The following is a 106,978-nucleotide window of genomic DNA, read 5'->3' as shown; positions in this document are numbered from 1 at the left end:
GCTCCAGCTCAACAAAAGTTAAGCCAAGATGTGCTTTGGAACTACATTTCAGGGTTTTTAAAAGAAGATGATGTGATTATTGGTGAAGTGGGAACATCAAACTCTGCTTTGTCAGGAATAAAGCTCCCTGCCACAGCTAAATATATTGCTCAGCCGCTTTGGGGTTCTATTGGTTACACCTTACCGGCTTTGCTTGGTAGTTTGTTAGCTGCTCCTGAGCGCCGTCAAATTTTATTTATTGGCGATGGTTCTTTCCAGCTTACGGTACAAGAGCTTTCTACAATTATCCGTCACGGTTTAAAACCAATCATTTTCTTGCTGAACAATGGCGGCTACACCATTGAGCGCCTAATTATGGGTGAAAACGCTGCTTATAACGACGTGCAAAACTGGAAATACACTGAAATTCCAGCGGTATTTAACGGTAAAAAAGGCCATACAACTTATGTTGTTGAAACTGCTGGCCAGCTCAAGAGCGTTTTAGACAATGTTCAGCAAAATGATCAGTTAACTTTCATTGAATTAAAACTACCAGCAATGGATGCGCCGGTAAGTTTGAAAAAATTTGCTTCTGTGATTGCTCGTTTTGACTACGGTGATCGCGGTTACGAAATTTTAAAGGAGCGTTCCCAACCGATTAAATGTAAGGATGCAATCTCTTTTTAAATAGAAGACAGGACAAGTCTTCTCAAAAATTAAATGGACTCATATTAAAGCTACTTATTTCCGAAGGTCGGGTTCTGGCCTTCGGATATGGTGCTGAATAAAGGTGTACAGGAAGTGACACCAACATTGGAGATAATGTTATGGATGCAAACAATAAGCACGAGTTAAAACAAGGCTTATCCAATCGGCATATTCAACTCATCGCACTCGGAGGGGCGATTGGTACAGGATTATTCTTAGGTCTTTCACAAACAATTAAATTGGCTGGTCCTTCAATTTTATTAGGATATGCAATTGCAGGAATTATTGCCTTTTTAATTATGCGCCATTTAGGTGAAATGGTTGTTGAAGAGCCGGTCAGTGGTTCTTTTAGTTATTTTGCGAACAAATATTGGGGCAAAATGGCGGGTTTTATGTCTGGCTGGAACTATTGGGTATTATATGTACTCGTCAGTATGGCTGAATTGAGTGCGATTGGGACATTTATACAGTTTTGGTGGCCTGAAATTCCGACATGGCTGACTGCTTTATTTTTCTTTATTTTAATTAACGGCATTAACTTGGTAAATGTCCGCTTTTTTGGGGAATCCGAGTTCTTATTTTCCTGCATTAAAATTGTTGCCATTTTAAGTATGATTGGTTTCGGAGCTTATCTTTTACTTTCAGGCTCAGCAGGTCCGCAAGCGGGTGTTGCAAATTTATGGCAACACGGTGGTTTCTTCCCGCACGGGATTCACGGTTTTGTCATGGCTTTAGCTGTCATTATGTTTGCATTTGGTGGCTTGGAATTAATTGGTATTGCAGCGGCAGAAACGAAGAAACCCGAAACCACTATTCCTAAAGCAGTAAATCAGATTGTGTACCGTATTTTAATTTTTTATATCGGTGCAATCGGTATTCTTTTATGTCTTTATCCATGGAACATGGTGGCAGAAGGCGGTAGTCCATTTGTTATGATTTTCCAGTCACTCAATAGTAACGGTGTTGCGAACGTTCTGAACTTTGTGGTCTTGATTGCTGCTATTTCAGTTTATAACAGTTGTATCTATTGTAATAGCCGTATGTTGCATGGTTTGGCAGAGCAGGGTAATGCTCCTGCACTTTTGAAAAAAGTAAACAGTCGCGGTATTCCGGTTCCAGCAGCAGTTGTTTCTGCATCTATTACAGCAATATGTGTGGTCGTGAATTATCTGATTCCTGGTCAAGCTTTTCAGCTCTTCATGATGCTTGTGGTGGCTGCACTTGTCATTAACTGGCTCATGATTTCAGTGACGCATTTGAAATTTACTAAAGCAATGAAATTGCAAAGACGCCAAACTAAATTCCAAAGTATTATGAGTCCTTGGAGTAATTATTTAACCATTAGCTTTGTATGCTTTATTCTTATTATTATGGCAATGACTCCAGATATGAGATTGGCAGTTATTTTAGGACCAATCTGGCTTGCTGTTTTAGCTGTGATGTACTTCTTAAAATATCGTAAAAAAATGGTTGTTCTGCCAGAAGTACAATCGAATTGATCCTTTAAATTGACAATGATATTGCGGTTATCAGCCTTAAGGTTGGTAACCCTTTATCTCTTGTCATATTATTTTCATGTTACAAAGAAATTGTTTTTTTCTAGAAATTTTTAATAATAATTTTAATGACAGAAAATATTTAAATAATAAAATTAATAAATCACTAAATTACCGTTTTTTAATATATTTATAATACCTTTTGTTTTTATATTTTATAAAAAATAAAAATTTAATATTTTTAGATAATGTCATAATATAGATTGATAGAGAGGATAAAATAATCTCTATATTTAAAATAACTAATTGATAGTACATAAAAAATATTAATGTGACAGTTAACAATATCGAAATCATTAAAGCGTCATCATACTGTAACTTAATTGTCATATTTTCTATTCACAATGCAGCTATCGAAGAGCGTACAAGCACTCAACAAAAAGTGACGTACAACCTATTGCATTAATGAGAGAGAACAGAATGCGCTTAAATCCACGTCAAATCGCAATTGCGTTAGCAGTAACTGGGGCAGCTGTAACAACGACTGCAAATGCAGCTCGTGATACGATTCAAATTGCTGGTTCTTCAACTGTATTACCATTTGCCAGCGTTGTAGCTGAAGAGTTTGGTAATACTTTCCCTCAATTTAAAACTCCTGTAGTTGGTTCTGGCGGTTCTTCTGCTGGTTTGAAACAATTCTGTCAAGGTGTTGGCGATAACACGATCGACGTTGCTAACGCTTCTCGTAAAATTAAAAGCACTGAAATCGAAGCTTGTAATAAAGCTGGTGTAAAACAAATTCAAGAAATCAAAATCGGTTATGACGGTATTGTATTCGCGTCTAACTCACACAAAGCAGCTTATAAATTAAAACCTTACCATGTGTTTGCTGCTTTAGCTGCACAGTTACCATCAAAAGGTAAATTGGTTCCAAACCCATATACAAACTGGAATCAAATTGACAAAACACTTCCAAATGAACCGATTACACTTGTAATCCCTGCATCTAACCACGGTACTCGTGAAGTTTTCCAAGAGAAAATGGTTGAAGCTGGTTGTGAAGCATATGAATACTTCAAGAGCTTAGATAAAGATGCTCAGAAGAAAGCATGTTCTACTTTCCGTAAAGATGGCCGTGTAATTGAAATCGCTGGCGACTATACAGAAACATTGGCTCGCTTAAAGACTTCTCCAAGCGCAGTAGGCGTGTTTGGTTTAAGTTTCTATGACATGAACCGTGACAAGTTACGTGTGGCAACAGTAAACAACGTTGTTCCATCTGAGAAGACAGTATTGAATGGTACATATCCTGTATCTCGCCCATTGTACTTCTACGTGAAAGGCGAACACTTAAAATCAGTTAAAGGCTTACCGCAATATGTAGAATATTTCGTAAGCAAGAAAGCAACTGGTAAAGGTTCTAAAGCTGAACGTGATGGTTTAATCGCGATGTCTGATGCTGAACGTGCAAAAGTTTTGGCTGACTTTAAAGCAGGTAAAACTGTTAAATAAGTTAGTTTGAATGAAGGCTGGTGATCTTAAGAGTTCATCAGCCTTTTTGTCTAACTTGTTTTTCCAAATTATGACAATTGAGAAAACAGTGGAGAGTACATGAATCTGCTACTTATCGGTGTGTTGTTAGCCCTCGTGGCAATTGCATATCAACTTGGGCTGAGAAAGAGCCGTAACATAGCAGGTAAGGGAAGCAACTCGGCGACGTTACATTCTCGTCCTGGTTATTATGGCGCACTGGTTGGTCTTTGGTGCGGTATCCCTGCTTTTTTAATTTTGATCATTTGGAACTTGGTTGAACCAAGTATTTTAAATCATATTATTTTTAATAATATTCCGGCGTCTGTAAGTGCTTCTCTTGATGAAGCGGGTAGAAGTGTATTGGTTGATCGTGTTCAATCAATTGCTTCAGGTTTTGGGGTGAGCGATAAACCGGCAGCCTACGAATTAGCTGCTGCTCAACAGTTTGCAAAATTTCAAACCATTGGCTCTTTTGCCAAATTTGCTGTTGTAATTTGTGCTGCTTTATTGGGTTTGGTTTGGGCAAAGAAAAAAATCAGCCAACAATATCGTGCTCGTAACCAAGTTGAACGTGCCATTAATGTTGGTTTGATTTTATGTTCTGGTGTTGCGATTTTGACAACCATCGGTATCGTAATGTCGATGTTTGGCGAAGCAATGCACTTCTTCCGTTTTGTCAGTCCAATGGACTTTTTCTTTGGTACAGAATGGAATCCTGGCTTTAGTACTTCTGGTAATGCTGAAGGCAGTTATGGTTTATTACCATTGCTATGGGGTACGCTCATGGTCAGTGGTATCGCTCTACTCGTTGCTGTACCAGTTGGATTAATGATCGCAATTTATTTAGCTGAATATGCTTCACCATGGTTCCGCTCATGGGCAAAACCAACAATTGAAGTCTTAGCTGGTATTCCAACAATTGTTTATGGTGTATTTGCCATGATGATTATTGGACCATTCTTTAAAGCAGCGGGTGCATATGTTGGTTTAGAGATTAATGCGACGAGTGCTTTAACTGCTGGCTTTGTAATGGGGATTATGATTATCCCGTTTGTTTCATCTTTGTCAGATGACATTATTACTCAAGTCCCGCGTGCACTACGTGACGGTTCTTTAGGACTTGGTGCGACTAAGTCTGAAACAATCCGTCAAGTTGTATTACCGGCAGCTTTACCTGGTATTACAGGTGCTTTCTTATTGGCAGTCTCTCGCGCCGTTGGGGAAACCATGATTGTGGTTTTAGCAGCAGGGAACAGTCCACTTTTACACGCAAATCCATTTGAAGCTGTTTCGACAGTGACAGTAACTATTGTAAAACAGTTGACTGGAGATACAGACTTCTCAAGTCCACAAGCATTGGTTGCATTCGCGCTAGGTTTAACACTATTTGTTATTACCTTGGGATTAAATATTGTAGCACTGTACATTGTGCGTAAATACCGTGAGCAATACGAATGAGTACATCAAATACATCGTCTCCTATGGATCAGAACGTATTTGATCCGAAAACTGCTGCCGAAACACGTGAACGACGTAAACAGGTTATTGAAAAATCTTTGGCTAAACGTCATCGCAAAGAAAAAGCTTTCCGTTTTGCGGGTTTCTCGGCAGTCATTATTGGTCTTGCATTCGTTGCTCTCTTGTTCGGTAGTATCTTGGCAAAAGGTTTACCTGCTTTTTGGCAAACTAGTATGAATGTTCCAATTTACTTTGACCCTAAAGTGATTGATGCGGGACCAGTACCTGTACGTACTCAAGGTGAAACACCTGCACATTACCAAGAACGTTATGTTGATTGGCAAACTAAAATGGGTATGGTCGATTGGGATGGCATCATTGTAAATGGAATGATTGCTAAAGATCCTGCACTTGCATCACAACGTGACTACTTGAGCAGCTTATATGCAAGCTCGGAAGCTTATCGTCTACGTGATATGGTTTTTGCAGATCCATCACTCATTGGTAAAAAAGAAAATATTACCTTCTTAGGTGATGCGAACGTCGATGTTTGGTTAAAAGGTAATATTGACCGTTCCTTACCAGATGATCAGCAACAACTCGATCCAGAAGTGCGTAAGCTTGCAGATGAATTAAAGGCGAAAGGTGTTCTTGAAAGTACTTTTAACTTGAACTTATTTAAGAATCCTGACTCTCGTAGTTCTCCAGCAATTAGTGGTCTTGCAGGTGCATTCATGGGTTCATTATTCATGATGCTAATCGTGATTATCATTGCGATCCCAATTGGTGTTGCCAGCGCAATTTATCTCGAAGAGTTTGCTCCAAAAAATGTTCTTACCGATATTATTGAAGTTAACATCAATAACCTTGCTGCTGTTCCTTCAATTGTATTTGGTCTACTTGGTGCTGCGATTTTCATTGGCTGGATGCATTTGCCTTTATCAGCTCCGTTGGTGGGTGGTTTGGTTTTAAGCTTAATGACACTGCCAACAGTGATTATTACCACGCGTGCTTCATTAAAAGCAGTGCCACCTTCTATTCGACAAGCGGCACTTGGTTTGGGAGCTTCTAAGTTCCAAACGATTTTCCATCACGTTTTACCGTTGGCATTACCAGGCATTATGACAGGTGCAATTATTGGTGTTGCACATGCGCTTGGTGAAACCGCACCTTTACTTTTAATTGGAATGAGTGCATTCGTTGCAAGTATTCCAGCAACTCCATTTGATCAAGCAACTGCTTTACCTGTACAGGTTTATTTATGGCAGGGTAATGAGTTGCGTAACTTCTTCGAAGGCCGTACTGCTGCTGCGATTATCGTACTACTTGCATTAATGATTGGTTTAAACAGTCTTGCAATTTGGTTACGTAAAAAGTTCGAAGTGCGTTGGTAATAGAGGATAAATCATGAATACTATTGATATTACGAATTCCTTAGAAAAGGATAAGTTAGTGAATACTGAACAATCTCAATTTACAGATAAATCGCTGAATCATGGCACTTCGTATGTTTCGCATTTTGAACCACATACTTCAAAAAAGCAGAACTCAAACGAAATTAAAATTAGTGCACAAGATGCCCATGTTTATTATGGTGATTTTGAAGCCATCAAAGGTATTGACCTAGATATTTATCAAAATGAAGTGATCGCATTTATTGGTCCTTCAGGTTGTGGTAAATCGACGTTTCTTCGTACGTTAAACCGTATGAACGATACGATTGATGGTTGCCGCGTAACAGGTAAAATTACCCTTGATAACCACAATATTTATGACCCAAATCTAGACGTTGTATTATTGCGTGCTCAGGTTGGTATGGTGTTCCAAAAGCCAAACCCATTCCCTAAATCTATTTTTGACAACGTGGCTTATGGGCCTAAACTTCACGGTTTAGCGCGTGATAAATATGACCTTGAGGAAATTGTTGAAAATAGCTTACGTAAAGCTGGTTTGTGGGATGAGGTTAAAGACCGTTTGAACCAGCCTGGTACAGGTTTATCAGGTGGTCAGCAACAACGTTTATGTATTGCACGTACCATTGCTGTTAGTCCTGAAGTGATTTTAATGGATGAGCCGTGTTCTGCACTCGATCCAATTGCAACAGCAAAAGTAGAAGAACTTATTTCTGAATTGTCGAATCAATACACAATTGTGATTGTGACTCACTCAATGCAACAAGCGGCACGTGTTTCTGATCGTACTGCTTATTTCCATTTAGGTGACTTGATTGAAGTCAACTCAACTGAAAAAGTCTTTACTCAGCCTGACCATCAGTTAACGGAAGCGTATATTACTGGTCGCTTCGGTTGATTAATAAACAATAAAAGAAAAAGAGCCACGTGCTCTTTTTTTTATTTTATAAATGAAAATGACTCTATTTTGCAAAATCGCTATTGAATTTTAATCAAAAGGACCACATCTTAAGGCTATAAAGATAAACTTATGAGCTTAGAATTTTATGTTATTCCATTTGCCTAAACTCCCTGCGGAAATACGTGTCAGCCATTTAAATGCACGTGTCAATGAACAGAGAAAAAAAATTGCGCAAACTACGGCAAGCCGTTTAGAACTTTTACAATTAGCTCAACAACTTGCTAAAGAAGCTAAAATTCGCCGTAAAAATAATCAGAAGATTTTTGTTTTAGATTTCAAAGGTGATATTCAAGCTTCGGCAGTTGAAAACTTGCGTGAAGAAATTACCCTGATTTTAGCAACTGCTAAAGCAGGACGTGATCGTATTGTAGTTCGTCTTGAAAGCCCAGGTGGTATGGTGCATGGTTATGGTCTAGCAGCAGCTCAGTTGGTGCGTTTACGCGATGCAGGTTTTCATTTAACAATTTGTGTTGATAAAGTCGCTGCAAGTGGTGGCTATATGATGGCATGTATTGCAAATGAAATTATTGCAGCGCCGTTTGCTATTGTGGGTTCAATTGGTGTGGTTGCTCAAGTTCCAAACTTTAATCGCCTTTTAAAAGAACACAATGTGGATTTTGAGCTTTACACAGCAGGGCAGTATAAGCGTACTGTAACTATGTTTGGTGAAAATACGCCTGAAGGTAAAGCGAAGTTCGAAGAAGAGTTGCAACAAACTCATGTCTTATTTAAGCACTTTGTAGAAAAATATCGCCCACAGCTTAATGTTGATAAGGTAGCGACAGGTGAGCATTGGTATGGTGAAGATGCTCTAGATTTGAACCTTGTTGATAAATTACAAACATCTGATGAGTACTTATTAGCTTTATTGCCGCAACATGATGTGTATGTCATTAATACACGTAAGAAAGCGACTTTAGGTGAAAAGCTGGGTTTACAAGCAGCGCAAATGGCAGATAGTTTGATTCCTACTGTAATGAGCAAAGTCATGGAAAGCCTAGCAAAAGCGAACACGACGCTTGTACAGGTACGTGATCCAAAACTATAAGTTTATCTAATTCAAATGTTATAAAAGACCAGCTTAAATGCTGGTTTTTTTATAAAGTTAATATTCAAAATTGTCTTATTAAATACGCTTAGATTTTTAATGGAAAGTAAAAAATAAATATTGATAAATATAATTTTTGAATTGTGATAAACACATGGTTTTGATATTTTAAACAGCAATAAAATAGCTTTTAAATGAAATATTTAAAAAGTTAGACATTTAAAAATATAACTGAAATTTAGGACAGGAAATAATGACAAGAATAATTGTAGCATCCAAAGAGGGTTTGGACGTTCTGCAAGATGGTCAGCTCAATAAGGTAGTGTTAAGTAAACCTTCTATTATTCAAATTGGCGTAAGTCAAAAAGATATAGCATCGGTGGAAAAACAAGGTGGAAGTCTAGTCGTCCATTTAAAAAATGGAGAGACTATTGTCTTAGAAAATTTCTTTAATGAAGCAACGAATACAACAGAACATTCACTTGTTCTTCCGACTGAACATGGAAAATTTGTTGAAGCACGATTTGATGCTCAGGGCAAGGTAATCGACTATACAGGTTTAAACCATGTCACAGATTTAGCCTATACCAGCACGAGCCAACCAGCCTCAACAATGGCGGTTGATGATTCCCCAACTTTTTCGATGGGTAACGTGCTAAAAGCAGGTTTAGCGGTTTTAGCCGCTGAAGGTTTATATCTTTGGGCTTTTGATAATGATGACAAAGATGACTCGCCTGTTAATGTTCCAACCACTGCGAAACCAACAGAAGTAAAACTTGCAGATGATGCGGTTACGGTCACTGGTAAAGCCGAAGCTAATGCAAAAATTTATATTAAAGATTTAAGTGGAAATGTAATTGCTTCAGGTAACGCAGATGCAAGTGGTAATTTTACGATTAAGCTCGATAAACCTTTGACAGATGGAAATAAATTAAATGTTTCAGCTCAAAGTGAAGGTGGTAAAGAGTCTAGTGCTTATTCTATTACAGGTACGAAAGATACAATTGCTCCAGATGCTCCCCAGACTCAGCTGAGTGATGATGGCTCATTGGTAACTGGTAAAACTGAAGCAAATGCAAAAATCACTGTTTATGATGCTAGTGATAATGTACTAGGCACTGTAACTGCAAATAAAGATGGTATTTTTTCTTTAAAGCTTACTCCTCCATTGACGAGTGACGCGGGTGGAAAAGTTATAGCTGAAGATGCTGCAGGCAATAAATCTGAACCAACTAAAATTATTGCCGGAAAGGATACTTTCGCTCCGGATGTACCTTTAGTTGAAGTCAATAAAGAAGGTACCACGGTCGAAGGACAAACTGAGCCTAATGCAAAAGTTCAGATAAAAGATGCTGATGGTAAAGTAATTGGTACGGGTACTGCAAACGCTCAAGGCGAATTTCAAATTACGCTTTCTCCAGCATTAAAAGAGTCACAAAAGGCAACAGTTGTTGTTGAAGATGCAGCAGGTAATACCTCTAAACCTTTAGAAGTTTCTCCAAGTTATGACTCTATTGCACCTGATAAACCTGTTGCTCAAATTAATGCTGATGGAACAACCGTAACAGGTACAACCGAAGCAAATGCAAAAGTTGAAATTAAAGATACGACAGGTAAGGTCATTGGTACGGGAACGGCAGATGCAAATGGAAAATTTACAATTACGATTTCGCCTGCTTTAACTGATAACAAACATGCTTCAGTTGCGGCTATTGATAGTGCAGGAAATAAATCTGAGGTTCTTGATATTATTGGTACTAAGGACACAACACCACCTGCAAAACCTGTTTTAAACAGTGTGGATGATGATGTTGGTGCTCTAAAAGGTGCGATTACTGCTGGTTCAGAAACTGACGATGCAAGACCAAAGCTGACAGGCTCAGGTGAGGCAAATGCAACTTTAACCATTTATGATAATGGTGTTGCTATTGGGATTGTAAATGTAAGTAGTAGTCGATCATGGAGCTTTACACTCGATAAAGACTTAGCAATTGGTAAACATACGATTACTTTAACTCAAACAGATGCAGCAGGCCTTACAAGTGAAGTGAGTTCACCATTTACGTTTTATGTGGTCGCTCCAAAGGTTACAAGTTTAAGTGAGGTAGCTGTTGATACTGCTCATACAGAAACTGTATCTGTTGCTGATAGTGCTGGGTTAAATACATTAAAGTTAGTACAAAGCACAACAAATGAAACGGATAGCCAGCAGCAGAAATCTGTGCCAATAGATGATTTGTTAAAAAGCTCTACGTCTAGTGAACCAGACCCAATTGAAACTCTTTTGTCTTCAGCGGCATTAAAGCCTACTCAGGTAAATGATCAGAGTGATATAACTACGAACGCTAGTAATATCACTGCCAATCTTGAGCATGTTTTACCTGATACAACTTCTTCAGTTTTACAAAGCCTTTTAGAACAAACTTATCCTGTTGTCTAAAGTGATCTTAAAAAAAGCGCCCATTGAGCGCTTTTTTATTTATGAGTTATTTGTTTTAGATGGAAGCATCAGTGCAAGAAGTCCATAGAAAATTGCCCCAATAGTCGCTAACAGCATATCTTTATGGGCATCCCACATATCGCCTTGTTGCCCATTATAATTTTCGGCTTCTTCGGGAGATAATCCAATAGCAATTGCCCATTCAATAAGTTCATATAAAACACTTGATGCCATTACAAATTGAACTACTAATAAAAAAAGACTGAATGGCTTTACTGATGGTAACCACACTTGAAACACGCGATAAGTAAGAGGGTAGAGAAAAATACCATAGGCAAGATGAACCAAACGATCATACATATTACGGGACCAACCCATGTATTGATCTAAATTAAAATTGAATACCTGTTGTATCCAATCATTGTATGGAACGTATGAATAAAGGTAATGTGCGCCAACAATATGGATGAGCAAAAACAGCAGATAGAAAGTAAAACTTAAAAAATCGAGTCCAATCTTCTTAAAAATAACAAAGAGCAAAATCAACATAAACACTGTGCCCGCTTGATGAAGTAAATAGGCTTCAAATTCAAGAGGCTGAATAGCTGAAATGACAATCGCAATCAAAAGCAAGCCAAGAGCAATATAGTGTTTAAGTTTGAATTGTTTTTCGATCATTTTATGAAGTCTTTATTGTGATTTATATGAGTGTAATAAAAAAGCGAAGCCTAAGCTCCGCTTTTTGTAAACTTTTTAATTAGATTTTGCTAATTAAATCGTTAATTTGTTTCGCTTGTTCAGCTGCATTACCTGTGTAAGTTGCAGGCGTAAGTTCAGCTAAGCGCGCACGTTCTTCGCTTGGTACTTGAGAAAGCTCTTCACCATTTACGAAATTAACCATCATGTCACGCGTCATTGCTTGACCACGAGTTAATGCTTTTAATTTTTCGTATGGTTTTTCAATATTGTAGCGACGCATTACAGTTTGAATTGGTTCAGCTAAAACTTCTTGAGCTTGGTCTAAATCTTCATTTAAACGGTTTGCATTTAACTCAAGTTTACCAACACCTTTTAAGCACGCATCGAAAGCAATTAAGCTTTGTGCAAAACCAACACCCATATTACGTAATACAGTTGAGTCAGTTAAATCACGCTGCCAGCGTGAAATTGGTAATTTTTCACCTAAGTGAGCCAATACTGCATTTGCAATACCTAAGTTACCTTCAGAGTTTTCAAAGTCAATTGGGTTAACTTTGTGTGGCATTGTTGATGAACCAACTTCGCCTTCTTTCAATTTTTGTTTGAAATAACCTAAAGAGATGTAACCCCATACGTCACGGTTAAAGTCGATTAAAATCGTATTGAAACGACGTAACGCATCAAACAACTCTGCCATGTAGTCATGTGGTTCGATTTGAGTTGTATAAGGGTTGAATGCTAAACCTAAAGATTCAACAAAAGCTTGTGCGTGAGCAGCCCAATCAACATCTGGATAAGCAGAAAGGTGAGCATTGTAGTTACCTACAGCACCATTGATTTTGCCAAGTAACTCAACGTTTTCAAATTGTTTGATTTGACGAGCTAAACGGTATGCCACGTTCGCCATTTCTTTACCCAAAGTTGTTGGGCTAGCAGTTTGACCGTGTGTACGAGACAACATTGGTTGTTCAGCGTGAGTCGTTGCCAAAGCAGAGATCGCATTCAGGATTTGCTTCATGCTTGATACTAAAACTTCACGACCATTTTTAAGCATAAGCGCGTGAGACAAGTTGTTGATGTCTTCAGAAGTACATGCAAAGTGAATGAATTCACCCGCATTTTGTAATTCTGCGATACCGGCAATTTTCTCTTTTAAGAAATACTCAACTGCTTTAACGTCATGGTTAGTCGTACGTTCAATCTCTTTAATACGATTTGCATCTTCTTCAGAGAAGTTGCTAACAATTGCATCTAAAGCTGCATTTGTTTCGTTTGAAAAAGGTGCAACTTCAACAATTTCTGGACGGTTAGAAAGTGCTTGTAACCAACGCACTTCTACAGTGACACGAGCATGGATTAAACCAAACTCAGAAAGAAAAGGGCGTAGCGCATCACATTTGCTGGCATAACGTCCATCTAATGGTGATAGTGCGGTTAAAGCGTTCATAACGATTCCTTAATGTTGGAATAAACATAAAACTAAAAAAATCTCGTTTATAGTCTTAAACGACTTGGTACTGTAAACGAGCAAGTGCTTGAATATCCTGTAGCAATTTACGTTTGCTAAAAATCATGTTCCATGAACTACCGCCGAGTTGTCGCCATAAATGGGCCATTTGTAAGCCAGTAAACAGACAAGCACGGATGCGGTTAGTATGGTTGGTATCTTTAAATGCTTCTGCATTACCACGAACTAAAATGCGTGGGTTAATCTGGCCAGCCGTATCAACATAAGTTTGCGCCAAATTAGCTAAAATGCTCGGGTGTAAGTAGTTATTATCAAAAAAAGAAAGCTGTTTTAAAATTTTCTGCTGAGCTTTTTCAATGATTGCGACATATTCAGGGTTACTATAAACCTTTTTTTCTAGCTGTAAGAGCGACATCGCGTAGGACATTGGCAGTTTGGCCGTGCCCATTTTTGGAAGGCGAGACTTAGGCATGTTTGAAAAAGGTTGAGTAATACAATTTTCGAGTGTTTTAAGCCCTAAAGAGATATCTGCCAACTGATTAAAAAAATCTAAGGTTTGAACACCATTGTTGGCTGTAGGGCGAATATTTAAACTTGCTTTGATTAATAGTTCAAAATAGAAGTTACCACTTTCACCAATACTTTGCTGACCCGTCATGGCTGTCATATGGGTGAGCTGAGTGGCCTGAAATACCCCAGCCAAGGCAAGGGCACGGTTTTGGCGAACATTCAAGGCTTGTGATTGTTGAAATGGTAACTCCACCATGCCATTCATTCCCTTAAATAAAATTTGGTGTAGGGGCATTTGTATGGTGAATGACACCCCCGCCTAAGCAAACTTCATCTGAATAAAATACAACGCTTTGACCCGGTGTAACAGCACGCTGAGGTTCATCGAACTCAACGCGAACACCGTGTTCAGTGTTTTCATCAATAAAAATTGTACATCCCTGATCAGGTTGGCGATAACGCGTTTTAGCTGTACAGCGTAATCCCTCAACTGGAATATTTTGTTCACCAGCTACCCAGTCAATTGACTCACTCCACAGTTGAGTACTTTGCATGAGTGGGTGTTCATGTCCCTGACCAACAACGAGGCGATTATTGGCAAGATCTTTATGTAGTACGAACCATGCACCTTCAGCTGCACCTTTCAAACCACCTAGACCAATTCCACCACGTTGACCGAGCGTATAGTACATCAGACCGTGATGTTCACCAACTTCTTTACCTGTATCAAGTACAATTTTCCCAGGCTGAGCGGGTAAATATTGTTTAAGGAAGTCATTAAAACGACGTTCCCCAATAAAACAGATTCCTGTTGAGTCCTTTTTCTTGGCTGTAGCAAGATCAAGTTCTTCAGCAATTCTGCGAACTTCAGGTTTTTCGATTTCGCCGACTGGAAATAATGTTTTATTAATTTCTCTACCATGAACGGCATGTAAGAAATAGGTTTGGTCTTTATTGTTATCTACACCACGTAATAATGGTGCGTATGCTTCGCCTTTAGAGTTATATGCGGTTTCACCACGGCGTGCGTAATGACCCGTTGCGATGAAGTCTGCACCTAAAGTCATGGCATGATCTAAAAATGCACGGAATTTAATTTCTTTATTACATAAAATATCTGGATTTGGCGTACGACCAGCAGCATATTCAGCTAGGAAAAGTTCAAACACTCGATCCCAATATTCCATCGCAAAGTTTGCTGTATGCAGCTTAATACCGATTTTATCAGCTACTGCTTGGGCATCAGCTAAGTCTTCCATTGCCGTACAGTATTCCGTGCCGTCGTCTTCCTCCCAGTTCTTCATGAAAAGACCTTCAACTTGATAACCCTGTTGAAGTAAAAGTGCTGCAGAAACAGAAGAGTCTACACCACCAGACATACCGACGATGACACGTTGTTGCATAGGACTAGGCATCCAAATGAGAAGTTAATGAGGGAGAGAAGGGGTGCTCATAAATAAGCGATAAAGGATAATGGTGGCCTTTCATAGCATCTTCAACTGCTTTTAGCACAAGAGGACTGCGAGCACGGGCAGATTCTTTAAGTTCATCGGGTGTCATCCACACAGCAGCGATAATACCTGTGTCGAGTTGAGGATCACTTTCAACCTGAGTTACATGTGCTAGAAAACAGAAACGGTAATAAGTGCGATCGGGAAACATTGGCGGGGTATAAGTATAAATACCAAGCAAGGCATCAATTTCAACATGATGGCCTGTTTCTTCAAGTGTTTCTCGAATGGCAGCTTCTGTTAATGACTCACCACATTCTACATGACCGGCAGGTTGGTTAAATACTGTGTGCACAAAACCTTCGCTATGCTCTTCTACAAAAAGATAGCGTCCGTCTTTTTCTACGACTGTAGCAACAGTGACATGAGGAGTCCATGCGGCCATAAAAAAGCACCATGATTTAAAAGACGTATAATACGAAATTTAGGTGTTTTTGGCTACGATAAGATTTTTATAGATTAGAGTATTATTTTATAAATCTTTTTACTCATCAAGATTTGTTCTTTGCCATGAATTATTAATGGAGACTCTCTCAGCAGTTTGGCCGTAGTCAAGATCAAAAACTTCATTTAAGCTCGAATCTCTTAATATCATTTGTTCTAAGGCGACAAGACGAATATCTTCAGGTTCTTGATTACCTGTCAAAAATTGCCAATCTCCATCATGATCATGTACAACTCTTAAAATAGGTTGATTGAACTCCAGACACTGTCGAGTGGTGAAAACCCCTAAATTTTTGGCCTCTCTAAATTTAAAATCAGCATTTCGATCTAGTAAAGGCTGATCATAAATAAACTCTTCTTGATATCCATCTTCCCAAGGAAATTTGTCATTGCGATCAGTCCAGACTAATTGTAAAGCTGAGAATTTATTATGTTGGTAATAATTTAACGCCCCACCAAAATAATCATCAATATTCCTGAAGTCTACAGGTAAAAACTGAGCACGACTTTCTTTAAAAAACTGATCATCATAATCTTGATAGGAGGTAATTTTTTCGCCATTTTTAATTAGGTTTGCTACATCATTAATAATGAGATGAGCTAGATCCGTAGGTAATCCAAAACAAATAATTTCAGGATGCTGATAACTCTCATATAAACCCACACTGTAACTGAAAGAAGGTAAATAGTTCGTTGCACTAATTCCCATAACTTGTAATCCATATTTTTCAATATTGATTTTGATTTGGTTTATTAGCTCATGTTCAGTAGGGCAATTATGGGTATTATCTAAGCTCATTATTTATTTCTCAAAGGTTTCTTATTTTTGTAAGTGCAATATATGTATCAATTAAACTAAAAATAGCAAAGTTAGACTTCACTATTTTTATGATTATTTTGCACTTTTACATAATGTCTTGCTGAATAAGGAAGAAACGCCAGTTCTTTTTCAGTCAATGGTCGCACTTGTTGTACGGGGCTTCCTACATAGAGATAACCGCTTTTTAAGACTTTGCGAGGCGGAACTAAACTTCCTGCACCAATCATCACATCATCTTCAATAATCACGTCATCTAGAATAACGGTGTTGATTCCGACTAAAACACGGTTGCCAATGGTACAGCCATGTAAAGTCACATGGTGTCCAACCGTTACATCTTCACCAATAATCAGAGGTGAGCCATTCGGTTTGGCATCATTTTTATGGCTTACATGTAACATACAATGGTCTTGTACGTTACTGTTTTTGCCAATTTGAATACTATTTACGTCACCACGGATGACTGCAAAAGGCCAGACAGAAACATTTTCAGATAAGCTAACGTCACCAACCACAACAGCCATTTCATCGATATAACATGTTTTATCTACTTGAGGGTGGTGTTCAAGATAAGGACGAATGTTCTTTGCCATAAGAAGTATCAAAATAAAATTTAGTCGAATTATAAAATAAAAAAGCACTCAGGCTAAATAGCATGAGTGCTTAATTCAACTATTCAAAAATTAGAATAAGTTGCTGAAGAATTGCTTGATATGGTCGATTAAACGAGCAAAGAAACCTGCTTCTTCAACTGGCTTTAATGCAACTAACGGCTTTTCAGCAATTACTTTGCCGTCTAGGCTAGCAACAAGCTTACCGACAACTTGACCTTTTTGAAGTGGTGCATTTAAGTTAGGTTGAACCACTAACTGAGTTTTAATGCCATCAGCTTTACCTTTAGGCATAGTCACACTAAAGTTTTCAGCTAAACCAACTTGAACTTCATCTTCTTTACCAAACCAAACTTTTGCTTTTGCAAGAACCTGATTGGCTGGTTGAACATTTGCAGTTTCAAAGTTTGCAAAGCCCCAAGCCAGTAATGTACGCGTTTGGTCTGCACGTTCAGACATGCTTGGAGTACCAAAAATCACTGAAATTAAACGCATTGGACCGCGTTTACTTGAAGTAGTTAAGCAGTAACCAGCTTCATCTGTATGACCTGTTTTTAAACCATCTACACTTGGGTCGGTGTAAAGCAAGGCATTACGGTTACCTTGTTTAATACCATTAAAAGTAAATTCTTTTTCAGAGTAAATTGGGTAGTATTTTGAGCTGTCTTTAATAATATGTTGTGCTAACACAGCCATATCTTTTGCAGTTGAATAGTGGCCTTCAGCTGGCATACCAGTCGAGTTAATAAACTGGGTGTTTACCATGCCGATACGTTTTGCTTCCTGATTCATCATATGAGCAAACGTGCCTTCATTTCCTGCAATATGTTCAGCCATTGCTTTTGATGCATCATTACCTGATTGGATAATAATACCGCGGAGCATTTCTAGAACTGTCGCTGTACCGTTTAAAGGAACATACATACATGATTCAGAGCTACTTCCTTTACACCATGCAGACTCGTTCATACGAACCTGCTCATTTTCAGTCAGTTCACCTTTTAATAATTTTTGTTCAATGATGTAACTGGTCATCATTTTTGTCATAGACGCAGGTGCAAGCTTTTCGTTTTCATTTTTAGAAGCGAGAATTTGGCCTGTCTCATAATCCATTAATACATAAGACTTATTATTTAATTCTGGCGGAGCTGATAAGACAGTTGCTGCATAAGAAAAACTTGGTAAGAGGAGTAGTGCAGCAATAGCGCTTTTTCGAGTCATTCTAGGTAATTCCAATATCTTGTATGAAGCAGAAGAGCCTAGCATTTTAGGATAAAGCAAAGCCGACTTCTACGGGAGAAGTCGGCTTTTTCAAACAGTATTGTAACTCAAGAGTTTTTTACTAATTTAGTTTTGCGATTGATATGCTTTCACGTCTTGGCAAACTAATGTGTTTTGTTCATCACCAGCAGCTTTCGCATCGCTACGTGCTTCTTTTAAGTATTTCTTGAAAGCTTTGTCTTTACTACGTTTTTCTAATGCAGAAACAGCATCAGTTTCATTTGGTAGGTAGTCTTTAACTAAACGTTCATAGCCTTGAGCAAAATCAGCGTCTTTTTTACCAATCAAACTTGGACAAATTTCAGAAAGCACTTGAATTGCAGCTAATTCTTCAGGAGTCGTGCCTTGTTGTGGAGTCACTTCAACAACGTTTTCATTTTCGGTTTTCTTTTCAGTTGTTTTCTTCTTATCAGCAGCAAAACCAGCTGTTGCCATGCTCATAAGTAAAACCAAAGAGAGCGATTGAACTAAGCTTTTCTTCATAAACATCGATAACCCAAAATAAAATTTCTAAATATGCCGTTAGCTTAACCAATTTAGAGTTTAAAAAAATGGAAAAAATGTATTGTTATGTTGGTTTTCTGCTTAATGGCAAACAGAAAACCCAAAATGAATAAGTCTCTATATCACAAAAGAGTAAGATCTATTCTTTATAATTAACGATCTCTTCACAGAGCTCATGTTGTTCATGATGGTCCATTTGTTTTGCTGCAAGACGTGCTTCTTTTAATAAAGTTTTAAATTCAGCATCGTTTTGTAGAGTCGCTAAGGTCATTGATTTATTTGAATAACCACTTAAATACATTGCAATAATCTTTTGAGCATTTGACTCAAGTTTTTTATTTGTTCCGACAAAAGCTGGGCAGATTTCCTGCAAAACTTGCGTTGCGGCAATGTCATCTTTAATTAAGCTATCAGCCTCTTGTGTTGAGATATCCTCATCTGCAAAAACCGCTTGCGTACACAATGTGATACTGATCCCCAATACCTGAAAAAAAGGAGCGAAAGTTTTCATTTTTTCACAATTTTATAATGCTATGGAGGCATAAATATATATAATTCAACAAATAATTCAATTGTGAAAACCTTTAGGTTTATTTGTAGAGAAAGATTTTAGTGAATATTTTAATTGCGAATGATGACGGTGTTTTTGCGCCAGGTATACAGGCTTTAGCTGAAGCATTAAGACCACTTGGACGCGTGGTTGTGGTTGCGCCAGAAAGTGAAAGAAGTGGTTTCTCAAGTGCATTAACATTGGATCGACCATTACGCCCCATTCAAATTGCCGAAGATGTTTGGGCAGTGAATGGTACACCAGCAGATTGTGTTTATTTATCCATGAATGGATTGTTTGATTTTGAGTTTGACTTGGTCGTGAGCGGAATCAATAGTGGCGCGAACTTAGGTGATGATGTTTTATATTCGGGAACGGTAGGGGCCGCATTTGAAGGTCGTTTAATGAAACAACCTGCAATCGCTGTGTCTTTAGCAGGTCCTGATGTGCGTGCCTATAACAATAAAGAAGATTATGCTCAGGCTGCTCAGTGGGTACATGATTTTATTGCAAGCGGATTACCAGCTTTGCCTCCGCGACATATCTTTAATATCAATATTCCTGACGTACCGCAGTTAAAAGGGGCGCAGATTACATATCAAGGTCGCCGTGCTCAATCTAAGCCTATTACCAGTCATGTCGATCCACGAGGCCGTCAAGTTTACTGGATTGGACTAGCAGGTGAGGCGGTTACAGATCCGCAACGTGTTTCTAGCCAGATTCAATCTGATTTCTTTGCCGTTGCAAACGGTTATGTAAGTGTTACCCCTATTCAAATGGATGCAACAAATTACGCTGTTTTAGAAGATTTACAGATCAGTTTGAGTCAATAATTTGCCTCGAATGTTATAACTTTGTGAATAAAGAAAAAGAGGAACGTGTTTCCTCTTACTTTTTTGGTACTCTTAGCCGAAATGATTTGTAGCATTTAGTGAGGGAGATCAATGCATTTAATTGGGCAACAAAGCAGAGTGCATATCCAAAAAGACAAAATAATGAAAATTATGTTGTTGTCTGTGGCTGTAGGTTTTACCGTTGCTATGGCAGGGTGTGCTTCTAAACCACAAATTAATAATAGTTCTCGCTATGCAATGGCTCCTAACTATTACACAGTTCGTTCAGGTGATACTTTAAGTGGTATCGCAATGCGTTATGGTCTCGACTATATTAGTATTGCCGAAATGAATGATATTGCTCCGCCATATCGTATTTATGTTAATCAGTCTTTGCGTTTGAAGAAAGGTTCTTCACCAAGAACAGTATCTACGCAAGTCATAGCACAACCTGAGCAAATCAAACGTCAAACTATTGCTCTACCAACCACACAACCTGTTACACCAGTAACTCAGCCTACAACGACCGCACCATCAACGAATACGACAGTGACCTCGGTTGCACCAAATTCTAGTTTACGCTGGATAAAACCGAATAATGGACCAGTGATTCAAGGGTTTAATTTGGCAAATAATGTCAAAGGAATCCGTTATGGTGGAAATCAGGGGGACCCTATTTATGCCGCAGCAGATGGTCAAGTTGTCTACGCAGCTGATGGCTTAAAAGAATACGGCAATCTGGTTTTAATTAAGCATATTGACGGCTATATCAGTGCCTATGCCCACAATAGCAAGATGTTGGTGAAAAGCGGTGACAATGTAACTGCTGGACAAAAAATTGCCGAGATGGGCTCTACTGGGGCTTCTCAGGTCATGCTTGAGTTCCAGATCCGTTTGGATGGAAAACCAATTAATCCTATAAATCTTTTACCAAAATAGCTAATGCATAAAACTTAGGTTTCCTCGTATAATATAATTGGTTGCTTTCATTACAACAATAAGCATTTTTTTATAAATTTAGAATTAGATTTGAGGAAACCTATGTTAGATCAGCTTCGTGCGATGGGTGTTTTTGCTTGTGTGGTTGAAAAAAGTTCATTTAGTGGTGCGGCACGTGAATTAGGAATTACAACAAGTGCGGTGAGCCAGCAGATTCGATCCCTTGAGCATGAAATGGATGTAATTCTATTACATCGCTCCACGCGTAAACTCAGTTTGACAGAAGCCGGACAGGCTTTTTTTTCAAGCTGTCAAGAAATGTTGGCGGCTGCTGAAAGGGGGAAAATCAGAATTAATGAGTTGAGGGATGACTTAATTGGGGATTTGCGTATCGCAACTACTCCTGATTTAGCAGTTCAGCACCTCATTCCTGCGTTATCTCACTGGATGTCAGCTCATCGCGGTTTATCTGTGCATTTTGAAGTTGGGCATCGTTATATCGACTTAATTGAAGAGCGAATTGATATTGCAGTGCGCATGAGTTCTACGCCGGTAGAAGAAAGCAGCTCTGTCATTCCGATGGCTTTTGTCGATCAGATTTTGGTAGCTTCTCCAAGTTATCTGAATCAATCTAGTCCAATTGTGCATCCTAATGATTTAAGAGATCATGAGTTATTATCAATTAATGTCATGAATGACGCGCACCATTTCCATTTTCAACATGTAAAAACGGGTGAAACACTTAATGTTGAAATGCAAAGCCGTTTGCAAAGCAATAATTTACAAGTTGCAAAAGCGTTATGTCAGCAAGGACATGGTATTGCAAGAATTTTATATTTAGATGCTCAAAAAGAGTTAAAAAATGGTTCTTTAATTGAACTCATGCCAGATTGGAAATTACCAACTTTTACTTTGTATGCAGAAGTTGCCAAGCATGACCAACAGCCAATGAAAATTCAGCGCTGTGTTGAAGCACTTAAACAATATTTTAGTCAGTTAGCAGGAGGACGAGCGATCCAAATCGTTCGTTAATTTTGCCACTCTAAAAGTAAAAAGGGCCTGTATTTGACAGGCCCTTTTTTATTACTTCTGTTTTAAGGTTGCGACTTCTTCTACGCTTTCTTGTGGTAGGTCTTCCGCCGTAAGCTCTTCATGCTTCTTAATTTTTTTCTTATTTTTCTTTTTCTTCTTTGGCTCCTCTTCAATTTCTGCGCCATCTTCAATGGCTTGCCAATATTCGAGTTGCTCCATTACAGCAGCATAAATAGAGTGTTTACTGTACTTACCTTTTTTGTCGAGTGTACCGACAGGGCGGGCCATTAAAATCTCAAGCGCTTGATCAATAGTATCAATCGCATGAATATGGAATTGACCACTTTGTACCGCATCAATTACATCTTGGCGTAACATCAAGTGCTGCATGTTTTGACGTGGAATAATGACACCTTGTTTACCAGTTAAACCTTGTAATTTACATGCATCATAGAAGCCTTCAATTTTTGCATTTACACCACCAATTGGTTGAACTTGGCCTAACTGGTTCATAGAACCCGTAATTGCCCATGATTGATCAATTGGTATTTGGCTAATTGCAGAAATTAATGCAGAAAGCTCGGCAACTGTTGCACTGTCGCCGTCCACTTGTCCATAACTTTGTTCAAAGGCTAGAGCAGCAGAGAAATGTAAAATCTGTTCACGACCAAAATGAGCTTTCAAGAAGCTAGACATGAGCAATACGCCTTTGGCATGCAGTGAACCGCCAAGTTCTACACTACGCTCAATATCAAGAATATCGCCGCCGCCTTGATAAACTGATGCAGTCAAACGTGAAGGTAAACCAAACTCAACATCTGCATAGTGAATAACAGAGAGGGCATTGATTTGACCTAAACGATGACCTGAAGTTTCGATTAACTGAGTTCCACGTGACAAATCTTGCCAGTAAAGCTCTCTTAAATAGCCTAAGCGATACTGTCTGTGTTGTAGTGCCAAGTTAATGTGCTGGTCAGTTACAAGCTTTTCATTGGCTTTAAAAGCATGGTGATGTGCTTCGCGAATGAGGTCGCCCAAAGTTGAAGCATGTAATGACAGCGAGCTTTGATCTTCTGCCTGACGACTTGAGTCGGTAAGTAATGCTGCTAAAGCACTGCGATCAAACGGAAGTAATTTATCCGCTTGTACATAATCAGCAATTAGCTGCATGTAGGCTTGTTCATTTTCGTCATTACGTTGTAATGTATCGGTAAAATCTGCACGAATTTTAAAGACACTACCAAGCTCTGGTTCTACTTCTAAAATTTCATAATAAATTTCAGGTTCTGCCATAAGAACCACTTTAATATCAAGCGGAACAGCAGCAGGTTCAATCGAGATAGAGCCTGTTAACGTCAGCATATGTTCAAGAGAAGAAAGCTTGAGTTGGCCTGATTTTAAGGCGCGCTTTAAGCCTTGCCATGCATAAGGCTGTTCGAGTAATTGCTCTGCCTCAAGCATTAAAAAGCCACCATTCGCTTGATGTAGGGCACCTGGACGAATGAGCGTGAAATCTGTGGTAATTGTACCGTTGTGAGTAAGTTGTTCAACATGACCAAGCAAGTTGTAGTGCGTTGGGAAATCTTCAAAAATAACCGGTGCACCACTGTTTGGTTTGTTTGAGACAATTACATTGGCCTGATAACGTGCTGGCACACGATTAAACATTGCCGGAGCAAAGTCATCTTCTTCTTGCTCTAAAATGAGTTCAACATTATCAATTACATCTTGAGCATATTGTTTTAAATAATCTTCAAGGCCTTTGACTTGACCATATTTATTTAAAATCAAATCCATGCGTGGCTTAACCACTTGAGTCGCGATGTCTCGATTCAACACAGAGACTTTGTCACGTGCGTCATCTTCTAAATCACCTAAATGCAAACCAAGACGCTCGAGCTTTTTATCCATGTAGCGAACATTCGCTGCAATTTCAGCACGTTGCTTAGTATTTAAAGCATCAATTTCTGTTTGAGTCAGTTCTTGCACCTGATCATCTTTTACTTGTACAGGTACAAAGCCATGCTTTTCATTGCGGGAGATGAGTTTTAAGTCGAGTTCTTCACCTTCTTTGGTTAACTCGACAAGCGCTTGTTGCTGCTCATCTCCAGTTTCCTCACGGATACGCTCAATACGGTTATGATAGGTCTCGGCACTAAAACGGCGTTCAAGCTGTTTTAAAATAATTTGCCAAGTTTGATGAAGGGCATGTTGAAACTTGGTTCCTTGTCCAGCAGGGAAGCGTAAAGCAAGTGGTTGGCGTGCCTGCTTAAAATTATAGACATATACCCAGTCATCTGGAGTAGGCATTGTTTTCGCATGTTGTTGGAGTAAACGCTTAATCATGGTGCGTTTACCCAAGCCTGCTGTTCCTACTGCAAAAATGTTATAGCCAGAGTAGGGTAAAGAAATACCCGCTTCTACCGATGCTTTGGCACGGTCTTGCCCTAAAAAGTTATTAAGCGGTTTTATACGTTTTGTAGAAGCTGGAATTTTTTCAAAATCTGGAATATGTGTTAGTTGTTCGGGTTTTAAGGCTGTTTTATCCAAAGTCATTTTTATATCAGGTTGCTCAAAAGCTGAAGGAAATGCATTTATTGTGACGTTTGTGGTGTTTGTTTTAGCGAGTGATAAAGTTGAGATGGTCACTTGATCAAGTTTTTGTGTCACTGTTGATATCCAGCAAAAGAAAACGAAGGTTGAAGCTTAAAGGTATACAGGTTTAGCATAAAATATCAAGCAAACTTGCCGTTTTTATCGCCAAAACAAAATTGATTGCATAAAGAATCTTGAAAGCAATTGTAAGAAGGGTTTGAATAGGCACATTTATAATTTATGGAAAATAAAAAACGAATGAGTGCTGAATCAAAAGGGTGGAAAAGTTCCTTTATGGCCTTCTTGGATCGCCGAGCAATTATTATGTTGTTTTTAGGCTTTTCATCAGGAATTCCCATATTTCTAATTTTTTCAACTTTATCATTTTGGTTGACTGAAGCTGGAATTAACAGAAGTACTATCACCATGTTCTCTTGGGCAGCTTTGGCTTATTCGTTCAAGTTTATTTGGGCACCTTTGATAGATAAATTACCACTTCCTTATTTAACAAGAAAAATGGGGTTAAGACGTAGTTGGCTATTAGTTGCACAAATTTTGGTTATCTGTGCAATTTGTTTAATGGCATTTACAAATCCCTTACCGAATACTTCTGATTTTGGCTCATTTTCAAATCTGACTATTATGGCAGCAGCTGCTATTTTCCTTGGCTTCTCTTCAGCTACTCAAGATATTATTGTTGATGCTTATCGTATTGAATTGACTGAAGATCCTAATGTGCAAACTGTTTTAGCTTCAACGTATAATGCTGGATATCGTACTGCTACAATCATTACACAATTAGGTGCGTTATTATTTGCAGCTTCACTGGGTACAGCTGTTGGTAATTATATATATGAAGCTTGGCGAACTACATATTTATTAATGGCAGGCCTCATGGGTATAGGAATAATTACAACATTATTTATTCATGAGCCTGAAGTTAAACGTATTCAACATCACTATCAAGCTAAAGACTATTTTCAGTTATTCTCAGTTTTTGTTATTTCAACCATCGTTTTTGGGATTAGCTTTTACCAAATTGGTTTAATTTTTGATTCGTTTTCTATCGAAGATGCTTTTTTAAACTTTCTACTTTTAGTTATTAAATTTTTAATTAGTATATCAATTGCGGTGATTGTAATTTTTGGGTTAATTAAGTTTGGTCTAATTAATAAGAAAATTGTTGTAGAAACATGGTTGTCACCTTTACTAGATTTTTTTAAGCGATATGGATTAAAAGTTGCTTTAGCAATTTTATTGCTAATAGGTTTTTATCGTATTTCAGATGTCGTTGCTGGTGTAATGGCTAATTTATTCTATTTAGACTTGAATTTTGATAAAGAGGAAATTGCTTGGTTTAATAAGTTCTTTGCGATCTTCTTTGTCATATTGGGTGGTTTTCTCGGAGGAATGTTAGCGCAACGCTATAATGTAATGAAAATGATGTTGTTAGGAGCAATTTTAGCAAGCACTACCAACTTGATTTTTGTTGGATTAGTTAAATCTGGCGCTACTATGCAAAATGTTCAAGTTCATATAGGGGATCACACTTATACAACAAGCCCTGATGAAGTGGGAAATTGGTCACTAAAATTCCCGAGTAATACATTGACGTCAGCTCAGAATGAAGTCTCAATTAATTCTCAGCCTGTAGGCTATGCTGAACCTTTAAAGATAAACCTTCCATTAAAAGTATTTAACTCAGAATCACAACCAGATATTTATGTTCAAGCAATTGGTGGAGATAATCTTTTATATAAAGATGAGCTGAAAAAAGATGTAATTCTTCATGGTACTTTATTGAATCTACCAAAAAATGGTGAGCTAAAATCCGTTAGTATTTTATTGAATTCACAAAATAAAATAGAAGGTAAGATTAAAGGTAGTGATTGGAATGTTATTATTCCTGGAAATGATCTTGCTAAACTTAATTCAATACAAGTAGAAGCAAATTATGAAGCCAATAAGCAAATACATACTTTAACTTTAAACCATTCTTATCAAAAGCAGCTAGAAGAGAATCAACCTCGTTATCGTATGAATTTATCCGATATTCCAGCGATTCCGATTGATAAAAATATGGATATCGAATTGAAAGGAAAAGTAGTTGTTCCTTATAGCAAAGTTTGGTTAGTAATGGGCATCATATTTGATAACTTAGCCTCCGGATTAGCTGGGGCAGTTTTTATTGCATTTCTTTCTAGTTTAACTAGTGTGTCATTTACCGCCATGCAATATGCTATTTTTAGCTCGCTAATGCTGTTGTTACCAAAAACGATTGGTGGTTACTCAGGTACAATAGTGAATCATATCGGTTATTCAGGCTTTTTTACGGCTACATTTTTGATGGGATTACCAATTTTATTACTCGTGATTTGGGTGGGTAAGTTGTTGGCTAATCAATCATCAAAATGAAAGTTTCCTAGGAGATAAATATATGCGAATGCTTCATACAATGTTGCGAGTAGGCAATTTAGAACAATCTTTAAAGTTCTATACCGAAGTATTAGGGATGAAGTTACTTCGTAAGCGTGATTATGAAGAAGGGCGCTTTACACTAGCATTTGTTGGCTATGGCGATGAAGAAACCAATACCGTGCTTGAGCTTACCCATAACTGGGATACATCAAGTTATGATTTAGGCAATGCCTATGGCCACATTGCCATTGGTGTTGACGATGCCTACAAAGCGTGTGAAGAAATTAAAGCACGTGGTGGCAAAGTTGTGCGTGAAGCGGGGCCAATGAAAGGTGGCGTTACCGTTATCGCATTTGTTGAAGATCCAGACGGCTATAAAGTCGAATTGATTCAACAAGATGCTAATGCGACAAATAACTAAAAATTGACTATGATGCTTTAAGAATTAGTTCTTAAAAGTCTAGCTTTATTTTTTTAGCCCAGTATGATGAAGGCTTGACCAAATGGTCAATTTATCAACTGGGTTTTTTATTTATCTAAAATAATCATAGGATATGGCTATGCTGAAGTTATTGGCGCTTGATCGATTTACAATTTTATTGGTTGGAATGGTACTACTCGCAACATTCTTTCCAGTCAGTGGTCAAGCAGCGCAATATTTCAATACACTGACCACAGTCGCAATTGCAATCTTATTCTTTTTGCATGGTGCGAAACTATCACGTGAGGCTGTAATTGAAGGTATTTTGCATTGGAAAATGCATTTACTGGTCTTTGCATTTACTTTCTTTATTTTCCCTGTGATTGGTCTGTTGGCTAAGCCAATTCTATTACCTCTGTTAGGTCAACAGCTCTACTGGGGTTTTTTATTTATGTGCTTTTTACCCTCTACAGTTCAATCCTCTATTGCATTTACGTCGGTTGCAAAAGGGAACGTGGCGGGAGCGGTGTGCAGTGCATCTTTTTCAAACTTGATTGGTATGTTTATTACGCCAGTATTGGTGAGCTTCTTTATTTTAGGCCAAAGCCAACATGGATTTGACCCGACGACTTCAATTATACAAATTACATTATTACTGTTAGTGCCATTTATTTTAGGTCAATTATTACGTCCTTATATTTTCCCTTATATGGCAAAAGTTCCGAGTATTGTTAAAGCATTCGATCAAGGCTCGATTTTGATGGTGGTGTATGGCGCATTTAGTGGAGCAGTAGTTGCAGGACTTTGGCATCAAGTAAGTTGGAAAACTTTACTCATTCTAACAATTGCGTGTTCAGTGCTCTTAACAGTCATTATGCTATTAGCACTTTACCTACCACGTGCTTTAGGTTTTAACCGAGCAGATCAAGTTACGGTTTTCTTTTGTAGCTCTAAAAAGACCTTGGCAAGTGGTGTTCCGATGGCGCAAATCTTATTTATTGGCCAACCATTAGGCATGATCGTTTTGCCTATTATGATCTTTCACCAAATCCAATTAATGGTGTGTGGCGTGATTGCAAATTACTGGGCTAAATCGAAAGATTAATTCGCAAAAGAAAATTATTTGACGTATAATGCTGCCCACTTGTTGTGCTTAGCTCTAACCCTAGAGGTTTCGGTGGGCCAAAAGAATGGTCTGTTGTGGTGTTGATCTGCTCATTTTGAGCCTGTCCTCAACTTAGTTGAGAGTGATCAATTGCGATGACAGCTTAAGCCTTTCTTCCAATTAGGAGTAATCGACGATGCGCGCCGATATTCACCCAAAATATGAAAAATTAGTTGCAACTTGTTCTTGCGGTAACGTAATCGAAACTCGTTCTGCTTTAGGTAAAGAAACTATCTACCTTGACGTATGTTCAGCTTGCCACCCATTCTACACTGGTAAGCAAAAGAATGTAGATACTGGTGGTCGTATCGACAAATTCAAACAACGTTTTGCTGGTATGTCTCGCTCTATCAAGCGTTAATACTGCAACACGAAACAAAAAACGGGCTTTATGCCCGTTTTTTGTTTTTCAGTACAAGACTATTATTGGTCTTGTACGTCTGTTAGTCGATCAAGTTTTTTCTGGAAATAGCGACCTTGTAAGAAACGCGTTTCCACATTCCATGCGTTAGCAAATAAGTTCATATCATCTAGATCACTCAGTAAAATCCCTACAGGTTTTACTGTCAAATAGTTCAAAACCTTTTCTTGTAAGCGTGCTAAACCATCATCTGAGTTTAATAGCTCAGTTTTCTTCGATTGCAGTTTTAAATATTGAACGTCTAGTTGTTGCAATATTGATTCGCTATACATAGAAGAGCTGAAATCCCGAATCGAAATTTCTGCGCCGTGTTGACGCAGGCGAGCTATGTGTTGCTGAGCAATTGCAAGATGAGGCTGAATTGCTTGTTCTGAAAATTGTAAAACCAGTGGACTTTCAAGCTTACTACCAATAATGGTGAGTAGTTTTGAAATTAACTCAGGGAATGTTTTGTCTTTGAGCAAGATATCAATATTCAGGTTAATAATCAGTTTAGCTTTAGGGTACTGAGTAATAAAGTTATGTAGTTGCTTACATGCCTCAACCAAAATCCAGCGATCTAATTGAATAGAAAGTTCACTGTCTTCTTTTAATTCAGCCAAGTCATTTATGTCATACCATTGTTCATCGCTAATAAAACCGCTAGTCACCTCATAGTTATGGGTTTCTTGATCGTGTTTATCGTAGATCTGCTGATATTTTAAATGAATTTCACTTCGTGCTAACTGTTGCTTTAATTGCTGCAATAACGAAGATTGCAAAGGAGCATCGACTTGCTCAAGGCTTAGATCAAGCGATATAGAAGGTTTAACAGGCTCAGGAGAGATAATATCGATGGTTGGTGCCAGCTCAATTTCTGCCTGCGCCTTAGGTAACTCTTGCTGACTTGTTTGGGCCAGTAAGCTTGTAAAGCTATCTTCATTTAAAGGTTCAGTAATTGGGGCATAGCTCAGCTTAAATTGGATCGAGTAGTTAAGCTCATCGATCTTTAATAAATGCTCTTTTTGCAAACTTTGCAGACTAGTCAGTTGGGAGTTAAGGACTGTGCTGTTTTCAGCTTGTAAAACGCCAACATATGCGCCAAGTTCAATATTAAAAATCGGCATTTGCGCGTGTTCTTTTAAGAAACTGTGCAGCTGATTGAAATATTGTGCAGGAGTTTGCCAATCTTGTTGAAATACTCGCTCTGGGCACTGATTTAATTTAAATAAAATTAACGCATTGGCTTGAGCAGGATAGGTCGATAGATGTCGATTAATTTGTTGCCAAGCTGTTTGTACCCCATAACTCTTTTCGGCAAAAACTGTATTTGCTGGTGTTGCTAAATCCAGTTGGTAGTCAATGGTCAACTGTACGGCATCTTCTTCCTGACTAGGAATAAACTCTAGTTTTAGCGCGTTATTACCTGAAATTGCTGCATGTTGGCTTTGAATTTCAAAACGTGCCTGATCAAATTGGCCTAATGAAATTTTCTTAAATCTTTGTTTAAAAACATTTAAATCATCAGGTTGTAAAACATCTAAAATCGGTAGGCCAATAATCTCGTCTTCTTGCTTAAAACCAAAAAGGTTGAGGTATTCTGTATTTGCCTTAACATGCATCCCTTCTTGAAAAAGGGCAACTGCTTTATGGCTGTTATTGACCAATGTTTGTGTATGGGAGTGAATTGTTTCTAACTCATTGGTCAGGCGTTGTTCGGTTTGTAATAAGTGGCTATACGACAAGGTCCGAAGAAGGGTGATATAAAAATAATCTAATGGTTCTAAGGGAACTACATCATAGATGCCTTTTTGAATATACGCCTGATATTGCTGAGGCTGATAATCTTCAGGTTGTAATAATAAAACTGGTAAATTTGGCTGCTCAGATGCTTGAATGAGGGAGAGAGTTTGTTCAATTTTTAGGTCATAAGCACGACCAAAAATAATAGCATCCCACGGCGTATTTAACTGTTTTTCAAAACTTTTTAAATCATCAAGTAATAATGCCTGAACTTGATAATCATTCCCCAATAATAAATTTAAAATCTGGTTATAACGTAGCTGGTTGTCATCAATAATGAGTAAACGTGTTTCAGTACGTTTTAACTTTTTAGATAATAAAGAGTTTCTCACTTTAGTGCTTCCCATAAATCTTGAGTGCTAGAGTTATTACCCTTTTTCATCATGAACTGATCAAGCAGACCTTGTTGCTGCTCATTCAAAAGCTCGAAATGAAATTGAATAAAACTTTGCGTAATGAGCTGTGCTTTGAGTAGATACACTTTGATTTCTTCTGTCCCCAATCGTAAATGAATTGTTTGTTGCTCTCTAAAAATTTGAGAGCCCGGTAAAATAAGCGTATTTTGTATTTCTTCTAGATTTTGTGTTTGTAGTAGTAGTGCGGGATGATAATTGCGAGTATGACGCTCAGCTTGAATATGCACTGAACAAGGGAACATGGCTTGTGACAAAATCTCTAAACCTAACTCTAGGGATTTTTCGGTCGATTGTTTAATCCAGCGAATTACACCGCCACGCCATTGTCCATGCAAAGTTTCTTTAACTAAAATGTATTCACCAGTTCTTAAGTTCTTTGGTGCTTCGCCAGACCATTTAATACGATATCCATTAACACTAATATCGAGAACGGTGGTTTGATAAATGGTTTTACTTTCACGACTTAAGCGTTGATAAGAGCTGGTTTGTTGTTCTTTTTTCTCTAAGTTGGATAAAACTTTAGCTTCGCTTTGTAAATTATAGTTATGGTTAAGCTGTAGCGTTTCTTCAAAGTTTTTTGCTTTTGATAGATAGAAATGGGCAGTGCTTAAACCAAAACAAATTTGGAGCTCTGCATTGTACTCATAACGTTCATGACGACGTTGAGCCGTGGTTCCTAAAATCGTTTGAACATGAAATTTTAAAGCTGGGCTTAAATAAAACTTTTCATTCTTAGAAATATATTGAGCATTTTTATGCATGGTTGCAGTGACATGCTCAAGTAAAGCTTGCGTACCGATGAAGATACTAGGGTTAAAGTTAGAGCTACGCTTTGTATTATAAACAGGTGGATGGTCCTTATTTGGATCGACCACATATTTCGTTAATGCGGTATCTTTCGGCAAAATATGAATCATTCTTGCCCAGTCAAAACTACATTGAAACAATGCCTGAATTTCTGACTGACGAATCTGGTTTGTATTTAAAATATCCAGCAAAATCAACTGGGCATAAGCTTGTGTAATATTCGCTAAAGGGTGCTGTATGCCCTGAATATGATTGATATTGATGAGATGATATTTGTGCTGAACTGCGGTTTCATAGAGCTGATGCGCTATTAACCATTGACCTTTAAGAGGCTCGCTATAAAGCATGTGCTGCTGATAAAGGAGACTCGTTAATTGTTGAAGTGCATGAAACGTCGATAAAGTACGCGCCGTTTGCAAATTCTTTTTTTGCTTATAGGCAAAGATTGAAAACTTTTGATGCTGGAGTTGCTCATGACTATTTTGCGCAATATTTAGATAAATACTGGCGAAATAACAGCGGAGCAACATCGCTAATTCAATAATGTGCTCATTACGATCTGTACTAATCACGCCTTGGTTAAAGAAGTTTTTCTCTAGGCTGGCGAGTACATTGTTAATGGTCGGATGAAGCGTTTGTATGAGGTCGAAACGTAAGGTTTCACTACATTTTAATTCATTGAGCTCTAAAATAGCTGTGAATAATGCTTTTGACGTATCACCGAGTTGCATAATAGAAAGGGTAGTGACCCATTCATTAAGATCTTTAATATTGGCTTCACAAAAGCTTAACCGTTCACGAGTGAGTTCGGTTTGATTGTGAAAAATGTCCGACAGCGCATTATTCATCATCACTTATTATATAACTCAAAAAGTTGTAGCCCCAAAAAGCGGTGTTTTATTCTTTTCGCCCGCAATTTCCCTGACGAGTTTAGGAACCAAATACCCCGGTAGGTTCGCTAACACGTCACGATAGATATCATCTATCTTGGATGATTCTAAATCAAAATGTTGTGCACCTTTTACTTTATCTAAAACATGTAAGTAATAAGGCATAACGCGAGCTTCAAATAAACGATAACTTAAATCAATTAACGTCTGTGCAGAGTCATTGACACCTTTCAGCAATACTGCCTGATTTAGTACAGTAATGTGATGGTCAGATAACTGCAACAATTTTGAACAAGTAAAGTCATCGAGTTCAGAAGCATGGTTTGAGTGTACCACCAGAACTATACGCAGCCTACTGTTTTTTAATAAAGAAATCAGCTCTTCGTCGATCCGGTTTGGAATAACAATTGGGACTCGTGAGTGAATTCTCAGAATCTGGATTTGTTTGAGAGATGCTAGGCGTTCTAACCAAAGTGCTAATTTACGGTTAGAAAGCGTAAGCGGGTCACCACCACTCAAAATGATCTCGTTAATGTTCGGGTTTGCTTCAATATAGTTTTTAATATTTAGCCAATCTTCATTTTTTGGCAAATTTTCTTGATAGGGGAAATGACGACGGAAGCAGTAACGGCAATGTACGGCGCAAGCACCAGTCAAAGTCAGTAAAAAACGCGATTTATATTTATGTAATACACCTGGTAATTGATTTGCTGCTTCTTCGCCTAATGGGTCAGTAACGAACTCAGGATGTTCTTCGAGTTCTAGATGATGAGGTAATACTTGTAGCAAAAGCGGGTCAAGCGGGTTTTTAGCGTTCATTTTTCCGACGAACGCACGAGGAACACGCAATTTAAACTTTTCAGAAGCCAGAATCGCACCCGATAATAGCTGTTCTGAGGATAACTCGAGTAGGCTTAGCAATTCCGAAGGATCAGTAATAAGGTCACTCAGTTGAGATTGCCAGTTTTGCTCTTGGTATAAATAGTTTATCATTTGACACGATTAAGATAATGCAACAACGCATTATATCGCATAGTTGACTTGTTAAGTTTGGAGTGTGCCTTTCATGGCCTATTATTCTACAAATGATTTCAAAGCAGGCCTTAAGGTTATGCTTGATGGTAACCCATGTTCAATCATGGAAAACGAATATGTAAAACCAGGTAAAGGTCAAGCGTTCAACCGTGTAAAATTACGTAACCTTAAAACCGGTAAAGTATTAGAAAAAACTTTCAAATCAGGTGACTCTTTAGAAGCAGCTGACATCGTTGAAGTTGAAATGGAATACCTATACAACGATGGTGAAATGTGGAACTTCATGGATCCTGTATCTTTTGAGCAAATCGCGGCAGACAAAATCGCAATGGGCGATGCTGCTAAATGGTTAAAAGATGATTCAAATGAAAAATGTACAATTATGTTGTTCAACGGCGTACCTTTAACAGTAAGCCCACCGAACTTCGTTGTATTGAAAATTGTTGAAACTGATCCGGGCGTACGTGGTGATACTTCTGGCGGCGGCGGTAAACCAGCTAAGCTTGAAACAGGTGCGGTTGTTCGTGTTCCGTTATTTGTTCAGCAAGAAGAAAGCGTTCGTGTAGATACTCGTACTGGCGATTATTTAGAGCGTGCATAATAGTTAAAAAATACACTATTATCGAAGGGATGATGTAAATCATCCCTTTTTTTATGCGAAAGTATAAGAGGAAAAAAGAAAAAGGAGGAGTAGAGTCACAGGGATTAAGAGAAACAGTACATAACAATATAAAAATGCTGTAGTTATTTATTGAGAGGTTAAGAATGGACACAATGCAAGCGAAATCTACGCTTCCCTCCAAGCTGGTCTGGAGCCTAGTGGCAATAATAGGTGCAATTTCTTTTGGGATGCTGGCACTCAGTCGTGGTGAACATGTCAATGCGGTTTGGCTTGTACTTGCTGCAGCATGTGTATATAGCATCGCATATCGATTTTATAGTCTATTTATTGCAACTAAAGTATTTGAATTAAACCCAAGACGTTTAACCCCAGCACATCGCTTGGCCGATGGTCTGGATTATGTTCCCACCAATAAATACGTGCTTTTCGGTCACCACTTTGCTGCCATTGCAGGAGCGGGGCCATTAGTCGGACCAATTTTGGCTGCACAAATGGGCTTTTTACCAGGAACGATCTGGTTATTGGTCGGTGTGGTTTTGGCGGGTGCGGTACAAGACTTTTTAGTTTTATTTATTTCAACACGTCGAGACGGTCGCTCACTTGGTGAAATGGCAAAACAAGAACTCGGTTCTTTTGCCGGTATTGTGGTCATGCTTGGTGCGCTTGGGGTAATGATTATTATCCTTGCGGTACTGGCATTAGTTGTGGTGAAAGCACTTGCCCATAGTCCTTGGGGTGTTTTCAGTATTGCAGCGACGATTCCAATTGCATTGTTTATGGGCGTTTACATGCGTTTTATTCGCCCGGGACGTATTGCCGAAGTTTCTATTATCGGCTTCGTTTTAATGATGCTTGCCATTGTTTATGGTGGACAGGTTGCAGCAGATCCATACTGGGGTGAATTTTTCACTTTAACAGGAACACAGCTGACATGGTGTCTCATCATTTATGGATTTATCGCATCAGTTTTACCAGTCTGGTTATTGTTAGCACCACGTGATTATCTATCAACATTCCTTAAAATTGGTGTCATTCTTGGCTTGGCCGTTGGTATTGTGATTGCATTACCTGAACTAAAAATGCCGGCAGTGACTCATTTTATTGACGGTACTGGTCCTGTTTTCTCAGGTAGCTTATTTCCATTCCTATTTATTACTATTGCCTGTGGTGCCATTTCTGGTTTCCATGCGCTTGTATCAAGTGGTACAACACCAAAACTCGTTGATAACGAAGCTGACATTCGTGTGATTGGCTACGGCGGCATGCTCATGGAATCTTTCGTCGGTATTATGGCGATGATCTGTGCAACTGTCTTAGACCCGGGTGTGTACTTTGCAATTAATGCGCCTGCGGCTGTACTCGGTACAACTGTAGAATCTGCGGCAGAAGCTGTGCGGAATCTAGGATTTGTTGTTACGCCTGAAATGCTAACCGTGTTGGCTCAAGAAGTAGGTGAAAGCTCAATTCTTTCACGTACAGGTGGTGCACCTACCTTTGCGATTGGTATGGCACATATCATTTCGGAAATTTTTAATAGCCGTCAAATGATGGCGTTCTGGTACCACTTTGCGATTTTATTCGAAGCATTATTCATTTTAACTGCTGTCGATGCGGGTACTCGTGCTTGCCGTTTCATGGTTCAAGACACTGTGGGTATTGTTATTCCTGCGGTTAAATCTTCAAGCTCATTCTTTGGTAACTTGCTAGGTACTGCTGTTGCGGTAGGTGGATGGGGCTTCTTCGTCTATCAAGGTGTGATTGATCCATTAGGTGGTGTCAACTCACTCTGGCCTTTATTTGGTGTGGGTAACCAGATGTTGGCTTCAATGGCACTCATTTTGGGTACAGTTATTCTGTTTAAAATGAAAAAAGAAAAATATGTATGGGTAACGATTTTCCCAACAATTTTCCTATTCATTACCTGTATGACTGCGGGCTGGCAAAAGATTTTCCACGAAAATCCAAAGATTGGTTTCTTAGCACAAGCGAATAGATTTTCAGATGCGATTGCGCGTGGTGAAATTCTTAAACCAGCAAAAACACTTGAAGAAATGCAGACAATTGTGATGTCAAATCAAATCAACGCTGCACTTTGTGGCTTCTTTATGATCGTTGCGATTGTGATGGTGATTGCTGCGATTGGTATTGTGCGCCGTGCATTAGCAAGCCCGACACCAACTGCTCATGAAGCACCAGCTGTATATGCTGATCCGAAAGTGGTAACCCCACGAGGAGAGTAATGATGAATTTTAAATTTGCAAAAAATGGAACTGTCATTATTGCGAAAATTATTAAAATGACAGTGCTCTCGCAAAAAGAGCTATTACTTTCTCCAAAGAACTGGTCGCGCATTGCAACCTTGTGGCAACGTTTGCAGCAAAGCTTTCGACTGATGGTTGGCGTTCCAGACTATCAAACTTATCTGGAGCACATGAAAGCTCATCATCCTGATTTAACACCAATGGATGCGACGACTTTCTATCGTCATTGTGTTGATTCGAGATATCCATCGGCAGGTGGTAATTTAAAGAAATGTCCTTGTTAAGTTGAGATTAATAGTCAGCTAAAGAAACGGTATGTGGTTAAACCATGTACCGTTTTTCTTTTTTGGAAAACGAAAAAGAGTTTGCTTAAAGTCTGCTCATTTGTATTTTTTTCGATGGTAAATCACTTGTTTTGCTTTTGAAAAATGAATATTATGCTTTCCATTCTAGGTGTATAGCTCAGTTGGTTAGAGCGCTACGTTGACATCGTAGAGGTCTCCAGTTCGAGTCTGGATATACCTACCAAGATTTAAAGTCATATAAACTCGATAGCTTTATATGACTTAAAAAGCCCTAAACTATAATGGTTTAGGGCTTTTTTTATTGGTTTAATAAATTTCTTAACCGAGATCGCTTCTAAAAAAATAATAATTAAAAAGTAAATCCTTCTTTTTGTAAGACCAAGCTAAGGGAGTTAAAAATAATGATATCTAAGCTTTTGAATATAATTTCTTATTTGAATACATTGAAATAAAGCTTAATAAAATAGTTGAAATAAAATGTTTTAGTAAAATTTTTGACCAGTAATTACGTGAATAGTATTTTAAATTTTTTATTGGTCATAATTTAAAAAATACTAATTGGTAAATGTAAGCTATCAATTATAATCAATAAATTTACTTATTTTTTAATTATGTTATTATTCGCCCTCATTTTGGTAAGCCAAAATGGCTTATTAGGATGATTTTTTAAATTTATAAAATTGGAAACTTCATGTTAAATATAACTAAATATATAATAGCTTTAGCTTCAATATTCATGGTAACAACTAGTTATGCTGCTAGTGCTTTGGATGTATCGCCAATTTGTAAAAAAGTTGGTAAAGATCTAGATAGCTATATAAATAGAGGGGCGCATTGTTTAGAGTCAGAACCATTTGAAATTCCATTGACTGATGCAAAAGGATTAAATGTAGGTACTGCGAAAGTAGTTGCATATGTTTATTCTGATAATCCAAAAAATGCATTAACTTGGACATTCAAGTATAAACTGCGCACAAAAATTATAGGGCAAACTGGTGATTCTCTAAAAGTACGACCTGAGTTGTACTGTTATAACTGTACAACAAAGACTGTCTACGGCAATCCAATTAATTTAGTAAATGGTTTATCTTTAGAATCTACCACTACTTTCACCCCATCTAGCACTGAATTGGCTTCTTCAAATCCCTTATTTTTATCTCCAAGTGTATCTTTTCAAGTTGTCAAAGCGAACGCTTCATTTAATGATGCGGCAAGTTATGAACCAGGGATTTATAGTCCAGGTGTTCGCTGTGACATAGGTAAAGCTAAGGCAAATACGAAAGGATGTGTATATCCAGATGTACCTCCTGTTCTTACTACAATTAAAATTACTGATCCAGATGTAGATGAGTCTGCAAAGCATATTAAAGAAGCATTTGCGGCTGGACAGCCAGGTAAATTTATTGCAGGTTCAACCAATTCAGTTTTTCCTAGTTCAAGTGCATCTGCCTTAACTCGGTTACGAGATGCTCAAACTCGTAAAGATAATCGTGCCGAATCTGTAAAAATGTGCAAAGTCAAATATGGACCAACGGTCGGTTCAAAATGTTTCTTTACAGGTGATTCTGATGAAGTTGCAACTGATTGCGATTGTGATGAGTTCCCGTTTGCAGCTACTCATCAAGGCGGCACAGGTGCCTCAGTGAAAAAAATTGATGCATCTGATAACCGTAGAGCAGGTAGCCGCTTAGGGTCTTTCTTTAATACCGAACGCGTTTTAGATGGTGATAAGTTCTTTATTAATGTTGATTAATAATTAAAATTAGCGAAGTACCTCCTATTTGAGGTACTTCTAGGATCTATATTTATGCAAAAAAAACTTCCAATACCAGATAACTTACCAAATCATTTAACGGACATTTTTTATCATATCAATATAAATTTGCCTAAAGGTGATTTAAAAGAAACTGTAGAGCTGGATAAAGCAATAAATCAAGTTAACGCAAGTGATGTATATGCTTTACAGGATTATCCTCTGCATAATTTATCTGAATATGCGGGTTGGGCTCTTAACTCAGAAACAACTCAATCTGCAAGTAAAGATAGCCCTTTATTAATTACTCATTGGTACTATTGGGGACAACAGCTTTATAGATCTATTAATCCGTATAAATTAGATCTAAAAGCTCCAAGTTTGTTAGAAATTCCTGCCTATACAAAATTACCAGAGTCTTTAGATTCAGTGGTTGCTGAACAAGATGAAAGATTAGATCTTTCTGATACTGAGGCTAAAAAGATTACTGGTTCTATTCCTGCCATGCATGGTGTTATCCCAAAGGGCAGTATATTTAAACAAGGCGATGTGATTCTAAAAAAAGATGAGAAACTGACTCCTGAAAAATTAATTGTTTTAAGACGAGCTGGAATCAAAGAATTATCTATATATAAAAATCCCAGAATTCTCATTGTAAGTATGCATTCTTTTGATAAAGAAGAAATGAGTGAGGAAAGTCTGTATGTTAAAAATGTCTTGAAAACATGGGGCTACAAGCAGGTAGAAATCAAATCACTCAAACCTGAACGTTTTGATGCTGCATTTAATAATCTTAGAAAAGATAATGATCTAGCTTTAGATGACTCATTAACGACAAGCAGGGACGATTATATAAAATTCTTTGAAGAACAAACTTCAAACTTTGATGTCATTATTTGCTGCACATATCAAAATAATCGTTCTTCTTTATTCCAGCTTGAAAAACTTCCAATTTTTGATCAAAGCAGCATGTCATCAGCCTTGAATACACGTTGTATGCCAGCTAATGAAATTAAAATTCTTAAAGGACAAGATAGGACTCCACCTAGTCGTGAGACTGTGCAGATATATGATGAAAGCGGTAATCATAAAGGTATGCGTGTAGTCGTTACAGAAGACAAAGCGACTATTATTAATTTACCGGGTGACATCCAAGATATTGCGATTCTAATGCATACTTTTGTGAAATACATTTTGAATAAGCACATCTCAGACTTTTTTGATCATGCTTACTTTAAAGGTAAAACTGACATAGAAATTGTTCCTGATGTGACAAATAGAAAGTTGTTATGGGGGTGTTATAAGGCTCAAGAAAATGGGGAATATGTATTAGAAATTATTGAGCAACAACAGTCATATCAGATAGAGCCATTTGTTAAAGCGAATTGTATTGTGATAGTACCTTTTCAAGAGCAGACAATTGCAAAAGGCACTGATTTATATTTTATGAAAATAGGTTAAGTCTAATTTCTATTTATAATTTAATTGAGCGGTGTAACCTTTAAACTTGTTAAAAGGTTACAACCTATAAAGTTATAGCTGCCAACCCCCCACCTTTATAAACCCCTCTTAAACAATAACCAACTCATTATTTATCCTTACTTTTTAATGATCTAATTTAAAACAAATGTCATTTTGTGTGCTTGACTGCAATAGGGCAGAGCACTATCCTTTGCCTGCTGGCCACATTGCCAGCCGGCTTTGACAGGCTGAATATTATCTCCCGCATCAGAGTTATTTCTTCTGAGGAATAGTCTTGTGTGGTAGCTACTCGTCCCTTTCCCGTAGCGGTAGGACGGGAGAGGGACACCTTCGGGTGTGCTAGTTTGAGATAATACTAGTCTGTCAACCTTCTTCCGTTCTGCCACCATAATTCTATAAATGTCTGGCAGAACTCCCAATAAAAAGGAGTTGGCTTTGCACATTCTTAATTTCTTGGCAGCGACTGCCAAAAGCTATAACGACACAACTTAAAAATTTAAAGCAGCTTGATGCCCTTTAGGGTTTTCAGGCTTTAAGTCATTACGGCTCAAAAAAACTTGCATTAACAATAAAACTTGAGATGTGCCAAGCACAGTCTTACGGCTTTGCTATGCCATTTTTCTCCCAAAAAAGTATCTAGTTTAGAAACAACAAGAATTTATAACGGTAAAAAATATGCCAAATTTAGTTCTCTCAACACGTGCGATCCAAATTATTAATACATCGATTCATTTGTTTCATCATCACGGATTTCATACCGTGGGCATCGACCGAATCGTGAAAGAGTCTCACACTCCAAAAGCAACTTTTTATAACTACTTTCACTCTAAAGAGCGATTTATTGAAATCTGTTTGATCGTGCAAAAAGAACGCTTAAAAGAAAAAGTAGTCTCAATTGTTGGGTACGATCAAAGTACAAACGTGAAGGATAAACTTAAGAAAATTTATTTCTTACATAGCGATGTAGAAGGGCCGTACTATTTGATATTTAAAGCAATTTTTGAAACGAAACTCAGCTACCCAAAAGCCTATATCACCGCAGTGAGGTATAGAACGTGGCTCATCAATGAAATTTATAGCCAGCTTAGAACATTTAAAAATGATGCGACTTTTCAGGATGCCAAATTATTTTTATATATGATCGAAGGCGCAATCATTCAGCTTTTAAGCTCGGAGGCGGCAATTGAACGGGAAAAGGTGCTGGATTGTTTTTTGGCGGGGTTGGTTTTTAGCTAATGAAAACCAATAGCTCTATGAGATCGAAAAGTTCTAAGCTATAAAGCTTCAGTAATAGACTGAAAATGTTGTTTTAACGTGTTTAAGAAAAGCTGAACCTTTTTTGGAATTTTTGATCCATAGGGCGTGGTTGCATAAAAATGAAGTTTTGTAGAAAAAATGTCTTGAGAGCAATTAATTATCACTCCCTCATCTTCATATTTTTTAGCCAAAAAATCCGGAATATATAAAATACCTTTATTTTTCTTACATAGATCCAAAAGTATTTCTATATTATTGCAGATTAGTTGAGGCGTCGAATTAATGATTTTATTTTCTAAGTCTGTTCTTGAATATAAAAATATATTATGTTTTCTTAATTCTTCTATACTTTTAGGTTTTCCATATTTTTTTAAAAAGGCAGCTGTTGCATAGAAGTTTCTTTTATAGCTATTTAGAATAAAAATATTTTCTTCTCTAACTTCCTCTTCAATTTTTAAAATAATGTCAAATTTATGTTCATTTATACCTAGTGCTTTTTCGGAAAATAATAAATCAATCTCGATATTAGGATATTGAATTAAGAAATTAGAAATAATATCTGAAAAGCAAGTTTGAATAAAAGCATGTGGAGCACTAACTTTTAATATACCCTCTGGGTACTTTTGGTCATAGATGAAGTCATTGGCAGCCAAATCTAACTCTTTAACAATAACTTTACAACGCTGATAAAACTTCTCTCCTGAGCGGGTGAGGTCCATCTTTCGGGTGTTACGCGTAAACAATGATGTACTGAATAAACTTTCTAGATAAAAAATTCTTTTAGAGACTTGATCTCGAGTAATACCTAAATTTCTAGAGGCATTACTAAAATTTCCATTCTCTACGACACTAATGAAAGTATAAATACAGTCTAGTTTATCCATTAAATTTTGAAAGGCTAACTTGGCGTGTCGCTAAACTATATTATGATCTTTTACTTATCAATCATTGTATCTTTTGAGGATACAGTTTGTATTTAAATAGGTATCTAGTAGTTTACGTTTATTTTTGATTTTATATATATTGTCTTTTATTTGGATTACTTGGTGGTTTATAAAAATATATAGGTGGTATTTTAAAATTAAAAAATTTTATCTGGTTTTAAAAAATTATTTTTAAGAGACTGGTTTTATATTAAATACATCGTTTTATTAATACTGGGGTGGATTTTTATAAATGATTAGAAATAAAGAATATCAATGAGGTAAAGAAATGAGTGACTTGATTAATAATAATCCAGTATGGGTTAAAAAGATTTTATCAATTCATGGATTGCTTCCACTTCTTCGAGTTGCATTAGTTTCAGCCTATTTGGTTGGTGGAATTAATAAGTTCATCGGTTTTCATGCGGCTATTGAGGAGCAAGCAAGTTTTGGTTTGCAACCGGCTTGGCTCTGGGCAGCCGCAGCGATTGTGATTGAAATTGTGGGTTCGCTCTTGGTTATTTTTAATCGTTTTGTCTGGTTAGGAGCAGGGGCTTTAGGCTGCTTAACCGCAATAGCGATGCTAGTTGCCAACGACTTTTGGAATCATACAGGTCCTGCATTTTTTAGTACGTTTAATAGTTTTTTCGAACACCTCGGTCTTATCGCTGCTCTGGTGATGGTCACTATTCTTTCTAATCAACAACCAAACAAACAATAAGCTACAGCATCTAATTCTAATAGGAGTCTTTTATGCGTAAATCATTATCAGCTTTGCTTTTAAGCACAATGCTAGTGGGCGCCAATGTTGCCATTGTTCCTCAGGTTTTAGCCAAGACAACAACGAGTGTAAAAAGTGAAGCACCCGGCGTAGCTCCTCAATACGATACAACACATGTGTATGTTAACCCCGAAGACTTCGATAAATTTACCGATAGCTTAGTAGCAACATTTGGGGGAACTAAATCTAAACAAGGCGTTTTTCAGGTCACTCCAACACCAAGCCAGACCATTTCCCAACTTGTATTGACCCCAGTAGGAACATTGTCTGTATTCGGCTTTAAAACACCAGTTCCACATCCTTTTGGCTTGGAAAGAACAGGCTATTTAGTCAAAGATATGGATGCGGCAGTGCAGTCTGCTAAAGCGAATGGCGCCGATGTCATTGTTGAGACATTTCCAGATCCGATCGGGCGTGATGCAGTCATTCAATGGCCGGGTGGCGTGAATATGCAACTTTATTGGCACACCACTAAACCGAGCTATAACAAACTAGAAACTGTGCCAGAAAATCGTATTTATATTTCAAAACAAAGTGCGGATTCTTTTGTTAAAAAATTCGTCAATTTCTCACACGGTAAAGTGGTTTCAGACAATCCTAAAGCGGCTGGTGTAGAAATTGGACGCCCAAATGAAACCTATAGACGTATTCGCGTGGAATCTGATTTCGGCAAAATGACAGTGTTGGTTACCGATGGTCATCTTCCTTACCCATATGGGCATGATATGACGGGTTATGAAGTCAAAAACTTATCTGAGACTTTAGATAAAGCGACAAAATCTGGTGCGACAGTCTTGGTGAATGCCTATAAAACAGATGGTCGCGAGGCCGCGATGGTACAGTTCCCGGGTGGTTATATTGCTGAAATTCATGCCGCTACAAAGTAATTTATTGCCTTAATGATTGATAAAACAACACTCATATTGCTTAAGGGCAATGTGGGTGTAAACGACTAAGTCTTTGCAATGACCTATTGATTACCGTGGAAAACTAGATGGCCCAGCATATTTCTAAAGATAGAAAATATCGAATTAAGTGCTCAGAAACTTACCGTAAAATAATTAAAATAAGTTTATTGCTGACGGGGAGTTTATTTTTTTATGAAGTTACTCATGCGGAAAATGAAGCTTCAAATACAAATGCATGTCCAACTCGTCCAAAAATCTCAACGAATCGCTGGCAGGAAAATTGGGATGTTTTAAAAAATCCATGTGTGCCAAAGAAAATAGGTGATGATTTTAAATATATACCTTTTGGTGATAATAATTATTTATCACTAGGGGCAAATATTCGCGAGCGTTTTGAAGTCAATAATAATGCGAGATTTGGTAGCGGAAATAATCAAGCCGATCGCTATTTAATTCAAAGATTACAAGTTCATGCCGATGCACGTATAGGTGATCATTTACAATTATTTACTCAGCTCAGTGATGCGCGAGCGTTTGATAAAAAGAATATTAGCAGTACCGATCAAAATAGACTTGATGTAGAACAAGCCTTTATTGCGTGGGTGAGTCCTTTAAATAATGGAACTTTTAAGTTTAGAGTTGGGCGTCAAGAGATGGCTTTTGACTTGCAGCGCTTTATTTCGAATCGCGAAGGGCCAAACGTTAGACAAGCTTTTGATGGCATTTGGTCTGGTTATGAATATGGCGATTGGAGAGTTTTAGGTTATCTCACTAGACCTGTTCAGATTGAAAAAGATTCAACTTTTAATGACCACTCGAAAAGCGATTTAAGTTTTAGCGGCTTTCGTGTAGATAAACAAAATGTATGGGGCGGTGAGTTATCTGGTTATTACTCACGTTATGAACGCGATAACGCATCTTTTACAAGCGTTAAGGGAAATGAGATTCGAGACTTATATGATGCTCGTCATATGGGTAAAAAGAATAATATTGATTGGGATGTTGAAGGCATGCTGCAACATGGAAAGATTGGTGGACAAACTATTCAGGCATGGGGACTCAGTAGCATTACAGGGTACACATTTGCTGAACAAGCTTGGTCACCACGTTTAGGCGTCCAGTTTGATATAGCCACAGGCGATAAAAGCGCCAATGATAATGAGCTCAATACCTTTAACCAACTCTTTGCAAATGGCTCATACTTTACTTTGGCGGGTTATAGTGGCTACAGCAATATCATTCACATCAAACCATCTCTTACACTTAAGCCTTCCGATAAACTCACCCTATTAACCGCATTAGGTTTTCAATGGCGTGAAACCACCAATGATGCAGTTTATTTCCAAGGCAATAACAGCATGGCGAACACAGCAGGACAAGGTTCAAGCTGGACGGGAGCATATATTCAACTAAGAGCAGATCAAAAAATAAATTCTAATCTGTCTGTTGCTGCCGAAGGAGTACACTTTGAAGTCGGAGACACGATTAAGAGAGCTGGAGGTAAAGACTCAAATTATCTGGGTGTTGAACTTAAATATGGATGGTAAATCGAGAAGAGAAAAAATATGGGCACAGATTTAAAGCAAACAAAAATTGGCTATTATCAAAATCTAGATATTGAACTGGTGACTTGGGACTGCACCTCGGCTGAGGTTGAACTTTCCTGTGCTTGTATTTTTGAACATGAAATGAATAACCGTTCTTTTTCTGGCGGTTTAGCACATTTAGATGAAGCACTAAATGGAAGGTTAAATGAAATACGGAAAAATAATTGGTTCAGTGCGAAATTGAACGATACTCTTTTAATAAATCAAACGCCATCGACCATACAAGCCTCTAAAGTTTTACTGATAGGAATGGGCGCTCCAGAAGAGTTTACGTTAGAGAGAATCAAGACCGCGATAAAAACTGTTGTAAAGACAACGCATCAACTGGAACTGAAAAGTGTGGCATTTGCCCCTAGTATTTTAGATACAGGTCTGAATCCTCCCTCTGGTTTAAATGAAGTAATGCTGCAAGCTCTCAAAGAGGAACTAGACCGACATCATCAGCTTCATTTGCAAAATTTAGTCAAAAAATCTGAAATTGAAAGATGGGTTTTTGATGCGGGTTTTCAAAATTATGAGGCGAAGGCCGAGCAATATATAAAGTCTTTTTCTAAAATTTTTTATAGCTAATATTTCAACTTATCAATAAACAACTTGTTTATTAAACATGACTCATATAATAAATGGGAACACAACAAGCATCTCTATAGCTTGATCTAGGAGGTCGTTATTTGAAGTTATTTATTATTATATTCATAGTCATTTTTTCTAGTATTGGGCTCATTTGTTTAATCGCACTACTCAGAAATTTAAAAAATTATTCACCATCTGGTGAGCATGATCATTCATCTACTTCAACACATCATTTTCACGATAATAGTCCGAGTCATCATCATAGCTCTAGTTATTCAAATGACTGTTCATCATCATCTTCAGATTCAGGCGGATGTGATGGCGGTGGTGGCGGGGGAGATTAAAAAAAGCCCTTTTATGCAAAGGGCTTTTTTATGATTTAAGGTAAATCGAACCAGATAAATTGACTGTCTTCAGTTGCGTGAATTGTCGCTTTATCTTCAAAAACTAAAGCATCACCTGCTTTAACTTCTTGATCGCCAATGCGAACTACACCCGAAATCACATGCACATAGTTCACTTTTTTAACCGTATCAACCGTTAACTCATGTCCTTTTTCCAATACTGCAGATTTTACTTCTGCATTTTGGCGAATATGCATTGGTGCATTTGCATCAGGTCCTGCAATTAAATGCCATTTGTTTGGATCTTTACGTGGGTCAAGATTAATTTGCTGGTAATTAGGCTCTGCATCTCTTTCATCAGGAATAATCCAGATTTGTAGTAAATGTACAGGCGTATCAGTGTTGTTGATTTCACTGTGGGCAACACCTGTGCCGGCACTCATAAGTTGCCATTCACCTGCTTTAATCTGGCCTTCATTTCCCATGGTGTCGCGATGTGAAATTGCACCATCTAGCACACAAGTTAAGATTTCCATGTTGTCATGGGAGTGCGTACCAAAACCATTATGCGCATCAATCTGGTCGTCATTAATTACACGTAGAGCGCTTACACCCATATATTTAGGGTCGTACCAACTACCAAATGAAAAGCTGTGATAAGACTCTAACCAGCCTGCTTTTACATGACCTCGATCTTCACTACGATGTAGATAAGCATTCATGATCTAATCTCCCAAATTTTTATTTATCTCTTGAGAAATATAGTAATGTTCTATGTGGGCTAAAAAATAGGTTAACTGCAACATGTCGTTGCATAATTGATATGGTCGTATAGTTTTATATTTATAGATCTATGTTGACTCATAAAAAAACCTGCACAAGGCAGGTTTTATTCAAATGATTGCTGATCTTAATTCGCTAAATCAAGGTCATCATATTCATTCAAGGTCTTACCTTGCTGAATATGTTTTTGATAATGTTGAGCACGGAGTATGTCTAGTTCTGAACTTGATACGCCATCTCTCCAATACCCAGCAATACGCACGTCATTTTTATTAAACTGTTTGTCTTCTAGAAAAAACTGGCGTAAAGCTCTGGCTTCTTTGCGTTCGCAAGCCGCCCAAATCGTAATATTGTCATAAGTTTTTAGCGCAAATGCTGCTTTTAAAAGAAGACCTTTTTGTGGCGTGTGATGTTCTTTATGGAACGAATGAATTTTGACGTGGTCATGACGGGGTAATTGGCTAGCAATATCTTTTTCAAAACTCTCAATGAAAATATCAGCACTTACGCCATTTTCCCATTCATTCAATATTGAATATAACGCAGGTACAGCCGTATCGTCGGCAAACATGACCACATGTTTTTTATGTATGAAATTGGGAATGAAATGAGGACGGGGGCCAATAAGCCCGATTTTTGTACCCACTTGAGCTGAATTAAGCCATTCCATTGCTGGGCTTAAATCTTCATGTTTAACAAAATCAATTTCGATTTGAGTGTTTACAGGATTGAACGAACGGACCGTATAGACGCGTGAGATGGGTTGTCCATCTGGCGGATTACTCACAATTAACCGAATTGCCAAATTGGGAGCTTGCCAAAGCTCTGGCTGTAATGTGTTGATTTTTCCTTGAATTCTGACAATGGACGGATACGGCGTATGGATCGAGACGATAGTCATCTCAAGCTGTTCCATATCTTGTAAATGGTCTTTTTCTTTTAGTAACTCGCCATATTCTTGTTTCGATTTTTCTGCAATTTTTGTCATACATATAACCCAAGCTTCATGATTACTATAGAGCGTAATAATTGATATAGATGTAGTCTCTCTATTCATTACGATAACTAAGTTAGCCCTAAATGTAAATAATAATCATTATTAATTGTGGTTTTTAGTTCATAAATATAGACCTCTAAACGATTAGACCTAAGGTTAAAAATTATCTTATTGTTTTGATATTTATGATTTTTCATAAATGACTTTTAAAACGAGAAAATTGATATTTCTCTTAATATTAATTGTAAATGATTATCATTTGTATTATTGTGCTGGGATATCTATTATTCGAACAAACAGCGATAAAGACGACATTTTTATAACTTTGTTTTGAATATTAGGTTGGGTGGTATTGCATAAAGAATAGGGTGAGGACCAAGATAAATGCTAAAAGATTTGAGTCAAAATTTAGGGCAAATGAATGATAAAAATAACAACGTAGAAAATTTCTTAAAGCAAATTTATGAAAATATTTTTGATCAAAATTCCAATCGAACAGCACTTATTTTTGAAGACCGTAGCATTAGTTATGCTGAGGTAGGGACTCAGGTCGCCAAAGTTATGTATGCGCTAAAAAAGCAAGATTTGGCGACAGGGTCAGTGGTTGCAATTTGTTTGAGAAAAAGTCCTGAGCATATTTATACCGCTTTGGCATGTGCGCTCACAGGCATCATTTGGTTACCTGTAGATATGGATTCTCCGCCGTCGAGACTGAACTATTTATTGACGAATAGTCGGGCAGATGTTGTGGTAAGTGACTTATCCATTGCTGGTGTTCAAAACCTAAATATTAATGAAATTTTATCGGCTACAACTGAGTATGAACCGAGCTTTAATGCCGAAATCAACCGTCTTCCGGCGTATTATTTATATACTTCGGGAAGTACAGGAACTCCGAAATGTGTGGTCCTAAATAATCAAGCCACAGAAAACACGCTACAACAAACAATCTCGGAATGGAGAATTACTGCGGACGATGTGATTATGGCGGTAACACCGTTTCATCATGATATGTCGGTATTTGATGTTTTTGCTTCAATGGCAGTGGGTGCAACTTTGGTGGTGCCATCCTTTGAGCAAAGTAAAAATGCTGTTGTCTGGGCCAATTTAGTAGATCGCTACAAGGTTACGCTTTGGAGCAGTGTGCCTGCCATTGTCGATATGCTGTTCAGTGTAGCTCAAAAAGAACAATTACAGTCTTTGCGTTTAATTGCCCAAGGCGGCGACTATATCAAACCTTCACTTATAGCAAAGTTAAAAGAACAATTGCCTAACGCTCGTTTATTTTCATTAGGTGGGCCTACCGAGACCACAATTTGGAGTATATGGCATGAAATAAATGAGCAAGATCAGGAAATTATTCCGTATGGAAAAGCTTTAGAAAATAACCATTATTTTATTTTGGATGAAAATCTAAAGCCTTGCCAAATGGGCGAGGTCGGTACGATGTATATGTCCGGCCTGAATTTATCAAATGGTTATTTACTTGATGGGGAAATTAATTATAAAGATTTCGTTGAAATTCAAGTGAGTGAAAATGAAACTCAAACTGCTTTTCGCATGAGTGATCAAGGATATTTTAGGGAAGATGGAAATATTATTTTTGCTGGACGTGAGGAAGGTTATTTAAAAATAAAAGGCGTGAGAATCTCTGCGGCCGAGGTTGAAAATGCTTTAACGAAGAACCCGTATATTCATAACTGTGTCGTAGTAAGTTGTGTACATCCAACGACTGAAACTCAAGAGTTAGTCGCCGTTTATACTCTAGAAAATAAATACAAAACTACTCGCTTAAATAGCCCAGAATTAAAGAACTTTTTAAAAGTGCATTTGCCAAGTTCACATATTCCTTCGAAATATTTGGGCATCGAAACCATACCTTTGACCCGAAATGGAAAAATTGATCGTAAAGCTGTGCAAGAAATCGCTCAGGGGAAAATTTATGTATCTTCTACGTTGTCTACAAATTCCACTAAGACACTGTCATCAGTTGCTGAGGTGGGAGATTCGGTCTTATCGGTTTTCCGTGAATGCATAGCTGACAGCCAAGCTGAAAGAATGGATATTTTTTATAGAAGTGAAATATTAGCGATAGGAATTCGTCCGAAACAACTCATGAGTATTGCTCAGAAACTTTCTCAGAAGCTCAATACAGAAATTGATTTTTATACACTCATTAGCTGCAAAACAATTCAGGATGTGGTGAATAAAGTAGAGCAGCAAATAAAATAGAAAAATTGAAATGTGCTTAAAAGCCGAGTTGAGCCGTTTGCTTTTAAGCACATGGTTGGTTTTAGGACAACTAGATTTGAGCTAAGGTTGCCTTAATTTTTTCACAGATACTTTGCACTGTTGTAGTCGGGAAGCGGTGGGCTTGATACGTAATGATCATGCTTAACTGATGTTGTCCATCAATCACATTTTCCATAATTTCAAAATGTAACCCGAACATCGATTCATCACGTTCCGGCAAAATCTGGCGATAAGGAAGGTCTTGTCCCTGAGGTGTTTTGAGCGCGCCGTTTAAAGCGTTATTTGAATGGATATGAACAAACACATCAAATAACAGTCCGTCATCAGCGCTCATTCCTAATGCATTTTGTATATGGTTGATGGGAATATCTGCATAGGCCATCGATGTATTAATCATTGTGCTGATATTGTGGAGCAATGATTGGAATGAATCTGAAGGGCTAAACTGTGTGCGATGCGCCACCATTGTCGTAAAGTAACCTACCGTATCAAAAAACTCAGGATCAGTTCGTCCAGAAGCAGAAGTACCAATCACAATATCTTTTAAATTACCTTGTTGCTGTAACGCATTGGCGATAGCAGTATAGATAACCGCGAAAATAGAAGAGCTGTGTTGTCTAGAAAATGCGAGGAGCTTTTCATACATTTCTGGTGCAAATTTAAGTTCGAGCCATTGGACTGGAGGTTTTTCCTTTTCAGCATTTAATTCATTTTCTGAAATAGGGAGACTTAGACCTTTGGTTGCTCCTGTTAGCAGGTTAGTCCAATAATTTAGATGGTCTTGGTTGATCCCTTGCTTTTGCTGGAGTAAAGAAAAATCAAGAATAGATTGGGCAGGTGCCTTCCAATTTGGTGCTTGAGCATTTGAGCGAGCAAGATAAGCATGCGCAAGGTCAGCCATAATGGTATTTAAAGACCATTCATCAATTACCATGTGGTGAACTAAAAACGATAGAGTTTGGCGACCTTTGGCATTTCGAATTAAACGAATTCTTAAGGGAAGTTCACGGGTTAAATCAAATTTATATGAAGCTTCACTGGCAAGCGTTGCATCTTTACTTTCGGCACTGTTCCAAAACCATTTGAATTGTTTAACTTCAGACGTAGGAACAACCTGCTGATAGGTTTGACCATTGGCGCTATTAAAAATTGTGCGTAAACCTGCATGGCGCTCAATAATATCTGTAAAGGCTTGCAAGAAAATAACTTCATTAATTTCTTCAAGGAATTCTACGGCAAATGGCAAGTTATAAATTGGACTAAAATCGAACGCAGAATAAGCTTGCCACAGGAAATCTTGAGCTAAAGTAAGCGGGGCTTTATCGACACTTTGTAAGGTGGATTTTTCAGTTTTTGCAGATTTAACGAAAGCATATTGGGCTAAGTCAGCAGCAGATGGAGATTTAAAGAAATCATTAAATTGAATCTCAATTCCATGTTTATTGAGTAGATTTCCAATAATTCGTGTTGCTAATAGTGAATGGCCGCCAAAATCAAAAAAGTCATCATGTTGGCTCATTTCTGGTTCAGCAAGGGTATTTCGGAACTCTTCTAAAATAATTTCTGAAACATAAGTTTGGTTAGGTTGTTGTGGCGTTTTTGCGAAACTTGTATCTAGATGATGTGAGATATCAATTTCCGTCAGTACCAATGGCATATTATTGGGTGAATATTGTTGATATCTATTTTGTATGGCCTGAATGAAATCTGACTTTTGATAGCTTTCATCAAGAATAGGATGGAGCGCTAAAATAAGAAAATAGTCTTGTTCAGTTTCTATGAGATTTGTAAGAAAAGGGGGATGAAATTCTGCATTCCATGCTTGGGCTTTTAAGGTAGCTACCTGCTCAAATACTTGTTCTGTATTGCTCTTTTTTAATTCTAGGCAAGCTGAATGATCATCAAATGGATATTTATATAAATCGCCTTCGTCACTAAATGTATAACGGACATTTAAGTCAGGCGTAGTTTTAATAATGTCTTGAATTGCTTTAATCAGCAGTTGAATGTCTAAACCTTGATTAACTTTCCACAGATTAAAACGTCGATTAACTTGTTCAGGCTGCTGTAATTGCAACATCCAGATATGTTCTTCGTAATCAGTAACCGAAAGGAGAGAGGGCGATTTGGAAAATTGTTCCAACATAAATGAATCCTGGTTTATCAAATGGCTATTTTCATCAATTTTTATTTCGCAAATTTTTTACATTAGATTAAATTTCATATAATTCATAATGTTATAGATTTGCTTGTTTGCAAAAATTGACCTTTTTCTAATGAGTTGATGTCCACATGAACTGTACTGATGTAACAGTAGGGTTACATTTTACCTTTAAACATACTATAATTGATTCTCATTTACATCAAGATTATTATTTGCAAGAAGATGATGCCAATTGAGAAGGACGAATTTTTAAAATAGAAAATAAATAATAAGTAATTGATTAATATTTATTTAATTCGAAATTGGTTCGGCAAAAATAATTTAAAGATGAAAAAAACGATCCTCAGAATAGGGCTGTGATTGTGCCTATTCAAAAGGAACTGATTCTGTTGTCTCGATAAAATTGAGGAATTTTCATGAGAATATTCAATCATGAAAGGTTAATAAGCCCATCAAATCTTGAACAAATTTTCTCTCGCTTTGTTTGGATGGGACTAAATTTGCAATTTGTATCGGCTTTATTACGCTCAAGTGGGGCACGCCACTGATGCGATTCGGCTTATTTTTTATTTTTATCCTTTTATGTATTTGCTCGTTATTGCTCGGGGCTGAGCCAATACAGTGGTCTAACTTATTTTCTTTTTCTCATGAGAGTTGGCTCACTCTTACAGCCAGCCGTATCCCTCGTTTAATCACTATTGTGCTTACCGGTATCGGGTTGGCGGTATGTGGTGTCATCTTGCAGCATATTGTGCGTAACAAGTTTGTTGAACCAGAAACTTCGGGCGGTTTAGATGCTGCCAAGCTAGGAATTTTAGTGTCGTTAACTTTAGTTCCGGTAACCAGCACGTTGAGTAAAATGATATTTGCGATCATTTTTTGTTTTATTGCCAGCTTAATTTATATCGCAATTATCCGCCGGATCCGTTTTAGAAATACGGTTTTAGTACCGGTTATTGGTTTGATGTACGGCAGTGTACTGAGTGCCTTAGCTGAGTTTTATGCCTATCGCTTTAATATTTTACAAAGTATGCAAGGGTGGCTTTTAGGAGATTTTTCAAAAATTGTCCAAGGCCACTATGAAGTTATTTACATTATTTTTCCGATAGTTGTCCTGACTTATCTTTTTGCACACCGCTTTACCGTGATTGGTATGGGTGAAGAGATGGCTTCTAGCTTGGGACTTAGTTATGCAGCTATAGCCGCCATTGGTTTAATACTGGTTGCCATTACAGTTTCAACCACAGTAATTACTGTTGGTGCCATTCCTTTTGTCGGGCTCGTGGTCCCCAATTTGGTCGCACTGAAATACGGAGAAAACTTAGCTAAAACCTTGCCCATTGTGGCTTTGGGTGGGGCATCACTATTACTGGTTTGCGACATTCTTGGTCGCTCGATTATTTACCCATTTGAAGTGCCAATTGGACTTACCGCAGGTGGTGTGGGGGGAATTATTTTCCTCATCCTCATTTTGAGGGAATTCAGATAATGCGTATTACAAAGCTATGGACGATTTATCTAATTGTCATCTGCCTAGCAATAAGTTTTTTATTTTTAAACTCAGGGTTAGATTTTGATTACGTCATTCCTAATCGACTTCTGCGTCTTGCCACGATTGTGATAGCCGGTATTTGTGTTGCTTTTTCCTCGATTGTTTTTCAAACACTGGTCGGTAATCGTATTTTGACCCCTTCCATTATGGGCTATGAAGCGATTTATCTCTTATGGCAAGTTTTGTTGTTGTTTTTTTGGGGAACGCATGGATTAAGCCAGTTAGGGGTAAATGGTAATTTCTTTATCTCAATCGTTTTAATGCTGCTTTATTCGTGGGTAATCCATAAGTGGTTATTGCCATATGGCAGAAATGATGTGTTTCTCCTGTTGCTTTTAGGTTTAGTCCTTACGATGGTCGTCGGGACGGTTACTCAATTTATTCAACTCAAAATTAATCCTGGTGAATTTTCTGTTTTCCAAGGCCTTAGCTATGCTTCGTTTAATCGCTCTCAACCAGAAACTTTATTTTATGCCAGTGTAGTCGTAGTCATTGTTCTATTCCTCGGTAGAAAAGCACTCCCTGTTTTGGATGTTCTGGTTTTAGGGCGTGAGCAAGCCATTTCATTAGGCATTCATCATCACCGTTATGTCAGTTTCTATTTAGCTCTAATCGCTATTTTGGTTGCGGTATCTACCAGTCTCATTGGCCCGACAGTATTTATGGGCGTATTCATTGCCAACATTACTTATGCACTAGCAAGAAGTTATAAGCATAAATTAACGCTGCCCATGGGCTGTGCCATCACGATTGCCATATTTATTGCTGCTCAAATTTTAGTTGAGCACGTTTTTAATTACAAAACGACCGTCAGCATTTTGGTCAATCTGGTATGTGGCATTTATTTCCTTGCGCTGACGGTTCGTACCCGAGGTGTTGCATGATTCATGTCAAGAATATCAATAAGTCATATGGAAATAAGCCAGTACTGACTGACGTAAATGTTGAATTTCCTACAGGTCAGGTGACATCACTCATTGGTCCAAATGGAGCTGGAAAATCGACTTTGCTCATGATGATGGCACGTTTAATTGAGCCAGATAAAGGCGAGATTTTTCTTAATCATCAAAATATTGCGGATATTAAAACCGCTGTTTACGCCAAGCATGTCGCGACTTTACGTCAAGCACCCGGCTTTAATTTGCGCTTAACCGTAGAAGAGCTGGTTTCATTTGGACGCTTTCCCTATAGCCGTGGTGTTTTAACCGAGCAAGATCGTCAGGTGGTTGATGAGGCGATTGAGTTTCTTTCTTTAGAGCCGCTGCGCAAATCTTACATCGATGAAATTAGTGGTGGCCAAAGGCAAATGGCCTTTTTGGCGATGACGATCGCACAGCAAACAGACGTACTTTTATTAGACGAACCCTTAAATAACCTTGATATGAAACATGCCGTTCAAATTATGCGCGCACTCAGGCGCTTATGCGATGAACAAGGGCGCACTGTGATTTTAGTCATTCATGACATCAATTTTGCCACGAATTATTCGGATCATATTGTCGCGCTGAAGAACGGCAAGCTTCATTTCAGTGGGTTAACCGAACAAGTGATTACAGAGGCGCAATTAAATGATCTGTACGAGCTTGATTTTGAAATTACATACAGTGAGCGTGGCTGTATGTGTAATTACTTCAACTCATCTGGAGCTTGAATACATATGAACTGGAAGAAAAAGTATGGGGGAGTAGCCCTCATCATAGCGGCAGCTGTCACTCTACAAGCATGTGATCAAAAAGTTGCAGATACCACTCAAGCTTCTCAGAAGCTCGCAGAACCGATTACGGTGAAACATGCGCTTGGAACTACGGTGATAGATCATTTACCGCAACGCGTTGCCGTACTTGATATGAATGAAGCTGACTTTCTAGATCAACTCAATGTCCCGATTATGGGAATGCCAAAAGATTATGTTCCACACTTTTTGGAAAAATATAAAAAAGATACACAAATTCAGGATTTGGGTGCAATTGTGCAGCCCAACATGGAAAGAATATATGCATTAAAACCAGACTTGATTTTGATGACGCCATTACACGTTAATCAGTATCAGGAACTGTCAAAAATTGCCCCGACCATTCATTACGATATTAACTTCAACAATAGTGAGAGTAATCATATTGGTTTGGTTAAAGACCATATGATGACCTTAGGAAAAATATTTAATAAAGAAGATTTAGCCCGCCAGAAAGTTTCTGAACTCGATGAACAGTTGAAGCAAGTACAAGCCGTAACGGCCAATCGCCCAGAAAGAGCGTTAGTCGTTCTTCATAACAATGGGGCATTTAGTAATTTTGGTATTCAGTCACGCTATGGCTTTATTTTTAATGCTTTTGGGGTAAAGCCTGCAAGTGGTGTGATGGATACAAGTCTACATGGGCAACCTATTTCGAGTGAATTCATCAAAAAAGCGGACCCAGATATTCTCTATATCGTGGACCGAACTGCTGTGATGGAACATCGCTCAAAAATTAATGCTGCCAGTGTTGAAAATCCATTATTACGTCAAACCAAAGCATGGAAAAACGGTCGTGTCATTTTTGTCGATGCCGATGCGTGGTACACCACGGCTGCAAGCCCAACCTCACTCAAAATAGTGATGGAAGATGTGAAAAAAGGCTACCAATAAATTTTTAGGTACATCACTTAATCAAATTTTACAGCATAAATTTTCACTATTTTGCTTTGTATTTTAAGCAGATAGTTAATAAAAAATGAATCACAACATTAAAGGTCTTTCAATGAACAACGTTAGCGATAACCGTAATTTTAAAAGTGGGAATGATCAAAGAATTAATCACCGTTCTTTTATATTAAATGGTGTTGCATCTGCACAAATAGCCCTTCGATTAGGCTATGCATTAGGCACTGTATTTGTACTATGTGCATCAAATACCTATGCTGCTGTTATTAATAATTCAACAAAAACTCTAGAACAACAAGCTGCTCAAACAAATGTAGCAGCTTTACCAGCAATTACCGTAAAAGCTGAACAAGACGATACTTATGCAGGTGGACAAGTTGCAACATCGAGCAATGTTGGATTTCTCGGTAGTAAAAAATTTCTAGATACGCCATTTAATACGATTAGTTATACCGATAAATATATCGAAGATAAACAGGCAAAAGATATTACAGAAGTGATTGCAGCAACTGATCCATCGATATATACCAACGGTGCAAGTGGTGGTTGGAGTGAAAACTATTATATTCGTGGATATGCTTCGAGCATGAATGATATGTCAATGAACGGACTTTTTGGTATCACACCGTTTTATCGAACTTCTCCGGAAATGTTTAGCCGCGTTGAGGTGTTGAAAGGTCCTTCCGCTTTGTTAAATGGGATGCCGCCAGCAGGATCGGTGGGTGGAACGGTAAATCTAGTGACCAAATATGCGGCTGATGAACCGTTTGCACGATTGACTACGACATATATGTCGGATGCTCAGTTTGGTGGACATGTCGATGTTGGAAGAAGATTTGGTGAAAATAAAGAATTCGGCGTTCGTATCAATGGGATGTATAGAGATGGTGATGCAGCAGTTAATGATCAATCGAAAGAAAGTCGTTTATTTTCGCTTGGCTTAGATTGGCAAGGTGAAAAAGCACGTGTTTTTGTTGATGCTTACGATGCCTTAGATCATGTTGATGGTGTGACACGTGGTGTTAACGTCTCTACAGCAGTTGGAATTCCGAAACCACCGAAAGCGGATACCTTGCTTAGTCCGGATTGGGGCTCTGTGGAAACCAAAGATAAAGGTGCCATGATTCGTGGCGAATATGATTTTTCTGATCAGTTGATGGCATATGCGGCTTATGGACAAAGTACAACCAAATATAAATATAATGGGGCAAGTGCAGGGACGATTACGAGTAGCACTGGAACACTGAGTTCAATACTTGGACAACTTGCTTTTGAAGTCGATAAAAAATCAGCAAATGCAGGTTTTAAAGGCAAGTTTGAGACGGGGCCTGTGAAACATCAATGGGTCGCCAACGCAACCTACTATAATCATGCACAAGATGATTATGGTTATAGAATTATCCCAGGTTTTAGTAAGCCTGTTATTACGAATATTTATGATCCAAATCCAAATTGGGGGCCTAAACCGGAGTTTACACCGCCGTTTCTATTTCATTCGACACTCTCTACCTCTAGCTTCGGTTTAGCCGATACATTGTCGTTTGCTCAAGATAAAGTACAGTTGACTTTAGGACTTCGTCATCAGACTGTAAAAGCAACAAGTTCTGTTAATACATTACCTGAAAATGCTAAATCAGCAACCACGCCTGGTGTCGCCTTACTGATTAAAGCGAATGATAAAATTTCTGTTTATGCAAACTATATTGAAGGTTTGACAAAGGGTGATCAGGCGCCTGCAAATGCATCAAATCCAGGGGAAATATTTCCTCCTCAAAAAACCAAACAACAGGAACTTGGTTTGAAGGTTGATTTGGGGACATTTGCTCATACATTGAGTGCATTTGAAATTACCAAACCAAATAGTTATTTAGATCCTTCAAAGCTTGTGAATAACTTATCTACTTTTGTTTCGGATGGAGAACAACGAAATCGTGGTGTTGAATGGTCATTCTTTGGTTCACCGATTGAACATGTGCGTTTAATGGGTGGCTTTACCTATCTTGATCCTGAACTTACCAAGACTAAGAGTGGAGTAAACGATGGTCATACAGCAGTTGCTGTGCCAAAAAATCAGGCTAAGCTTGGAGCAGAGTGGGATACTCAAGTAGCACAAGGGACTTTAACCTTATCAGGAAATATCAATGCAGTTTCCAAGCAATATATTAATGCAGAAAATACCTTGTCCGTACCTGGGCGTACGCTCTTAGATGTTGGCGCACGCTATAGCACGAAAGTCGAGAACCACCCAGTGACTTTCCGTGCCAATATCTACAACTTAACCAACAAAGCGTATTGGGCACAGCCACAATTGACGAATTTGGCTTTAGGCGCACCAAGAACGTATATGCTATCTGTATCATATGACTTTTAATTTGTTGTAATCTTCAACCGAATAAAAAAACCCGCAATCGCGGGTTTTTTTATAATATTCATATTTTATTTTGGTAAACCATAGTGCTGGAAAGAAGACTGTTTAGGAATTCGATAAGCATTACGCCCCAGTAATTGATTAATAATCACTGAGTTTCGGGTTGCTCCGATTCCTAAGTCAGGAGAACCTACACCTTGCTGAAAAATCTCGGCATTTTGAATGAAAATTCGACCTTGTCCCTGATCACAACGTAAAGCGGTAAAGTCTTCTTGAACAATACAATCATTTTTATCATCAACAGCTAAAATAGAACCCTTCATATTTTGGAACCATTCAGGCCAATCATGAACATAGCCTGTAGCTGCGACAAGGGCATCAGTTTCTAATTCGCAACGTTGATCGAGTTGGGTGTGCAAACAGGTTAAACGCAGAGAACCCGATTCAAGTTCTTCAACCGATTCAACCTCACAGCTTGTGTATAAGCTTAAACCGGATTTCTCACCTGCCACTGAACGCTCATAAAGCACATCATATATATCGCCAATGGTTGAGAAGCTAATCCCTTTATAGATCAGGCCCTGACTAGCAGCAATATCGCGGCGTTTATCTCTAGGCAGGCTTTGGAAATATTGCATATATGCAGGGGTAAAGCACTCTTGTCCAAGTTTAGAATATTCCATCGGGTGAAAGCCGGCAGAACGTGTGATCCAACGAATAGATGCACCTGCTTTTACTTGTTCTGGTGTAAGTGAATTAAATAAAGCAAGCACACATTCTGCTGCACTCTGGCCTGAGCCAATAACCGTGACTTGTTTACATTGTTTGAGTTGTTCCTGAATTTTCGCAAACTCCGCAGAATGTTTTACTAAAGGGTGTTTGCATGTTTCAAGCCACGTAGGAATTCGAGGTTTAGTCCCAATACCAATCGCCAGATTTTGGCTTATATATTTTTGTTTTTCGCCCGAAGCTGATTCACTTTCTATAATAAATTTATCGAGCTTGGCGTCATATTCCACATGACTTACGTTTTCTCCAAATCGACAATCAGGTAATTGTTTTGAAGCCCAACGGCAATAATGGTCGTATTCACGGCGTGGAATTAAAAAACTATCGTAATAATAAAACTGATGTAAGCGATCATGTTGATGTAAATAATTAATATAGCCTAATGGATGGCAGGGATTGGCCATAGTAACCAAGTCGGCAAAGAAAGGGACTTGTAATGTCGTGCCTTGCAATAGCAGCCCTTCATGCCATCGAAATTCTGGTTTGCGTTCTAAAAATACACTTTTGATTTCGGGATGATGAGACAAAAGAGCAGCTAAACCTAAGTTGAATGGCCCAATACCAATTCCGGTAATATCTATTTTTTTCATGTTTATACTTTATCTGTTTCCAAAGTTATGAAAGTTAAAAATACGAATTAATGTGGTGTTAGTAGTTTCTCTACATCAGCAATATTGCGACATTGAATAAGTTGAACAGGTGAGAGCTGAATCGCGTATGTTTCATTGATACGTTTTGAAACGACCTTTAAATGATGTGGACGCAGCCCGAGATGAGTAAAATGAGTTGAGTTGTCCACTTCCTTATTTGGCGTGTGACCTATCACTTCTAAATAAATATCAAGTAGTTGATTTTGCTGTTTAGCATTATTTTCAAGTGGTATAGATGAATGATTGGACTCATTATTCTTAAAATATGGTCGTTTATTTTGAAGCTCACTTAAAAAATTACTGAGATCAAAACTGAATATTTCTGAGTCAATAATTTGCTTGATTGCCAGTTGTAGCGCATCCAAGAAATCGTCAATCATGTGGGGAGGAAATGCTTCTTGGGCATAATCAATATCGAAAATCAAAGCGCCGTCATTTCTTGTGCTAAAGCGAATATCAATTGCAACTTGAGGTGTTTGAGTAAGGCCATCTAGTTGCTGAATAGGATGAGATTCAGATAATACAGGCCATGACAAACCATTTGTAATTACAATCGGTAATACTGGAGCAGTGCCAACTTTTTCAAATAATAGTCGAGCGAGATCAACGCCTGAAAATGAAAGATGCTGTAAACCCTCTAAAACTTCAGTTTGCAAACGGTTTGCTTGTTCAGCAAATTGATCTGAAGTTTTCCACTCAACAGCAATAAACGTAGAACTATTGGAAAATGGTCCGGCATAGAGGGGAAGTGTAGGAACAGCAACACATAGAGATTTGTCAGTGTTCCAATGAGATAGCCCTTCCAAAATAATCGCCATGATGACTGAGTTTTTAAACAGTGAATGTTTCGCTCCAATTTTAGACAACTGTTTAAATTGATCTTTTTCTATAATTAGACTGTTACGTTGGTAAAGTGAAGTCGGTAAATGTTGTAAGGGTGTTTTCCAAGGAAGTGTTGGAATAGACGATAATTTAGAAAATTTTCTTTCCCAGTAAGCCATATCTGTCTGATGAACAGACAAGCTATTTTCCACTTCATTTTCTTCTATTTGTGTTTGGATATCATGTTGTTGTCCGTCGAATAGCTCTAACATAAGTGAAGCTATAGATCGGCCATCTAAAATTAATGCATCAAAGCGGACAAAAATCGTTAGTAGATTATTTTTTAATAAAAAAACCGTGATATTCCAAGGCGGCTGATTTAAATCAAATAGCTCATGCGTATAACTATTTTTATAGGACTGGATGTGGTGAGATGTACGTTCAGGTTCCCATGTAGTTAGGTCTATTTCTTTTAAATTGACACTCACTTGATCGCTTACATATTGTATTAACCTATTTTTATCAATATAGGTTCGTAAGCTGTCATGCCGCCGTACCATTTCTGTCAATCGCTGTTTTAATAAAACAATATCCATTTCGCCGTGATACTGCCTAAACTCTTGCATGGCAACACCACCTAAAGGAAGGGCTTGAGTTCGGCCTAATAGGTAGGCTTGCTGTAACGCGTTTAATGATTTTTGAGACGTACGATCTGATGAGGTATTTTGGGCTGGGCTTATAATTTGTGTATTAAGTTGTTCAGGGTGCGCTGCAAGATTTTTAAGTAAATGAATGAAAGATTTAAATAAATTCGTGATCCATTCTTTGGGTAGAGCATCTAAACGGATGTCCCAGTTAACTAAAATACCGTCATCTACATGAGCAACTTGTGCATCAAGTGCAACTTGTGGCCCTTGTGAAATGACCCAATTCATTGAGCCAAAAACACGGCGGACACGTTCGGAAAGTAAATTATCATTTTCTAAGTCAAGTGCTGCTGTAAATACCACAGGAGCAATCTGTGCACTACCATGATAACGAGACAGGTCACGTAGAACATTCACACCCGAATAATGTGAATGCTCTAATAACTCAAGCATTTGATTTGCTATTTGTTTGCAGAATGCGGCTAAGGTTGTTGTCCCTTTCATATCGACATCAAGGATGACTAAATTAGCAAAATCGCCAATAGTGCCTTCGACATTTTTTAAAACCGGCTCACGCCAAAAAGTAGGAATATTTAATCGGAAGCTGTGATCTTTGGTTGCATGACCAAGCGTATAGGCAAATAAACCTAATATCAGGTTGGTCACGGTAATGTGTTGTTCTCTAGCAAGTTGTTGTAATGTTTTTCGTTCTTTTGGCGATAACCAAATACTTAAACGATCACTTTTTGCTGTTTTGAATTCTTGATGAATGAAAGGTAGAGACGGAGCAGGGCTAATATGAGGCAGACGTTGTTTCCACCATAAGCGGTCTCGTTGGTTTAATTTTTTTAGGTCAGGGTCTGTCCGTATTTTTTGATACCAGTCAAAAAAATTAGGCGGACGGGAGAATGATATTTCTGGGTCTTCATAAAACAAAGAAAGATCTTCCATCAAGTTCAAAAAACTGGACGGATCTATAGCAATCATGTCCGTATCTATATGAAAACGAAAAATATTATTTTTAAGAACACTTACAGAAAATCTTGCAGTCTGGCCCTGACTTAAATCAAGTTTTTGATGGGTCCATTGCTCACGTTTCTGCATGAGCATTTGCTCAATTTGATGATCGCTAAGGTTTGAAAAATCATCGACTTCTAATATCTGTTGAGCCTTCTCAGACATGATGTTTGCGATGCCATCGGCGCTCAAACTTAATCTCAAAATAGTGTGTTCTTTATAAAGTCGTTGAAGTACTAAATGTAATTTTTGTAGATCAATAAATTGACCGTCAAATTCTGCATAGAGGTGGGCAGCAACCCCACCTAAAGTTGCGTTGCCAGAGCGACCAAACCAGCAGGCCGCTTGCATCGAAGTTAATTCACACATTGAACGATAACTCGGTTGACAAATTAATCTTGTTTCAGCATCATACAAACAAATGAAAATGATTACCAGTTGCATTTGTTAATCATTTCCAATTTTGCTGTGAATATATAGCTTGTCCGTCTTAAGAGTTTTCTTTTGTCGGTATTCAAATTAAATATTTATGCCGAGAAGTAAGAAAATTTACGAAGAATCAATAGCTTGATAACCATTAAATTAAATTGAATATTTAGAATGTCATGAAAAATCAGTTGATTGAGTTTGTTCGCTGGTCTCCCGAGAGAGCGCAACACTATCGAAATAAAGGTTATTGGAGTGACCAACCTTTGACGCGCATTTTAACGGTAGGGGTTCAATCGCATCCGCATTCGCCAGCAATTATTTGTGGTGAGCGTCAGTTGAGTTATATCGAGCTGGACCGGCTATCAACAAATTTAGCTACTCGACTAGCTGAAAAAGGCTTGGGCAAGGGTGATACTGCTTTAGTACAACTTCCCAATGTTGCGGAGTTTTATATTGTCTTTTTTGCCTTGCTTAAAGCAGGCGTGGTTGTGCTCAATGCGCTATATAGCCATCGCCAATATGAACTAAATGCCTTTATTAAACAGATTAAACCTAAGCTTTTAATTGGTTCGCGTCAGCATGAAGTCTTTAGCAATAATCAATTTATTGACTCACTTCATGAAGTAAATTTAAGTCCTGAAATTATTTTGATGCTCAATCATCAAGCTACCGATTTCGGACTATTAGACTGGATTGAAACACCAGCAAAGACCTTAGTCGATTTTTCATCTACACCTGCTGATGAAGTTGCTTTCTTTCAGTTGTCAGGTGGAAGTACGGGAACACCAAAACTTATTCCACGCACGCATAATGACTATGACTATAGTGTGCGGGCCAGTGCCGAGATTTGCGGTTTAAACTCAAATACCCGGTTATTGTGCGCTCTACCAGCTCCTCATAACTTTATGTTGAGTTCACCTGGTGCATTAGGTGTTTTACATGCAGGTGGATGTGTTGTGATGGCACCAAATCCTGAACCGCTCAATTGCTTCTCTATTATTCAAAGACATCAAGTCAATATGGCATCTTTAGTGCCGAGTGCTGTCATTATGTGGCTAGAAAAAGCCGCGCAATATAAAGATCAAATCCAGTCTTTAGAGTTGCTTCAAGTGGGGGGAGCAAGTTTCCCTGAATCTTTAGCCCGTCAAGTTCCTGAAATCCTCAATTGTAAATTACAACAAGTATTTGGAATGGCCGAAGGCTTGGTCAATTACACCAGACTCGATGACTCCGACGAGCAAATCTTTACGACCCAAGGGCGTCCTATCAGTTCTGATGATGAAATCAAAATTGTGGATGAACAGTATAAAGAAGTTCCGGAAGGTGAAATAGGAATGCTTGCGACTCGTGGTCCTTATACCTTCTGTGGTTATTACCAAAGCCCTGAACATAATTCACAGGTCTTTGATGAGGACAACTATTACTATTCAGGCGATCTCGTGCAGCGTACTTCGGATGGTAATTTACGTGTAGTAGGAAGAATTAAAGACCAGATTAACCGTGGTGGTGAAAAGATTGCTTCGGAAGAAATAGAAAAACTTATTCTTCTACATCCGGAAGTTATGCACGCAGCTTTGGTCGCAATTGTTGATGAACAATTTGGTGAAAAGAGTTGTGCCTTTATTGTTTCTCGAAATCCTGAACTTAAAGCTGTTGTGCTCAGACGCCATCTCATGGAGTTAGGCATTGCACAATACAAACTTCCAGACCAGATCAAATTAATCGAAAGTTTGCCACTGACCGCAGTCGGTAAGGTGGACAAAAAACAACTTCGCAGCATTTTAAATACATCTACAACATCTTAATAAATATTGAGCAGCATATGGCTATTTCAAAAATTTCTACTTATCTCATGCCCGAAAGAGAGAGTTATCCAAATAATAAAACAGACTGGCAGTTAGATCCTTCTCGAGCAGTTTTATTAATTCATGATATGCAGCGCTACTTTTTAAATTTTTACGATGCTGAAAGTGAATTAATTAAAACGGTTGTTAATCATTTAGTTCAACTAAGAACTTGGGCACATCAGAACAATGTTCCTGTTGTCTATACAGCACAGCCTTATGAACAGCCAGCGGCAGATCGAGCATTACTGAATGCGATGTGGGGACCGGGTTTGCCAGCCTCAACAATCGATCAGCAAAAAATTATTGATCAACTTTCTCCTGCTGAACATGACATTGTTTTAACGAAATGGCGTTATAGCGCGTTTAAACGTTCGGATTTGCTTGAAAGAATGCAAAACTGGAATCGTGATCAGCTCATTATTGGCGGTGTCTATGCCCATATCGGTTGTATGGTTACGGCAATTGAAGCTTTTATGAGTGACATACAACCCTTTCTTGTTGGAGATGCAGTTGCCGATTTTTCAGAAGAAGAACACCGCTTAGCTTTGAAATATGTATCTTCACGTTGCGGTCAAGTCGTGGATACCGAATCTGTAGTGGGACAGGTGGCAACAGGCATTACACGACCTTGGCTAGAGCAAAAGGTCCAGCAGCTTATTGAAGAAGATGAATTAGATCCAGAAGAAAACCTGATTCTTTATGGATTGGACTCATTACGAATTATGCAGTTTTCTTCGGAACTCAAAGCACAGGGAATCAATATTAGTTTTGAAGAATTAGGACGCACACCCACTTTATCAAATTGGTGGTCATTGGTTGATGCACGGCAAAGGATTGCAGGGTAGAGGGTTGCCATCATAAGGCATACGACAAATCCTGGTCGCTAAATTTATACATAAAATTTATATCTTTGATAGCGACTCCTTAGACGACTTGTAATCGTCATATTAACGGAGCAAAAAATGATTTTATCGCCTGCTGATCAAGAGAGAATAGAGACATTCTGGAATTACTGTTTAAAACATCAATACTTCAATATTGGATATCCTGAATCTGCAGATTTTGATTATTCCGCTTTATTCCGTTTTTTCAAATTCTCTATTAATAATTGTGGTGATTGGAAAGACTATAGCAATTACGCATTGAATTCTTTTGATTTTGAAAAAGATGTGATGGCGTATTTTGCTGAAATTTTTCAAATTCCCTTTGAAGAAAGCTGGGGATACGTAACCAATGGTGGCACAGAAGGTAATATGTTTGGCTGCTATCTGGCGCGTGAGCTATTTCCTGATTCCACATTATATTACTCAAAAGATACGCATTATTCGGTGGGAAAAATCGCCAAATTATTGCAGATGAAATCTTGTGTGATCGAATCATTGGATAATGGTGAAATCGACTATGATGATTTAATCCGTAAAATAAAAACCAATAAAGAAAGTCATCCCATTATTTTTGCAAATATTGGTACGACCATGACCGGCGCAATTGATGATATTGAAATAATTCAAGAGCGCTTAGCGCAAATCGGAATCATGCGCCGAGATTATTATATTCATGCCGATGCTGCCTTGAGTGGCATGATTTTACCTTTTGTTGATCATCCTCAAGCGTTTTCCTTTGCTCATGGCATCGACTCGATCTGTGTGTCTGGTCATAAAATGATTGGTTCACCGATTCCGTGTGGCATTGTTGTGGCCAAACGCCAAAATGTAGAGCGTATATCGGTAGATGTTGACTATATCTCTACACGTGATCAAACCATTAGTGGTTCTCGCAATGGCCATACTGTCTTGTTGATGTGGGCGGCAATACGTAGCCAAACCAATTTACAAAGACGGCAGAGAATTCAACATTGTCTAAAAATGGCCCAGTACGCAGTTGATCGCTTTCAAGCAGTGGGCATTCCTGCTTGGCGGAATCCGAATTCAATCACTGTGGTATTTCCGTGTCCTTCAGAGCACATCTGGAAAAAGCATTATCTGGCAACCTCTGGAAATATGGCTCATTTAATTACTACGGCACATCACCGAGATACACGTCAGATTGATAACTTAATTGATGACGTTATTTTTGATCTACAAGGTGCCTCTAAACGTACAGTTGGTTTTTAGTCATATCAACCAGAATGATTTAGACAAATCCATATTAATTTTTACAGTCTAGAAAATGATCTAAAAATATTTTGATAGGGTGGTTAGGAATTTTTTGATGCAATTAAAGTTTTTAAAAAAATACTTTTTATATGATTTTCTTATTCATGCTTTTTTAAAGCCGAAAATAGCAATTCTTGCCGGTCAATTGAAGCGAGATTTTATTTTAAGTACCGCTTTTTCTATGAATATAAAGAGAGATAAGCATGTCTGATTTAAAGTTATCTCATCTGATGACAGACTCTTCCTTGGCACCTGCACTCAAGCCAGCATTTCCTAAATTATTTGCAGGAACGCTTGCTGCCGTATTTTCAGGTTTAGCTATTTTAACTGCCCTGTGGGGCATGATTCAGTTGATTGGTTATTTATCTTCTTATTGGGTGATCTTTTCAGCGGTTTTTTGGATAGTTGGGGCAGCATTGGCAGCACTAGCTTCATGGTTAGTGCATGATGCAGAGGCTGGATTTTCGGCACGATTACGTCGTCAAATTGCTCATCATTTAATTCGGTTACCGACCACAACCCTATCAAAACAGGGTGACCAAAGCTTAAAACGATTGGTTTCCGACGATATCGCAACCTTACACCATATGGTGGCGCATTTACCGTCGGAAATTGCGATTTTTGCTGTAATCCCTTTAGTTTCTATTGTTTTATTAGTTGTGTTGGTTGGCCCGATGGCCCTTTGGGTATTATTACCTGGTGCAATAGCTTCACTCTATTATTTAATTATTGTTCCCCATGTATCAAAACGGGATGGCGCTGCGCGTATGCAGGTCATGTTAGATATTATTGGTTCTGCTGATGACTATGCGCGCGGCATTCGTGATAACCGAATATATGGGCAACAATCTGGCGCTTTAACAGCCTATACTCAAGCAGCACAAAATTTCACTCAAAATATGGTGTCTTGGGTGAGTAAAGTGGCAACACTTGCTGCTGTTGCCACTGCATTACTACAAGCTGTTGCAACCTTTGCCATAGCCTATTTTGTAGCTTATCAATACGACAGCATGACCTTGGCTGCAACACTTTTCTTTAGTTTGGCCATCGTGACACCTTCACTACGTTTAGGGCATGGTCTTGATTATGTCGCTGCTGGGCGAGCTGCAGCTAGTCGTTTATCTGCATTCTTAAAAGAGCCAGTACTCTCATCGGGCAATCTACAACAGATTGAGCAAGATGTAACACTTGAAATAGTGAATGCAAGCTTTGCAATTGAAAATCAAAAAGTATTGGATCGATTAAGTTATTCATTTCCAAAAAATTCAATGACTGCAATTACAGGGCCAAGTGGAGTTGGAAAAACAACCTTACTGCGAGCACTTGCTGGGTTCGCTGTATTGCAAGAAGGTGTCGTTCAATTAGCAAAAACAGATATTTTGCAATTACATGAAAAACTAAGACATGAAAAGGTTTTGTTTATTCCACAAGGTGGAGATGTATTACCGACCACAGTAAGAGAAAACTTGTCCTTATCTGTCATTAATGCAAATGATGAACAACTTGAGCAGGCATTACTCAAGGCCCAACTAAAAGTAGATTTAAAGGCAGATGCAACTTTACTTTCAGGCGGTGAAAAACAGCGCCTAGGAATAGCGCGTGCGTTTTTATCTTCAGCTCCTATTATTTTATTAGATGAGCCAACGAGCGCACTCGACCAGACCAATGCGACAAAAATAATATTGGAATTAAGCCACTTAGCTAAAAACCAGAATAAAACCATCGTTATGGTCACTCATGATCTTGCCTTAGCTGCTTATGCCGACAGCAGGTTAGTGCTTAACGGCCCAACTGACTCAGGGAAATCTTTATGAATACTGCTGCTAAATTAAATAAAGATCAGATTTTTTCGATGCTTCCTCGTTCAGCCAAACAAAAATTAATTATTGTTGGTATCGGATGGATCATTGTTGCAGCAATTGAAGCAATCGCATATACCGTATTGGCATTTGCAATTGTCAATCAATGGTCTCCAAGTTGGGTTCTCATCAGTGCAATTGCAGCAATATTAGTGACAGTTATAGTCACTCGTGCTGGCTTCCTTACTGGTGTGCGTTTAGCAGGTGACCTATTTGCTGAGTTAGGCAAATCTTTAGCTCGTGCCAAGCTCTCTTGGTTTACCAATGAACAGCGTGCTCAGATTAAGACAATTGCTGGACAGGGAATTCCTGGGTTTATGAGTATCCCTGCTCATCAATTGCAAACCTTTTTACATGCGCCTTTTATGCCTTTGTTTCTAACAATAGGAATAGGCATGCTTGCCGGAGCAGGCGTAGCATTTGTCGCTTTAGGCTTACTTTTACTCTCTTTATTTGCTCAATTCCTAGCACAACGTGCACTCATGCATATTGATAAAAAACGTAATACTGCCGATTTAGCTGCTTCACAAGCAACGTTGGAATTGGTTGATCATGTTGAGTTATTACGCACAGCCGCGGGACCAGAACGTGCGGTCCAAAGGCTAGAACATCGTTGGGAAGAGCAAGAAGAGACATTAGTACGGATCAACCGTGCTGCTGCATTTGCAAGTTTTGTTGCAACCTTGGCAAGTGTTTTACCGATTGCTGGGATGGCAACTTATCTGGTACTTGCTGGTGTCAATCATGCTGCTTTGGTGTTGGCATTACTCGTCTTAATTGGACGTGCAGCAGCGCCGTTAGGTGAACTTGCTACCGCAGGGTTGCATATCAATGATTTGTTTGCTGCACTGCGCAATTTTAATCAGATCACCCATCCACCTGAGTTGCCTGAGCCATTACACCCTCAAATTCCTACTGGCCATCATATTTCGGTACAAGGCGTTAGCTATGCGCCAGCACTTGAAAATATGACTCTCGACATCGCATTGGGGAGCAGAGTATGGGTTACCGGACCAAGCGGTAGTGGTAAGAGTACTTTACTTGAATTGCTTACACGGTTTGATGATCCACAAAGAGGAAAAATTACCCTAGGTGACATAGCTCTTGATCAAATGAAATATGAAGATTTGGTCTCGAATATTGCTTATGTCACACAAGAACCTATTTTGTTCACAAGTACACTGGCTGAAAATATCCGTTTAGGTAAACCTGATGCAACTGATGATGAAATAGAAAAGGCTGCAAGAGATGCCGCATTAGGAGCAATGATTGACCGTAGTTCAGAAGGAATTAATCAATCGGTTGGTAAACAAGGCACCGCATTGTCTGGTGGTGAACGTCAGCGGGTCGCAATTGCCCGAGCATTACTCAAAAATGCGCCGATTTTAATACTTGATGAAGCAACCTCTGCCTTGGATGAAGAGACTGAGCAGGAAATTGTTACAACGATACGTGCTCTTTCTTCTACGGTTATTTTTGTCACACATCGTGACTCAGCCATTTGGCAACCGACTCAAACTATCAATTTAGCTTCAACTTCTGTTTAAAAAATAGAGCAGAAACCTGATTTAAGCATTTTTTATAAAAGAAAAATGCTTAATATTTGGAGAATTCTTAAGTGAATAAACATCAATATAATATGTTCTGTTTACCGCCTGCGGGGAGTAGCGCAAGTATTTATCATCTATGGAAAAAGCAGATCTCTGACAATATTCGTATTATTCCTATTGAATATTCGGGTCATGGTATAAAAATAAATGAACCATTGATTGATGAACCTGATCTATTGGCTATGCAAATTGCCAATGAAATACAAGCTTACTCAGACAAGCCGTTTATTTTATTTGGACATAGTGTGGGAGGTGGCTTGATTTGGAAAGTACTCAATTATTTGAATGAAAAACCCATAATTGATCAGTTGAGATTAATCGTTATAAGTAGCCGACCTGAGCATCACTATATTCAACATATGCGGTACAAGCATGAGCTAACTGATGAAAAAATTATTGATGAATTAAAACGATACAATAATTTTCCTGACGAAATTTTAAATAATCAGGATGCACTCACATTCTTTCTCAAAATCATTCGTAATGACTTCTATCTTAGTGATCAATTGCTTAGCGAGAACATACACAAGACTGAGGTTCCGATCGTTGCATTTTATGGCAAACAGGACCCTGATATTCCTAATAAGAGAATGATGGATGCATGGCAACAACACACAGAAAATTGGTTAGGAAGTATTGAGTTTGAAGGGGACCATTTCTACTTTCTCAATCCCGAGACCCGAGTAAAGATGCTTAAAAACATTGCTGCCATCGTTGAAACATTGACCGTGAATATTGAATAAAGTACAGGCTATGAATACGGAGAAGCAGTTAAGTAGAGGGGCTAATTCATGTCTGGATGAAATAAATATTCAATATGAAAAGCTAACAGCTTTCGGGTTAGATATACATAAAGTCCAGCTCAACCAAATCAAAGAAATACCTCAGCTTGATCATATCTATCAGGAGCTGAATATATTTCTTCCACCGAATATAAAAAGCTCACGCTTCATTCGTCAATTAGAGTTCTTGACGGGACGCTTAGCAGCAAAATATGCATTACAAAACATTAATTTACAAGATTTTGTTGTTCATCAAGGTAAACATGGGGAACCCCTATGGCCCGAAGGAGTGATAGGTGGGATTAGCCATGTTGGATCAAAAAAATCATGTCATGCCATCGCATATGCTAGAAATAACACGGTTCAAGAAAAAATATTTGGGATCGATATAGAGTCTCAAAAATATTATATTTTTTTTCAAAAGAAAGATGAATTTTATGATGTTTTTCTAAATAAAAACGAACAAGCAGAAATTGAAAAGCTGCAAAAAAGTCATGCATATTTATATTTGGTAATATTCTCTGCTAAAGAAAGTATCATTAAAGTAATTTATTTAAAATATAAGCAAATTATTGATTTTAAAAATATAAATTTTAAAAAACTAGATGGCGAGTTTCTTTATTTTTACCTTAGTCAAGAAAGTTCAATCGGGATAAATCTAGAGATTAAAGTTCAATTTTTTTATACAAATAACGAGATAATTACAATTTCTTGTATTGAAAACTAATTTTATTATTGATAATAATAATCATTTGCATTAATGTGTGTTTCAGTATTTTTATACTCCTATATTTAAAAAGAAGTACTACAGAATTTGCTTGAAAAAAATCAATGTGAGAGGTGATATACAGATGATGCAGACTCAAATATCAGTAGAGCAAAATTTAGATCATATCGGTCAAAAGAAATTTTCATGTTTCTCTACGAAAAATTATTATCTCGAAGTGAACGAATTCGTTAAAACGCTAAATACACCTGCAGCAAATACCGCACTATTTAATGAGGGGATTGCAAAATGTTTTGAAGAAATTAAAAAGCAAGGCCATCAAAATCCAGTTTTAATTGGTGCTATACCTTTTGATATTACAAAGAAAAGTAGCTTAAATTTTTATGCTGATCATAAAAAAATAACACAAGCATCTTCTACGATTAACTCATTAAAAAAACGTAATAACATTGAGGTAATTAATAAATCATTACTCATTCAACGCCAAAAATTTGAAGGTACAGTACAGTTAGCTTTAGATGCTTTTGAAAAAAAGAAGGTAGAAAAAGTTGTTCTTTCTCAGGCTGTTGAATATGAGTTTAACCATCATCAAGAGCCAGAAAATTTATTGGCTGCTTTATTAAAACAAAATCCAAATGCTTATAATTTTGTGATTCCAGTAGAACATAATGATTATATTCTAGGCGCAAGCCCAGAACTGCTTTTATCAAAACAAGGTCGTATTGTAACCAGTAATCCTTTGGCCGGTTCTAGGCCCAAATCACCGATTTCTGAAAAAAATTTCGTCAGCCAACAAGAATTAAATCATTCTGAGAAAGACCAACATGAACATCGAATTGTGGTTGAAAATATTATTAGAAATTTAGCCACTCATTGTGTAGAGCTTAAGGTTTCTGAATTTCCAGATATTTTAGAAACATCAACAATGCTGCATTTATCATCAGAATTCCAAGGTATGCTCAAACAACAGGCACCGAATGCATTAAACCTTGCATTAGAATTACATCCAACACCAGCGGTTTGTGGTTCACCAACTCATGTTGCTAAGCAGTTTATTTTAGATCATGAAGGTTATGACCGACATTATTACACGGGGTTAGTAGGCTGGATGGATGCCGAGGGTAATGGAGAATGGGTAGTCACGATTCGATGTGGTCTACTCAGTGAAAATAAAATGCGCTTATATGCTGGTGCGGGGATTGTGGAAGGATCAGATGCTGAAGCTGAATGGTTAGAAACAGAAGCTAAAATGCAAACCATGTTGAATATTCTAAATACAAAAATTGCTGTGTAATTAGTAAACCTAGGCTGGTTTTATTTTTATAATCAAAACAATAACTAAGTATTCTAGTGAGATATAGTAAAAATTTAATAAAAAAGCCTGCGTAAAGCAGGCTTTCTTTTTAGATGGATTACTCAAGGAATTTAACAGTTACGCCTGAACGTACTTTATTACCTAAATCATTAGCATCCCAGTTCGTTAAACGGATACAACCGTGAGAAGCTGTTTTAGAAATTAAAGACGGGTTTGGTGTCCCGTGAATACCAAAAGATTTTTTACTTAAACCAATCCAGATATTACCTACAGGTGCATTTGGACCAGGTGGTAAAGAAAGAGGTTTCAAGTTTTTACCTTGAATAAAGTTTGATGGTGAGTAGCTATACCAAGGATTACGAGCCACACCAACTACCTTGTAAGTACCGGTCGGAGAAGGCGTATCAGTACTGCCAATTGTTGCAGGAAATGACGCAATCATTTGGTTACGGCTATTGAAGAGATACAATTGTTTTGCACCTTTATGCGCAATAATCAAATGAATGTCTTCTGGTAAATCATTGCGTACGTTTGGAACAATGATTTTTTCACCCGCTTTTTTGAATGTTGCTGTTGGATTGATTGTTTTTAAGAAAGCTTCATCGATATGAAACTTTTCGCCCAACATTTCGCTAACACGAGTGTAATACAAACCTTTCATTTTAGCCTGTAAAGCATAATCAGAAGGAATTGATTGTGCATATGGGCCTTTTAAATCGGCATCAGTAATGGTGTATTCAATAAATGAAGGTTTTATTTGCTTAGCAACTAGTGCATCCCAAGTTTCTTTAGTCAGTTCACCAGTAGGTGATAAACCATTCATTTGCTGGAATGAAGAGATTGCTTTTAAAGTGTTTTTGCCACTCATACCGTCAATTGCACCTGGTGATGCATGTGCATTATTTAGCATGACGTGAGCACGAGCGTAAACTGGAAACTGGCCTTTACCAATATTTTCATACCATTCAGCCGAATTTAAGCTATCTAATGTCCAAGAAACTGCTGGAGCTGAAGTCTTTGCAGTTGTTGTGGTCGTTTTAGCTACGGCTACCGGTGCTGAAGCGGCAATACCTGAATCAGCATTTTGGTCTTCAGTTTTTTGCAAATTTTGTAATGTTGTTGACGCTCGATTTAAGTCACTTTGTTCTTGAGCGGTAATTTGTGTCGAAGCTTGAGCTTTTACAGTTGAAGCTGCATCTACTGCTAAAGGATCAATCGGATCTTCTACAGGAGCTGATACCTTTTTAGGGTTCAGGGGTTGCTCAGTTGTTGAAGCAGCAAAAGCAACATTAGCAATAATACAACTTAAACTCATAGCGAGTAATGAGCGAACAAACATGTAATTCAACCTTAAGAATTTTCATATAAGCAATAGGGGCATGATCTAATCTAAAAGTGCATAAAACTACCAATAACTCATCTCTATGAGCCCAAGATTGGCAGTTTAGTGGTTAAAAGAATATCAATAGACCCGATGTAACATGTTGCAAGTATTGCAGAAAACCTTGCTGCTTGCAGTAGACTTTTGTGTAAATATGCATTTTTTAGTAGATTGACGAGTTTTTTGTGTGAAATTGAAATTATAAAAATCTTTATGTTTTTGATATGATGCTGCCACATAAAGAATATAGAGATTGGTAATGACGACTTTGAAAAATGATCGTTTCCTACGAGCTTTGTTACGCGAACCTGTAGATACCACACCGGTATGGATGATGCGTCAAGCGGGACGTTATTTGCCTGAATATCGTGAAACACGTTCAAAAGCAGGCGACTTTCTATCTCTATGTAAAAATACAGAATTTGCTTGTGAAGTGACTTTGCAGCCTTTACGCCGTTACGACTTAGACGCAGCGATTTTATTTTCAGATATTTTAACAATTCCTGACGCATTAGGTTTAGGGCTTTATTTTGAAACAGGAGAAGGTCCTAAGTTTCAAAAAACGGTACGTACTGAACAAGATGTGGCGAATTTACCCAAGTTAAATGCAAAATCAGACCTCGATTATGTAATGAATGCGGTAAGTACAATTCGCTCAGCTTTAGGTGGACAAGTTCCACTGATTGGTTTTTCTGGTAGTCCTTGGACGCTTGCAACTTATATGGTTGAAGGTGGTTCAAGTAAAGAGTTCCGTTTCACCAAGCAAATGATGTATGCGCAGCCAGAAGTTTTGCATGCCTTACTTGATCATTTAGCAGATTCAGTTATTGATTATTTAAATGCTCAAATTGATGCAGGTGCTCAGGCGATCCAGATTTTTGATAGCTGGGGCGGGGCATTGGCACACCGTGAATACGTCGAATTCTCTTTAAACTACATGAATAAAATCATTGCAGGTTTACAGCGTGAGAAAGACGGCCGACGTATTCCTGTTATTGTGTTCACCAAAGGTGGCGGTCAATGGTTAGAGCCAATGATTACGACTGGTGCAGATGCATTAGGTTTAGATTGGACTACTCCACTTAATACAGCTCGTAATATTGTGTCGGGACGTGTAGCGCTACAAGGTAATCTTGACCCTGCTGTTTTATATGGCTCTGCTGCTTCAATTGAAAAAGCAGTAAAAGCAATGTTAGACGATGCTTACGCAAACGGTGAAAAAACAGGTTACGTTGCTAACTTAGGCCACGGTATTACCCAGTGGGTAGACCCTGCGCAACCAAAAATCTTTGTAGATACAGTGCATGAGTATAGTGCTAAATATCTAGGATAGTTTTTGTGCGCCATCTGATTTTACCCATTCATTTTATCGGCAAGGCTGTTTCGGCAGCCTTGTTTGGTATTCTGCTTTTAATTGCTTTTGCTTTAACAGCGCCGATGGGAAGCCATGAATATATGGGTTTTTATCGCTATGATTATTTACTTATCTATGCAGTGCTGATTCAGATCTGTCTTTTATATTTAAAACTTGAATCATGGGCAGAAGCCAAAGTTATTGCTTTATTTCATGTCATGGCGATGGTCATGGAAATATTTTTAACGCATCCCGCGATTGCGTCATGGCAATATCCTCAGCCTGCGGTATTTAAAATTTTAACTGTGCCTTTATTTGCAGGCTTTATGTATTCGGCTGTAGGTAGTTTTTTTGCACGGTCAATTCGACTGTTTCAAGTTTCTTTTGAAAAACTCCCAAGTTTTGGAACGATGCTTTTACTGGCATTTTTCTCATATATAAACTTTATGAGTAAATTTTTTGTACCTGATATTCGCTATATTTTATTTGCGATCAGTATTTTTATTTTTTGGAAGACCAAACTTTATTTTCAGCTCAACGAGCATAAATTTAAAATCCCGATGTTACCTGTATTGTTGACCCTCGCTTTTCTAATCTGGATTGCTGAAAATATTAGTACTTTTTATAAAATCTGGCTCTATCCAAGTCAGGTAGATGCTTGGCATATGGTAGGTTGGGGTAAACTGGGGTCATGGTATTTATTATTACTTTTAAGTTTGGTTCTCGTGCTTAAAATATTAGGTCATCGAGATAATCAAGGTAACTGGAATCTAAGGTAAATTTTTTCGTTAGCACTTTTCATCATATTATTTATTTTTTAATTGCTAAATCACAGCCTTCTCGCTATCTTTAATATCGTGTAATAAGAATTACACATAACAATACATAAGAAACAATCAATAATGATTTTGGAGATATACATCTATGTTAAAAAAATTAGCTTTAGCTGCTTTGTTAGCAGCTGGTTCAAGTGTTGCTATGGCTGATAACGATGTAGGTTGTGGTGTGGGTACGCAAGTATGGGCTGGCCAAAAAGGAGTGGTGCCTAAAATTCTTGCTGCAACAACAAATGGTATTTTTACTAACCAATTACTAGGGATTACTTTTGGTACTTTAGGCTGCCGTCAAGGCGGAACAGTAACTGCGCAAGTGGTTACATTCACAAATGAAAATGCTGAAGCTTTAGCACGTGATATGGCAGTAGGCCAAGGTGAAAGCCTGAACGTACTTGCTGAGTTAATGCAAATTAAACCTCAAGACAAAGATCGTTTCTTTAAAGTTTCAAAAGCAAACTTTGGTGAAATCTATTCTGCAAATAATCAAAATACGCTTCAAGTTTTAGCATCATTACAAACAGTAATGGCTAAAGATGACGTTTTAAAAGCTTACGTATAAGTTTGAAACTGAAAACCCTGTCGTATGGCAGGGTTTTTCTTATATTTAATGATAAAAATTGATGAGCTTAATGAAGTCAGTTGTTTTAGTTTTTGCCTCTTTGGCAGTGAATATTGCTTATTCAGCAGATATAAATCCATCTATTCAAAAATATTGGTCAATTGCAGAACAACAAAATCTAGATCAAGACATTACATGGCAAAGGCTCATGTATGCCAATAAAAACCAGAAAAGTGAGGTCACTTACGGTGGCTATTTCCTATCAAAAAATGGAAAAAATAATCTAAAAGAAGAGCTGAAAGCGGATATCTCGGCATTATTTATGCCTGCTCAAGATAATCAGTCGATTCGTTGTAAGTTCCCTGCGCGTAGCCAATGGCTCATGCAAAAAGTCGGCATTCAAGAAAATGAATTGCCTCAAGTAAAGTGTACCGAATTTGAAAATTGGATTGGGCAAATTAAGCCCTACAAAGCGACATTAATTTATGCGACCGATTTTATGGGCAATCCGAGCTCGATGTTTGGCCATACTTTATTGCGTTTAGACCCAAAAGATCAGCAACAATTAAATTTAGTTTCCTATGCTGTAAATTATGCAGCAACGGTGGCAGGCAACGACAACTGGTCATATGCATGGAAAGGTTTAACAGGGCAGTATCCGGGTGAATATTCACTAATGCCTTATTACCGTAAAGTAAAAGAATATGGCGATTTTGAAAGCCGTGATTTATGGGAATATGAGCTAAATTTAACTCCTGAGGAAACACGTTTCTTGGTGTCTCACATTTGGGAAATGCAACATGTGAGTTTCCCTTATTACTTTGTGAGTGATAACTGTGCCTATCGATTGTTGGGATTAGTGGATTTAGTAAAACCTGAATCTAAATTACAAGAAAAATTTACTTATGCATCCATTCCAATGGAAACCATTAAATCGATGCAGCAGCAGGGACTCACCAAAGCTCCTGTATATCGACCTGCTTTAGAAACCCAATTATTGTCCCAAGCTCATCAGCATGGTGCCTCACTGGCGAAGGTCGCTCATCAAATTGCGATGCTGCCTATACAGCATTCTTCTCAGATTTTAAAATCATTTACTGAGCAGGATCAGGCTAAAATCCTCGAGATGGCTTACGATGATTTATATCTACAGTTTATTGGTCGTAAAGTTGAAGAAAGCATTGCTCAGCCGCAGTTACGTCAGCTTTTAGCACTCAGAAGTCAGATTGATTTAGATAAGCAACGTCAAGAACCAAAAAGACCAGCAAAGGAACCAACTCAAGGTCATAACGCGCGTAATCTTTCAGTGAAAGCTGGTGAGGTTCAAGGAGATAAGTTTATTGAACTTGGTCATCGGCAAGCCTACCATGACTTAATAGACCCTCAAGGCGGATATCGTGCCGGTACTCAATTACTATTTTTAAATGGTAACGCGCAGTGGCGAAATGACCATTTAAAACTAGAACGTCTTGATCTGTTAGAAGTGAACTCTTATAACCCAATTCAACCATTTAAAACACCGCTGAGTTGGGGTTTTAATTTAGGTTGGCGTCAAGAAGCCATTCATGATGGAAGCTTTAGTGAAGACAAACAACACGGCGTAGCAAGCTTTAATGCTCAGGTCGGTTACAGTCTTGCAGACTATGGGCGAAAGCATATTTGCTATGGACAAGTACAAACCTATGTACAAACAGGTTCAAATCTAGATAAAGGGTGGCGCGTAGGAATGGGGCCAACTTTAGGTTGTATGAATCAATGGTTTGAGCGTTTCAACTCTGTGGTGCAAATTGAATTGCCATATTGGGAAGATCAAAACCAATGGAATTTGAGAGTAAATACTCAGTGGCAATATGTGATTAATCGCAATAATGCCGTTCGATTGAATTGGGACTATGAGCAACAAAACCATCAAGACTGGATGAAATCAAGTCTAGGATATGTTTGGTTCTTTTAAAGAATAAATGTATAAAAAAAGAGAAATGAGTTTATTCATTTCTCTTTTTTTGTTTTTAGACAAGACGATTATTTCTTTATTGCATTTAATACTGCATACGCTGCCTTAATGCGTTCTTCATTTGGAATACGTTTATTGGTTAACATGACTAAACCAATATTTTCTTTTGGAATAAACACCACATAAGTTCCAAAGCCATTTGTTGAGCCAGTTTTGTGGAACATCTTAACTGAAGGTTCTTTGGAAATGGCAGTCACTTTATTAGGCTTCATCACGATTTGCTCTGAATTACTGTCTAATAAAGTTTGTAAAGGCGCTGGATAAGAAAATTCTTCCCAACCCAAGGCTTGATACATGGTGCCGACTTGATAGAAACCTTTATGTGTTTCATTAATTGCACGTTGAATATCTTTCGGATATTTCAGTGGGTTGAGGTTGGCATTAATAAAACTCAGCATGTCTGGTAGTGTCGATTTAACGCCGTATGCAGGAGCATCTAGCGGACCAGGGTTAACACGAATTGGCTGATTTTCTTGGTTATAGCCAAAAGCATAGTTTTGCATCTGAGTTTTAGGAACATTTACATAGCTATGTTTTAAGCCAAGGCCCGGAAAAATTGTTTTTTCTAAGACTTGGTCGAAAGGTTTATTCATAGACAAAGCAACAACTTTTCCAAATAGGCCAATACTTGGATTTGAATATTGTCTGTATTCACCGATTGGGTTTTTAGGTTTCCAGTCTTTGAAAAAAGTTAAAACTTGTTGGTCTGTTTGTACTTCATCTGGGAATTGCAAGGCAAGGTTACCACTTGTATACGTTGCGAGTTGAAGTAAGTTAACTTGGTCAATCGGTGTGTTTTTTAATTCTTTCCAATATTTACCAGGCGTATCGTCAAAAGAGATTTTTCCTTTATTTTTTGCATATCCACCTGCTGTCGCGGTAAATAATTTACTGACTGAACCGAGCTCAAAAATGGTACTGCTATTTACGGCTTTTTTATCTTGAACAGATTGAAGACCATAATACATTTCATACTTTTTATTATTTTGAATAACACCCACAGCCATACCTGGCACATCATATTTATCTAATAAAGGTTTAAAATTTTGATCTACCAGTTTTTTAATTTCTTGGTCTTTTGGTGTATTGCCCGCATAAATTGAGGTACTAAAAATAAAAAGAGGGGGTAAAAGTAAGCAAGAAATTTTTTTAAATCGCATGATTAACTCTAAATCGTTTAAAAATAAAGATGCGTACTTTTATAACAAAAATCACCTAATTTGATTGTTATGTTTTATTGGTTAAGTGCTTTAAATAGATATAAAAAAGCCCAACTTCGGCGGGCTTTTATTTTGGTAGTAAAACCAGATTAATAGCTTTCTGGTACTGCACTTAAAAATTCACGACGTGCTTCTTTATCGGTTTTAAAATCTCCGACAAATGAAACTGTACGGGTGGTAGATTCTTGTTTGCCTACACCACGCATCATCATACACATATGTGCTGAATCGATGACTACAGCAACACCGCGAGCACCAGTCACTTCTGCGACAGCTTCTGCGATTTGTTGAGTCAGATTTTCCTGAATTTGCAAACGGCGAGCAAACATCTCGGTAATACGTGCAAATTTAGATAGACCAAGAACTTTGCCTTCCGGTAAATAGGCAACATGAACACGGCCGTAGAATGGGAGGAGATGATGTTCGCAAAGCGAATAGAATTCAATATTCTTCACCAATACCATTTCATGGTTATCTGATGGGAAAACAGCATTATTGGTGACTTCTTCTAAAGTTTTACTATAGCCAGAAGTTAAATATGAAAAAGCTTTAGCCGCACGCACAGGCGTATCTTTAAGGCCGGGACGATCAAGATCTTCACCGACGGCAGTCAGGATATTTGCGTACGATTGCTGCATTGACATAAGACGTATAAATTTACTCTATTAGACAAGCTCGGCATTGTATCAGAAACATGACCTGATGTTCATAAATCCTCGCACTATATTTATTTTGGTTTTGCGCAGGCTTAATAAAAGATGAATAAATTTCATGTTTTTTATCGTTAATAGTCAAGTGGTTGGACATGAAATGTGCGTTTAATATGGGTAAGTTCTAAATGATCGCTTCATGGCATCATATTTGCACAAAAGCATTATTATAAAACACAAGGATAAGACATGTCAGAACGTCCAATCACCTTCTTTTTTCGTGGCGGTCAGCATCAAGTAGAAAATGTCCTACCCACAATGACGATTTTACAGTTTCTACGAGAATATACTCAAAATGGTAAAACCAGACAGACTGGTACAAAAGAGGGCTGTGCTGAGGGCGATTGTGGTGCATGTACGGTAGTGATTGGTGAGCTGGTCAATGACAACCTGCAATTACGTAGTGTGAATGCGTGTATTCAGTTTTTACCCACTTTAGATGGTAAAGCTCTATTTACAGTAGAAGACCTTCATAGCTTATTGCCTGTACAAGATGGGACACTTCATCCAGTTCAACAGTCGATGGTCGATATGCATGGTTCCCAATGCGGTTTTTGTACACCCGGTTTTATCATGTCGTTATGGTCAATGTATGAAAATGAACAACATTCTCCAAGCAAAGATAAAATCAGTGATTATCTTTCTGGAAACTTATGTCGCTGTACAGGCTATCGCCCTATTTTAGATGCAGCACAAAAAGCTTATGACTATCCACGTGTTGTATTAGAACGTCAAAAAGTAATTGATGTATTAAAAGAAATCAAAGCATTACCTGCATTGTATTTAAATAATCATGGTCAGCAATTTTTTGCACCAAAGACCTTGCAGGATTTCTCTACTTTACGTTTACAGTTGCCGCAAGCACGTATTGTTGCAGGTAGCACAGATGTAGGTTTGTGGGTAACAAAGCAAGGCCGTGATTTGGGCGATATGCTTTATATCGGTCAAGTTGAAGAGCTGAAAAAGATTGTAGTCACAGACCATGCTTTAACGATTGGGGCAAATGTAAGTTTGAGTGATGCACTCATTAAAATTTCAGATTTTTATCCCGACTTTCAAGAATTACAGCGCCGTTTTGCTTCCATGCCGATTAAAAATGCAGGAACACTAGGTGGAAATATTGCTAATGGTTCGCCTATTGGTGATTCAATGCCGGCATTAATTACGCTAGCTACACGATTGATTTTGCGTGTAGGTGTGCAGACCCGTGAAATTGCTTTGGAAGACTTTTATTTAGATTATCAAAAAACAGCATTACAGCTCGGTGAGTTTGTTGAGACGATTGTTATTCCACTTCGTGAAGGGCAGACGCGTTTTAAATTTGCCAGCTATAAAATTGCCAAACGATTTGAGCAAGATATTTCTGCGGTATGTGCAGCCATTTCATGTGAGCTAGATAATGATGGTGTCGCTCACAATGTAAGAATTGCTTTTGGTGGCATGGCTGCTATTCCCAAACGTGCAAAATATGCAGAAGCCATATTGGAAGGCCAACAACTTGCAACAGAATTGATCGTTCATGCACAAGAAGCATTGTCGCAAGACTATCAACCTTTAGATGATGGACGTGCTAGCTCGGCATATCGTTTACACGTCGCGAAAAACTGTTTACAGCGGTTTTATATAGAAAAAGTCCTGTCTCAAACGATTACTCGTGTGAATGATTTGATTACTATGGTGGAGATCTAACATGAATCAAACCATTGACTTAAGTGTTTCTAAAAAATCCGCTAAAGCAGGCGACTCGATTCCACACGAAAGTGCACATTTACATGTAACTGGGCAGGCAACCTATATTGATGATTTACCCGAGCTTGAAAATACCATGCATTTGGCAGTCGGATTTTCAAATTGTGCCAAAGGCAAAATTATTAAATTTGATTTGGATGCCGTGCGTCAGGCTGACGGTGTTCGTGCAGTTTTTTCGGCAAAGGATATTGATGTTGAAAATAATTGGGGACCAATTGTAAAAGATGACCCAATTTTTGCCGAAGAGCAGGTTGAGTTTTATGGACAAGCCTTGTTCGTGGTTGTTGCTGAGAGTTATCAGCAAGCCCGTCAGGCAGTTCGCTTAGCAAAAATTGAGTATGTGCCCGAAACCCCAATTTTAACGATTCAAGATGCAATTAAAAAAGAATCGTGGGTGTTACCGCCTGTTGAATTTAGCCATGGTGAAGTTGAGCAGGCATTTCAAAACGCAGCACATCAACTTTCAGGTGCTATTGAGCTGGGTGGGCAAGAGCATTTTTATCTTGAAGGACAGATTTCTTATGCGATTCCACAAGAAAATCAGAGCTTAAAAGTCTATTGCTCAACGCAACATCCAACCGAAATGCAGCTGCTGATTTGTCATGCACTAGGCATGAATATGCATCAGGTGAGTGTGGAAAGCCGCCGTATGGGCGGTGGTTTTGGTGGTAAAGAGTCGCAGTCGGCACAGTGGGCATGCATTGCATCTTTGGCAGCACAAAAAACAGGCCGTCCGTGTAAATTACGCTTAGATCGTGATGATGACATGAGTGCTACAGGCAAACGTCACGGTTTTGCTTATGAGTGGTCTGTAGCTTTTGATGACAGTGGTGTTCTGCAAGGCTTAAAGGTACAACTGGCTTCAAACTGCGGTTTTTCGGCTGATCTTTCTGGGCCAGTGAATGAACGTGCGATTTGCCATATTGGCAATGCCTATTATCTAAATGCAGTTGAGCTACGTAACTTACGTTGTAAAACCAATACTGTTTCTAATACCGCATACCGTGGTTTTGGTGGACCGCAAGGCATGTTTGTCATCGAAAATATTATTGATGACATTGCTCGTTATTTAGGTTGTGACCCGGTTGAAATTCGTCAACGTAATTTCTTTGCTGAACAGCCCGGTGCCGGACGTGACCGTATGCACTATGGGGCAGAAGTCCGTGATAATGTTGCGCCAAAATTGGTAGCTGAATTATTGCAGACTAGCGATTATGCGAAACGCAAACAAGACATTCATGCCTTTAATCAGAACAATCACATCATTAAGCGTGGTATTGCGTTAACCCCATTAATGTTTGGTATTTCGTTTAATGCCGTACATTACAATCAGGCAGGTGCACTGGTGTATGTGTACATGGATGGCACTGTCGCGATTACGCACGGTGGTACAGAAATGGGACAAGGGCTATATACCAAAGTACGGCAGATCGCTGCACATGAGTTGGGTTTACCAATCGATAGCGTTCGTTTAATTGCAACCGATACTTCTCGTGTACCAAATACTTCGGCAACTGCAGCATCAAGTGGCGCAGATCTAAACGGTAAAGCTGTTCAAAATGCCTGTATTAAAATTCGTGAGCGTCTGGCTAAACTTGCAGCCGAAATAAGTCAAAGTGAAGCTGAACAAGTCCAGTTTGAAGATAGTATGGTTTCAACAGCGAATGGTCATTCATGGACATTTCCTGACTTGGTTCAACGAGCATATATGGCACGTGTACAACTATGGGACAGTGGTTTTTATAAAACTCCAGAAATTCACTATGATCAGGTCAACCATTTGGGGCGTCCATTTTTCTATTATGCCTATGGTGCAGCGGTCAGTGAGGTCGCAATAGATACCTTAACTGGGGAAATGAAAGTATTGCGCGCTGATATTTTGCATGACGTCGGGCGGTCAATTAACCCTGCAATTGATATTGGACAAATTGAAGGCGGTTTTGTGCAAGGGATGGGATGGCTTACGACAGAAGAGCTGTATTGGCAGCCGCAGGGACCACACGCAGGCCGTTTGTTTACCCATGCGCCTTCAACTTATAAAATCCCGACCAGTGTAGATATTCCTCATATTTTTAATGTCAAACTGTTCAATAATCAAAATCAGGCAGACACCATTTACCGCTCCAAAGCTGTAGGTGAACCGCCATTTATGTTGGCATTATCTGTTTTCTCTGCAATTCGTCAGGCGGTACAGGCGGCTATTCCCGAAAAAGCTCCGCTCGTGCTCAATGCTCCAGCAACTGCCGAGGAAATTTTACGTGCAATTGCGATTGGACGAGGACAGGCTTTGGCTAACCGTCTACAAGCTAAAATGTAGAAGATTATGCAACATTTACAATGGTGGGCTGATTTTGTAGCGTGGCAAGTCGATGCTGTGCCTATGGTATTGGTCACAGTAGTTCGCGCTGATGGTTCAACACCACGAGAAGTTGGTGCAACCATGTTATTGCGGTTTAATTTACAACAGCAATGGCAGCAGTCAGATACGATCGGTGGCGGGCATTTAGAGTTTCAGGCGATTGATATCGCTAAAGCAATGTTAAAAGAAACGGAAACTAGTGTGAGGCGTATTGAACGCTTTAACCTCAGTGCTCGGTTAGGGCAGTGTTGTGGCGGAGTAATGTGGTTATTGTTTGAAAAAATATCACCCGCTGAAATTGCGTCGGATTTATCTGGGAGTTTGCAAGCATGGCGAGCTGGAAAGCATATATGGCGTAACGTCTCACATCAATATGCATCCACTTGGCAGACTATGGATATGGAACAACAACCAAGTTTCGAGTTTCATTCTGGCAGCAGTGAAGAATGGCAATTTGGCCAGCAGATTCAACCAAATGTCATGCAAGTGCTGATTTGTGGCGCGGGGCATGTGGGTGAAGCAATTGTCCGTTGTTTATTACCTATTGGTGTTCGGGTGAAATGGATTGATCCACGTGATGATATTTTTCCACCAGATTTACTGCAACAGGTGCAATGCTTAACGACTGATACCTTAGACGCCGAGATCGAGCATTTTGACCGTTTAGGCGCAATTTTAATATTAACTCATGACCATCAATTAGATTTGCAACTATGTTTTTCAGCCTTGAAACCTGCGGCAAAACCATTTGCTTATGTTGGGATGATTGGCTCAAAAAGTAAAAGGGCTATTTTTGAAAAGCGTATGCAAATACGTGGTTATACTCAGGAAACATTACAACGTTTGGTTTGCCCGATCGGGGTAGAAGGAATTTCATCGAAACAACCTGCAATGATTGCCATTGCAGTAGTTGCTCAATTATTACAAGTATTTGATGTAAAAAAATGATCCCAAAGGATCATTTTTTTTGTTCGAACTTAGGATTTTTTTCTGCACGTTTAAGCAGTACGAGAACGGCACCTGTACCACCTTGATTTTCAGGGGCACTTACAAAAGCCAAAACATCGCGGTGTTGACGTAACCATCCGTTGACATAGGTTTTTAAGACTGCTTCTGGGCCTTTACCATGCACAATTTTGATGACATTTTGATTTTCATCTTTTGCCATCTGGATAATTTGTAAAACTGCGTCACGTGCTTGCTCAATCGTGCAGCCGTGTAAATCTACAGCTTCAAACCAACGCATCTTGCCTGCTTTTAAATCTTCAAAAACTTTATGTTGAAGAGTCGCAATGCGATAGCTTAGCGTTGCTTGGCTTGCGACCGGATTTAAAGCAGCTTGAGTATCGGATAACTCAGCATGTTCGGTGTCAGGACCACCTTCGGCAGCTGCACGTTTCGCTAGCGTTTGTGCGTCGACTTTTCTGGTACGAGGTGTTTTTACATCGGCAACATTGCTGTTGTTGATGCGTTTTACACCTGCAACAGCCTGTTGAAACAGATGGGTATCTTCCAATTCTTCAGACTCAGCCTGAGATTTTTTAGTCTCAGGCTGATTTGTGATTTTGCTTGAATGAGGATTGGAGATTTGCTTTTTAAATTGCTTCAATAACTTCTGTTGCTCTTTAGAAAGCGAAGAATCTTTATTACTCATATATCTTCATTAAACCGTTTGGGGTTGTCCAAAAAGGGCAGTAAAAGCTTGATCTGGACGAGGTTGTTTCATAAAACTTTCGCCCACCAAGAAGCTGTGAATATCATGCTCTTGCATCATATGTACATCATCTGGTGTAGCAATACCGCTTTCAGTAATTAATAAACGTGAGGTCGGAAGTAATTTTTTCAATCGAATGGATGTATTTAAATCTACATCAAACGTTTTTAAATTACGGTTATTCACGCCTAATAAACATTGCTCAGAAAGCTTTAAAGCGCGTTCCATTTCTTCTTCGTCATGAACTTCAACCAATACATCAAGTTGATGTTCAAACGCAGTTTTAGACATTTCTTCGAGTTGCTGGTCAGACAAACAAGCAACGATTAATAAAATACAGTCAGCATGCAAAGCACGAGCTTCAACTACATTATATGGGTCAATCAGAAAGTCTTTACGTAAAGCAGGGAGGGCACAATGATTGCGAGCAATCGCAATATTTTCATCTGCTCCCTGAAAGAAATCAACATCGGTCAGTACCGATAGACATGCTGCTCCAGCTTGTTCATATTGCTGGGCAATTTCGGCAGGATTAAAGTCTGCGCGAATAATTCCTTTTGATGGAGACGCTTTTTTAATTTCAGCAATTACACCAGGGCGTTTATGTTTTAAAGCATTTGCAAAGCCTCGAACTGGAGTCGCAGCTTTTGCTAGTTCTTCAACATCTTGCAAATTACGTTGCTTTAAACGCGCAGCAAGTTCCTCATGTTTACGGTCAACAATTTTACCTAAAATGGTATTTTGAATATTAATCATGAGAAATCCTTAATCTGCCTGAGATTGCTTTAATGTTTTGGTAAATTCAGCCAAAACACTCATTTTTTCTAAAGCCTGTCCGCCATAGATAATATCTTGAGCGAATGTAACAGCCTGAGCATAAGTTTTGGTAATGCCCGCCACATAGATGCCTGCACCTGCATTAAGCGCAATCATGTTTGCTGCTTTTTCACCAATATCGGATTTATTTTTGCTTAAAGCATCTTTAATTAACTTTAGACTTGCTGTTGCATCAGCGACAACCAAACCACTTAAAGTTTGCGACTCAATTCCCACATCTTCAGGATTAAGCGTCCACTCAGTAATTTCACCATCTTTGAGTTCGGCAATAGCAGTAGGAGCGGCAAGACTGATTTCATCAAGACCGTCTTTTGAATGAACAACCATCACGTGTTCAGCACCTAGTTGTTTCATCACTTCGGCAATTGGGCGACACAGTTCATCTGAAAATACGCCAATCACAAATCGCTTTACACCAGCCGGGTTGGTCAGTGGGCCAAGTAAATTAAAAATACTTCGAATACCAAGTTCACGACGTGGGCCAGCAGCATATTTCATGGCTTTGTGATGGTTTGGTGCAAACAAGAAACCTACACCCATTTCACGGATACAGCGCTCGGTTTGTTGCATATCTAAATCAAGATGAATACCTGCTTGTTCAAGTAGGTCTGATGAACCCGATTTACTTGAAACGCCACGGTTACCATGTTTTGCAATGGTTGCGCCTGCTGCTGCAATGACAAAGCTTGAAGCTGTAGAGACGTTAAATAAATTTTGGCCATCACCACCAGTACCCACAATATCAACTAAATGTTTGATATCACTAACATCGATCTTGATCGCAAATTCGCGCATGACGCGTGCAGCAGCCGTCATTTCGTCAATGCTTTCACCTTTCATGCGTAGGCCCATCATTAAAGCACCAATTTGTGCTTCGGTTGCCTCACCTTGCATGATGCTGCGCATAATTTCTTCCATTTGAGGCTGAGTCAAATGAATGTTCTTGGTAATGTGGTTGAGCGCCTGTTGGATATTCATAGTCATGATTTACAGCATTAATGATTAAAATTTTTAGGTGAAGTTGATCGAGTGCGGGAGGTTCGGCCTATTGCGTTCCATGATTCACTAGCTAGGGGGCTATGTTAGCAGAAAATAACCAAAGATTTTTGCTGTTCGATAAGAGTTTTAAAAATTTTGCTCAGTTAGGGTATGGGGTTGAGTCATAAACAGAATTTATTTATTGAAAAAGGTTTTAGTTTATTGAGAGTTTTTATGATAAATAATTAACTATTTGGTATATCTTAAACATCAATATATCTAGAAAAAATGTGTATAAATCAACCAAATAAAAGTGGATATAGTAGGGCGATCTTTATTTTGTCTATTAATAAATATGTATTTAAATAACTTGAAATATGTAGGAGCTTTAAAAAATAAGCGCTCATTTATTTTTGTATTTGTTGCACTGTTTCATCCACTAGAAAGCTATGCGCAAGAAGCTGTAGAGCAACCACAAAAACAAGCTAAAACAGATAAAGTAGTCCGTGTCGCGGTGACAGGGTCTCGGATTTCAAAAGCACAAAAAGATGGCCCGACTAGTGTGACCGTAATTACCGCAGCCGATATTGAAAAACAAGGGTTTAGTAATGCATTTGATGCGCTTAATAACCTTACGCAGAACACGGGTTTTGTACAAGGCGCCGATTATGGAAATACTTTTACGCCTGCGGCTAATGCTATTAGTTTACGGAGCTTAGGACCGAATCATACTTTGACTTTGATTAATGGGCATCGGGTTGCAGATTATCCTGTGCCATACGATGGGTCTGTCAATTTCGTAAATTTAGCCAATATTCCCACTGCCATTATTGACCGTATTGAAATATTAAACGGTGGTGCCTCTGCAATTTATGGTTCAGATGCAATTGCAGGTGTGGTGAATATTATTCTGAAAAAGAAAACAGATGGCACACAATTTAATATCAAGGCAGGCGGAACCAAAGAAGGCGGTGAAAATTTACGTTTACAACTGAGTGGTAGTAAAACTTTAGACAAGCTTAGTCTTGTTTATGGGATTGAACTCAGCGGCCGTGAACCGATATGGGCAGCCGATCGGGATTTTATGAAGAGCCGAACTCGTTTGGGAGAAAAACCAGACACGGTTGTGGGCCGTAAAAATGCCGATACTGGTAAATATCTTTCAATTGGCGGGTGTCAGGCCTTTAATGGTTTATTTAACGGATCAGTCAATAATATAGGGCAAGCAGGTGCAGACAATTGTGCGAGTGGTTTGGCACGACCAACTTATTGGACTGTCCAAACCCAAAACCGTAGTCAAAATGGTTATCTCGGTTTAGATTATGAGTTAAATGATAAAACTCAATTATTTGCAGATTTTTTGATTGGGGCCAATCAAATTGAAAACAATACGCGTGGTCCGACATGGACTTCTTTAGGTGGATCAAGTGGTTATTTCCTCAATCAAGATTCGGGAAATTATGAAATTTGGAATCGTCGTTTTGCACCTGAAGAATTAGGCGGGGTGGAACGCGTAAATAAAAAGTGGAAAGAACTCTCTTCGAACTTAAACTTCGGAATTCGAGGTGATATTGGAGAAACGAGCTGGAGTTATGAAGCAGCCTATAATGGTTCCATTTATACCAGTCAGCTACACCGCCAAGGTTTATTACGTGCGAATGTCGATGAATATTTCTTAGGTAAGCAACTTGGCACAGATGCAGATGGTATTCCTATTTATTCACCTCATTTAGATCGTTTAAGTCGACCACTGACAGCAAACGAATTTGAGAGTATTTCGGGTACCACAAAAGAAAAAGATAAGTCATGGGCACAAAGTTTGACCTTAAGTGCGAATGGTGACGTATTTAAGTTACCTGCAGGAACTGCCAAACTTGCAGCAGTGGCTGAAATTGGGCGTCAAGGCTTTTCAATTAAGCCAGATCAGGCACTTGAAAATGGTGAGTTTTATAATGCGAGTTCTAGTGGCGAATATAGTGGCACTCGTACACGCCAAGCACTTAGTGCAGAATTATTCTTGCCTTTAGCGAAACCATTAAATTTAACCTTGTCTGGACGTTATGACCGTTATGCTTTGTCAGATAACAGTATTGATAAGCTAACTTTCGGTTCAGGCCTTGAGTTTAGGCCACATCCGACTTTATTGGTGCGCGGTAACTACGCAACTAGTTTTCGTGCACCAGATATGAACTATCTGTTCTTAAATAAGCAAAAAGGTTATTTCGCAAGTACGACTGACTATTTACGTTGTAGCCAAACGGGACAACCTTTAGATAAATGTAGCTTTAAAGATTACTCGCCTGGGGCAAACTATACTTTAACCGGAAACAAAGAATTGAAACCTGAAGAGGGTAAATCTTATGGTGCAGGTTTTGTTTGGTCGCCAACCAATAAATTTGATATTAGCGTCGATTACTGGGATATCAAAATTGATAATCTTGTGACCAATTTAAGTGAAGATAAAATTCTACGATTAGAAGCAGATTGTCGTTTAGGCAATCAAGATATTAACTCTGCGGCTTGTATTGATGCATTGGCACGTGTAGAGCGTAACCCTGCAAATGCAGTTGTCGATCCAAATGTGATTAAGAATATTAATATTGTTCCGATTAATGCTGCATCAGACCATACCCGCGGGATTGATTTCACTAGCAGATGGCGCTGGAAAACAGACAGCTTTGGTAACTTTCTCTGGACGGTAAATTATAGCCGTGTACTAGAACATGAATATCAACAATCAAAAGATGGCGAGAAAGATGATTACCTAAAAGATTTAACTATTCAGGATTGGCGTGACCGTTTTAATACCAGTCTCAGCTGGAGCTTTGGTGATTGGGCATCAACAGTATTAGTTAATCGTTATGGCAAAATTCCAAACGGCGACCAGACTGCCTATCTAAGCCCAACGTATTTAGTGAACTGGAGCGGTACTTATCAAATCTCTCCAAAAGCGTCTGCTTCAATCATTATTAATAACCTGTTTGACAAAGTGAAACGAGATGATACGGGTGGTTGGCCGTATTATCCGGTAGGATCATATTCACCATTTGGCCGTCAAGGTTGGTTGGAGTTTAACTATAAATTCTAAGAATGATGTATGGATGCAGCGAAGTGGTACAGCATTTGCTGCATCTTTTTATTTAAAACTACAGAGGATAAAACCCCTTATGCTGGTCAAGCCTTCATTTAAAAAAAGATTGCTACTTACAACATTATTATCTTTATCTGCGACACAGATTTTTGCATCGAATAACAGTGAACAAATCCCGATTGGTAAATTACCTGAATGGGTTGTACCCGAATCTTATGATTTAGATTTTAAGATTGATCCCGCACAAAAAGGCTATACCGGTAAAACCACTATTCATTTAAAGCTGGCTCAAGCTACAGATCACATCTGGATTCATGGTAAATCTTTGACGGTGAAAGATGTGAGTATCACATCGGCTGAGGGTGCTAAAACCAAAGCAAAATATGAGCAAGCCTCCGAGGTTGATGGGGTTAGTAAAATTAAATTTGCCAAGACTTTGCCAGCAGGACAGTATCAACTCGTTCTAGATTTTAATGCGGCGTACGACCAGCAGCTCGACGGTATTTATAAAATCGAGTTTGAGGGTAAACCTTATGTGATGACTCAAATGGAAGCAATTAGTGCACGCCAGTCATTCCCATCATTTGATGAGCCACGTTTTAAAACGCCGTTTAATATTCGTTTGACGATTCCAAGCAAATATTCAGGGTTTGCCAATACCCAACAAACATCTGAGCAAGCAGAGAAGTCAGGTTGGAAAACACTCAGTTTTGCACAGACCAAACCACTACCAACGTATTTACTTGCATTGGCTGTTGGACCGTGGCAATTACAAAAAGGACCTGATATTGGAGCAACTTCATGGCGTAAGCAGCCTATCCAGTTACGTGGTATTGCACCCGATGCTAAAGCTGAAAAAATGCAGCATGCTTTATCTGAAACGCCAGCCATTTTAAAAACTTTAGAAGATTATTTTGCCTTTGGTTATCCATTTGACAAGCTAGATTTACTAGCAGCACCAGACTTTGCCGCTGGTGCAATGGAAAACCCAGGGCTAATTACTTTTAGAGATTACTTGATGTTGCTAGATAAGGACTCGCCAGTCTCTTTTGTACAGAATTCATTTAATGTCAATGCACATGAGCTGGCGCATCAATGGTTTGGTGATGTCGTCACGATGCCGTGGTGGGATGATTTATGGCTAAATGAATCTTTTGCGACATGGATGCAAAGTAAAATCACTCAAAAATTACATCCCGAATTTAATGCTGACCTAGAACGTATTGCAGATACTGCCGATGCGATGAAAAGTGATAGTTTGGTGAGTGTACGCCGTATTCGCCAGCCTATTTTAAGCAATGCCGATATTCAAACTGCTTTTGATGGCATCACTTACCAAAAAGGTGCGGCTGTTTTAAATATGTTTGAAAGCTATTTGGGCGAAGAAAAATTCAAACAAGGTGTGCGCAATTATATTAATAAGCACCAATATGGTAATGCGACAGCCAATGATTTAATTAGCGTTTTAGCAGAGCAGTCTGGACAAGGTGAGCGTTTTGCCAGAGCGATGAAAAGTTTCCTTGATCAACCAGGTGTGCCTTTAGTTAACACCGCATTACAGCAAGAAGGCAATAAAGTCTTTTTAAATGTGAAGCAAAGCCGTTACTTACCTGTGGGTTCAAAAGGTGATGCAAGAAGCCTGTGGGGTGTACCATTATGTGTACGTTATGAAGTTCCAAATGCAACCAGTAAGGTCCAGTGTGAATTGGTAGATCAAGCAGAAGCCAAGATTGAACTCAAAGGTGCTAGCCTTGGCAGTTGGTATATTCCAAATGCAGATGCGGCAGGATATTACCAATTTAGTTTGCCTCAAAAAGAGTTTACTCGTCTGACTGCTGCTACAGAAAAGCTTTCTAATACTGAACAGTTGGCCTACGCCTATGCGATTTCAGCGGCATTTAACCACGGTGATATTAATTTATTGGCTGTCGTAGATGCTGCGAAGAAATTTGCCAATTCAAATAGCCGACAAATTAGTACAGCGCTGTTTTCCCAGTTAAGTACGATTTATCGTCATGTATTGAAAACAGAAGCTGAACGTGAACATTTTAGAAAAGTCTTAGCTAATTTATATTTACCTAAATTAAATCAGTTGGGTTATGTCAGCAAAAAAGGTGAACCAGCTGAAGACAGTTTATGGCGTAGTGAGTTGGTTAGATTTCTTGCTTTAGATATTCAAATTTCAGAAGTTCGTACACAACTGTTAAAACAGTCAGATGCTCTCTTTGCTCAAAAGCAGCTTAACTTTGCTCAAGTAACACCTGAATTATTGCCAACTATTTTAGCTGTACGTGTACAAGAAAAAGGCCAACCTGCTTTTGATCGTTTATCTGGAGAGCTACAACGCGTGACTCAACCGACACAACGTCTTGCAATTCTTACAGCCCTAGGTTCAGCAAATCAAGAAGCAACACGCCAACAAGCACGTCAGTTGATTTTGAACCCTCGTGTTAAAGTCGGTGAAGTTCGTACCGTGGTCAACTCAATCAATAATTATGGAGATGAGCAAGGGGGTCTATGGTCTTGGTTTAAAGTAAATCATGACGCCGTGTTTGATCGTTTAGGTAAATCTTCGGCTGGGCGTTTCCCTGCTATGTTTAGTGGGGGAGCTTGTACCCAACAACAAGCGGCACAGTTAAATGACTTTTTTGCACCACGAACTAAAGAATTGGTTGGGGTTGAAAGAGGATTGAAACAGACCAAAGAGCGTATTCAACTCTGCGAATCTTTAGTGGCTAAACAAGATGGATCACTTGTGCAACAATTAAAGTTGTAATTGTTCCAGCCATGAAAAAAGCCAACTGATCTTAGTTGGCTTTTTTATTCAGGTTACTTATCAAATCCAGTCATTTTTAAAATGACTTATTCGAAGCTGAATTATGCATAAATATCTAAAAAGTTTTTAAAGATTTGATGGCCATGCTGACTCAAAATTGATTCAGGATGGAACTGCACACCTTCGACAGGCAATGTCTTATGTTTAATACCCATAATTTCTTCCATTGAGCCATCTGCTTCGTTGGTCCAGCACGTTACTTCAAGGCAATCAGGCAGAGTTTGCTGATCAATCACCAATGAATGATAACGAGTTGCCGAGAATGGGCTAGGGAGATTACTGAAAATACCTTTATTGCTATGGTACATATCAGATAAACGTCCGTGCATCACTGTTTTGGCTCTTACAATTTTTCCGCCAAAAGCTTGCCCAATACTTTGATGCCCTAAACACACGCCAAGCAAAGGAATTTTTCCGGCAAAGTGATTAATTGCAGGAATTGAAATACCTGCTTCACTTGGAGAGCAAGGGCCAGGACCAATCACAAGATATTTTGGTTGCCATCGTTCAATATCCTCTAATGTAACTTGATCATTGCGAACTACTTTTACTTCCTGATTCAACTCGCCAAAGTATTGGACGATGTTGTAGGTAAAAGAGTCGTAATTGTCGATCATTAGAAGCATGATGAACTTAACCTCATGATAATTAATATATATTTAATAAGTGACTAGAGTTTTACTCAAAATGTTACTCACTTTTTAAAAAGTACCTTTATTTGATCAAATAAAAAGCCGCTTTCTAAGCGGCTAATGTACCAGAATTTCCTTGTCTTGTAATAACTTCATGCTTTTTTACTGGCAAAAGCATATTAATAATTATAAGTCCATGTGTTTCTTAAACTAAAAAGAGTCGTGCAAGTTGGTAGTTTAATTTGAAGATGTCTCTGTATTATTGGGCAAAAGTTGCCACACAAAATTTTCTTGATTCAGTGGAGTAAACCCTATTTTTTGATAGAGCCACGAAGCTGTACTGGTAAGTAACATAATTCTGCGAAGTTTAAGAGTTTCCAAGTGTTCTAAGCAGCATTCCATCAGCCATCGCCCTAAACCTAACTTTTGAAACTCATCGATGACAAAAACATCTTTTACATAAGCAAAGGTTGCATAGTCTGTAATGATACGAGCAAGACCAATTTGTTGGTTGTTCGGATCATATAATCCAAAGCATAAACTATGTTGTATAGCGGTTTGCATTGTTTCTAAATCAATCCCTTTTGCCCATTTTGAATGGTATAAAAAAGAATGAATCACCTCTATGTCGAGTTTAGAGGGATCTGTAGAAACAGTATAATTATCATCACGTGTAACTGCGAAATTGGATACCTGCATAGGGAAACCCTTTAATTCAAAGAAACATTGAATACGTTTAAAAATAGCATATTGCTTACAAAGTTCTCTTCAAAATTACTTCTTTATAGTTACGTTTATGTTTCCTAATTCCTAATAAAAATTGTTTGATGGCTAATAGTTATGGAGTTATCAATGAATAAGGATCTTTTACTTTATTAATTTAGAAAGAGAGTTAACTAAAATTAAGGCAGAATAAGCTTTTCTTAGAGATAAAAAATTATTCTGCCTTATTCACACAAGAAGATTAAATTTTACGTGTGTTATAAATCAGCCAATCTAAAACATCGCCAGACAAGTGTTCAGCTAGTCTTTCTTGAACAGTTTGATGGTAACCATTTAACCAGTCTTTCTCTGCATTCGTTAGCATATCAACAACGATACAATCTAAATGAATCGGGCAAAGGGTCAGCGTTTCAAACTCCAAAAATTCACCGTAAGTTTTTTCAAATCCAGAGTGAAGTTTGTTTGCAACCAGATTTTCAATGCGAATTCCATATTGTCCCTCATGGTATAAGCCCGGCTCGTTAGAAATAATCATTCCTTCACGCAACTTACTATAGGCATGTATAGGCGCGTAATAAGAAAGCACTTGCGGACCTTCATGAACGTTAAGTGCAAAGCCTACGCCGTGGCCTGTTCCATGTCGATAATCTAAACCATGTTGCCATAAAGTATTACGACAAATTGAATCGAGTAGCGGTGCAGCTAAACCTTCTGGATAAATCGTTTTTGCCAAAGCAATGTGACATTTTAAAACCAGAGTATAGTCATGTTTTTGTTGCCCTGTTGGCATGCCTACAGGAACAACACGAGTAATATCGGTTGTTCCATCTACATATTGCCCACCTGAGTCAATGAGTAATAGACCATCACCTTCAATAAATGAATAGTGCTCTTCAGTTGCACGGTAGTGGGGTAGAGCACCATTAGCATTAAAGCCAGCAATCGTTGAAAAACTCGGCCCTATAAATCCATCTTGCTGCGCACGGAAAGCTGTAATCTTTTCATCAATGGTGAGTTCTGAAATGCTTTCACCATGATGAAGCGTTTTTTCTAACCAGTGAAAAAAGTGGCAAAGCGCGACTCCATCTTTAACCATTGCATGACGGATATGAGCAATTTCGCTTTCATGTTTACGCGATTTAAAAAGTGTACTCGGGTTGATGTCATATACAACCCGAATATCTTTTGCGATGACTTGTTCATGAAAAATTGAGACTTTGGCTGGATCTAAAAGTACTGAGGCATCAGAAATATTCGATAAAAACTTAGCTGTATCTTCGTAGTTACGAATTTCAATACCATCGGCTGCCAAAGCTTGCTGAATGCTTACATCCACTTTTTCAGCATCAATAAAAAGAATACTTTGTTTTGCACTGATATATAAATGTGAAAGGAACACAGGGTTATATTCTACATCTTGCCCACGTGCATTTAGGACCCATGCAATATCGTCTAAAGATGAAATGAAATGACTCGCAATATTCTTGCTAGCTAATGTCTCACGAATAGCCTGAATTTTCTCTTTACGAGATAGGGCATTTAACCCTTCAGGCATGAGATGAATTTTCTTTGATGGAAGTTCTGGGCGGTTTAACCAAATTTCTCCGACTAAATCTTGCTGGGTTTCGAGTTTATAATTATTAACTCGTGCAGTATGTTCGAGTGCTTTAAATTGCTGAATTGATAAAGTATGCCCATTTACCACAATGACTGATTCTGGTTTTAGATTTTTCTCAATCCAAGCGAGATGTGTTGAAGATTCATCACTTGTTAATTTTTGAAGATCAAAGCCAGTTCCAACAAGTTGTTGCTCGGCTTGTACCCAATAGCGACCATCTGCCCAGAGGCCAGCAAAGTTTTGAGTCACGACGAGTGTACCAACCGAACCACTAAAACCGCTTAACCACTGCCTTGCTTTCCAGTAGTCTGGTAAATATTCTGACATATGCGGATCAGCACTCATCACAATCAAAGCATCAACATGTTGATTACGCATGAGTTCACGAAGTTTCTCAAGTTTTTCTGGAACAGTTAAAACGCTCATATAGTTTCCAACTCAGGTTGAACTTTACTGGTACTTTTGTTCATTAATCTATTGATAGGTTTCTTTAATAAAAATAACACGATTGCGCCAATCACTAACGCTAAAACACATCGCATAAATAAGGTAGGTAAATGATTAATGCCATCTGCCGATACATGCCCGCCAATTAAACCAGCGATAAGATTACCCAAAGCTGAACCTGTAAACCATAGCCCCATAATTTGACCACGTATAACATCAGGTGCAAGTTTAGTCATGGTAGATAGGCCAATCGGGCTTAAACACAATTCTCCGATAGTAAGTAGAAATAAAGTACCTACTAACCAAAATGGTGAAACTAAGCCGCCAGCAATTGCGAAACGGCTTGCAAATGACATCAACAAGAACCCACCTGCTGCTAGTAAAAGTGCAATAATAAATTTACTGATATAACTTGGGTCTTTATTTGACTTACCAAGTTTAGCCCAAAGCCATGCTGCAATTGGGGCAAAAATAATAATAAAGAGTGCGTTAATTGATTGAAACCATACTGCTGGAATCTCAAATCCGAAAAAATTACGGTCTGTGTAATCTTGCGCAAATAGGTTAAAAGATGTTGGTTTTTGCTCAAAGGCAGACCAAAAAAGAGCTGATGTTGCTAATAAGACAAAGCAGATAATAATTTTAAATTTTTCATGTTTTTCTAAACCAAGGAAAAATAATAAATAGATAAAATAAGCGATAATTCCAAATCCTATTCCAACTGTTAAATAAGTTGCTACCGCGACTGGATTGATATGAATAACGCCAAAGAAAGTAAGAGCAATAACGACTGCAACAGATAGTAAAAATGAGAAAGCAATTTTTGGCGCATTTCTATTTTCTACGACAGGTTTATTCCAATTGTCAGTTTGCTGACGCAATTGGTTGAATGATTGTAGTTGAGTAATGGCTAATGCACGGAAGATGAGTAATGCAATCAACATTCCAAGGCCGCCAATCCCAAAACCTAGATGCCAGCCATGATCGCGAGCCAATATACCTGTAATAAGCGGGGCAATAAACGACCCCATATTAATCCCCATGTAAAAAATGGAAAAACCAGCATCGCGCCTACTATCCTGAGCTTTATATAATGTTCCGACAATCACTGAAATACAGGTTTTAAATAATCCTGAGCCAATAACAATAAGCACTAAACCGAAATAAAAAAAGAATTGATCAAAGAGTGCGGTTAGAGCAATAGATAAATGGCCCAATGCAATAATAATAGAACCATACCAGACCGATCGTGCCTGACCTAACCAGTTATCGGCAATCCAGCCACCAAAAACGGTCATTAAATACATAGATCCAGCGAATAACCCAACAATTGCGGCTGCAGTTGGACGGTCAAGACCTAAACCACCGTCATTAACCATTGCAATCATATAAAGAACGAGTAAAGGCCGAATACCATAATAAGAAAATCTTTCCCAAAGCTCTGTAAAAAATAAAGTTTTTAATGGTTTTGGATGGCCGAAAAAAGCTCTGTCATATTGTTCGAGTTCATGCTTCATTTCAAATCCTTTGAACATATTTGTAGTTTAGATAAAACAAAACTTTTAGTTTGTTTAATTATAAAAAAAAGTTATGTTTTATTTTTTAGATTTTTTAAAATGAAAAAGCAAGTTGGTCATGTATAAAAAAGGTATATAACAAATGGTAAAAATTAGAAAGTTGAAATTATCAGTCGAAAAGATTCCTCTTGGCGCACCAAAGCTGATCAGGCTAGCCCTAGCGTAAAACTACGATGAGAAAAATTAAATTAGCACTTTAAAACCTCAACCTTTCTATGGATGGGCAGTGAAGAGTGGTAATTGATATTATTTAAAAAAATTGTGTAGAGTTACTTAGAAATCGTATTTATGTTCAAACTTTTTTGGCAAGGGCATATTGTAGATAACATCGTCTAATTTAGAGATTAATAGTTCTATCGGGAATAGATTATTATTTTTAAGGATTACAGTAAGAAAGTCAGATTTCTATATAAGAAAGTATTATGATCACAAATTACTGTTAGATATTGATGCGGTGATTCATATTAGCGCAACAATTTTGCACTAAATTAGGGCGATTGCGAGCTATTCTTGTATGTCATAATTTGAAAATGTCTGAATATGGTGCATTTAACTATGCAAACAGTATAATGGGTTCAAGACAAGGGGCCTAAATCATGGATAGTTATAAGCAATTCAATGTTTTAGGTAAGTCTTATAAAGTTGGTATGAGAATTGCTATATAAATACCAGCAACTAACACGCACTTAACAAGTGCAACAAAATTTCATTGGAGCAAAATGAGCATGGCGAACAAGGTCCTTCAACTCATACAAGAAAGTGGCGCAAAATGGGTCGATTTTCGCTTTACTGATACTAAGGGTAAAGAGCAGCACGTAACTTACCCAGCTGATTCTATTGATGAAGATACTTTTGAAGACGGTAAAATGTTTGATGGTTCTTCAATCGCTGGTTGGAAAGGCATTGAAGCATCTGACATGATTTTACGTCCAGATGCGGAAACTGGTTTTATCGACCCGTTCTTTGCTGAACCAACTGTAGTTGTGACTTGTGACGTTATTGAACCTTCAACTGGTCAAGGTTATGAGCGTGACCCGCGTTCGATTGCTCGCCGTGCAGAAGAATACTTAAAATCTACAGGTATCGGTGATACTGCATTCTTTGGTCCAGAACCAGAATTCTTTGTATTTGACGAAGTGAAGTGGGACATCGATATGTCTGGCGCTCGTCATACATTAATCGCTGAAGAAGCTGCTTGGTCTACTGGTAAAGATTACGAGTCTGGTAACTCTGGTCACCGTCCACGTGTTAAAGGCGGTTACTTCCCAGTTCCTCCAGTTGATTCTTCACAAGATATGCGTGCAGAAATGTGTGCAAAAATCGAAGACATCATGGGTCCAGGTCGTGTAGAAGTACATCACCACGAAGTTGCTTCTTGCCAGTTAGAAATTGGTGTGAGCTTCAATACACTTGTACGTAAAGCTGATGAAGTTCAACAGTTCAAATATGCTGTTTGGAACGTTGCACATCAATATGCAAAAACAGCTACGTTTATGCCTAAACCAATGGTAGGTGATAACGGTTCTGGTATGCACGTTCACATGTCTATCTCTAAAGATGGCAAAAACTTGTTTGCTGGTGATGAATATGCAGGCCTTTCAGAAATGGCATTGTATTTCATCGGTGGTATCATCAAGCACGCTCGTGCATTGAATGCAATCACAAACCCATCTACAAACTCATACAAGCGTTTGGTTCCTCACTTCGAAGCACCAATCATGCTTGCTTACTCAGCACGTAACCGTTCTGCTTCTATCCGTATTCCATACGTTTCTAGCCCTAAAGGTAAGCGTATCGAAGCTCGTTTCCCAGACCCAATGATGAACCCGTACTTAGGTTTCGCTGCATTGTTAATGGCTGGTATCGACGGTATCCAAAACAAGATCCATCCGGGCGAAGCTGCTGATAAGAACTTGTATGATCTTCCTCCAGAAGAAGAAGCAAAAATCCCAACAGTTGCTCATAGCTTAGATATGGCTCTTGAAGCACTTCAAGCAGATCACGAATTCTTGTTAAAAGGCGGCGTATTCACTAAAGAAATGCTTGATGCATACATCGAACTTAAAACTGAAGATGTACGTCGTCTTAACACGACTACTCATCCAGTTGAATTCGATATGTACTACAGCTTGTAATACGTATTTCGTAAAAAAGCCTGCATATGCAGGCTTTTTTATTGCTTGGAATGTTGATTGAATTCTCTACGTTTTTTATCAAAAAATTGGAGTAAACTAAGTGCGAGTTTTCATGTGAGCAGATTATGCGTAAACGACAACCAGTACTTAAACAGGAAAAGGCTTTAAATCCTGAGTTGAAAACATGGTTGTATGCTTCTGGTTCTCTGACTCAACAATTAACTGAGCTCGGTGGCGGCCAGTTTAGTGTGAGGCCCTTTAAAGAACACTTTCAGCGTTTAACGTTTGTAGATAGCCAATGGATGAACATGTCTCATGCTCATACTTCATGGGTAAGGGAAACCTACTTATATGGCTGTGAAGCAGAGCCGTGGGTGAAAGCAAAAAGTATTTTTCCAATTCAAAGTTTACAAAAAAAAGCGCGTATATTTCAGCACATCGGTTCTAAACCGATTGGCTTTTTTCTATTTCAAAGAACAACTCCGCTTTGTGACCGTCGTGTCATTCGTTTGCCAGAAGGCTGGACGCGACAAAGTTGCTATACTTGGCATGGATGTAAATTTATCGTCCAAGAAACATTCTTACCGGCTTTTGAAGCTTTTTTAAATCAGCAGCACGACAAGGAATTACTATGACGACTGCAACAGGCACAACATGGCGTCAGCGTTTAGAAGCTTATTATTATCTATGTCGATTTGATAAGCCTGTTGGAACAGAACTGGTGTTTTGGCCAACCATGTGGGCACTTTGGATTGCAGCAGAGGGAATGCCACCTCTACATATTCTTTTGGCGATGGTATTCGGTACAATTTTTATGCGTGCCGCTGGCTGTGCGATTAATGATTTTGCTGATCGTAAAGTAGATGGACATGTAGAGCGTACAAAAACGCGCCCTTTGGCAACAGGGGTAATTAGTCCAAGAGAAGCGGTATATGTATTTTTAGCATTAGTATTTGCCAGTGCTTGTACGCTGTTCTTTTTACCTATCGCGACGTTCTACTGTGCATTAGGGGGCTTGGCGTTAGCATTTATATATCCTTTTATGAAACGTTATACCCATTTACCGCAAGTAGTGTTAGGTATGGCATTTTCTTGGGGGATTCCAATGTCATTTACTGCAATGGGTAAGCCTTTAGATATAACGTGTTGGCTAATTTATTTTGGTAATTTGGCATGGACAGTGGCTTTTGACACTCAATATGCAATTACAGATCGTGAATATGATTTAAAGATTGGCGTGAAATCTACAGCTATTCTTTTTGGCCGATATGACATCCAGATTATTGCTCTTTTACAAGCAACTAGTCTTGTTTTGATTGGTACTGCACTATATTTAGAAAATATTTTATTCCCCTGGGCAATTATTGCTTTAGTTGTAGTGGCCTTTGATTTTGTATATCAAACAGTTAAAACCAAAGACCGCAACCCTCAAGTTTGTTTTTGGGCATTTCGTCACAATCGTTGGGTGGGATTAATCATTTTTCTAGGAATATTTTTAAATTTCATATAGTAAAAATGACCGTGAGGTTGAAAAGTGTTCTATGCAGAGCACTTTTTTTATGTCTTAATATTTGTGCATAAAAATATGCGGAATAAATAACACATAAAAAGGATATTCTATGAAACGGTCAAAAATTGCTTTAGCTATAACATTATCAACTTCAGCACTATTTCTTACAGCGTGTAATGACGATGATGATGACTATATTGGTGTAAATCCTGATAAAACTTATGTTTCTGAAAAATCCTATTCTAAGGATACCTTAAGTGGTGCTTCATCTATAAAAGTGATGACATATAACATGGTGAATGTACAAGGGAAAACAGCTGAAGCAACTGCTTTGGTAATGTTCCCTAAAGTTGCTCAACCAAAAGATGGTTATCGCGTAGTGGTATGGGAGCACGGCACAGTAGGTGTAGGGGATAGTTGTGCACCAAGCAACAATACGATTAATCCACGTTTTAAAATTCTAGCGGATACTTTATTAGCTGCTGGTTATGTGATTGTGGCACCTGACTATGAAGGTTTAGGTACTAGAGGCATGCATCCATACCTTAATTTAGGAAGTGAGGCTAAATCTGCAATTGCAGCAGTTAAAGCTGCTAAAGATCATTACGGTAGTCAGTTAAATAGTTCATGGATGTCAATTGGGCAGTCTCAAGGAGGCCATGCTTCATTAGGAACAGCTGAATTTGCTAATAACGACACTAACTACAAAGGAGCTGTTGCAACAGCACCAGCTTCTAGCCTTGGCGATATTATTTCTAAAATTGCTCCGCAAGCAATTAGAGACATTCTTCAGAAAGAGCAGGCTGGTACCGCACCTGTTGGTACGGCTGTGGAAGTGTATGCCGAGCTACTTGCATATGCTGCATATACCACAGTGGGTATTACTGCTTATGAACCTAAATTTAATTATCGTGCAATCTTTCAACAACGTTCTCAAAGTATAGCTGAGTTTGCAGAAGGCACTACGGGTGAAAATGGAGTCTGTTTAACTGATTTGCATAATAAATTTGCAGATGATATTCGAGATTTTCTTGCGACTAATACTGGTAAAACAGTTCTAGATTATCCAGGCCTAGCTGGTAATTTCCAGGAGAATCCAACGGTACAAAAATTCTTGGTAGATAATCAACCTGCTACCAAAAAAATTAATTCACCAGTCATGATTGTTCAAGGTACTGCGGATATGGCTGTACCATATCCTGTTACTAATGCCTTACAAGAGGGACTTAAAAAAATGGGAACTGATGTGACATTTGTACCTGTTGTTGGAGCTGCCCATACTCAGGCGATTGTATGTAGAAATGCTGAAATTTATCAATTTGTTCAATCTAAGATGCCAGCTAAAACAAATATAGTGCTTGATCCATCAGTAATAGATGCTAGTAAGAATGTTGAATGTACTGGAATAGCACAATAATTTTTTGTATTTAAAATCTTCAAATTAAAAAGGTCCTGAAAAGGGCCTTTTTTGTTATATTGTTACACAGTTTGATTTGATACTATTTGAGTTTGAAGAACTTATGAGCCAGCAACCTGTTGAAAAAAAATCTGTTCCTTGGTTATTAATGGGATTAGGTTTACTTATTCCTTTTCTAATTATTGGAATACTTTTCTTGGCTGCAAAAAGCGATGCTAAGAATAAAAAACAATATGAACAACAGCGTTTAGAGATGGCAAAAAGAATAGCTGAGAAAGAAGCTGCAAATTCTGAATCGAAATAGCTTGTTAATGAATATCCTTTTGTAATTGGCGTACAGTAGGAATATTTGTGTAACGCTTTACAAGGTAGCCTGCTTCAGTAAGCATTTGATCACGAATACGGTCTTCTTCTACTTTTTCAAGATGGGTAGGGTCATCTAGTTCAATGATGGCCATGACTTCCATCTTGTCGTTGAGCACAACAAAGTCAGTAACTTTACGATTGAACTGACTACGAATTTTATAGTCATTACTGGTAATTAATGCGCTAAACGCCACTTGTGCTAACACATGATAATTTGGAAAACTTTGTTTTAAACGTATAAACATTTGAGTTTCAAAGTTTGTAATGACAGGGCGAGCAAAGAATTTTTGTTTTGGAAATAAATAAGGGCGTAAACAAACAAGAAGAAAAATACAGGTGCTTACGCAACCTAAAACAATAAAAAATAAGTGACTCGATTCGAACATGTGAAGGCATCATACAAATAAAAACCCACTCATGATGAGTGGGTTTTTAAGAATCTTGGCTCTCCCACCTGGGCTCGAACCAGGGACCTGCGGATTAACAGTCCGTCGCTCTACCGAC

The 106,978-nt window shown here is 38.3% G+C and carries 85 protein-coding genes and 1 tRNA gene; 55 read left to right on the top strand and 31 right to left on the bottom strand.

Features of this window, described 5'->3' with window-relative positions; all coding sequences use genetic code 11:
- The 8 genes from J536_RS12575 to blp2 form a co-directional block, all read left to right on the top strand.
- A partial coding sequence (locus J536_RS12575; protein ID WP_032063062.1) for a thiamine pyrophosphate-dependent enzyme occupies positions 1–666 on the top strand: 666 nt, incomplete at its 5' end.
- A 140-nt stretch (positions 667–806) separates the two neighbouring features.
- Complete coding sequence (locus J536_RS12570; RefSeq protein ID WP_032063061.1) at positions 807–2,186, top strand: amino acid permease; 1,380 nt, start codon at positions 807–809, stop codon at positions 2,184–2,186.
- Positions 2,187–2,663: 477 nt separating this feature from the next.
- On the top strand, positions 2,664–3,695 hold the full coding sequence (locus J536_RS12565) for a substrate-binding domain-containing protein (RefSeq protein WP_002118975.1): 1,032 nt from the start codon (positions 2,664–2,666) through the stop codon (positions 3,693–3,695).
- A 99-nt stretch (positions 3,696–3,794) separates the two neighbouring features.
- Complete coding sequence (pstC, locus tag J536_RS12560; RefSeq protein WP_002119004.1) at positions 3,795–5,174, top strand: phosphate ABC transporter permease subunit PstC; 1,380 nt, start codon at positions 3,795–3,797, stop codon at positions 5,172–5,174.
- On the top strand, positions 5,171–6,568 hold the full coding sequence (gene pstA / locus J536_RS12555; RefSeq protein WP_005073268.1) for a phosphate ABC transporter permease PstA: 1,398 nt from the start codon (positions 5,171–5,173) through the stop codon (positions 6,566–6,568). The genes pstC and pstA overlap by 4 nt, the downstream gene beginning before the upstream one ends.
- A gap of 13 nt (positions 6,569–6,581) precedes the next feature.
- Entirely contained in the window at positions 6,582–7,484 is a 903-nt protein-coding gene (gene pstB, locus J536_RS12550) for a phosphate ABC transporter ATP-binding protein PstB (protein ID WP_005067963.1), read from the top strand.
- A gap of 148 nt (positions 7,485–7,632) precedes the next feature.
- Positions 7,633–8,595 carry a protease SohB gene (gene sohB, locus J536_RS12545; RefSeq protein ID WP_002118820.1) on the top strand — a complete coding sequence of 321 codons (963 nt, stop codon included), beginning with the start codon at positions 7,633–7,635 and terminating at the stop codon, positions 8,593–8,595.
- Between the two features lie 253 nt (positions 8,596–8,848).
- The gene (gene blp2 / locus J536_RS12540; RefSeq protein WP_032063060.1) at positions 8,849–11,035 is read left to right on the top strand and encodes an Ig-like repeat protein Blp2; all 2,187 of its coding nucleotides are present in this window, start codon (positions 8,849–8,851) and stop codon (positions 11,033–11,035) included.
- A 39-nt stretch (positions 11,036–11,074) separates the two neighbouring features.
- On the opposite strand, the gene J536_RS12535 is transcribed toward blp2, so the two are convergent.
- From J536_RS12535 to J536_RS12490, 10 genes are all read right to left on the bottom strand, one after another.
- Positions 11,075–11,713 (bottom strand): DUF2238 domain-containing protein, encoded by a 639-nt coding sequence (locus tag J536_RS12535; RefSeq protein ID WP_017387269.1) that lies wholly within the window; start codon positions 11,711–11,713, stop codon positions 11,075–11,077.
- Positions 11,714–11,792: 79 nt separating this feature from the next.
- Entirely contained in the window at positions 11,793–13,181 is a 1,389-nt protein-coding gene (purB, locus tag J536_RS12530; protein WP_032063059.1) for an adenylosuccinate lyase, read from the bottom strand.
- A 55-nt stretch (positions 13,182–13,236) separates the two neighbouring features.
- Entirely contained in the window at positions 13,237–13,968 is a 732-nt protein-coding gene (gene hflD, locus J536_RS12525) for a high frequency lysogenization protein HflD (RefSeq protein ID WP_002118587.1), read from the bottom strand.
- Positions 13,969–13,981: 13 nt separating this feature from the next.
- Positions 13,982–15,115: a tRNA 2-thiouridine(34) synthase MnmA gene (gene mnmA / locus J536_RS12520; protein WP_032035860.1), complete on the bottom strand. Its 1,134-nt coding sequence runs from the start codon at positions 15,113–15,115 to the stop codon at positions 13,982–13,984.
- A gap of 4 nt (positions 15,116–15,119) precedes the next feature.
- Complete coding sequence (locus tag J536_RS12515) at positions 15,120–15,608, bottom strand: NUDIX hydrolase (protein WP_032063058.1); 489 nt, start codon at positions 15,606–15,608, stop codon at positions 15,120–15,122.
- Positions 15,609–15,707: 99 nt separating this feature from the next.
- On the bottom strand, positions 15,708–16,466 hold the full coding sequence (locus J536_RS12510) for a DUF4262 domain-containing protein (protein WP_032063057.1): 759 nt from the start codon (positions 16,464–16,466) through the stop codon (positions 15,708–15,710).
- Between the two features lie 71 nt (positions 16,467–16,537).
- On the bottom strand, positions 16,538–17,080 hold the full coding sequence (locus J536_RS12505; RefSeq protein ID WP_032035857.1) for a gamma carbonic anhydrase family protein: 543 nt from the start codon (positions 17,078–17,080) through the stop codon (positions 16,538–16,540).
- Positions 17,081–17,170: 90 nt separating this feature from the next.
- On the bottom strand, positions 17,171–18,319 hold the full coding sequence (gene dacC / locus J536_RS12500; protein ID WP_002118558.1) for a D-alanyl-D-alanine carboxypeptidase PBP5/6: 1,149 nt from the start codon (positions 18,317–18,319) through the stop codon (positions 17,171–17,173).
- Between the two features lie 126 nt (positions 18,320–18,445).
- A complete protein-coding gene (locus tag J536_RS12495) occupies positions 18,446–18,868 on the bottom strand; it encodes an MCR_0457 family protein (protein ID WP_002118406.1) in 423 nt (140 codons plus the stop codon).
- A gap of 154 nt (positions 18,869–19,022) precedes the next feature.
- Positions 19,023–19,394 (bottom strand): MCR_0457 family protein, encoded by a 372-nt coding sequence (locus J536_RS12490; protein WP_032063056.1) that lies wholly within the window; start codon positions 19,392–19,394, stop codon positions 19,023–19,025.
- Between the two features lie 101 nt (positions 19,395–19,495).
- Between J536_RS12490 and surE the strand changes: the two genes are divergently transcribed.
- The 3 genes from surE (at position 19,496) to J536_RS12475 (ending at position 22,237) form a co-directional block, all read left to right on the top strand.
- Positions 19,496–20,266: a 5'/3'-nucleotidase SurE gene (surE, locus tag J536_RS12485; RefSeq protein WP_032055287.1), complete on the top strand. Its 771-nt coding sequence runs from the start codon at positions 19,496–19,498 to the stop codon at positions 20,264–20,266.
- A 111-nt stretch (positions 20,267–20,377) separates the two neighbouring features.
- On the top strand, positions 20,378–21,205 hold the full coding sequence (locus J536_RS12480; RefSeq protein WP_032055289.1) for a peptidoglycan DD-metalloendopeptidase family protein: 828 nt from the start codon (positions 20,378–20,380) through the stop codon (positions 21,203–21,205).
- A gap of 102 nt (positions 21,206–21,307) precedes the next feature.
- The gene (locus J536_RS12475; RefSeq protein ID WP_002118686.1) at positions 21,308–22,237 is read left to right on the top strand and encodes a LysR family transcriptional regulator; all 930 of its coding nucleotides are present in this window, start codon (positions 21,308–21,310) and stop codon (positions 22,235–22,237) included.
- A 51-nt stretch (positions 22,238–22,288) separates the two neighbouring features.
- Here J536_RS12475 and J536_RS12470 read toward each other — a convergent pair whose 3' ends face one another.
- A complete protein-coding gene (locus J536_RS12470) occupies positions 22,289–24,907 on the bottom strand; it encodes a Lon protease family protein (protein ID WP_005067989.1) in 2,619 nt (872 codons plus the stop codon).
- 165 nt (positions 24,908–25,072) lie between these two features.
- On the opposite strand from J536_RS12470, the gene J536_RS12465 reads away from it, so the two are divergent.
- The 4 genes from J536_RS12465 to rpmE all read left to right on the top strand — a co-directional run bounded on the left by J536_RS12465 (position 25,073) and on the right by rpmE (position 29,197).
- On the top strand, positions 25,073–27,247 hold the full coding sequence (locus tag J536_RS12465) for an AmpG family muropeptide MFS transporter (RefSeq protein ID WP_032063055.1): 2,175 nt from the start codon (positions 25,073–25,075) through the stop codon (positions 27,245–27,247).
- 22 nt (positions 27,248–27,269) lie between these two features.
- Positions 27,270–27,671, top strand: a complete 402-nt coding sequence (gene gloA / locus J536_RS12460; RefSeq protein WP_005067992.1) for a lactoylglutathione lyase — start codon at positions 27,270–27,272, stop codon at positions 27,669–27,671.
- A 133-nt stretch (positions 27,672–27,804) separates the two neighbouring features.
- Complete coding sequence (locus J536_RS12455) at positions 27,805–28,776, top strand: bile acid:sodium symporter family protein (RefSeq protein WP_081309613.1); 972 nt, start codon at positions 27,805–27,807, stop codon at positions 28,774–28,776.
- Between the two features lie 196 nt (positions 28,777–28,972).
- A complete protein-coding gene (gene rpmE, locus J536_RS12450) occupies positions 28,973–29,197 on the top strand; it encodes a 50S ribosomal protein L31 (protein WP_001200845.1) in 225 nt (74 codons plus the stop codon).
- 62 nt (positions 29,198–29,259) lie between these two features.
- Here the strand turns inward: rpmE and J536_RS12445 are convergent, their stop codons facing one another.
- Genes J536_RS12445 through epmB form a run of 3 tightly spaced genes read right to left on the bottom strand, consistent with a single transcriptional unit; the run spans position 29,260 to position 34,145 of the window.
- Complete coding sequence (locus tag J536_RS12445) at positions 29,260–31,371, bottom strand: EAL domain-containing protein (protein WP_081404137.1); 2,112 nt, start codon at positions 31,369–31,371, stop codon at positions 29,260–29,262.
- Positions 31,368–33,113, bottom strand: coding sequence for a hypothetical protein (locus J536_RS12440; protein ID WP_032004504.1), 1,746 nt, complete (start codon positions 33,111–33,113; stop codon positions 31,368–31,370). Before J536_RS12440 ends, J536_RS12445 begins: the two co-directional genes overlap by 4 nt.
- Positions 33,114–33,128: 15 nt before the next feature.
- Entirely contained in the window at positions 33,129–34,145 is a 1,017-nt protein-coding gene (gene epmB, locus J536_RS12435; RefSeq protein WP_032063053.1) for an EF-P beta-lysylation protein EpmB, read from the bottom strand.
- Between the two features lie 73 nt (positions 34,146–34,218).
- Here epmB and efp point away from each other — a divergent pair, with 73 nt between their 5' ends.
- From efp to J536_RS12400, 7 genes are all read left to right on the top strand, one after another.
- Positions 34,219–34,788 carry an elongation factor P gene (gene efp / locus J536_RS12430; protein WP_002118666.1) on the top strand — a complete coding sequence of 190 codons (570 nt, stop codon included), beginning with the start codon at positions 34,219–34,221 and terminating at the stop codon, positions 34,786–34,788.
- Between the two features lie 164 nt (positions 34,789–34,952).
- Complete coding sequence (locus J536_RS12425; protein WP_005068001.1) at positions 34,953–37,049, top strand: carbon starvation CstA family protein; 2,097 nt, start codon at positions 34,953–34,955, stop codon at positions 37,047–37,049.
- On the top strand, positions 37,049–37,354 hold the full coding sequence (locus tag J536_RS12420) for a YbdD/YjiX family protein (RefSeq protein WP_000980869.1): 306 nt from the start codon (positions 37,049–37,051) through the stop codon (positions 37,352–37,354). The genes J536_RS12425 and J536_RS12420 overlap by 1 nt, the downstream gene beginning before the upstream one ends.
- Positions 37,355–37,521: 167 nt before the next feature.
- Positions 37,522–37,598: transfer RNA gene (locus tag J536_RS12415), tRNA-Val, on the top strand.
- Positions 37,599–38,066: 468 nt separating this feature from the next.
- On the top strand, positions 38,067–39,128 hold the full coding sequence (locus J536_RS12410) for a NucA/NucB deoxyribonuclease domain-containing protein (protein ID WP_005068002.1): 1,062 nt from the start codon (positions 38,067–38,069) through the stop codon (positions 39,126–39,128).
- 54 nt (positions 39,129–39,182) lie between these two features.
- Entirely contained in the window at positions 39,183–40,589 is a 1,407-nt protein-coding gene (locus tag J536_RS12405) for a molybdenum cofactor biosysnthesis protein MoeA (protein WP_032063052.1), read from the top strand.
- Positions 40,590–41,285: 696 nt separating this feature from the next.
- Positions 41,286–41,846 carry a TetR/AcrR family transcriptional regulator gene (locus J536_RS12400; protein WP_032063051.1) on the top strand — a complete coding sequence of 187 codons (561 nt, stop codon included), beginning with the start codon at positions 41,286–41,288 and terminating at the stop codon, positions 41,844–41,846.
- Between the two features lie 38 nt (positions 41,847–41,884).
- Here J536_RS12400 and J536_RS12395 read toward each other — a convergent pair whose 3' ends face one another.
- The gene (locus J536_RS12395; protein WP_032055310.1) at positions 41,885–42,751 is read right to left on the bottom strand and encodes a LysR family transcriptional regulator; all 867 of its coding nucleotides are present in this window, start codon (positions 42,749–42,751) and stop codon (positions 41,885–41,887) included.
- 328 nt (positions 42,752–43,079) lie between these two features.
- Between J536_RS12395 and J536_RS12390 the strand changes: the two genes are divergently transcribed.
- The 5 genes from J536_RS12390 to J536_RS26445 all read left to right on the top strand — a co-directional run bounded on the left by J536_RS12390 (position 43,080) and on the right by J536_RS26445 (position 47,003).
- Positions 43,080–43,511, top strand: coding sequence for a DoxX family protein (locus J536_RS12390; RefSeq protein WP_032055313.1), 432 nt, complete (start codon positions 43,080–43,082; stop codon positions 43,509–43,511).
- Positions 43,512–43,543: 32 nt separating this feature from the next.
- Entirely contained in the window at positions 43,544–44,458 is a 915-nt protein-coding gene (locus tag J536_RS12385) for a hypothetical protein (protein WP_032055314.1), read from the top strand.
- Positions 44,459–44,565: 107 nt separating this feature from the next.
- Positions 44,566–46,026 carry an alginate export family protein gene (locus J536_RS12380; RefSeq protein WP_032063050.1) on the top strand — a complete coding sequence of 487 codons (1,461 nt, stop codon included), beginning with the start codon at positions 44,566–44,568 and terminating at the stop codon, positions 46,024–46,026.
- An 18-nt stretch (positions 46,027–46,044) separates the two neighbouring features.
- Entirely contained in the window at positions 46,045–46,656 is a 612-nt protein-coding gene (locus tag J536_RS12375; RefSeq protein ID WP_032063049.1) for a M17 family peptidase N-terminal domain-containing protein, read from the top strand.
- A 101-nt stretch (positions 46,657–46,757) separates the two neighbouring features.
- Entirely contained in the window at positions 46,758–47,003 is a 246-nt protein-coding gene (locus J536_RS26445; protein WP_080776951.1) for a hypothetical protein, read from the top strand.
- A 35-nt stretch (positions 47,004–47,038) separates the two neighbouring features.
- Here J536_RS26445 and J536_RS12370 read toward each other — a convergent pair whose 3' ends face one another.
- Both J536_RS12370 and J536_RS12365 read right to left on the bottom strand, forming a co-directional pair.
- On the bottom strand, positions 47,039–47,725 hold the full coding sequence (locus J536_RS12370) for a pirin family protein (RefSeq protein WP_005068005.1): 687 nt from the start codon (positions 47,723–47,725) through the stop codon (positions 47,039–47,041).
- Between the two features lie 188 nt (positions 47,726–47,913).
- The gene (locus J536_RS12365; RefSeq protein ID WP_032055323.1) at positions 47,914–48,774 is read right to left on the bottom strand and encodes a siderophore-interacting protein; all 861 of its coding nucleotides are present in this window, start codon (positions 48,772–48,774) and stop codon (positions 47,914–47,916) included.
- A gap of 393 nt (positions 48,775–49,167) precedes the next feature.
- Here J536_RS12365 and J536_RS12360 point away from each other — a divergent pair, with 393 nt between their 5' ends.
- Positions 49,168–51,015 carry an AMP-binding protein gene (locus J536_RS12360; RefSeq protein ID WP_032063048.1) on the top strand — a complete coding sequence of 616 codons (1,848 nt, stop codon included), beginning with the start codon at positions 49,168–49,170 and terminating at the stop codon, positions 51,013–51,015.
- A gap of 70 nt (positions 51,016–51,085) precedes the next feature.
- Here the strand turns inward: J536_RS12360 and basB are convergent, their stop codons facing one another.
- Positions 51,086–53,116: an acinetobactin non-ribosomal peptide synthetase subunit BasB gene (gene basB / locus J536_RS12355; protein WP_081404135.1), complete on the bottom strand. Its 2,031-nt coding sequence runs from the start codon at positions 53,114–53,116 to the stop codon at positions 51,086–51,088.
- 631 nt (positions 53,117–53,747) lie between these two features.
- Here basB and bauD point away from each other — a divergent pair.
- The 5 genes from bauD to bauA all read left to right on the top strand — a co-directional run bounded on the left by bauD (position 53,748) and on the right by bauA (position 59,764).
- Complete coding sequence (gene bauD / locus J536_RS12350) at positions 53,748–54,689, top strand: ferric acinetobactin ABC transporter permease subunit BauD (RefSeq protein ID WP_032063046.1); 942 nt, start codon at positions 53,748–53,750, stop codon at positions 54,687–54,689.
- Positions 54,689–55,636, top strand: coding sequence for a ferric acinetobactin ABC transporter permease subunit BauC (gene bauC / locus J536_RS12345; RefSeq protein ID WP_032063045.1), 948 nt, complete (start codon positions 54,689–54,691; stop codon positions 55,634–55,636). The genes bauD and bauC overlap by 1 nt, the downstream gene beginning before the upstream one ends.
- Positions 55,633–56,403, top strand: coding sequence for a ferric acinetobactin ABC transporter ATP-binding protein BauE (gene bauE / locus J536_RS12340; RefSeq protein ID WP_032004524.1), 771 nt, complete (start codon positions 55,633–55,635; stop codon positions 56,401–56,403). Before bauC ends, bauE begins: the two co-directional genes overlap by 4 nt.
- A 6-nt stretch (positions 56,404–56,409) precedes the next feature.
- Positions 56,410–57,378 (top strand): siderophore-binding periplasmic lipoprotein BauB, encoded by a 969-nt coding sequence (gene bauB, locus J536_RS12335; RefSeq protein ID WP_032063044.1) that lies wholly within the window; start codon positions 56,410–56,412, stop codon positions 57,376–57,378.
- Positions 57,379–57,463: 85 nt separating this feature from the next.
- On the top strand, positions 57,464–59,764 hold the full coding sequence (gene bauA / locus J536_RS12330) for a TonB-dependent ferric acinetobactin receptor BauA (RefSeq protein WP_032063043.1): 2,301 nt from the start codon (positions 57,464–57,466) through the stop codon (positions 59,762–59,764).
- Between the two features lie 65 nt (positions 59,765–59,829).
- Here the strand turns inward: bauA and basC are convergent, their stop codons facing one another.
- Positions 59,830–61,140 (bottom strand): putative histamine N-monooxygenase, encoded by a 1,311-nt coding sequence (basC, locus tag J536_RS12325; protein WP_021511016.1) that lies wholly within the window; start codon positions 61,138–61,140, stop codon positions 59,830–59,832.
- A gap of 47 nt (positions 61,141–61,187) precedes the next feature.
- Positions 61,188–64,130: an acinetobactin non-ribosomal peptide synthetase subunit BasD gene (basD, locus tag J536_RS12320; RefSeq protein ID WP_032063042.1), complete on the bottom strand. Its 2,943-nt coding sequence runs from the start codon at positions 64,128–64,130 to the stop codon at positions 61,188–61,190.
- Between the two features lie 161 nt (positions 64,131–64,291).
- Between basD and basE the strand changes: the two genes are divergently transcribed.
- The 8 genes from basE to basJ all read left to right on the top strand — a co-directional run bounded on the left by basE (position 64,292) and on the right by basJ (position 74,390).
- Entirely contained in the window at positions 64,292–65,920 is a 1,629-nt protein-coding gene (gene basE / locus J536_RS12315; protein ID WP_032063041.1) for a (2,3-dihydroxybenzoyl)adenylate synthase BasE, read from the top strand.
- 17 nt (positions 65,921–65,937) lie between these two features.
- A complete protein-coding gene (basF, locus tag J536_RS12310; RefSeq protein ID WP_001018264.1) occupies positions 65,938–66,807 on the top strand; it encodes an acinetobactin biosynthesis bifunctional isochorismatase/aryl carrier protein BasF in 870 nt (289 codons plus the stop codon).
- Positions 66,808–66,924: 117 nt separating this feature from the next.
- A complete protein-coding gene (gene basG, locus J536_RS12305) occupies positions 66,925–68,076 on the top strand; it encodes an acinetobactin biosynthesis histidine decarboxylase BasG (RefSeq protein ID WP_032063040.1) in 1,152 nt (383 codons plus the stop codon).
- A 245-nt stretch (positions 68,077–68,321) separates the two neighbouring features.
- The gene (gene barA, locus J536_RS12295) at positions 68,322–69,932 is read left to right on the top strand and encodes an acinetobactin export ABC transporter permease/ATP-binding subunit BarA (RefSeq protein WP_032055345.1); all 1,611 of its coding nucleotides are present in this window, start codon (positions 68,322–68,324) and stop codon (positions 69,930–69,932) included.
- Entirely contained in the window at positions 69,929–71,524 is a 1,596-nt protein-coding gene (gene barB, locus J536_RS12290) for an acinetobactin export ABC transporter permease/ATP-binding subunit BarB (RefSeq protein WP_032055347.1), read from the top strand. Before barA ends, barB begins: the two co-directional genes overlap by 4 nt.
- A gap of 71 nt (positions 71,525–71,595) precedes the next feature.
- A complete protein-coding gene (gene basH, locus J536_RS12285; protein ID WP_032055348.1) occupies positions 71,596–72,330 on the top strand; it encodes an acinetobactin biosynthesis thioesterase BasH in 735 nt (244 codons plus the stop codon).
- 10 nt (positions 72,331–72,340) lie between these two features.
- On the top strand, positions 72,341–73,096 hold the full coding sequence (locus tag J536_RS12280; RefSeq protein ID WP_032055350.1) for a 4'-phosphopantetheinyl transferase family protein: 756 nt from the start codon (positions 72,341–72,343) through the stop codon (positions 73,094–73,096).
- A gap of 124 nt (positions 73,097–73,220) precedes the next feature.
- Positions 73,221–74,390 (top strand): acinetobactin biosynthesis isochorismate synthase BasJ, encoded by a 1,170-nt coding sequence (gene basJ, locus J536_RS12275; RefSeq protein ID WP_032055351.1) that lies wholly within the window; start codon positions 73,221–73,223, stop codon positions 74,388–74,390.
- 118 nt (positions 74,391–74,508) lie between these two features.
- Here the strand turns inward: basJ and J536_RS12270 are convergent, their stop codons facing one another.
- Entirely contained in the window at positions 74,509–75,750 is a 1,242-nt protein-coding gene (locus J536_RS12270) for a L,D-transpeptidase family protein (RefSeq protein WP_032055352.1), read from the bottom strand.
- 301 nt (positions 75,751–76,051) lie between these two features.
- On the opposite strand from J536_RS12270, the gene hemE reads away from it, so the two are divergent.
- The 4 genes from hemE (at position 76,052) to J536_RS12250 (ending at position 80,495) form a co-directional block, all read left to right on the top strand.
- Positions 76,052–77,125, top strand: coding sequence for a uroporphyrinogen decarboxylase (gene hemE, locus J536_RS12265; RefSeq protein ID WP_017398630.1), 1,074 nt, complete (start codon positions 76,052–76,054; stop codon positions 77,123–77,125).
- Between the two features lie 5 nt (positions 77,126–77,130).
- Positions 77,131–77,925 (top strand): DUF817 domain-containing protein, encoded by a 795-nt coding sequence (locus J536_RS12260; protein WP_017398629.1) that lies wholly within the window; start codon positions 77,131–77,133, stop codon positions 77,923–77,925.
- Between the two features lie 145 nt (positions 77,926–78,070).
- On the top strand, positions 78,071–78,541 hold the full coding sequence (locus J536_RS12255; RefSeq protein ID WP_002118800.1) for a DUF3015 family protein: 471 nt from the start codon (positions 78,071–78,073) through the stop codon (positions 78,539–78,541).
- 61 nt (positions 78,542–78,602) lie between these two features.
- Positions 78,603–80,495: a DUF4105 domain-containing protein gene (locus J536_RS12250; RefSeq protein ID WP_032055357.1), complete on the top strand. Its 1,893-nt coding sequence runs from the start codon at positions 78,603–78,605 to the stop codon at positions 80,493–80,495.
- 68 nt (positions 80,496–80,563) lie between these two features.
- On the opposite strand, the gene J536_RS12245 is transcribed toward J536_RS12250, so the two are convergent.
- A complete protein-coding gene (locus J536_RS12245; RefSeq protein ID WP_032055358.1) occupies positions 80,564–81,715 on the bottom strand; it encodes an extended-spectrum class C beta-lactamase ADC-43 in 1,152 nt (383 codons plus the stop codon).
- Between the two features lie 149 nt (positions 81,716–81,864).
- Positions 81,865–82,413 (bottom strand): GTP cyclohydrolase I FolE, encoded by a 549-nt coding sequence (folE, locus tag J536_RS12240; protein WP_002118643.1) that lies wholly within the window; start codon positions 82,411–82,413, stop codon positions 81,865–81,867.
- Positions 82,414–82,674: 261 nt separating this feature from the next.
- On the opposite strand from folE, the gene xdhA reads away from it, so the two are divergent.
- The 3 genes from xdhA to xdhC are packed head-to-tail and all read left to right on the top strand — an operon-like array spanning position 82,675 to position 87,541.
- Positions 82,675–84,174: a xanthine dehydrogenase small subunit gene (gene xdhA / locus J536_RS12235; RefSeq protein ID WP_032063039.1), complete on the top strand. Its 1,500-nt coding sequence runs from the start codon at positions 82,675–82,677 to the stop codon at positions 84,172–84,174.
- A gap of 1 nt (position 84,175) precedes the next feature.
- Positions 84,176–86,551 carry a xanthine dehydrogenase molybdopterin binding subunit gene (gene xdhB / locus J536_RS12230; RefSeq protein ID WP_032055362.1) on the top strand — a complete coding sequence of 792 codons (2,376 nt, stop codon included), beginning with the start codon at positions 84,176–84,178 and terminating at the stop codon, positions 86,549–86,551.
- 6 nt (positions 86,552–86,557) lie between these two features.
- A complete protein-coding gene (xdhC, locus tag J536_RS12225; protein ID WP_032055363.1) occupies positions 86,558–87,541 on the top strand; it encodes a xanthine dehydrogenase accessory protein XdhC in 984 nt (327 codons plus the stop codon).
- Positions 87,542–87,551: 10 nt separating this feature from the next.
- Here the strand turns inward: xdhC and J536_RS12220 are convergent, their stop codons facing one another.
- From J536_RS12220 to trpD, 3 genes are read right to left on the bottom strand one after another with little or no spacing between them, the layout of a single operon-like run.
- The gene (locus tag J536_RS12220; RefSeq protein WP_017398622.1) at positions 87,552–88,247 is read right to left on the bottom strand and encodes a Smr/MutS family protein; all 696 of its coding nucleotides are present in this window, start codon (positions 88,245–88,247) and stop codon (positions 87,552–87,554) included.
- Between the two features lie 9 nt (positions 88,248–88,256).
- Positions 88,257–89,063, bottom strand: coding sequence for an indole-3-glycerol phosphate synthase TrpC (gene trpC, locus J536_RS12215; protein ID WP_032035720.1), 807 nt, complete (start codon positions 89,061–89,063; stop codon positions 88,257–88,259).
- 9 nt (positions 89,064–89,072) lie between these two features.
- Positions 89,073–90,122, bottom strand: coding sequence for an anthranilate phosphoribosyltransferase (gene trpD, locus J536_RS12210; RefSeq protein WP_002118605.1), 1,050 nt, complete (start codon positions 90,120–90,122; stop codon positions 89,073–89,075).
- Positions 90,123–90,477: 355 nt separating this feature from the next.
- Between trpD and J536_RS12205 the strand changes: the two genes are divergently transcribed.
- Positions 90,478–93,210 carry a TonB-dependent receptor plug domain-containing protein gene (locus tag J536_RS12205; RefSeq protein WP_032063038.1) on the top strand — a complete coding sequence of 911 codons (2,733 nt, stop codon included), beginning with the start codon at positions 90,478–90,480 and terminating at the stop codon, positions 93,208–93,210.
- Positions 93,211–93,223: 13 nt separating this feature from the next.
- Complete coding sequence (locus tag J536_RS12200; RefSeq protein WP_081037795.1) at positions 93,224–95,989, top strand: M1 family metallopeptidase; 2,766 nt, start codon at positions 93,224–93,226, stop codon at positions 95,987–95,989.
- A 101-nt stretch (positions 95,990–96,090) separates the two neighbouring features.
- On the opposite strand, the gene J536_RS12195 is transcribed toward J536_RS12200, so the two are convergent.
- From J536_RS12195 to J536_RS12180, 4 genes are all read right to left on the bottom strand, one after another.
- The gene (locus J536_RS12195) at positions 96,091–96,675 is read right to left on the bottom strand and encodes an anthranilate synthase component II (protein WP_032004562.1); all 585 of its coding nucleotides are present in this window, start codon (positions 96,673–96,675) and stop codon (positions 96,091–96,093) included.
- Between the two features lie 243 nt (positions 96,676–96,918).
- Positions 96,919–97,380: a GNAT family N-acetyltransferase gene (locus J536_RS12190; RefSeq protein WP_032063036.1), complete on the bottom strand. Its 462-nt coding sequence runs from the start codon at positions 97,378–97,380 to the stop codon at positions 96,919–96,921.
- A gap of 265 nt (positions 97,381–97,645) precedes the next feature.
- Complete coding sequence (locus tag J536_RS12185; RefSeq protein ID WP_032063035.1) at positions 97,646–99,448, bottom strand: aminopeptidase P family protein; 1,803 nt, start codon at positions 99,446–99,448, stop codon at positions 97,646–97,648.
- Positions 99,445–101,004, bottom strand: a complete 1,560-nt coding sequence (locus J536_RS12180) for a peptide MFS transporter (RefSeq protein WP_081404133.1) — start codon at positions 101,002–101,004, stop codon at positions 99,445–99,447. Before J536_RS12180 ends, J536_RS12185 begins: the two co-directional genes overlap by 4 nt.
- A 761-nt stretch (positions 101,005–101,765) precedes the next feature.
- Here J536_RS12180 and glnA point away from each other — a divergent pair.
- The 5 genes from glnA to J536_RS12155 all read left to right on the top strand — a co-directional run bounded on the left by glnA (position 101,766) and on the right by J536_RS12155 (position 106,412).
- On the top strand, positions 101,766–103,181 hold the full coding sequence (gene glnA, locus J536_RS12175; protein WP_002052696.1) for a type I glutamate--ammonia ligase: 1,416 nt from the start codon (positions 101,766–101,768) through the stop codon (positions 103,179–103,181).
- A gap of 125 nt (positions 103,182–103,306) precedes the next feature.
- On the top strand, positions 103,307–103,816 hold the full coding sequence (locus J536_RS12170) for a chorismate--pyruvate lyase family protein (protein WP_001231788.1): 510 nt from the start codon (positions 103,307–103,309) through the stop codon (positions 103,814–103,816).
- Entirely contained in the window at positions 103,813–104,691 is an 879-nt protein-coding gene (gene ubiA, locus J536_RS12165; RefSeq protein ID WP_002119072.1) for a 4-hydroxybenzoate octaprenyltransferase, read from the top strand. The genes J536_RS12170 and ubiA overlap by 4 nt, the downstream gene beginning before the upstream one ends.
- A gap of 109 nt (positions 104,692–104,800) precedes the next feature.
- Complete coding sequence (locus J536_RS12160; protein WP_002119060.1) at positions 104,801–106,108, top strand: lipase family protein; 1,308 nt, start codon at positions 104,801–104,803, stop codon at positions 106,106–106,108.
- Positions 106,109–106,211: 103 nt separating this feature from the next.
- Positions 106,212–106,412 (top strand): hypothetical protein, encoded by a 201-nt coding sequence (locus J536_RS12155; RefSeq protein WP_000082753.1) that lies wholly within the window; start codon positions 106,212–106,214, stop codon positions 106,410–106,412.
- A gap of 4 nt (positions 106,413–106,416) precedes the next feature.
- Here the strand turns inward: J536_RS12155 and J536_RS12150 are convergent, their stop codons facing one another.
- A complete protein-coding gene (locus tag J536_RS12150; RefSeq protein WP_005068176.1) occupies positions 106,417–106,860 on the bottom strand; it encodes a DUF2726 domain-containing protein in 444 nt (147 codons plus the stop codon).
- Positions 106,861–106,978: the final 118 nt, after the last annotated feature.

This window comes from Acinetobacter sp. 809848, assembly GCF_000581275.1.
Taxonomy (GTDB): Bacteria; Pseudomonadota; Gammaproteobacteria; order Pseudomonadales; family Moraxellaceae; genus Acinetobacter; species Acinetobacter pittii.
Note: the sequence above shows the minus strand (reverse complement) of the source record. Positions and strands in the feature narration are given on the sequence as shown.

Coding starts and splice junctions, on each gene's coding strand:
- J536_RS12205 (WP_032063038.1), top strand. CDS start 90,478: ATGTATTTAAATAACTTGAAATATGTAGGAGCTTTAAAAAATAAGCGC.
- J536_RS12570 (WP_032063061.1), top strand. CDS start 807: ATGGATGCAAACAATAAGCACGAGTTAAAACAAGGCTTATCCAATCGG.
- J536_RS12535 (WP_017387269.1), bottom strand. CDS start 11,713: ATGATCGAAAAACAATTCAAACTTAAACACTATATTGCTCTTGGCTTG.
- pstC (WP_002119004.1), top strand. CDS start 3,795: ATGAATCTGCTACTTATCGGTGTGTTGTTAGCCCTCGTGGCAATTGCA.
- J536_RS12195 (WP_032004562.1), bottom strand. CDS start 96,675: ATGCTTCTAATGATCGACAATTACGACTCTTTTACCTACAACATCGTC.
- glnA (WP_002052696.1), top strand. CDS start 101,766: ATGAGCATGGCGAACAAGGTCCTTCAACTCATACAAGAAAGTGGCGCA.
- J536_RS12185 (WP_032063035.1), bottom strand. CDS start 99,448: ATGAGCGTTTTAACTGTTCCAGAAAAACTTGAGAAACTTCGTGAACTC.
- J536_RS12280 (WP_032055350.1), top strand. CDS start 72,341: ATGAATACGGAGAAGCAGTTAAGTAGAGGGGCTAATTCATGTCTGGAT.
- J536_RS12155 (WP_000082753.1), top strand. CDS start 106,212: ATGAGCCAGCAACCTGTTGAAAAAAAATCTGTTCCTTGGTTATTAATG.
- J536_RS12160 (WP_002119060.1), top strand. CDS start 104,801: ATGAAACGGTCAAAAATTGCTTTAGCTATAACATTATCAACTTCAGCA.
- J536_RS12150 (WP_005068176.1), bottom strand. CDS start 106,860: ATGTTCGAATCGAGTCACTTATTTTTTATTGTTTTAGGTTGCGTAAGC.
- mnmA (WP_032035860.1), bottom strand. CDS start 15,115: ATGCAACAACGTGTCATCGTCGGTATGTCTGGTGGTGTAGACTCTTCT.
- J536_RS12475 (WP_002118686.1), top strand. CDS start 21,308: ATGTTAGATCAGCTTCGTGCGATGGGTGTTTTTGCTTGTGTGGTTGAA.
- J536_RS12505 (WP_032035857.1), bottom strand. CDS start 17,080: ATGGCAAAGAACATTCGTCCTTATCTTGAACACCACCCTCAAGTAGAT.
- bauE (WP_032004524.1), top strand. CDS start 55,633: ATGATTCATGTCAAGAATATCAATAAGTCATATGGAAATAAGCCAGTA.
- basD (WP_032063042.1), bottom strand. CDS start 64,130: ATGCAACTGGTAATCATTTTCATTTGTTTGTATGATGCTGAAACAAGA.
- J536_RS12490 (WP_032063056.1), bottom strand. CDS start 19,394: ATGAAAACTTTCGCTCCTTTTTTTCAGGTATTGGGGATCAGTATCACA.
- J536_RS12510 (WP_032063057.1), bottom strand. CDS start 16,466: ATGAGCTTAGATAATACCCATAATTGCCCTACTGAACATGAGCTAATA.
- dacC (WP_002118558.1), bottom strand. CDS start 18,319: ATGACTCGAAAAAGCGCTATTGCTGCACTACTCCTCTTACCAAGTTTT.
- bauA (WP_032063043.1), top strand. CDS start 57,464: ATGAATCACAACATTAAAGGTCTTTCAATGAACAACGTTAGCGATAAC.
- J536_RS12370 (WP_005068005.1), bottom strand. CDS start 47,725: ATGAATGCTTATCTACATCGTAGTGAAGATCGAGGTCATGTAAAAGCA.
- J536_RS12250 (WP_032055357.1), top strand. CDS start 78,603: ATGAGCTTAATGAAGTCAGTTGTTTTAGTTTTTGCCTCTTTGGCAGTG.
- J536_RS12385 (WP_032055314.1), top strand. CDS start 43,544: ATGCGTAAATCATTATCAGCTTTGCTTTTAAGCACAATGCTAGTGGGC.
- bauC (WP_032063045.1), top strand. CDS start 54,689: ATGCGTATTACAAAGCTATGGACGATTTATCTAATTGTCATCTGCCTA.
- hemE (WP_017398630.1), top strand. CDS start 76,052: ATGACGACTTTGAAAAATGATCGTTTCCTACGAGCTTTGTTACGCGAA.
- basJ (WP_032055351.1), top strand. CDS start 73,221: ATGATGCAGACTCAAATATCAGTAGAGCAAAATTTAGATCATATCGGT.
- rpmE (WP_001200845.1), top strand. CDS start 28,973: ATGCGCGCCGATATTCACCCAAAATATGAAAAATTAGTTGCAACTTGT.
- barB (WP_032055347.1), top strand. CDS start 69,929: ATGAATACTGCTGCTAAATTAAATAAAGATCAGATTTTTTCGATGCTT.
- J536_RS12200 (WP_081037795.1), top strand. CDS start 93,224: ATGCAGCGAAGTGGTACAGCATTTGCTGCATCTTTTTATTTAAAACTA.
- J536_RS12565 (WP_002118975.1), top strand. CDS start 2,664: ATGCGCTTAAATCCACGTCAAATCGCAATTGCGTTAGCAGTAACTGGG.
- hflD (WP_002118587.1), bottom strand. CDS start 13,968: ATGGTGGAGTTACCATTTCAACAATCACAAGCCTTGAATGTTCGCCAA.
- J536_RS12410 (WP_005068002.1), top strand. CDS start 38,067: ATGTTAAATATAACTAAATATATAATAGCTTTAGCTTCAATATTCATG.
- basC (WP_021511016.1), bottom strand. CDS start 61,140: ATGAAAAAAATAGATATTACCGGAATTGGTATTGGGCCATTCAACTTA.
- J536_RS12245 (WP_032055358.1), bottom strand. CDS start 81,715: ATGCGATTTAAAAAAATTTCTTGCTTACTTTTACCCCCTCTTTTTATT.
- J536_RS12375 (WP_032063049.1), top strand. CDS start 46,045: ATGGGCACAGATTTAAAGCAAACAAAAATTGGCTATTATCAAAATCTA.
- efp (WP_002118666.1), top strand. CDS start 34,219: ATGGCCTATTATTCTACAAATGATTTCAAAGCAGGCCTTAAGGTTATG.
- basB (WP_081404135.1), bottom strand. CDS start 53,116: ATGTTGCAATTACAGCAGCCTGAACAAGTTAATCGACGTTTTAATCTG.
- blp2 (WP_032063060.1), top strand. CDS start 8,849: ATGACAAGAATAATTGTAGCATCCAAAGAGGGTTTGGACGTTCTGCAA.
- J536_RS12190 (WP_032063036.1), bottom strand. CDS start 97,380: ATGCAGGTATCCAATTTCGCAGTTACACGTGATGATAATTATACTGTT.
- J536_RS12220 (WP_017398622.1), bottom strand. CDS start 88,247: ATGAGTAATAAAGATTCTTCGCTTTCTAAAGAGCAACAGAAGTTATTG.
- J536_RS12395 (WP_032055310.1), bottom strand. CDS start 42,751: ATGGATAAACTAGACTGTATTTATACTTTCATTAGTGTCGTAGAGAAT.
- J536_RS12480 (WP_032055289.1), top strand. CDS start 20,378: ATGCATTTAATTGGGCAACAAAGCAGAGTGCATATCCAAAAAGACAAA.
- basE (WP_032063041.1), top strand. CDS start 64,292: ATGAAAAATCAGTTGATTGAGTTTGTTCGCTGGTCTCCCGAGAGAGCG.
- J536_RS12270 (WP_032055352.1), bottom strand. CDS start 75,750: ATGTTTGTTCGCTCATTACTCGCTATGAGTTTAAGTTGTATTATTGCT.
- basG (WP_032063040.1), top strand. CDS start 66,925: ATGATTTTATCGCCTGCTGATCAAGAGAGAATAGAGACATTCTGGAAT.
- gloA (WP_005067992.1), top strand. CDS start 27,270: ATGCGAATGCTTCATACAATGTTGCGAGTAGGCAATTTAGAACAATCT.
- pstA (WP_005073268.1), top strand. CDS start 5,171: ATGAGTACATCAAATACATCGTCTCCTATGGATCAGAACGTATTTGAT.
- purB (WP_032063059.1), bottom strand. CDS start 13,181: ATGAACGCTTTAACCGCACTATCACCATTAGATGGACGTTATGCCAGC.
- trpC (WP_032035720.1), bottom strand. CDS start 89,063: ATGATTAATATTCAAAATACCATTTTAGGTAAAATTGTTGACCGTAAA.
- J536_RS12400 (WP_032063051.1), top strand. CDS start 41,286: ATGCCAAATTTAGTTCTCTCAACACGTGCGATCCAAATTATTAATACA.
- J536_RS12425 (WP_005068001.1), top strand. CDS start 34,953: ATGGACACAATGCAAGCGAAATCTACGCTTCCCTCCAAGCTGGTCTGG.
- bauB (WP_032063044.1), top strand. CDS start 56,410: ATGAACTGGAAGAAAAAGTATGGGGGAGTAGCCCTCATCATAGCGGCA.
- epmB (WP_032063053.1), bottom strand. CDS start 34,145: ATGATAAACTATTTATACCAAGAGCAAAACTGGCAATCTCAACTGAGT.
- J536_RS12420 (WP_000980869.1), top strand. CDS start 37,049: ATGATGAATTTTAAATTTGCAAAAAATGGAACTGTCATTATTGCGAAA.
- pstB (WP_005067963.1), top strand. CDS start 6,582: ATGAATACTATTGATATTACGAATTCCTTAGAAAAGGATAAGTTAGTG.
- bauD (WP_032063046.1), top strand. CDS start 53,748: ATGCGATTCGGCTTATTTTTTATTTTTATCCTTTTATGTATTTGCTCG.
- J536_RS12365 (WP_032055323.1), bottom strand. CDS start 48,774: ATGACAAAAATTGCAGAAAAATCGAAACAAGAATATGGCGAGTTACTA.
- J536_RS12180 (WP_081404133.1), bottom strand. CDS start 101,004: ATGTTCAAAGGATTTGAAATGAAGCATGAACTCGAACAATATGACAGA.
- J536_RS12455 (WP_081309613.1), top strand. CDS start 27,805: ATGGCTATGCTGAAGTTATTGGCGCTTGATCGATTTACAATTTTATTG.
- trpD (WP_002118605.1), bottom strand. CDS start 90,122: ATGAATATCCAACAGGCGCTCAACCACATTACCAAGAACATTCATTTG.
- sohB (WP_002118820.1), top strand. CDS start 7,633: ATGTTATTCCATTTGCCTAAACTCCCTGCGGAAATACGTGTCAGCCAT.
- J536_RS12515 (WP_032063058.1), bottom strand. CDS start 15,608: ATGGCCGCATGGACTCCTCATGTCACTGTTGCTACAGTCGTAGAAAAA.
- xdhB (WP_032055362.1), top strand. CDS start 84,176: ATGAATCAAACCATTGACTTAAGTGTTTCTAAAAAATCCGCTAAAGCA.
- J536_RS12440 (WP_032004504.1), bottom strand. CDS start 33,113: ATGATGAATAATGCGCTGTCGGACATTTTTCACAATCAAACCGAACTC.
- xdhA (WP_032063039.1), top strand. CDS start 82,675: ATGTCAGAACGTCCAATCACCTTCTTTTTTCGTGGCGGTCAGCATCAA.
- J536_RS12390 (WP_032055313.1), top strand. CDS start 43,080: ATGAGTGACTTGATTAATAATAATCCAGTATGGGTTAAAAAGATTTTA.
- xdhC (WP_032055363.1), top strand. CDS start 86,558: ATGCAACATTTACAATGGTGGGCTGATTTTGTAGCGTGGCAAGTCGAT.
- J536_RS12495 (WP_002118406.1), bottom strand. CDS start 18,868: ATGTTTATGAAGAAAAGCTTAGTTCAATCGCTCTCTTTGGTTTTACTT.
- barA (WP_032055345.1), top strand. CDS start 68,322: ATGTCTGATTTAAAGTTATCTCATCTGATGACAGACTCTTCCTTGGCA.
- folE (WP_002118643.1), bottom strand. CDS start 82,413: ATGCAGCAATCGTACGCAAATATCCTGACTGCCGTCGGTGAAGATCTT.
- J536_RS12170 (WP_001231788.1), top strand. CDS start 103,307: ATGCGTAAACGACAACCAGTACTTAAACAGGAAAAGGCTTTAAATCCT.
- ubiA (WP_002119072.1), top strand. CDS start 103,813: ATGACGACTGCAACAGGCACAACATGGCGTCAGCGTTTAGAAGCTTAT.
- J536_RS12360 (WP_032063048.1), top strand. CDS start 49,168: ATGCTAAAAGATTTGAGTCAAAATTTAGGGCAAATGAATGATAAAAAT.
- J536_RS12380 (WP_032063050.1), top strand. CDS start 44,566: ATGGCCCAGCATATTTCTAAAGATAGAAAATATCGAATTAAGTGCTCA.
- J536_RS12405 (WP_032063052.1), top strand. CDS start 39,183: ATGCAAAAAAAACTTCCAATACCAGATAACTTACCAAATCATTTAACG.
- basF (WP_001018264.1), top strand. CDS start 65,938: ATGGCTATTTCAAAAATTTCTACTTATCTCATGCCCGAAAGAGAGAGT.
- J536_RS12465 (WP_032063055.1), top strand. CDS start 25,073: ATGGAAAATAAAAAACGAATGAGTGCTGAATCAAAAGGGTGGAAAAGT.
- J536_RS12255 (WP_002118800.1), top strand. CDS start 78,071: ATGTTAAAAAAATTAGCTTTAGCTGCTTTGTTAGCAGCTGGTTCAAGT.